This is a genomic window from uncultured Maribacter sp. (assembly GCF_963974015.1).
Taxonomy (GTDB): Bacteria; Bacteroidota; Bacteroidia; order Flavobacteriales; family Flavobacteriaceae; genus Maribacter.
Map to the genome: position 1 here is coordinate 115,344 of NZ_CAXBBZ010000001.1, position 115,343 is coordinate 230,686.

Annotated in this window: 118 protein-coding genes (2 of these 118 cut by a window edge); 50 read left to right on the forward strand and 68 right to left on the reverse strand. The window is 34.7% G+C overall.

The genetic code is table 11. The features are described from left to right. Window positions 1–323: the 3' end of an acyl transferase gene (locus tag AACZ41_RS00430; RefSeq protein WP_339625357.1), read on the forward strand. 655 nt of this gene lie to the left of the window's left edge; the window shows 323 of its 978 coding nt (coding positions 656–978); its start codon lies beyond the left edge, outside the window; the stop codon is at window positions 321–323. 117 nt (window positions 324–440) lie between these two features. Here the strand turns inward: AACZ41_RS00430 and AACZ41_RS00435 are convergent, their stop codons facing one another. From AACZ41_RS00435 to tyrS, 4 genes are all read right to left on the reverse strand, one after another. Continuing rightward, the gene (locus AACZ41_RS00435) at window positions 441–602 is read right to left on the reverse strand and encodes a hypothetical protein (protein WP_339625359.1); all 162 of its coding nucleotides are present in this window, start codon (window positions 600–602) and stop codon (window positions 441–443) included. Between the two features lie 234 nt (window positions 603–836). Continuing rightward, on the reverse strand, window positions 837–1,286 hold the full coding sequence (locus tag AACZ41_RS00440) for a hypothetical protein (protein ID WP_339625361.1): 450 nt from the start codon (window positions 1,284–1,286) through the stop codon (window positions 837–839). Between the two features lie 167 nt (window positions 1,287–1,453). Further along, window positions 1,454–1,840, reverse strand: coding sequence for a hypothetical protein (locus AACZ41_RS00445; protein ID WP_339625363.1), 387 nt, complete (start codon window positions 1,838–1,840; stop codon window positions 1,454–1,456). A 49-nt stretch (window positions 1,841–1,889) separates the two neighbouring features. Beyond that, on the reverse strand, window positions 1,890–3,182 hold the full coding sequence (gene tyrS, locus AACZ41_RS00450; protein ID WP_339625364.1) for a tyrosine--tRNA ligase: 1,293 nt from the start codon (window positions 3,180–3,182) through the stop codon (window positions 1,890–1,892). Between the two features lie 104 nt (window positions 3,183–3,286). Here tyrS and AACZ41_RS00455 point away from each other — a divergent pair, with 104 nt between their 5' ends. Beyond that, window positions 3,287–4,294: an NAD-dependent epimerase/dehydratase family protein gene (locus AACZ41_RS00455; protein WP_339625366.1), complete on the forward strand. Its 1,008-nt coding sequence runs from the start codon at window positions 3,287–3,289 to the stop codon at window positions 4,292–4,294. On the opposite strand, the gene AACZ41_RS00460 is transcribed toward AACZ41_RS00455, so the two are convergent. Genes AACZ41_RS00460 through AACZ41_RS00470 form a run of 3 tightly spaced genes read right to left on the reverse strand, consistent with a single transcriptional unit; the run spans window position 4,291 to window position 6,778 of the window. Continuing rightward, window positions 4,291–4,713, reverse strand: coding sequence for a DUF4296 domain-containing protein (locus tag AACZ41_RS00460; RefSeq protein WP_339625369.1), 423 nt, complete (start codon window positions 4,711–4,713; stop codon window positions 4,291–4,293). The genes AACZ41_RS00455 and AACZ41_RS00460 overlap by 4 nt on opposite strands. Then, complete coding sequence (locus tag AACZ41_RS00465) at window positions 4,710–6,047, reverse strand: dihydroorotase (RefSeq protein WP_339625371.1); 1,338 nt, start codon at window positions 6,045–6,047, stop codon at window positions 4,710–4,712. The genes AACZ41_RS00460 and AACZ41_RS00465 overlap by 4 nt, the downstream gene beginning before the upstream one ends. A 2-nt stretch (window positions 6,048–6,049) precedes the next feature. Continuing rightward, window positions 6,050–6,778 carry a polyprenol monophosphomannose synthase gene (locus AACZ41_RS00470; RefSeq protein ID WP_339625373.1) on the reverse strand — a complete coding sequence of 243 codons (729 nt, stop codon included), beginning with the start codon at window positions 6,776–6,778 and terminating at the stop codon, window positions 6,050–6,052. Window positions 6,779–6,913: 135 nt separating this feature from the next. Here AACZ41_RS00470 and AACZ41_RS00475 point away from each other — a divergent pair, with 135 nt between their 5' ends. From AACZ41_RS00475 to AACZ41_RS00485, 3 genes are read left to right on the forward strand one after another with little or no spacing between them, the layout of a single operon-like run. Continuing rightward, entirely contained in the window at window positions 6,914–8,587 is a 1,674-nt protein-coding gene (locus AACZ41_RS00475; RefSeq protein ID WP_339625375.1) for a glycosyltransferase family 39 protein, read from the forward strand. Beyond that, a complete protein-coding gene (locus AACZ41_RS00480; protein ID WP_339625377.1) occupies window positions 8,587–9,240 on the forward strand; it encodes a DUF4271 domain-containing protein in 654 nt (217 codons plus the stop codon). Before AACZ41_RS00475 ends, AACZ41_RS00480 begins: the two co-directional genes overlap by 1 nt. 8 nt (window positions 9,241–9,248) lie before the next feature. Continuing rightward, window positions 9,249–9,992, forward strand: coding sequence for a uroporphyrinogen-III synthase (locus AACZ41_RS00485; protein ID WP_339625379.1), 744 nt, complete (start codon window positions 9,249–9,251; stop codon window positions 9,990–9,992). 54 nt (window positions 9,993–10,046) lie between these two features. Here the strand turns inward: AACZ41_RS00485 and pckA are convergent, their stop codons facing one another. The 4 genes from pckA to AACZ41_RS00505 form a co-directional block, all read right to left on the reverse strand. Next, on the reverse strand, window positions 10,047–11,663 hold the full coding sequence (gene pckA / locus AACZ41_RS00490) for a phosphoenolpyruvate carboxykinase (ATP) (protein WP_339625381.1): 1,617 nt from the start codon (window positions 11,661–11,663) through the stop codon (window positions 10,047–10,049). Window positions 11,664–11,915: 252 nt separating this feature from the next. Continuing rightward, window positions 11,916–13,049, reverse strand: coding sequence for a glycerate kinase (locus tag AACZ41_RS00495; RefSeq protein ID WP_339625383.1), 1,134 nt, complete (start codon window positions 13,047–13,049; stop codon window positions 11,916–11,918). Continuing rightward, complete coding sequence (locus tag AACZ41_RS00500) at window positions 13,046–14,515, reverse strand: DASS family sodium-coupled anion symporter (protein WP_339625385.1); 1,470 nt, start codon at window positions 14,513–14,515, stop codon at window positions 13,046–13,048. The genes AACZ41_RS00495 and AACZ41_RS00500 overlap by 4 nt, the downstream gene beginning before the upstream one ends. A 42-nt stretch (window positions 14,516–14,557) precedes the next feature. Further along, entirely contained in the window at window positions 14,558–14,965 is a 408-nt protein-coding gene (locus AACZ41_RS00505; RefSeq protein ID WP_339625387.1) for a DUF423 domain-containing protein, read from the reverse strand. 81 nt (window positions 14,966–15,046) lie between these two features. Between AACZ41_RS00505 and AACZ41_RS00510 the strand changes: the two genes are divergently transcribed. Both AACZ41_RS00510 and AACZ41_RS00515 read left to right on the forward strand, forming a co-directional pair. Then, entirely contained in the window at window positions 15,047–16,420 is a 1,374-nt protein-coding gene (locus tag AACZ41_RS00510; RefSeq protein WP_339625389.1) for a saccharopine dehydrogenase family protein, read from the forward strand. A 61-nt stretch (window positions 16,421–16,481) separates the two neighbouring features. After that, complete coding sequence (locus AACZ41_RS00515; RefSeq protein ID WP_339625391.1) at window positions 16,482–16,952, forward strand: Lrp/AsnC ligand binding domain-containing protein; 471 nt, start codon at window positions 16,482–16,484, stop codon at window positions 16,950–16,952. A 57-nt stretch (window positions 16,953–17,009) separates the two neighbouring features. On the opposite strand, the gene AACZ41_RS00520 is transcribed toward AACZ41_RS00515, so the two are convergent. The 4 genes from AACZ41_RS00520 to AACZ41_RS00535 form a co-directional block, all read right to left on the reverse strand. After that, entirely contained in the window at window positions 17,010–17,705 is a 696-nt protein-coding gene (locus tag AACZ41_RS00520) for a zinc metallopeptidase (protein ID WP_339625393.1), read from the reverse strand. A gap of 135 nt (window positions 17,706–17,840) precedes the next feature. Next, on the reverse strand, window positions 17,841–18,941 hold the full coding sequence (ald, locus tag AACZ41_RS00525) for an alanine dehydrogenase (RefSeq protein ID WP_091620846.1): 1,101 nt from the start codon (window positions 18,939–18,941) through the stop codon (window positions 17,841–17,843). Window positions 18,942–19,082: 141 nt separating this feature from the next. Further along, window positions 19,083–19,337, reverse strand: a complete 255-nt coding sequence (locus tag AACZ41_RS00530; protein WP_339625397.1) for a SemiSWEET transporter — start codon at window positions 19,335–19,337, stop codon at window positions 19,083–19,085. Window positions 19,338–19,544: 207 nt separating this feature from the next. Then, complete coding sequence (locus AACZ41_RS00535) at window positions 19,545–22,550, reverse strand: class I tRNA ligase family protein (RefSeq protein WP_339625399.1); 3,006 nt, start codon at window positions 22,548–22,550, stop codon at window positions 19,545–19,547. 137 nt (window positions 22,551–22,687) lie between these two features. Between AACZ41_RS00535 and AACZ41_RS00540 the strand changes: the two genes are divergently transcribed. The 6 genes from AACZ41_RS00540 (at window position 22,688) to AACZ41_RS00565 (ending at window position 28,115) form a co-directional block, all read left to right on the forward strand. Beyond that, window positions 22,688–24,568 carry a T9SS type B sorting domain-containing protein gene (locus AACZ41_RS00540; RefSeq protein ID WP_339625401.1) on the forward strand — a complete coding sequence of 627 codons (1,881 nt, stop codon included), beginning with the start codon at window positions 22,688–22,690 and terminating at the stop codon, window positions 24,566–24,568. 65 nt (window positions 24,569–24,633) lie between these two features. Further along, a complete protein-coding gene (locus tag AACZ41_RS00545; RefSeq protein ID WP_339625403.1) occupies window positions 24,634–25,512 on the forward strand; it encodes a permease-like cell division protein FtsX in 879 nt (292 codons plus the stop codon). 9 nt (window positions 25,513–25,521) lie between these two features. Further along, window positions 25,522–25,785, forward strand: coding sequence for a DUF3098 domain-containing protein (locus AACZ41_RS00550; protein WP_339625405.1), 264 nt, complete (start codon window positions 25,522–25,524; stop codon window positions 25,783–25,785). Continuing rightward, window positions 25,786–26,583, forward strand: coding sequence for an undecaprenyl-diphosphate phosphatase (locus AACZ41_RS00555; protein WP_339625407.1), 798 nt, complete (start codon window positions 25,786–25,788; stop codon window positions 26,581–26,583). A 24-nt stretch (window positions 26,584–26,607) separates the two neighbouring features. Then, window positions 26,608–27,321: a tRNA pseudouridine(55) synthase TruB gene (gene truB, locus AACZ41_RS00560; protein WP_339625409.1), complete on the forward strand. Its 714-nt coding sequence runs from the start codon at window positions 26,608–26,610 to the stop codon at window positions 27,319–27,321. A gap of 65 nt (window positions 27,322–27,386) precedes the next feature. Continuing rightward, window positions 27,387–28,115, forward strand: a complete 729-nt coding sequence (locus AACZ41_RS00565; RefSeq protein ID WP_339625411.1) for a hypothetical protein — start codon at window positions 27,387–27,389, stop codon at window positions 28,113–28,115. Here the strand turns inward: AACZ41_RS00565 and AACZ41_RS00570 are convergent. From AACZ41_RS00570 to AACZ41_RS00595, 6 genes are all read right to left on the reverse strand, one after another. Continuing rightward, window positions 28,098–28,694, reverse strand: a complete 597-nt coding sequence (locus AACZ41_RS00570; RefSeq protein ID WP_339625413.1) for a thioredoxin family protein — start codon at window positions 28,692–28,694, stop codon at window positions 28,098–28,100. The genes AACZ41_RS00565 and AACZ41_RS00570 overlap by 18 nt on opposite strands. A gap of 64 nt (window positions 28,695–28,758) precedes the next feature. Further along, on the reverse strand, window positions 28,759–29,637 hold the full coding sequence (locus AACZ41_RS00575; protein ID WP_339625415.1) for a YitT family protein: 879 nt from the start codon (window positions 29,635–29,637) through the stop codon (window positions 28,759–28,761). A gap of 20 nt (window positions 29,638–29,657) precedes the next feature. After that, the gene (locus AACZ41_RS00580; protein WP_339625417.1) at window positions 29,658–31,061 is read right to left on the reverse strand and encodes a TolC family protein; all 1,404 of its coding nucleotides are present in this window, start codon (window positions 31,059–31,061) and stop codon (window positions 29,658–29,660) included. Window positions 31,062–31,063: 2 nt separating this feature from the next. Further along, on the reverse strand, window positions 31,064–32,416 hold the full coding sequence (locus AACZ41_RS00585) for a biotin/lipoyl-binding protein (protein ID WP_339625419.1): 1,353 nt from the start codon (window positions 32,414–32,416) through the stop codon (window positions 31,064–31,066). After that, the gene (locus AACZ41_RS00590; protein WP_339625421.1) at window positions 32,409–34,091 is read right to left on the reverse strand and encodes an ATP-binding cassette domain-containing protein; all 1,683 of its coding nucleotides are present in this window, start codon (window positions 34,089–34,091) and stop codon (window positions 32,409–32,411) included. Before AACZ41_RS00590 ends, AACZ41_RS00585 begins: the two co-directional genes overlap by 8 nt. A gap of 7 nt (window positions 34,092–34,098) precedes the next feature. Continuing rightward, window positions 34,099–34,770 carry a TetR/AcrR family transcriptional regulator gene (locus AACZ41_RS00595; protein WP_339625422.1) on the reverse strand — a complete coding sequence of 224 codons (672 nt, stop codon included), beginning with the start codon at window positions 34,768–34,770 and terminating at the stop codon, window positions 34,099–34,101. Between the two features lie 220 nt (window positions 34,771–34,990). Here AACZ41_RS00595 and AACZ41_RS00600 point away from each other — a divergent pair, with 220 nt between their 5' ends. Both AACZ41_RS00600 and cutA read left to right on the forward strand, forming a co-directional pair. Continuing rightward, window positions 34,991–35,353, forward strand: coding sequence for a hypothetical protein (locus AACZ41_RS00600; protein WP_339625423.1), 363 nt, complete (start codon window positions 34,991–34,993; stop codon window positions 35,351–35,353). A gap of 139 nt (window positions 35,354–35,492) precedes the next feature. Next, complete coding sequence (gene cutA, locus AACZ41_RS00605; RefSeq protein WP_339625424.1) at window positions 35,493–35,810, forward strand: divalent cation tolerance protein CutA; 318 nt, start codon at window positions 35,493–35,495, stop codon at window positions 35,808–35,810. A gap of 6 nt (window positions 35,811–35,816) precedes the next feature. Here cutA and AACZ41_RS00610 read toward each other — a convergent pair whose 3' ends face one another. After that, complete coding sequence (locus tag AACZ41_RS00610) at window positions 35,817–36,740, reverse strand: LysR family transcriptional regulator (RefSeq protein WP_339625425.1); 924 nt, start codon at window positions 36,738–36,740, stop codon at window positions 35,817–35,819. A gap of 96 nt (window positions 36,741–36,836) precedes the next feature. Between AACZ41_RS00610 and AACZ41_RS00615 the strand changes: the two genes are divergently transcribed. The 4 genes from AACZ41_RS00615 (at window position 36,837) to AACZ41_RS00630 (ending at window position 39,396) form a co-directional block, all read left to right on the forward strand. Further along, window positions 36,837–37,151, forward strand: a complete 315-nt coding sequence (locus AACZ41_RS00615) for a hypothetical protein (protein WP_339625427.1) — start codon at window positions 36,837–36,839, stop codon at window positions 37,149–37,151. Window positions 37,152–37,223: 72 nt separating this feature from the next. Continuing rightward, window positions 37,224–38,186, forward strand: coding sequence for a sodium-dependent bicarbonate transport family permease (locus AACZ41_RS00620; protein WP_339625429.1), 963 nt, complete (start codon window positions 37,224–37,226; stop codon window positions 38,184–38,186). 35 nt (window positions 38,187–38,221) lie between these two features. Further along, entirely contained in the window at window positions 38,222–38,785 is a 564-nt protein-coding gene (locus AACZ41_RS00625) for a DNA-3-methyladenine glycosylase I (protein ID WP_339625431.1), read from the forward strand. Window positions 38,786–38,808: 23 nt separating this feature from the next. Further along, window positions 38,809–39,396 (forward strand): hypothetical protein, encoded by a 588-nt coding sequence (locus AACZ41_RS00630; protein ID WP_339625433.1) that lies wholly within the window; start codon window positions 38,809–38,811, stop codon window positions 39,394–39,396. An 18-nt stretch (window positions 39,397–39,414) separates the two neighbouring features. Here the strand turns inward: AACZ41_RS00630 and aat are convergent, their stop codons facing one another. Both aat and AACZ41_RS00640 read right to left on the reverse strand, forming a co-directional pair. Then, the gene (gene aat, locus AACZ41_RS00635; protein ID WP_339625435.1) at window positions 39,415–40,068 is read right to left on the reverse strand and encodes a leucyl/phenylalanyl-tRNA--protein transferase; all 654 of its coding nucleotides are present in this window, start codon (window positions 40,066–40,068) and stop codon (window positions 39,415–39,417) included. Between the two features lie 111 nt (window positions 40,069–40,179). Next, window positions 40,180–40,554: a DUF3127 domain-containing protein gene (locus AACZ41_RS00640; RefSeq protein WP_079511227.1), complete on the reverse strand. Its 375-nt coding sequence runs from the start codon at window positions 40,552–40,554 to the stop codon at window positions 40,180–40,182. A 126-nt stretch (window positions 40,555–40,680) separates the two neighbouring features. Between AACZ41_RS00640 and AACZ41_RS00645 the strand changes: the two genes are divergently transcribed. Further along, complete coding sequence (locus tag AACZ41_RS00645) at window positions 40,681–41,829, forward strand: ATP-binding protein (protein ID WP_339625437.1); 1,149 nt, start codon at window positions 40,681–40,683, stop codon at window positions 41,827–41,829. 2 nt (window positions 41,830–41,831) lie between these two features. Next, window positions 41,832–42,188 (forward strand): hypothetical protein, encoded by a 357-nt coding sequence (locus tag AACZ41_RS00650; protein WP_339625439.1) that lies wholly within the window; start codon window positions 41,832–41,834, stop codon window positions 42,186–42,188. On the opposite strand, the gene AACZ41_RS00655 is transcribed toward AACZ41_RS00650, so the two are convergent. Together AACZ41_RS00655 and greA are read right to left on the reverse strand one after the other, a co-directional pair. Next, the gene (locus tag AACZ41_RS00655; RefSeq protein WP_339625441.1) at window positions 42,175–42,567 is read right to left on the reverse strand and encodes an HIT family protein; all 393 of its coding nucleotides are present in this window, start codon (window positions 42,565–42,567) and stop codon (window positions 42,175–42,177) included. The genes AACZ41_RS00650 and AACZ41_RS00655 overlap by 14 nt on opposite strands. A 76-nt stretch (window positions 42,568–42,643) precedes the next feature. Continuing rightward, on the reverse strand, window positions 42,644–43,120 hold the full coding sequence (greA, locus tag AACZ41_RS00660; RefSeq protein WP_339625443.1) for a transcription elongation factor GreA: 477 nt from the start codon (window positions 43,118–43,120) through the stop codon (window positions 42,644–42,646). A gap of 132 nt (window positions 43,121–43,252) precedes the next feature. On the opposite strand from greA, the gene AACZ41_RS00665 reads away from it, so the two are divergent. After that, on the forward strand, window positions 43,253–43,690 hold the full coding sequence (locus tag AACZ41_RS00665) for a hypothetical protein (RefSeq protein WP_339625445.1): 438 nt from the start codon (window positions 43,253–43,255) through the stop codon (window positions 43,688–43,690). 569 nt (window positions 43,691–44,259) lie between these two features. Here AACZ41_RS00665 and AACZ41_RS00670 read toward each other — a convergent pair. The 8 genes from AACZ41_RS00670 to AACZ41_RS00705 form a co-directional block, all read right to left on the reverse strand. After that, the gene (locus AACZ41_RS00670) at window positions 44,260–46,422 is read right to left on the reverse strand and encodes a TonB-dependent receptor (RefSeq protein WP_339625447.1); all 2,163 of its coding nucleotides are present in this window, start codon (window positions 46,420–46,422) and stop codon (window positions 44,260–44,262) included. Window positions 46,423–47,687: 1,265 nt separating this feature from the next. Further along, window positions 47,688–47,993 (reverse strand): hypothetical protein, encoded by a 306-nt coding sequence (locus AACZ41_RS00675; protein ID WP_339625449.1) that lies wholly within the window; start codon window positions 47,991–47,993, stop codon window positions 47,688–47,690. A 238-nt stretch (window positions 47,994–48,231) separates the two neighbouring features. Then, a complete protein-coding gene (locus AACZ41_RS00680) occupies window positions 48,232–48,441 on the reverse strand; it encodes a hypothetical protein (RefSeq protein ID WP_339625451.1) in 210 nt (69 codons plus the stop codon). Between the two features lie 205 nt (window positions 48,442–48,646). Beyond that, window positions 48,647–50,185, reverse strand: a complete 1,539-nt coding sequence (locus tag AACZ41_RS00685; protein ID WP_339625453.1) for a DUF4301 family protein — start codon at window positions 50,183–50,185, stop codon at window positions 48,647–48,649. Further along, window positions 50,182–50,745: an ATP-binding protein gene (locus AACZ41_RS00690; protein WP_339625456.1), complete on the reverse strand. Its 564-nt coding sequence runs from the start codon at window positions 50,743–50,745 to the stop codon at window positions 50,182–50,184. The genes AACZ41_RS00685 and AACZ41_RS00690 overlap by 4 nt, the downstream gene beginning before the upstream one ends. Continuing rightward, entirely contained in the window at window positions 50,706–51,338 is a 633-nt protein-coding gene (gene pnuC, locus AACZ41_RS00695; protein ID WP_339625458.1) for a nicotinamide riboside transporter PnuC, read from the reverse strand. The genes AACZ41_RS00690 and pnuC overlap by 40 nt, the downstream gene beginning before the upstream one ends. Next, on the reverse strand, window positions 51,322–51,582 hold the full coding sequence (locus AACZ41_RS00700) for a thiamine-binding protein (RefSeq protein WP_339625460.1): 261 nt from the start codon (window positions 51,580–51,582) through the stop codon (window positions 51,322–51,324). The genes pnuC and AACZ41_RS00700 overlap by 17 nt, the downstream gene beginning before the upstream one ends. Further along, a complete protein-coding gene (locus tag AACZ41_RS00705) occupies window positions 51,583–52,218 on the reverse strand; it encodes a 4'-phosphopantetheinyl transferase superfamily protein (RefSeq protein WP_339625462.1) in 636 nt (211 codons plus the stop codon). A gap of 125 nt (window positions 52,219–52,343) precedes the next feature. Between AACZ41_RS00705 and ahcY the strand changes: the two genes are divergently transcribed. Next, window positions 52,344–53,660 carry an adenosylhomocysteinase gene (gene ahcY / locus AACZ41_RS00710; RefSeq protein ID WP_339625464.1) on the forward strand — a complete coding sequence of 439 codons (1,317 nt, stop codon included), beginning with the start codon at window positions 52,344–52,346 and terminating at the stop codon, window positions 53,658–53,660. Window positions 53,661–53,730: 70 nt separating this feature from the next. On the opposite strand, the gene AACZ41_RS00715 is transcribed toward ahcY, so the two are convergent. Beyond that, window positions 53,731–54,315, reverse strand: a complete 585-nt coding sequence (locus AACZ41_RS00715; protein WP_339625466.1) for a DUF3332 domain-containing protein — start codon at window positions 54,313–54,315, stop codon at window positions 53,731–53,733. 232 nt (window positions 54,316–54,547) lie between these two features. Here AACZ41_RS00715 and AACZ41_RS00720 point away from each other — a divergent pair, with 232 nt between their 5' ends. Beyond that, window positions 54,548–55,069 carry a 5'(3')-deoxyribonucleotidase gene (locus AACZ41_RS00720; RefSeq protein WP_339625468.1) on the forward strand — a complete coding sequence of 174 codons (522 nt, stop codon included), beginning with the start codon at window positions 54,548–54,550 and terminating at the stop codon, window positions 55,067–55,069. A gap of 86 nt (window positions 55,070–55,155) precedes the next feature. Here the strand turns inward: AACZ41_RS00720 and rpmA are convergent, their stop codons facing one another. From rpmA to AACZ41_RS00735, 3 genes are all read right to left on the reverse strand, one after another. Next, a complete protein-coding gene (rpmA, locus tag AACZ41_RS00725) occupies window positions 55,156–55,416 on the reverse strand; it encodes a 50S ribosomal protein L27 (protein ID WP_079511244.1) in 261 nt (86 codons plus the stop codon). Between the two features lie 40 nt (window positions 55,417–55,456). Next, the gene (gene rplU / locus AACZ41_RS00730; RefSeq protein ID WP_339625471.1) at window positions 55,457–56,122 is read right to left on the reverse strand and encodes a 50S ribosomal protein L21; all 666 of its coding nucleotides are present in this window, start codon (window positions 56,120–56,122) and stop codon (window positions 55,457–55,459) included. A gap of 94 nt (window positions 56,123–56,216) precedes the next feature. Beyond that, entirely contained in the window at window positions 56,217–56,672 is a 456-nt protein-coding gene (locus AACZ41_RS00735; protein WP_339625473.1) for a DUF4199 domain-containing protein, read from the reverse strand. A gap of 187 nt (window positions 56,673–56,859) precedes the next feature. Here AACZ41_RS00735 and AACZ41_RS00740 point away from each other — a divergent pair, with 187 nt between their 5' ends. Both AACZ41_RS00740 and AACZ41_RS00745 read left to right on the forward strand, forming a co-directional pair. Then, window positions 56,860–58,182, forward strand: a complete 1,323-nt coding sequence (locus tag AACZ41_RS00740; RefSeq protein ID WP_339625475.1) for a pitrilysin family protein — start codon at window positions 56,860–56,862, stop codon at window positions 58,180–58,182. 7 nt (window positions 58,183–58,189) lie between these two features. Further along, entirely contained in the window at window positions 58,190–60,262 is a 2,073-nt protein-coding gene (locus tag AACZ41_RS00745; RefSeq protein ID WP_339625477.1) for a pitrilysin family protein, read from the forward strand. A gap of 76 nt (window positions 60,263–60,338) precedes the next feature. On the opposite strand, the gene AACZ41_RS00750 is transcribed toward AACZ41_RS00745, so the two are convergent. Both AACZ41_RS00750 and AACZ41_RS00755 read right to left on the reverse strand, forming a co-directional pair. Continuing rightward, window positions 60,339–61,079, reverse strand: coding sequence for a head GIN domain-containing protein (locus tag AACZ41_RS00750; protein WP_339625479.1), 741 nt, complete (start codon window positions 61,077–61,079; stop codon window positions 60,339–60,341). Window positions 61,080–61,142: 63 nt separating this feature from the next. Continuing rightward, complete coding sequence (locus AACZ41_RS00755) at window positions 61,143–62,042, reverse strand: EamA family transporter (RefSeq protein WP_339625481.1); 900 nt, start codon at window positions 62,040–62,042, stop codon at window positions 61,143–61,145. A gap of 157 nt (window positions 62,043–62,199) precedes the next feature. On the opposite strand from AACZ41_RS00755, the gene AACZ41_RS00760 reads away from it, so the two are divergent. Further along, on the forward strand, window positions 62,200–62,556 hold the full coding sequence (locus AACZ41_RS00760) for a heavy metal-associated domain-containing protein (protein WP_339625483.1): 357 nt from the start codon (window positions 62,200–62,202) through the stop codon (window positions 62,554–62,556). 1 nt (window position 62,557) lies between these two features. After that, window positions 62,558–62,980, forward strand: coding sequence for a hypothetical protein (locus tag AACZ41_RS00765; RefSeq protein ID WP_339625485.1), 423 nt, complete (start codon window positions 62,558–62,560; stop codon window positions 62,978–62,980). A 24-nt stretch (window positions 62,981–63,004) separates the two neighbouring features. Here the strand turns inward: AACZ41_RS00765 and AACZ41_RS00770 are convergent, their stop codons facing one another. From AACZ41_RS00770 to mutY, 5 genes are read right to left on the reverse strand one after another with little or no spacing between them, the layout of a single operon-like run. After that, the gene (locus AACZ41_RS00770) at window positions 63,005–63,952 is read right to left on the reverse strand and encodes a pyridoxal-phosphate dependent enzyme (RefSeq protein WP_339626928.1); all 948 of its coding nucleotides are present in this window, start codon (window positions 63,950–63,952) and stop codon (window positions 63,005–63,007) included. Between the two features lie 12 nt (window positions 63,953–63,964). Next, window positions 63,965–64,522 (reverse strand): gliding motility lipoprotein GldD, encoded by a 558-nt coding sequence (gene gldD, locus AACZ41_RS00775; RefSeq protein ID WP_339625487.1) that lies wholly within the window; start codon window positions 64,520–64,522, stop codon window positions 63,965–63,967. Next, window positions 64,512–65,840 (reverse strand): gliding motility-associated protein GldE, encoded by a 1,329-nt coding sequence (locus AACZ41_RS00780; RefSeq protein WP_339625489.1) that lies wholly within the window; start codon window positions 65,838–65,840, stop codon window positions 64,512–64,514. The genes gldD and AACZ41_RS00780 overlap by 11 nt, the downstream gene beginning before the upstream one ends. Before the next feature lie 19 nt (window positions 65,841–65,859). After that, window positions 65,860–66,321, reverse strand: coding sequence for a single-stranded DNA-binding protein (ssb, locus tag AACZ41_RS00785; protein ID WP_339625491.1), 462 nt, complete (start codon window positions 66,319–66,321; stop codon window positions 65,860–65,862). Between the two features lie 27 nt (window positions 66,322–66,348). Then, entirely contained in the window at window positions 66,349–67,398 is a 1,050-nt protein-coding gene (mutY, locus tag AACZ41_RS00790) for an A/G-specific adenine glycosylase (protein ID WP_339625493.1), read from the reverse strand. 127 nt (window positions 67,399–67,525) lie between these two features. Here mutY and AACZ41_RS00795 point away from each other — a divergent pair, with 127 nt between their 5' ends. The 3 genes from AACZ41_RS00795 to AACZ41_RS00805 all read left to right on the forward strand — a co-directional run bounded on the left by AACZ41_RS00795 (window position 67,526) and on the right by AACZ41_RS00805 (window position 70,156). Beyond that, the gene (locus AACZ41_RS00795) at window positions 67,526–67,816 is read left to right on the forward strand and encodes an HU family DNA-binding protein (protein WP_027065813.1); all 291 of its coding nucleotides are present in this window, start codon (window positions 67,526–67,528) and stop codon (window positions 67,814–67,816) included. A 258-nt stretch (window positions 67,817–68,074) separates the two neighbouring features. Next, window positions 68,075–69,622, forward strand: coding sequence for an Rne/Rng family ribonuclease (locus tag AACZ41_RS00800; RefSeq protein WP_339625512.1), 1,548 nt, complete (start codon window positions 68,075–68,077; stop codon window positions 69,620–69,622). Window positions 69,623–69,679: 57 nt separating this feature from the next. Beyond that, window positions 69,680–70,156, forward strand: a complete 477-nt coding sequence (locus tag AACZ41_RS00805) for a regulatory protein RecX (protein WP_339625514.1) — start codon at window positions 69,680–69,682, stop codon at window positions 70,154–70,156. A 4-nt stretch (window positions 70,157–70,160) separates the two neighbouring features. On the opposite strand, the gene AACZ41_RS00810 is transcribed toward AACZ41_RS00805, so the two are convergent. The 6 genes from AACZ41_RS00810 to bioA all read right to left on the reverse strand — a co-directional run bounded on the left by AACZ41_RS00810 (window position 70,161) and on the right by bioA (window position 76,881). After that, window positions 70,161–71,033 carry a cupin-like domain-containing protein gene (locus tag AACZ41_RS00810; protein ID WP_339625516.1) on the reverse strand — a complete coding sequence of 291 codons (873 nt, stop codon included), beginning with the start codon at window positions 71,031–71,033 and terminating at the stop codon, window positions 70,161–70,163. A gap of 77 nt (window positions 71,034–71,110) precedes the next feature. Next, entirely contained in the window at window positions 71,111–72,205 is a 1,095-nt protein-coding gene (bioB, locus tag AACZ41_RS00815; protein ID WP_339625518.1) for a biotin synthase BioB, read from the reverse strand. Between the two features lie 90 nt (window positions 72,206–72,295). Continuing rightward, a complete protein-coding gene (locus tag AACZ41_RS00820; RefSeq protein ID WP_339625520.1) occupies window positions 72,296–73,729 on the reverse strand; it encodes an SPFH domain-containing protein in 1,434 nt (477 codons plus the stop codon). 4 nt (window positions 73,730–73,733) lie between these two features. Further along, on the reverse strand, window positions 73,734–74,312 hold the full coding sequence (locus AACZ41_RS00825) for a hypothetical protein (RefSeq protein WP_339625522.1): 579 nt from the start codon (window positions 74,310–74,312) through the stop codon (window positions 73,734–73,736). A gap of 94 nt (window positions 74,313–74,406) precedes the next feature. Continuing rightward, window positions 74,407–75,600, reverse strand: a complete 1,194-nt coding sequence (locus AACZ41_RS00830; protein WP_339625525.1) for a beta-ketoacyl synthase N-terminal-like domain-containing protein — start codon at window positions 75,598–75,600, stop codon at window positions 74,407–74,409. Window positions 75,601–75,606: 6 nt separating this feature from the next. Further along, window positions 75,607–76,881 (reverse strand): adenosylmethionine--8-amino-7-oxononanoate transaminase, encoded by a 1,275-nt coding sequence (gene bioA, locus AACZ41_RS00835; protein WP_339625527.1) that lies wholly within the window; start codon window positions 76,879–76,881, stop codon window positions 75,607–75,609. Window positions 76,882–76,944: 63 nt separating this feature from the next. On the opposite strand from bioA, the gene AACZ41_RS00840 reads away from it, so the two are divergent. Continuing rightward, a complete protein-coding gene (locus AACZ41_RS00840) occupies window positions 76,945–78,426 on the forward strand; it encodes a glycosyltransferase family 39 protein (protein WP_339625529.1) in 1,482 nt (493 codons plus the stop codon). Here the strand turns inward: AACZ41_RS00840 and bioD are convergent. From bioD to AACZ41_RS00855, 3 genes are read right to left on the reverse strand one after another with little or no spacing between them, the layout of a single operon-like run. Beyond that, complete coding sequence (bioD, locus tag AACZ41_RS00845) at window positions 78,421–79,038, reverse strand: dethiobiotin synthase (protein ID WP_339625531.1); 618 nt, start codon at window positions 79,036–79,038, stop codon at window positions 78,421–78,423. The genes AACZ41_RS00840 and bioD overlap by 6 nt on opposite strands. Before the next feature lie 7 nt (window positions 79,039–79,045). Further along, on the reverse strand, window positions 79,046–79,429 hold the full coding sequence (locus AACZ41_RS00850) for a DUF2007 domain-containing protein (protein WP_339625533.1): 384 nt from the start codon (window positions 79,427–79,429) through the stop codon (window positions 79,046–79,048). Between the two features lie 6 nt (window positions 79,430–79,435). After that, window positions 79,436–80,593, reverse strand: a complete 1,158-nt coding sequence (locus AACZ41_RS00855) for a pyridoxal phosphate-dependent aminotransferase family protein (RefSeq protein ID WP_339625535.1) — start codon at window positions 80,591–80,593, stop codon at window positions 79,436–79,438. Window positions 80,594–80,898: 305 nt separating this feature from the next. Between AACZ41_RS00855 and AACZ41_RS00860 the strand changes: the two genes are divergently transcribed. From AACZ41_RS00860 to AACZ41_RS00885, 6 genes are all read left to right on the forward strand, one after another. Beyond that, entirely contained in the window at window positions 80,899–82,377 is a 1,479-nt protein-coding gene (locus AACZ41_RS00860; RefSeq protein ID WP_339625538.1) for a PAS domain S-box protein, read from the forward strand. Next, on the forward strand, window positions 82,374–82,772 hold the full coding sequence (locus AACZ41_RS00865; RefSeq protein ID WP_339625540.1) for a response regulator: 399 nt from the start codon (window positions 82,374–82,376) through the stop codon (window positions 82,770–82,772). The genes AACZ41_RS00860 and AACZ41_RS00865 overlap by 4 nt, the downstream gene beginning before the upstream one ends. 92 nt (window positions 82,773–82,864) lie before the next feature. Then, on the forward strand, window positions 82,865–84,661 hold the full coding sequence (locus tag AACZ41_RS00870; RefSeq protein WP_339625542.1) for a PDZ domain-containing protein: 1,797 nt from the start codon (window positions 82,865–82,867) through the stop codon (window positions 84,659–84,661). Next, window positions 84,662–85,195: a GNAT family N-acetyltransferase gene (locus tag AACZ41_RS00875; RefSeq protein WP_339625544.1), complete on the forward strand. Its 534-nt coding sequence runs from the start codon at window positions 84,662–84,664 to the stop codon at window positions 85,193–85,195. Window positions 85,196–85,274: 79 nt separating this feature from the next. Continuing rightward, the gene (locus AACZ41_RS00880; protein WP_339625546.1) at window positions 85,275–85,787 is read left to right on the forward strand and encodes a hypothetical protein; all 513 of its coding nucleotides are present in this window, start codon (window positions 85,275–85,277) and stop codon (window positions 85,785–85,787) included. Window positions 85,788–85,789: 2 nt separating this feature from the next. Next, on the forward strand, window positions 85,790–85,996 hold the full coding sequence (locus AACZ41_RS00885; protein WP_339625548.1) for a helix-turn-helix transcriptional regulator: 207 nt from the start codon (window positions 85,790–85,792) through the stop codon (window positions 85,994–85,996). Between the two features lie 54 nt (window positions 85,997–86,050). Here the strand turns inward: AACZ41_RS00885 and AACZ41_RS00890 are convergent, their stop codons facing one another. The 7 genes from AACZ41_RS00890 to AACZ41_RS00920 form a co-directional block, all read right to left on the reverse strand. Next, window positions 86,051–86,329, reverse strand: a complete 279-nt coding sequence (locus AACZ41_RS00890; RefSeq protein ID WP_339625550.1) for a F0F1 ATP synthase subunit epsilon — start codon at window positions 86,327–86,329, stop codon at window positions 86,051–86,053. 72 nt (window positions 86,330–86,401) lie between these two features. Next, the gene (atpD, locus tag AACZ41_RS00895; RefSeq protein ID WP_339625552.1) at window positions 86,402–87,910 is read right to left on the reverse strand and encodes a F0F1 ATP synthase subunit beta; all 1,509 of its coding nucleotides are present in this window, start codon (window positions 87,908–87,910) and stop codon (window positions 86,402–86,404) included. Window positions 87,911–88,077: 167 nt separating this feature from the next. After that, window positions 88,078–89,610: a G-D-S-L family lipolytic protein gene (locus AACZ41_RS00900; RefSeq protein WP_339625554.1), complete on the reverse strand. Its 1,533-nt coding sequence runs from the start codon at window positions 89,608–89,610 to the stop codon at window positions 88,078–88,080. Window positions 89,611–89,630: 20 nt separating this feature from the next. Next, window positions 89,631–92,414 carry a TonB-dependent receptor gene (locus tag AACZ41_RS00905; protein ID WP_339625556.1) on the reverse strand — a complete coding sequence of 928 codons (2,784 nt, stop codon included), beginning with the start codon at window positions 92,412–92,414 and terminating at the stop codon, window positions 89,631–89,633. 192 nt (window positions 92,415–92,606) lie between these two features. Then, the gene (gene glmS / locus AACZ41_RS00910; protein ID WP_339625558.1) at window positions 92,607–94,451 is read right to left on the reverse strand and encodes a glutamine--fructose-6-phosphate transaminase (isomerizing); all 1,845 of its coding nucleotides are present in this window, start codon (window positions 94,449–94,451) and stop codon (window positions 92,607–92,609) included. A gap of 153 nt (window positions 94,452–94,604) precedes the next feature. Then, window positions 94,605–96,515 (reverse strand): DUF4270 family protein, encoded by a 1,911-nt coding sequence (locus tag AACZ41_RS00915; RefSeq protein ID WP_339625560.1) that lies wholly within the window; start codon window positions 96,513–96,515, stop codon window positions 94,605–94,607. 5 nt (window positions 96,516–96,520) lie between these two features. Next, window positions 96,521–97,330 carry a glycogen/starch synthase gene (locus AACZ41_RS00920; protein ID WP_339625563.1) on the reverse strand — a complete coding sequence of 270 codons (810 nt, stop codon included), beginning with the start codon at window positions 97,328–97,330 and terminating at the stop codon, window positions 96,521–96,523. A 102-nt stretch (window positions 97,331–97,432) separates the two neighbouring features. Here AACZ41_RS00920 and panC point away from each other — a divergent pair, with 102 nt between their 5' ends. The 6 genes from panC (at window position 97,433) to radA (ending at window position 102,430) form a co-directional block, all read left to right on the forward strand. Further along, complete coding sequence (gene panC / locus AACZ41_RS00925) at window positions 97,433–98,278, forward strand: pantoate--beta-alanine ligase (protein ID WP_339625565.1); 846 nt, start codon at window positions 97,433–97,435, stop codon at window positions 98,276–98,278. 13 nt (window positions 98,279–98,291) lie between these two features. Then, a complete protein-coding gene (panD, locus tag AACZ41_RS00930; protein WP_339625567.1) occupies window positions 98,292–98,642 on the forward strand; it encodes an aspartate 1-decarboxylase in 351 nt (116 codons plus the stop codon). Between the two features lie 2 nt (window positions 98,643–98,644). Next, window positions 98,645–99,610 carry a lysylphosphatidylglycerol synthase transmembrane domain-containing protein gene (locus AACZ41_RS00935; protein WP_339625569.1) on the forward strand — a complete coding sequence of 322 codons (966 nt, stop codon included), beginning with the start codon at window positions 98,645–98,647 and terminating at the stop codon, window positions 99,608–99,610. Window positions 99,611–99,637: 27 nt separating this feature from the next. After that, complete coding sequence (locus AACZ41_RS00940; protein ID WP_339625571.1) at window positions 99,638–100,780, forward strand: alpha/beta hydrolase-fold protein; 1,143 nt, start codon at window positions 99,638–99,640, stop codon at window positions 100,778–100,780. A 44-nt stretch (window positions 100,781–100,824) separates the two neighbouring features. Then, window positions 100,825–100,995, forward strand: coding sequence for a hypothetical protein (locus tag AACZ41_RS00945; protein WP_177170922.1), 171 nt, complete (start codon window positions 100,825–100,827; stop codon window positions 100,993–100,995). Between the two features lie 73 nt (window positions 100,996–101,068). After that, the gene (gene radA, locus AACZ41_RS00950) at window positions 101,069–102,430 is read left to right on the forward strand and encodes a DNA repair protein RadA (protein ID WP_339625576.1); all 1,362 of its coding nucleotides are present in this window, start codon (window positions 101,069–101,071) and stop codon (window positions 102,428–102,430) included. Between the two features lie 105 nt (window positions 102,431–102,535). Here the strand turns inward: radA and AACZ41_RS00955 are convergent, their stop codons facing one another. Both AACZ41_RS00955 and AACZ41_RS00960 read right to left on the reverse strand, forming a co-directional pair. Further along, entirely contained in the window at window positions 102,536–103,576 is a 1,041-nt protein-coding gene (locus AACZ41_RS00955; protein ID WP_339625578.1) for an aldo/keto reductase, read from the reverse strand. Window positions 103,577–103,649: 73 nt separating this feature from the next. Beyond that, window positions 103,650–104,414: an exodeoxyribonuclease III gene (locus tag AACZ41_RS00960; RefSeq protein ID WP_339625580.1), complete on the reverse strand. Its 765-nt coding sequence runs from the start codon at window positions 104,412–104,414 to the stop codon at window positions 103,650–103,652. 126 nt (window positions 104,415–104,540) lie between these two features. Between AACZ41_RS00960 and AACZ41_RS00965 the strand changes: the two genes are divergently transcribed. Then, window positions 104,541–105,062 carry a hypothetical protein gene (locus AACZ41_RS00965; RefSeq protein ID WP_339625582.1) on the forward strand — a complete coding sequence of 174 codons (522 nt, stop codon included), beginning with the start codon at window positions 104,541–104,543 and terminating at the stop codon, window positions 105,060–105,062. A 27-nt stretch (window positions 105,063–105,089) separates the two neighbouring features. Then, window positions 105,090–107,177 (forward strand): TonB-dependent receptor, encoded by a 2,088-nt coding sequence (locus AACZ41_RS00970; protein ID WP_339625584.1) that lies wholly within the window; start codon window positions 105,090–105,092, stop codon window positions 107,175–107,177. Between the two features lies 1 nt (window position 107,178). On the opposite strand, the gene AACZ41_RS00975 is transcribed toward AACZ41_RS00970, so the two are convergent. Beyond that, window positions 107,179–108,723: a glycine--tRNA ligase gene (locus AACZ41_RS00975; RefSeq protein ID WP_339625586.1), complete on the reverse strand. Its 1,545-nt coding sequence runs from the start codon at window positions 108,721–108,723 to the stop codon at window positions 107,179–107,181. A 37-nt stretch (window positions 108,724–108,760) separates the two neighbouring features. Continuing rightward, the gene (locus AACZ41_RS00980; RefSeq protein ID WP_339625588.1) at window positions 108,761–109,660 is read right to left on the reverse strand and encodes a hypothetical protein; all 900 of its coding nucleotides are present in this window, start codon (window positions 109,658–109,660) and stop codon (window positions 108,761–108,763) included. 38 nt (window positions 109,661–109,698) lie between these two features. On the opposite strand from AACZ41_RS00980, the gene AACZ41_RS00985 reads away from it, so the two are divergent. Together AACZ41_RS00985 and AACZ41_RS00990 are read left to right on the forward strand one after the other, a co-directional pair. Further along, on the forward strand, window positions 109,699–110,409 hold the full coding sequence (locus AACZ41_RS00985; protein ID WP_339625590.1) for a ComF family protein: 711 nt from the start codon (window positions 109,699–109,701) through the stop codon (window positions 110,407–110,409). 45 nt (window positions 110,410–110,454) lie between these two features. After that, on the forward strand, window positions 110,455–112,071 hold the full coding sequence (locus AACZ41_RS00990; protein WP_339625592.1) for an Ig-like domain-containing protein: 1,617 nt from the start codon (window positions 110,455–110,457) through the stop codon (window positions 112,069–112,071). Here the strand turns inward: AACZ41_RS00990 and AACZ41_RS00995 are convergent. Continuing rightward, on the reverse strand, window positions 112,055–112,840 hold the full coding sequence (locus tag AACZ41_RS00995) for an amidohydrolase (RefSeq protein ID WP_339625594.1): 786 nt from the start codon (window positions 112,838–112,840) through the stop codon (window positions 112,055–112,057). The genes AACZ41_RS00990 and AACZ41_RS00995 overlap by 17 nt on opposite strands. A gap of 8 nt (window positions 112,841–112,848) precedes the next feature. Continuing rightward, on the reverse strand, window positions 112,849–113,313 hold the full coding sequence (locus tag AACZ41_RS01000; protein WP_339625597.1) for an ankyrin repeat domain-containing protein: 465 nt from the start codon (window positions 113,311–113,313) through the stop codon (window positions 112,849–112,851). A gap of 133 nt (window positions 113,314–113,446) precedes the next feature. On the opposite strand from AACZ41_RS01000, the gene AACZ41_RS01005 reads away from it, so the two are divergent. Next, entirely contained in the window at window positions 113,447–113,752 is a 306-nt protein-coding gene (locus AACZ41_RS01005; RefSeq protein WP_339626930.1) for a PAS domain-containing protein, read from the forward strand. A 211-nt stretch (window positions 113,753–113,963) separates the two neighbouring features. Further along, on the forward strand, window positions 113,964–114,371 hold the full coding sequence (locus AACZ41_RS01010; RefSeq protein WP_339625599.1) for a response regulator: 408 nt from the start codon (window positions 113,964–113,966) through the stop codon (window positions 114,369–114,371). Between the two features lie 2 nt (window positions 114,372–114,373). Here the strand turns inward: AACZ41_RS01010 and AACZ41_RS01015 are convergent, their stop codons facing one another. After that, window positions 114,374–115,343: the 3' portion of a DUF5689 domain-containing protein gene (locus AACZ41_RS01015; protein ID WP_339625601.1), read on the reverse strand. 353 nt of this gene lie beyond the right edge of the window; only the last 970 of its 1,323 coding nucleotides appear in the window; the start codon falls outside the window, past its right edge; its stop codon occupies window positions 114,374–114,376.

Below are 115,343 nucleotides of genomic sequence, written 5' to 3' on the forward strand. Positions count from 1 at the left end.
TGCTAACTGCTGGTTTTGGAGTTAACGAAATACATTCGGAATATGGTATGACTGAATTACTATCTCAAGGATATTCTAAAGGAAACGGAATATTCGATTGCCCTACTTGGATGAAGATTTTGGTTCGCGACACCGAAGACCCCCTTACCTTTCAAAAAAAGGGTAAAACAGGCGGAGTTAATGTTATCGATCTAGCCAATATTAATTCTTGCTCGTTTATTGCTACACAAGATTTAGGGAAAATTAATGACGATGGTACTTTTGAAATCATCGGAAGATTTGATAATTCTGATATAAGAGGCTGTAATTTAATGGTTCTTTAGTTTTTACTAAGCTTAAATCTAACCCCGGTCCATGACAGGCTTGCCGGTACTAGAGATTTTAGTAGCCGACTTGTAAACCAACAATTCATTCACCCCATCTCCACAATTACCTACCAATTATTCACCAGATTCAAAAGATAAGAGTAAATACTGTTCTGAATCATTTTCAAATTCTACAACCTCAAAAGTACCATTGGCTTCTGTGATTATTTCATCTCTCGCTCTAGATTTCACGAATGTACCAGCAGGACTGAACATATAATATTCCTGCCAAGCCATGTCATCACCAGTAGTCTCTGAATCCTAATAGTTCCCTGTCATTTGAATCAATTCCCATTATTGTTCAGTTAACACAAATTCGGTTGACTCCAACCCAAAGTAATCTTCATTAGAACATGACAGTACCAATAACAATACTAGAATAAAAGCAGTAATTTTTTTCATAATACGAAGATTAAAACCTATTATGAAGGTACAATAAGACCAAAACGTTGCGTTTAATTGCACCGAAATCTAAAGCCCTAATATCTTAGCGTCAACAAAAAATATTGAATTCACTTCTAATTCATGATCTGAACTCATTAGTTCATCGGTAACCGTATTTAAGCGTAAACTAAATTCATCTTTCTTAATGTATTCTCTCAAATCTGCATCTGACGTATTTAGTGTAATTCTATTTCCTACATTTTCTGGTACTTCATTTAATGCCGCTATTTGAATTTCCTCTAATCCATCCGCAGAAATAAATACTTCTATAGAATTTAGGAAGCTAAAATCAGCAGTATCTGGTGATATAAGAACTAATTCCAATTCCGTTAAACTTATTTCTTCAATAAGGTCTTTTCTAGTGTCGTTTATTGCAAACTTAGACTCTGAATTCGTCTCCATTTCGGGAGTAAAAATATCAAAAGGTAAATTTATACCTACCGAAGAAGGAATAGTCGCTCGTTGGCTATATTCCATATCAAACTTGGTTAATTCATCTAGCTTATCACAACTTACAAATAGCGTAACTAGGCAAAATATCGAAAAACATCTATTAAACATAACGTGGGGGTTTAACCATGTAAACGTATTATTGGCTTTAATATTTCTTAATAAAGCTCATTACATGATAAATACATTAATCTTCACTTTTTAAAAAGAAAAGTAACCTCGTCATCTGCAATTTCAGGACTATCTTGAAAGGTCAATGTTAACAATGAACCTTCAACATCAAAACGATATACCGAGTTATCTGAAAAGCCTAATCGGTCTCCTTGACCACCATAAAAATGTTCGCCGGTTTCCCTAAAAAAAGCATACTCTCCGTCATGGGTTACCTTCACCAAATCTCTATCTGTGTCAAATACAACTTTGGTGAGGGTAAAATCTGTATCTGGTTCAAAACTACAATAACACACCACTTGTGAGAGTACCCATTCACCTTCTAAAGCAGCATCTGCAATAGCAGGTTCACCTTCTGGATCACACGCCAAAAAAAATAATGGCAAAACAACCAAAAATCTAAACTTCATATCTAAACCCTTCAAATAGGATTTTTCAATGCGGTGATGTTTGCTTATTCTAGCTAAAAACTAATACAAAATAGTTTTTCTTACCACGTTGTAGTAACACAAACTTATCATTAATCAAATCATCGGCAGTAATTAAAAAGTCTTCCTTTACCTTCTCTTTATTTACTGAAATGGAATTTTGCTTTAACTCTCTTCTAGCTTCACCATTAGAGCCTAAAAACTTGGTTTTTGCAGCTAATGCCCCTATCATATCCAAACCATCGGCTAATTCAGATTTAGAAAGTTCAGCTTGTGGTACACCTTCAAAAATCTCCAAGAATGTTTTTTCGTTCAATCCTTTCAAATCCGATGCTGTAGACTTACCGAATAAAATTTCACTGGCACGCACCGCATTATCCAAATCATCTTGAGAATGAACCATTACGGTAACCTCATCTGCCAATCGTTTCTGTAACAATCGTAAATGCGGGGCTTCTTTATGCTGTTTCGTTAAATCTTCTATTTCTTGCTGACCTAAAAACGTAAATATCTTAATATATTTTTCGGCATCCTCATCCGAAGTATTCAACCAATATTGGTAGAATTTATATGGAGAGGTTCGTTCGGCATCAAGCCAAATATTTCCGCCTTCGGTCTTACCGAATTTGGTACCATCGGCCTTAGTAATTAACGGACAGGTAAGCGCATAACCTTTACCGCCCGCAATTCTCCGAATTAATTCAGTACCCGTAGTAATATTACCCCATTGGTCGCTACCTCCCATTTGAAGGCTGCAATTATATTCTCTGTATAAATGAAGAAAGTCATACCCTTGCACCAATTGATACGTAAATTCAGTAAAAGACATACCCTCTTTTGCTTCCGCAGAAAGTCGTTTTTTTACAGAATCTTTAGACATCATATAATTGACGGTTATGTGTTTACCCACATCCCTAATGAAATCCAAAAAAGAGAAATTCTTCATCCAGTCGTAATTATTGACCAAAACCGCTGCATTTTCACCATCAACCGTAAAATCTAGAAAACGAGATAACTGCTCCTTCAATGCATTCTCATTATGTCGTAAAGTTTTTTCATCAAGTAAATTACGTTCTGCAGACTTACCCGATGGATCACCTATCATACCCGTAGCACCGCCAATAAGCGCATATGGCTTATGACCCGACAATTGAAAGTGGCGTAACATCATTACACCAACCAAATGACCAATATGTAAAGAATCTGCCGTTGGGTCAATACCCACATAAGCCGATTGCATCTCTTCTAATAAATGTTCTTCTGTACCTGGCATTGCATCATGTAACATTCCGCGCCATTGTAACTCCTTGACAAAATTTGTCATCTCTTCCTTTATTTTAATTGAATTGCAAATATAAATGGAATTCTTGCCAGAACACAGTAGATTAAAGCAGGAATTTATCCACCTGTATTTCCTAAATTTGAAGCATGGTATTAGTTACGGGAGGCACAGGATTAGTGGGGTCACATTTGTTGCTGAAATTAGTCAATGATAATATTGAGGTTCGTGCGCTTTATAGAACTAATGAAAAACTAGAACAGGTCAAAAAAATATTTGGCTATTACTCCCCAAATGCAAAAACACTCTTTAAAAAAATTAATTGGGTAAAAGGAGATATTTTAGACATACCTTCTTTAGAATCAGCTTTTATACAAGTAACCTACGTATATCATTGTGCAGCTTATATATCTTTTAATCCGTCAGATTTTAAATTATTAGAACGGATAAATAGAGAAGGAACGGCCAACATTGTAAATATGTGTATTGCAGTAGGTGTTAAGAAATTATGCCACATAAGTACTATTGGCACCATAGGTCGACCCATTTCAAATGAAAAAGCTACGGAAGAAACAGAATGGAGCAGGCAAAACGCAAACCCGTATGCAATCACCAAACATCTCGCAGAAATGGAAGTTTGGCGCGGCGCCCAAGAACAGCTGCAAATAGTTATCGTTAATCCCGGAGTTATTTTAGGACCGGGCTTTTGGGAAAATGGTAGTGGTACATTTTTTAAGACAGCATTTAAAGGGTATCCATTTTATCCTCCAGGAGGTTCAGGCTTTATTACTGTCTCTGATGTAACCCGTTCAATGGTCGATCTTATGAATTCGAAAATTACAGGAGAACGTTTTATTTTGGTTGCCAAAAATCTATCTTTTAAAGAAATATTGAGACATATAGCCTCTACGATGGGAAAGAAAGCACCTAACAAAGAACTAAAAATGTGGCAACTTCAATTAGGGAAATTTGGTGACCAAATAAGGAACATCGTTACAGGAAAAGCTAGAAGGATAACGAATAGTACAATTTACGGTCTACAGCACCCTACCAAATTCGACAATTCGAAATTAAAAAACGCATTAAAATTTGAGTTTGAGCCGTTAGAAGAAATAATAACATTTTCTGCTAAACTATTTACTGAAGAACACTCTTAGAGGGAATCAGTAACCTTGTCAATTACTTTTAAATCTTTCTTTGATGTTTTTTTCAAAAGGCTAATACTATCCTTTTCTTTTTTCATTGCCTCTAATTGTATGCGCTGATTTTCCAACTTGGCTTCAACATCTTTATACATCGTTTCATATAACAATGGTTTTGACGCATAATAGCGATCGCTATCTACAAACTGAGCACTGTCAATCTCAAATTTTTCGAATATATAGGAAGTTGGCTCAATACCGTTATCTTTTAATTTACCAATATTGGTTCCTTTTGCAGCATTGACAATAGCCATTTCCTTAAAAATTAATACCATTTTGTCTTGAGGTATTAAATTCTCAGGCTTCTCAATCAACTCTTCTGCACATGAAAAAAGCAACAACATAACTAACATGACACTTAAACTATACCTCATGGTCTATTAAAAGTTAGTCTTTTAGCATTTCTAGTTTCCGAGAATTCACCGTTGGTATATCCTAAGTGTCCGTTTATGAAAGTATGAACTACTTTTGTAGAAAAGGTGACATCTTCAAATGGAGACCATTTACATTTATAAGCAATATTCTCTTTCGTAACTGTCCACGAGTTATTCAAATCGACCACAACCAAATCGGCGTAATACCCTTCACGAATAAATCCTCTTTTCTTAATCTGAAATAATATCGCTGGATTATGACACATTTTCTGTACAATTTTCTCCAACCTTATTCTACCTTCTTTCACCTTTTCTAACATAGCCGGAAGCGCATGCTGCACTAACGGTCCGCCAGATGGTGCTTTCGTATATACATTGTTTTTCTCTTCTAATAAATGAGGAGCATGATCTGTTGCAATGACATCAATTCTATCATCTAATAAGGCATCCCACAATTGTTCTCGGTCTTTTGGAGTCTTCACGGCAGGGTTCCATTTAATTAAGGTTCCTTTATCAGCATAATCAGCATCTGAAAACCACAAATGGTGAATACACACCTCAGCAGTTATCTTCTTTTGTTCTAACGGAATGTCATTTCGAAATAAATTAGTCTCCTTACCCGTCGACACATGAAATACATGTAACCTAGCGCCGGTTTTCTTTGCTAAGGCAATTGCCCGAGATGATGACAGAAAACACGCTTCTTCACTTCTAATAATTGGATGATACTTTATTGGAATATCATCTCCGTACTGTTCTTTGTATTTGGCCAGGTTCTCACGAATAGTAGTTTCATCTTCGCAATGTGTAGATATCACCATTTCTGTATTACTGAAAATACTCTCTATCACCTTCTCGTCATCTACCAACATATTGCCTGTTGATGATCCTAGAAATAATTTGATACCTGAACATGCATTCTTATCCAGTCTTTTTAATTCTTCAAGATTATCATTGGTACCACCAAATAGAAATGAATAATTTGCAAAAGCTGAATTCGCAGCCATTGCAAACTTTTCTTCAAGTTTTTCCAATGTAGTTGTTTGTGGCGTTGTGTTTGGCTGCTCCATAAAAGTAGTTATACCACCTGCAAGCGCTGCCCTACTTTCTGTTGCTATAGTGCCCTTATGAGTAAGGCCCGGTTCTCTAAAATGAACTTGGTCATCGATAATACCAGGTAAAATGTGCATACCTTTTACATCAATTACCGTTGCATCGGCATCAGTAATATCTTTAGCTATTTTTACAATTAAATCATCTTCTATTAGAATATCATTCTCTTGAATGACTCCCTCATTAACAATAACACCGTTTTTTAATAGAATCTTACCCATAATTAAAATTTATTCCTTAGAAATAGACTTCTCATTTTCATTACAAAGACACCCCAAATTGCTTCACTTATTATTGAAGAACTCATTTTCGATTTACCCAAAACGCGATCTCTAAAAATAATGGAAACTTCTTCTATTTTAAACTTTTTCAAATAGGCTCTAAACTTCATTTCTATTTGAAAAGCATAGCCCACAAAACGAACAGAATCTAAATCAATAGCCTCCAATACCTCTCTTTTATAACATACAAAACCAGCGGTTGGATCATGCACCCGCATACCGGTAACAAGTTTAACATAGATTGAAGCACCGTAAGACAACAACACCCTATACAATGGCCAATTTACTACGTTCACTCCTTTTTTATATCTAGAACCTACAGCAACATCTGCACCATTTAAACAAGCCTTTTGCAGTCTAATCAAATCTGAAGGAGTATGAGAGAAATCCGCATCCATTTCAAAAATGTAGTCATAACCTTTCGCTATAGCCCACTTAAAACCATGAATGTAAGCCGTGCCTAGTCCTGATTTTTCAGTCCTTGTCTCTAAAAAAAGTTTTCCTTCAAATTCTCCTTGAAGTTTTTTTACACATTCGCCTGTTCTATCGGGAGAATTATCATCGACAATAAGAACATGAAATTCTTTCTGCAAATCAAACACTGCCCTAATAATGGCCTCAATATTCTCAATTTCGTTATAGGTAGGTATGATTACAATACTACTGGCCATATATCTTAAAAAAGTATTTCGACAAAAGTAAGGTTTTAAAGATCGTCTTAAAACGTGCTATAATACCTTTATGAAATTTTTAAACTATGTAACTAACCTTAAATTTGTAATTTTGCCATCAAGTATCCTATGCGAATGTTAACTAAAATTCCAAAGCAGTTCTATTTTTTTCTAGCTGCTATTTTCATTCTTAATGTCATTCAATCTAGTTTTACGCAACTCATTTTTGACGAAGCTTACTACTGGTATTACAGCCAAAACATGGCTTGGGGTTATTTTGACCACCCACCAATGGTCGCCTTATTGATTAAAATAAGTAGCTACTTTTTTAATGGTGAACTAGGGGTTCGGTTTATGAGCTGTGTTCTATCTGCCATTAATATCATTTTGCTTTGGCTAATGATTGACAACCCCAAAAAGAACGATTATATAAAACATTTTTTTGTGTTGGTTTTTTCTATGACACTTTTAAATGCTTATGGGTTCTTTACATTACCCGATACGCCCCTTCTGTTTTTTACAAGTTGTTTTTTATTGACCTACAAGCATTTTATCAAAAAACCAACAGTAGGTCTCTCAATATTGCTGGGTGTATTTATGGCAGCGTTAATGTACAGTAAGTATCATGCTGTACTTGTAATTTTCTTTGTTCTACTTTCAAATCTAAAATTAGTAAAAAACAAATATGCTTGGCTTGCCGTTTTCGTAGCCCTTCTTTCTTATACTCCTCATTTTTATTGGTTATATGAAAATGACCTTGTATCCATTAAATATCATCTATACGAAAGACCCAATGGCGCTTATAGCTTTGAGAAATATACCTTAGGTTTTTTCGTGAATCTAGTAGCTGTTTTCGGCCTTACCTTTCCCTTTATTTACAAGGCTCTTTTTAAAACTAAAGGCAATGATTTATTTACAAAAGCACTTATCTACCTCACCTATGGTGTAATTCTATTTTTCTTTGTTTCTAGTTTTAATAGAAGAGTACAGACACAGTGGATTATTATCATTTGTATTCCCTTGGTCATGATCACCTTTAATTACATGCTTCAGAACAAACAAGCATTAACATGGATTTTTAGGCTAGGGCTTATAAATACGATAATTATCATCTATCTAAGAATGGGGCTCTCCTATCAACCTCTTCTTTTTAATTTCTATTATGAAACGCACGGCAATAAAGAATGGGCCCAGGCGATTGAAGATGAAGTTGGAAAAATACCTGTTGTGTTTGAAAATTCTTATAGAAATGCCCCGATGTATTCTTTCTACACCAATGGCACACCAACATTTTCTTTGAATAATTATATGTACCGTAAAAATCAGTATTCAATAGATAATTCGGAAGAGAAGATACGAGGCAAAGATATTGCTTACATTTCAAAATATATTAACGACAACTCATTTTCTTATCAAAGGGAAGATGGTGGACTATATAAAGGAAAGTATATACCAAATTTTCAATCTTTTCGAAAGGTTGAATGTATAGTGGAAGACACCGAAGAAACTTTAAATTCGGATAAAAATATTAAGCTAAAGGTTTTTAACCCCTATAAAGAGCCCATCGAATTGAGCAAACTGAAATTTGCAATCACCTACTTGGATAATTACAAAATGCCAAAGGAAACTTTAAAAATAGTGCTTGAAGCTGTAGATCCAAATACCACAATACTAAAACAACAGGACACTACTAATTTTACATTTCACTTACCAAAAACTAAAATGGAAAACATAGGTTACTTTAGGGTAGTCATTTCTGAGAACCATCTCTATTTTGGCTTAAACGGAAAACCAATTCCAATCAAATAATGGAACCTATTGCCAGAACATTCTCTCAAAACGATTGGATTACCATAACATTAATGGTAAGTCTTCTGTTTCCATTAATTGCAAAAAGCATCTATTATTCCCGCTTTTTTAGTTTTATAATTCTACCATTTAACAACAAGTACATAACCATGTACACCAAGAAAGAGAAACTATTCAATTGGTTCCATATACTGTTAAGCATTTTTCAAATTATAAATACTACACTATTTATAATTTTTATTTGGCGTATATATATGCCTACTTCTCAGGTCAAAAATCCCTTTATTTTTCCGTTATTGCTTGCAGGTGTTTTCCTATTCTTAAGTATAAAAACTATGGCGCAATTGATCAACGGTTTTATATTTAATTCTTATGATATTTTCAACGAACTGGTTTTTAGGAAATTAACCTATCTTAATTATTCAAGCATTGTTCTTTTTATTGCAAATATTCTTTTAACCTACGTTTTTATTGACTCGAGAATCGTTATCTATATTGCTGTTTTTCTATTCTTGATCATTAATATAATTGGCTGGGTGACAGTACTAAGGAATTACCAAAATTTTATTAGCTCCTATTTTTTCTATTTTATTTTGTACCTTTGCGCACTCGAAATTGCACCCTTAGTTATTATGGGAAGCTTTCTAAAATAGCGCAACGTATGAAAGTAAAAACGATTTTGGTCTCTCAACCAGAGCCAAAAATGGAAAATTCTCCCTATTCCAAACTTATCGATAAAGAAAAGGTAAAGGTTGATTTTAGACCGTTTATTCATGTAGAAGGAGTTGACGCAAAAAGTGTGCGTCAGCAAAAAATAGATCTAAATGATTTTACTGCTATTATCTTAACCAGTAGAAATGCAGTAGACCACTTCTTTAGAATCGCAGAAGAGATGCGTTTTAAAGTACCAGATTCAATGAAATACTTCTGTCAATCAGAAGCCGTGGCGTACTATCTTCAAAAATACGTTGTCTACAGAAAACGCAAAATCTATGTAGGAAAACGATTATTTACAGATTTAGTGCCTTTGATCAAGAAATATAAAGACGAAAAATTCTTATTACCTTCTTCCGATGTACTTAAATTAGATGTACCCGACACTTTAGAAACTCTAAATATCAATTGGAAACGAGCCATTTTTTACAAAACGGTTATTAGCGACCTTTCCGACTTAAGAAATGTTTATTATGATATTTTAGTGTTCTTTAGTCCTTCTGGGATAGAATCTCTATTACAGAACTTTCCAGATTTTGAACAAAAAGAAACTAGAATTGCAGTATTCGGTAATTCTACCGTAGACGCGGCTAATGGTGCTGGTTTAAGAATTGACATTAAAGCTCCTACTCCAGAAACACCATCAATGACTATGGCGTTACAAAAGTATATTACAAGCGTAAATAAATAACCGACTCAAAAAAGTCAATAAAAAAAGCCTTGCAATGCAAGGCTTTTTTATGTTTTAGAATGCGTACCGTTGTGGTCCGCCCCTTCTAATTTCTTCAGTGGCATAACTTTCATACTTTTTAAAGTTTTCCCTAAAGGCATTTGTTAATTTAAATGCTGTCGTGTAATATTTTTCATCATTGTTCCAAGTTGCTCTCGGACTCAAAACAGATGTTGGCACACCAGGACATTCCCTGGGCTGAGCAACTCCGAATACAGAATGAATATGATATCTATCATAAGAGTATAGACCTAAATCACCATTCAAGGCAGCAGATATCATAGCCCTGGTATATTTTAACTTCATTCGTGTTCCAATTCCGTATGGGCCTCCGGTCCAACCAGTATTCACCAACCAAACGTCTACACCAGACTCCTTCATTTTCTTACTCAACATCTCAGCATATTTCGTTGGATGCAATGGCATAAATGGAGCACCAAAGCATGCAGAAAAAGAAGGTACCGGCTCAACTACCCCAGCTTCTGTACCCGCAACTTTAGCCGTGTAGCCTGATATAAAATGATATGCAGCTTGACTGGGAGTTAGCTTGGATATTGGAGGCAACACCCCAAATGCATCGGCAGTTAAAAAGAAAATATTCTTAACATTTTTACCAATTGATGGCTGCTGTATGTTATCAATATGATGTATTGGATAACTAACTCTAGTATTCTGAGTTATAGAGGTATCGGCAAAATCGACATTGCCTTTGTCATCCAATACTACATTTTCTAATATAGCACCTGATTTTATAGCTCCATAAATTTCAGGCTCTTGCTCTTCAGATAAATTAATCACTTTAGCATAGCAACCACCTTCAAAATTAAAAACGGTATTTCTACTCGTCCAACCATGTTCATCATCACCAATTAACTTTCTATTCGGATCCGTTGATAAGGTTGTTTTACCTGTACCAGATAATCCAAAAAAGATAGCCGTATCGCCATCTTCACCTACATTCGCTGAACAATGCATTGGCAAGGTTTCTTTATAAACCGGTAAAATAAAGTTCAACGCTGAGAAAATACCTTTCTTGATTTCACCTGTATAACCCGTACCACCAATAAGTGCAATTTTATCAGTAAAATTTAGTATCGCAAAATTATGTTGTCTTGTTCCGTCTGATTCTGCATCTGCCATAAACCCTGGAGCGTTGATAACAGTCCACTCAGGAGTGAAATCTTCTAACTCAGCTTCTGTAGGGCGCAAAAACATATTATAAGCAAACATATTAGACCACGGATACTCGTTGATGACCCTAATACTTAATTGGTATTCAGGATCTGCACATGCATAACTATCCCTAACGAAAAGTTCCTTTTGATTTAAGTAGCCTATAACCTTTGAATATAACGAATCAAATTTTTCCTTTTCAAACGGAATATTAATATTGCCCCACCATACTTTATCTTTCGTAATATCATCTTTTACGATAAAACGATCCATAGGAGACCTCCCAGTAAATTCACCTGTATTGACTGCAAGCGTACCATTGCTAGTTTCAACTCCCATATCCATTTCTAGAGTAGCCTTCTGCAGTTGTTCGGGGTCTTCTTGGTAATGAAAATTAGAATGTGTTATCCCATATTTTTTTAGGGATATTGTATTCGCATTTGTTGTTGAGCTTTTCATGTTTTTGAAAATTTAATCAAGTAAAACTAAAAAAATAAAAGGTGAACCCTTGGTTTTCAGAGCTTAATTAGCCCTAAACCTCGTCGAAATATGAATTCAATTAAAGAATGATGAAATTTAAAAAAAATTCGCACCTAAACTATTCTATTTATTACAGTAAATTAAACTATAACGTAATTAGAGTGCATTATTGTTGATTTTGATACTATATTTTAAGAAATAAATAAAATTTAATACTTTTTTAGAAAGATTTTATTTATTCAATAATTTAAAATATTCGATAGTTTTAGCAGTCAACAAGCCTGCAGCATGCTTCATATTATAAGCAAGGTCTTTAGTATAATCCTGTATTTCAAACACATCAAAAACACCTTGCTTTTTTAGTTGCTCTTTTTCTATCTCCAACTTTCCACAAATAGCAATTACCGGAATATTTTCACGAACACCTAAGGCAAGAACACCTTGAATTAACTTCCCATTCAATGTCTGTTCATCAATTTTACCTTCTCCCGTAATTAAGTAATCAAAACGTTCTTTGCTCAATAAAGCATTTACACCTGAAAGCTCTAAAACAAAATCTATCCCACTTAAATAATCTGCTCCAAGAAAAGATTTAAGTCCATATGCTACCCCTCCTGCAGCACCTGAACCTGGTAGCATAGCATTTTGAAAATTGTATTTTTCCAATACTACCCTATCCAAATTTTTTAGGCCAGAATCTAATTCTTGAATCATCTGTTCTGATGCTCCTTTTTGTGCAGCATAAACATGTGCCGCACCGTTTTCACCAAATAAGGGATTTGTAACGTCATTTATGGCAAAAAACTTAACCTGCTTTAAACCTTCTAAAACATCTGTATCATCAATAGATTTAATTTGACTCAAACTAGAACCAGTTGCTTTAAGCTTCTTGCCATTTTCATCTAAGAAAGAATACCCTAAGGCTTGTAATATGCCAATTCCGCCATCGTTAGTTGCGCTTCCGCCCAAACCTACATACACGTTCTTTATGCCTTTTTGAACAGCATCCTTTATTTGTAGTCCCGTACCATATGTACTTGTCAACATAGGATTTCTTTCTTCGGGAGTAAGCAGCTCCATACCTGACGCATTTGCTAATTCAATAAATGCCGAATTGGCTTCTTTATTATATAGGTAGTAAGACTGTATTGGTTTCCCTAAAGGATTTTCACTAATTACCTGAACTGAAACACAAGGTTTATAATAAGCTACCGCATTCATAAAACCATCACCGCCATCAGAGGCTTTAATGTAGTGTGAAGTAAATTGAACTCCTGCTTTTTCCACACCTGTAATAAAAGCCTTAGACACTTCCTCGCTTGTTAATGAGCCTTTAAATTTATCAGGGATAAGCAATAGTTTCATTTGTTCAGATTTTGCGGGAAACTATCAATAGCAATGTTCCATAATTCTGGGAGTACAAAATATACGAAAAAGGTTAATATAAATATAGATATTATATTCATAACGATTCCTTTACTCACCATATCGGGAATTCTTAAATATCCTGAACCGAAAACTACAGCATTGGGTGGCGTAGCTACTGGAAGCATAAAAGCACATGACGCCGCCACAGCCGCACCGACCATTAATACAAACGGATGCACATCTATTGTAAGGGCCATTGGTGCCAATACCGGCAATAACATGGCAGTAGTTGCTAGATTTGACGTTATTTCGGTTAAAAAATTAACCGCAGCAATTAAAACTAAAACCAAAACTAAAATTGGCAATCCGGCAAGGGACGTCATCTGACTTCCTATCCAAGATGCTAATCCGCTTTCTTCAAATCCTTTTGCTAAAGCCATACCTCCACCGAAAAGTAAAATAATACCCCAAGGCATTTTTACGGCCTCTTCCCAATTTATCAATTGTTCTCCTTTTTTCTTTGAAGGAATTAAAAACAAAACAATGGCAAAAAATATAGCAATAATGGTATCGTCTAGACCAGGTAATATCTTTTGCAGCAGAAAAGACCTAGTAATCCAACAAAAGGCTGTAAGCGCAAAAACAAAAGCCACCACTTTCTCTTCGTAACTAATTTTACCAAGCTTTGATAATAAACGTTTTATCTCCTCCTTACCACCAGGGAAAGTCTTTTGCTTGAAGGTGAAAGCATACTTTGTTAAATATTTCCAGCAGATAAATATTAAAATTATAGAGATTGGCAACCCAAAAATAAACCATTGCATGAACGTTATTTCATAGCCATAGGTATCTAAAACCACACCGGCCAACACTAAGTTTGGCGGTGTACCAATCAACGTTGCCAAACCACCAATAGAGGCGCTATAAGCAATAGCCAGCATTAAGGCTTTACCGAAGGTCTGATTTTCATCTTCTATGGTATCAGGATTATCTTGTAGCTGCTTAATAATAGCTAAACCTATAGGAAGCATCATCACAGCAGTTGCCGTATTCGAAATCCACATCGATAAAAATGCGGTTGCTACCATGAAACCAAGAATTATTTTCCGAACATCAGAACCTATCAAACTAATAATGTTCAAGGCAATTCTACGATGTAGATTCCATTTTTCGATTGCTATGGCAATAATGAAGCCACCCATATAAAGAAACACATATTTATGCCCGAAGGATCCTGAAGTGGCCGATAAATCCAATCCGCCAGAAAGTGGAAATATTATTATCGGAAGTAATGCGGTCACCGCAATCGGAATCGCCTCCGTTATCCACCAAATAGCAATCCAAATTGTTGATGCCAATACGGCATTGGCTTGCTCAGAAAGACCTTCTGGATGAAAAAAGAAAAGAATTAAAAAAAAGGAAACCGGACCTAAAACAAGTCCCAATAATTTTGTTTTACTCATGTGTGCGTATCATTACGAGTTGAAAATACATCTTTCTTAGCTCTAACCTACTTTCTTCTTTTTTAAAACTTGTGATTTCATAATTGCGAAAAACATTAACACCCAAGCAGCTATTAAGAAAACACCCCCTATTGGCGTAACAATACCAAACATTTTAAAATCGAATTGCATTAAATCGTTCAACGCCAAAATATAAATAGAAAAGGAAAACAAAACCACCCCAATTACCACGCATAGATATATAGGCCTTTTTGATTTGAGCATGCTATCGGGCAGCAAAGCTAGAACAAATAGAAAAAATGTATGATACATTTGATAGCGAACACCTGTTTCAAATGTGGCGACCGCATCTAAATCGACTAAATTTTTTAACCCATGTGCGCCAAAAGCACCAAGAACAACTGCCAACATACCGAACAAGCATGCAGTAATCAAAATTGTTTTTTTCATAACTTTTTCTATAACTTTCTTTATAAATGTAACAATTTGATACCTTAGTATTTTGTTACCAATCAAAAATACTGAAATCGGATGATGCGAAAAATTCTTGTTATAGGTGCTGGTAAGTCTACCTCATATTTATTAGATTATCTTTTAGGAAAAGCTGAAGAAGAAAAATTAGAAATAACCATTGGTGACATTAATCCGTCAGCTATACCAGCCGCCGTCGCCAGCCATAAACACTGCTCAGTTATTAAGCTTGACATATTTAACGAAACGGAAAGAACAAATGCTATTGCAAATGCAGACATTGTTATTTCAATGCTACCTGCACGATTTCATATTAAAGTAGCTGAAGACTGTCTTGTTCATAAAAAACACTTGGTAACTGCTTCTTACGTTAGCCCAGAGTTACTTGCCCTTGACAAAGAAGTTAAAGCAAATAATTTAGTATTCATGAATGAGATCGGTCTTGATCCGGGTGTTGACCATATGAGTGCCATGGAAGTCATTGACCGTATTCGAGATAAAGGTGGAAAAATTATACTATTTGAATCATTTTGCGGCGGATTGGTTGCACCGGAACATGACAATAACCTATGGAATTATAAGTTTACTTGGAACCCAAGAAATGTTGTTCTTGCAGGGCAAGGTGGTACCGCCAAATTTATTCAAGAAGGTACTTATAAATACATACCTTATCACCGCCTTTTTAGGCGTACAGAGTTTTTCGAAATTGAAGGGTATGGCCGTTTTGAAGGCTATGCCAATCGTGATTCTTTAGGCTATAGAGAAGCTTACGGCCTGCAAAATGCCTTAACCCTATATAGAGGAACTATGCGTCGTGTCGGCTTTTCTAAGGCATGGAATATGTTTATTCAGCTAGGAGCGACCGACGACACATACACCATTGAGAATTCTGAAAAGATGAGCTACCGAGAATTTATCAACCTCTTCTTACCATATTCGCCAACCGATTCAGTAGAATTGAAACTTAGACACTATTTAAAATTAGACCAAGATGATATTCGATGGGATAAATTATTAGAGCTAAATATATTTGACAATACAAAGTTTATAACTATTCCTAATGCCACACCCGCCCAAGCTTTACAGAAAATACTGGAAGATAGCTGGACACTTAAAGAAGAAGAAAAGGATATGATTGTTATGTACCATAAATTTGGATACGAATTAAATGGCGAAAAGAAACAAATAGACTCTAAGTTAGTTGTCATTGGTGAAAATCAAACTTTTACAGCAATGGCAAAAACTGTTGGCTTGCCCGTAGCGATGGCCGCACTGAAAATTTTGAATGGAAAAATAACTACACCAGGCGTACAGATTCCTATTTCGAAAGAAGTTTACAAACCTATTCTAGAAGAATTAAAAACATACGGTGTCAACTTTAAAGAATACGAAGTGCCTTATTTAGGATATAACCCTAATTCTGTAATTAACTAATCCTTTTTAACTATCATATTGAAACCAAATAGGTATTTTTATGTATAAATTGATATAAGACATGAAAGCATCTACTTCTTTGGCTAAAATTGATGGAATAGATAAAAAGATTTTAAGGTTTTTGATGGCAGATGCACGAAAACCAGTATTGGAAATCGCAAGAAGTATAGGAATATCTGGCGCTGCCATACATCAACGCTTAAGAAAACTGGAAGCATCGGGACTATTATCAGGTTCTAAATTCATTGTTAATCCCAAATCGTTAGGGTATACTACCATGGCTTATATAGGCATTTATTTGGATAAAGCAATGAGCAATCCTATGGCCGTCAAACAACTTGAAAAAATACCTGAAGTTTTAGAATGTCATTACACCACAGGTAACTGGTCTATTTTAATTAAAGTTTTATGCAGGGACAATGAACACCTAATGCAGGTTTTGAACAAGGAAATTCAAGCCATAGAAGGTGTATCTAGAACAGAAACTTTTATTTCCTTAGCGCAACAAATAGACCGACAAATCAGTATATAAAAGTAAAAACCTACCCATATATGGGTAGGTTTTTACTTTTATATAAGATGGTTTTTCTTAATCTCTACCTCCAAAAACTTGAAGTCCCCAATATACCAATGTCGCTAAAGAACCAATAGCTGCGACCAAATAGGTTCTTGCAGCCCATTTTAGTGCATCTTCAGAACCTTTATATTCTTCTCGAGTAACAACGTTTTTATTTTTCAACCATGACAGAGCACGATTACTCGCATCATACTCTACCGGTAAGGTTATAAAGCTAAACAATGTAGCTAAACCCATCATAACAAGACCTGCAACTGCAACCCAATATCCTAAACCTATACCAGCTGCTCCACCTAAGACCAAACCTCCAAAAACCACCCACATAGACATACCAGAAGTTACACTAACTATAGGTACTAATTTCGAACGCATACCTAACCATTCATAAGCCTGCGCATGTTGTACCGCGTGACCACATTCGTGTGCAGCAACCGCAGCTGCAGAGGCATTTCTTTGGTTATACACACCTTCACTTAAATTAACTGTTTTGTTCTTCGGATCGTAGTGATCCGTTAGCATTCCTGGAGTAGAAATTACCTTAACATCACGAATACCATGATCCGCTAACATTTTTTCTGCAATTTCAGCTCCGCTCATTCCATTTTGCAAATGCACCTTGGAATAAAACTTAAACTTACTTTTTAATTTACTACTTACTAACCAGCTCACCAAAGCAATGGCTCCGATTAATATATAATATCCCATCATAACGTTTCAATTTTTAAATCAACTAAATATAATTAAAGATTCGCTTTCTCAAGAAAATCTATTTGCAGTAAAGCAAAAACCCCGCCAAATTCCTTTCAGACTTTGTGGGGTATATTTTACTGACAAAATGTACGTTTAGGCAATCACTTCTTCCCAACCGAAAGCTTCAATTATCTCTTGATAGACCACTTCTCCCTTAACTATATTCAACCCTTTCTTTAATGATGCATCTTTCTCACAAGCTGCCTCCCAACCTAGGTTCGCTAATTTTAGTGCGTAAGACAAGGTTACATTTGTCAATGCCATTGTTGATGTATAAGGTACAGCACCCGGCATATTAGCTACGGAGTAATGCACTACATCATCAATTATATAAATTGGATCTTCATGCGTTGTTGGTCTAGTAGTTTCGACACAACCACCTTGATCTACGGCAACATCGACTATTACCGTACCAGGGCGCATTTCTTTTAACATATCTCTGGTTATTAAATTTGGTGCCTTGGCACCTTTTAACAATACACCACCAATAATTAAATCATGCGTTTTAATAAGTCTTCTAATATTAAACTCGTTTGAGAATTCAGTAACAACATGTGGAGGCATTACATCATTTACATAGCGCAAACGTTTCATATTAATATCCATAATGGTTACATGGGCACCCAAACCTGCTGCCATTTTCGCAGCTTGCACACCTACAACACCAGCACCCAACACTAAAACTTTACCTGGCGCTACACCAGGTACACCACCCAAAAGTACTCCACGACCCTTAGCCGGCTTTTCCAAGTATTTTGCACCTTGTTGTATGGCCATTCTACCAGCAACTTCAGACATAGGTGTCAAAAGCGGCAAAGTACCTTCTTCATCTTCTACCGTTTCATATGCTATACAGACCGCTTTCTGCTTTATCATTGCTTTGGTCAAGGCTTCACTTGAGGCAAAATGGAAATACGTAAACAGTATTTGCCCTTCTTGAATTAAATCATATTCTTCGGCAATGGGCTCCTTTACTTTCACAATCATTTCGCTCATGGCATAAACCTGACCTATTGTATCTAATATAATAGCTCCTGCCTGTTGGTAATCTTGATTAAAAAAACCACTGCCTTCACCAGCCTCAGACTGGACATATACTTTGTGGTTGTTCTTTACCATTTCGAAAACTCCGGCTGGTGTCATACCTACCCTGCTTTCATTGTTCTTAATTTCTTTTGGAATACCAACGATCATGATGTCTCATTTTATGTTACACCGCAAAATTGAAGCTATTTAATCAGTTATCAAACATAAAATCGATAAAAAGTAGGGGTTAATGGTTAAAAAAGATATTTTTTTTAAATTATACCCTATGTTTTTTAGGGGTTCTTAATATTATTTATATTTTATTTTCATTATTACTATCAAAACTGATAGGGTAGCCGTAATGACATTAGCCGCTATTATAGGTAGACTATTAATATAAAAACCATAAACAATCCAAAGTAAAAGTCCCATTAAGAGTACAGTATACATTGATAAAGAAATATCTTTAACTGATTTGTTTTTCCATGTTTTATATACCTGAGGAACAAATGCCGATGTAGTTAACGTTGCGGCAACCAGTCCCAATATTTCTATGTTTTCCATCGATTATCTTTTGTTGTTTACTTGCAAGCTTAGCTAAGTCATCAGTTAATCAAGTATCCCGAACTGGTAGTTAACTTCGTCGCGCCTTCTCGTGAACACGACAATAATAAAAAAATCATTGCGATCGTGCGGAACAATCTGTTCGATTCGTGTACCGAACCTACAAATCAATTCACTTTACTCGTAATTATTTAATTAAAAAGATATTTAACCTACAATATTTACAATTTTCCCAGGGACTACGATTACTTTTTTAGGTTCGCGACCTTGTAATTGTTGTTGGGTTTTTTCATTGGCCATAACCGCAGCTTCGATTTCATCTTTAGACAAGTCTAAAGAAAGCTCTAATGTGAACTTCATTTTGCCATTAAACGAAATAGGGTATTCCTTACTGCTCTCTACCAAATACTTGCCCTCAAATTTTGGAAAAGGCGCTGTGGCAATAGATGCTGAATGACCTAATTTATGCCATAATTCTTCAGCGATATGTGGTGCATATGGAGAAACCAAAATAGCTAATGGCTCTAAGATTTTCCGGCTTACACATTTCTGCGCAGAAAGTTCATTGACACAGATCATAAATGTAGATACCGACGTATTGAAACTAAAATTCTCAATATCTTCCTCTACTTTTTTGATGGTCTTGTGTAATGTCTTCCAAGATTCTTTGGTAGGCTCATCTTCGCTAACGAAAAATGACATATTCTCACCTGTATGAAACTGTCTCCATAATTTCTTTAAAAAAGAATGTGTACCTGTAATACCAGCTGTGTTCCAAGGTTTTGATTGCTCTAACGGACCTAAGAACATTTCGTACAATCGCAAACTATCCGCGCCATATTCTTCACAAATAGCATCGGGATTTACCACATTGTATTTGGACTTGGACATTTTTTCGACTTCGCGACCGACAATGTATTTCTCATTGTTATTTCCAGATATCACTCTACCGGAATTTGAAAAGAAAATTGAGTTCTTATATTCACTTAACCAATCTTTAAATCCATCCAAATCAAGTTCATCCGAACTATTTACAAGCGAAACATCAACATGTATTGGCAATATCCTATTTCTATCGACATCTGCCTTAACTAGGCTTGGACCAAAGATTCCAACCAATGTTGATTTAAGGTCAATTTGAAAATCTGCCAAAACATCATTATCTGCTATAATATTTTCATACAGATTTTTAGAAATAAATATTTTGGTACTAATAATTTCCTCATCAGAAAGAAGTCGTTCATTATTTGAATCGAATCCAGGAGTTATATCGACCCTATACGCGAACGCACTAGTCCCAGTAATCATCCCTTGATTTATAAGCTTTTTAGCAAACTCATCTTTGGGCACCAAGCCTTTATCGAACATAAATTTTTGCCAGAAACGAGAATACAATAAATGGCCTGTAGCATGCTCACTTCCACCAATATACAAATCGACATCTTGCCAGTAGTTAATCGCTTTTTGAGAGAATATTTCCTCACTATTGTGCGGGTCCATGTATCTATTGAAATACTGTGAACTACCCGCCCAACCTGGCATTGTATTTAATTCCAAAGGAAATACTGTGGTATTATTTATCTCGCTGTTTTCTACTACTTTATTTTTCAGCATATCCCATGCCCAAACCTCAGCATTCCCTAATGGTGGCTCTCCGGTTTCGGTCGGTAAATATTTTTCAACTTCAGGAAGTTTAATTGGCAAGTGTGCCGCTTCTATCATTTGAGGCATTCCATCCACATAATACACAGGAAAAGGTTCTCCCCAATATCTTTGGCGACTGAATACCGCATCGCGTAATCGGTAGTTGATCTTCCCTTCACCATGCCCTAATTTCTCCAGTTCAAAAATAGCACGTTTCACCGCTTTCTTGTACGGCAAACCATTTAGAAAATCTGAATTCGCAATCACCGTTTTATCCTTATCGGCAAATGCTTCTTCAGAAATATCAACTCCTTCAAAAATATTCGGAATCGGAATATTGAAATGTTTCGCAAAATCATAATCGCGCTGATCTCCACATGGCACGGACATTACGGCTCCTGTGCCATACCCGGCCAACACATAATCACCAATCCAAACAGGAACCGGTTCTTTTGTAAATGGATGCTCTGCGTAAGCACCTGTAAAAGCCCCAGAAATGGTTTTCACATCTGCCATACGGTCACGCTCAGAGCGTTTTGCGGTCGCCTTAATATAATTCTCCACATCTGCCTTTTGTTCAGCAGTAGTTATTTTAGATACTAATTCGTGCTCTGGTGCTAGCGTCATAAATGACACTCCAAAAATGGTATCAGGGCGAGTTGTAAAAACTTCTATTTTTTCATCATGTCCGTTTACATTGAAAATAGCTGAAGCTCCTTGACTTCTCCCGATCCAATTGGTCTGTGAATCTTTCAATGGTTGTGGCCAATCAATAGTATTCAATCCGTCTAACAAACGTTGGGCATATGCAGAAATACGCATACTCCACTGGGTCATTTTTTTACGAATAACCGTATGACCACCTCGTTCCGAAACTCCGTTGACTATTTCGTCATTTGCCAATACCGTACCCAATGCAGGACACCAATTCACTTCGGTATCCGCCAAATAGGTTAATCTATATTTTAAAAGAATTTCTTGTTTCTTAATTGCTGAGAAAGCCTTCCAATCATCCGCTGAAAACAATTCGATATCATCATCGCAAACCGCATTTACCGTAGCATTCCCATTCGTATTAAAAATAGAAATAAGCGACTCTATATCTTCCGCCTTATCGGTATCTTTATTATACCAAGAATTAAAAATTTGGATGAAAATCCACTGCGTCCACTTATAATACTCAGGACTAGAAGTACGCACCTCTCTGCTCCAATCGAACGAAAAACCTAATTGATCTAATTGCCTTCTATAGGTCTTAATATTCGCTGCCGTAGTTACTGCAGGATGCTGACCTGTTTGTATCGCATATTGCTCTGCTGGAAGTCCGAAAGAATCATACCCTTGCGGATGTAACACATTAAAACCTTTGTGTCTTTTATACCGTGCATAAATATCACTAGCAATATAACCTAATGGATGCCCCACGTGAAGTCCCGCTCCCGAAGGATAAGGGAACATATCCAGCACATAGAATTTCTCTTTGTCAGAGTCGTTTTCTGCTTTGAATGTTTGGTTTTCTGCCCAGTATTTTTGCCATTTGGCTTCAATTTCGTTGAAATTGTATTGCATGATAGTTGCTTCTTTGCGATAAGGGGCAAAAATAGGTTGAATCGATGAGAGTTAAAAAAATATTGGTGATTAACGGGTTTTGGTTTCAGTTACCCTAAAAAATCTACCCTCTTGTCTAAAAATGGTATCTTAGGTTCGTGAAAATTTTGAATCCCAAATCATTCTACTTTTGCCTATTTGTACTCTGTATAGGTTCTACAGAACTTCATTCACAACTAGGCTTTTGTGAAGGAAATTCCGGCGACCCTATTTTTACCGAAGATTTTGGCTCAGGAACTATAGACGGTCCTGCTTTACCAGCAGGTACCACAACTTATAATTTTACAACAGGAACACCTAACGACGGCTCTTACACTATTTCAAGCACCACCAACTACTTCGATTGGCTTTCAGTACAAGACCATACACCCGGCGATACCAACGGCAAATCTTTTATTGTAAATGCAAGTTTTACAGCTGGTGAGTTTTATCAACGACAGGTTTCAGGGTTATGCGAGAACACTAGTTATGAATTTTCGTCTTGGCTAATTAACCTGCAAGCTGCAAGTGGTTGTGAAGGTAATAGTATACCTGTAAATGTCCGATTTCAAATTTGGGACGAAACCGACACTAACCTATTGGCCCAAGGAGATACCGGTAGTATTGCAGCAAACTCTAGTGCCGAATGGCAACAATACGCTCTAGTTTTTAAAACGGAACCTGGCCAAACCTCGGTCATTTTAAAAATGAGAAACAATAGTAATGGCGGCTGCGGAAATGACCTCGCTATTGACGATATCGTTTTTAAATCTTGCGGAGATAATGTAACCGTTTCAACAAGCTCAAATGAACAAAGACTGGTAGTTTGCGAAGACCAAGGTGGCATTTCTAGAACTATTTCAGCGACACCAGATTTCACTATTTTCAATACCCACGCATACCAATGGCAACAAAGTACAGACCAACAAATCTGGACCGATATTGCAGGAGAAAACAACATCACTCTTTCTACACCTGCAGTCACTGCGACCACTTACTTTAGAGTTAAAACTGCTGAAGACCCCATAAATGTCAACAACAACTTATGTAATGTTGTTTCAGATGTTTTTGATATTGTTGTTTTACCTATTCCTACTGCACCAACCAGCAGCGGAGATGTTACCGTTTGTGAGGACGAAATAGGTATACTTTCTGTCTCTACACAAAACACGTATACCGTTAATTGGTATGATGCCGATACAGGAGGTAATTTAATATTAGCAAATAATCAGAATCTTGAAACCACTAGTGCCGGAACGTATTATGCCGAAGCCAATTCTACTGAAATAGAATGTGCCTCTACAACAAGAACTCCCGTCACTCTTACCGTAAACCCGCTACCCGAAGTACCCGATGACTCTTATGCTTTTTTGTGTGAAGACTCATTCATTACCCTATATGCAGAAGTGGAAAATGTTACCTATTTATGGAATACGGGGGAAACAACTCGACTTATTGATGTTTCATCTCCTGGTGAATATTCGGTTGTTGTCACCAATACTAATGGGTGTTCGGGTATTCAAAGTTTCATTGTTGAGCAAATAGATTTACCTAGAATTGAAAGCATAACTTCTGACGGACCGTCAATTATTGTTTCCACATCAAATGAAGGTAATTTCCAATATTCTTTAGATGGAAACATGTATCAAACTAGTCCTATTTTTGAAGCTGTAGAAGGTGGCTTATATACTATTTATGTTCAAGACAATGCAAATTGCGATGTGGTAACCGAAGATTTTTTCCACTTGGTAATCCCTAAATTTTTCACTCCGAATGGAGATAGCGTAAACGACCTTTTTACACCTGACGGGTTAGAAGTTTTTAGCAATGTCACTATTTCTATTTTTGACCGTTATGGAAAACTACTAAAATTCGGCAATACAAATTCAGCTTCGTGGGATGGTTTCTTTCAAGGCAACCAAATGCCTACAGACGATTATTGGTTTGTAATTGAGGCAGACACCACACAATTCAAAGGCCACTTTAGCCTTAAAAGATAACAGGATAGAATTTTAAGTTCCATTTAACTTTACTTTGCTATTTTTACTGAACTTTTAAGTGCTATATGGCTAACTCTTTCGAAAATTATCAGCGGCGCAAACTTATCTCATCCTATTTTTCAGTGGTGCTTAGTATTGCATTGGTACTATTCCTATTAGGAATTTTAGGCCTATTGGTGTTAAATACCAAAAAAATGGCTGATCGATCCAAAGAACAGATTACAATTTCTATTTTTCTAAAAGAAAACACCAAAGAAATAGAAATAGAACAATTACAAAAGACACTGGCTATGTCCGAGTATACCAAATCATCTACTTATGTTTCTAAAGAAGAAGCAGCCAAGCAACATAGCGAAGAAATAGGAGAAGATTTTGTAGATTATTTAGGATATAATCCGCTTAAAAACTCCATCGACGTAAAATTGAATGCAGATTTCGTTACCGCGGAAAAGGTTGAAGAAATTGCCACTACACTTTCGGAAAAAGGATTCGTTGACGAAGTTAGTTATGATAAGGTTTTAGTTAGCATGGTAGCTAAAAGCGTGGAAACCATTGGCTTTTGGATTTTAGTTGCAAGTGCCATATTTACTTTCATTGCCGTTTTATTGATTAACAGCTCTATTCGACTTTCAATATACTCCAAACGATTTATTATTAAAACCATGCAAATGGTAGGAGCCACCAAAACCTTTATTAGAAAACCATTTATATTGCAGAATATTAAATTAGGAATGATTGGGGCTGCAATAGCTCTGTTAGCCATTGGCGGTGTGGTTTATTATGTAAATACCAATTTCCAGGATTTAGGTCTATTTGATGAACCTTATATTCTTGTTATCTTATTTGTTAGCGTTTTTCTTTTGGGTATACTTATTTCGTTCATTAGCACCTATTTTGCGACCCAACGCTTTCTAAATCTTAGAACCGACGAATTATATTATTAAATTTGCGCCATGAGCAAAAATAACAAAGTAGAACAGCAAACTAAGCAAGAGTTTATTTTTCAGAAAAAGAATTATACGTTCATGTTCATAGGACTTGCCTTTATCGCCTTAGGTTTTATATTAATGAGTGGTGGCGGCAGTGACGACCCAAATGTTTTTAATCCAGAAATTTACAACTTTAGAAGAATTCGATTAGCACCTACATTGGTTCTTTTAGGCTTAGGAATTGAAATCTATGCCATCCTTTTAAATCCACACAAAAAGAAAGAATAATTGGATACATTAGATGCTATTATACTCGGAATTATTCAAGGATTAACCGAGTTTCTTCCTGTTTCCTCAAGCGGTCATTTAGAATTGGGAAAAGCAATATTAGGAGATAATTCTGTTCAAGAAGAGAGCTTATTATTTACTGTTGTTTTGCATTTTGCTACCGCTTTAAGCACTATTGTTGTTTTCAGAAAAGATATCTGGGAAATTATAAGTGGTCTATTACAATTTAAATGGAACGAGGAAGGTCGGTTTTCTGCAAAAATCATTATTTCAATGCTTCCTGCAGTTTTTGTCGGTCTATTTTTTGAAAAGCAATTAGAATCGTTCTTTGGAGGCAATGTTAAGTTTGTAGGGTTTATGTTGATTATCACGGCCGTACTACTATATTTTGCAGACAAAGCAAAGGATACAGATAAAAAAGTAAGTTTCGGCAACGCTTTTCTTGTCGGTATTTCACAAGCCATTGCAATGCTACCAGGTATTTCTCGTAGTGGTGCTACTATTTCTACCTCCGTTCTTTTAGGTGTTGATAAGTCTAAAGCTGCTAGATTTTCTTTTTTAATGGTAGTCCCTTTAATTTTTGGAAAAATTGCCAAAGACCTTATGAGTGGCGAATTAAATTTTGATGGAGAAAATAACATGGCCATGGGCGCAGGTTTTATCGCTGCCTTTGTTGCCGGACTGGGAGCCTGTACTTGGATGATTACTTTGGTAAGAAAAAGCAAGCTATCCTATTTTGCCATCTACTGTCTTATTGTTGGGCTAATTGCTATTATTTACGGATTCACAAATCCGTAAGACGTATTTAAAACCCTAGAATTCATGAAAAATTTGACCAAAGAAGATTTTTTAAATGGTCAGTTATTATTGATTGACAAACCCTTGGGATGGTCATCATTTCAAGCAGTCAATAAATTAAAATGGGCGATTAGAAAGAAGTTCAGTTTAAAGAAATTCAAAATTGGCCATGCAGGAACTCTAGATCCATTAGCAACTGGTTTGTTAGTGATTTGTACAGGTAAATTCACAAAGAAAATTACAGAATATCAAGGTCAAGAGAAAGAATACACCGGTGTATTTACTTTAGGTGCTACCACGCCCTCGTACGACCTAGAAACAGAAATCAACGAAACATTTTCAACTGACCACATCACTCCAAGTTTAATTCATACCACCACTGCTCAATTTATTGGTGAAATAGAACAAGCACCTCCTGTGTTTTCAGCCTTAAAAAAAGATGGAAAGCGATTATATGAATTCGCACGCGAAGGTAAGGCTGTCGATATCCCGAAAAGAAAAGTTTCAGTAAGTACTTTTGAAATTACTGAAATCGACAACTTAAATGTTCACTTTAGAATTGCTTGTAGCAAGGGTACTTATATACGTTCTATTGCCAATGATTTTGGGGAAGCCCTTAATTCTGGAGCACATTTAACATCGCTAAGAAGAACCAAAATAGGTGATTTTAACGTAGATATAGCTGAAGACCCTTTGGTCTTTGCAGATACTTTATTAGGGCCTCAAGTAAACGAGTAACCAAACAAAAGTTTACGTTATATCGATTCCCTAAAATATTTTAGTATTATTAAGGTTATATAACCATGAATCTGAATCGACAACAATTATCATTACTCATTACCCTCTTTAGCATGTCTATAGTGGTGTTGATACTTTATGGTATTCAGTTGGGTGGCGAAGAAGTGACCGAAGATGACTACGTGGTTGAAATGGTAATGGATACTGAAATTTTGGAAGAAATTTTAGAGGAAGAAAAAGCCAAAGAAGACCAAGCTAAAGCTGACCCTATTAAAAGTCATTTAGCATTCAACGAAACTGCAAAACCTAGTTATGGTAACCCTGAACCTTTGCAAACTTTAGAAGAGTTGATGGAGGAACGCAGTGAAATGAGCGATGTAAATCCTTCGGAAAATGCGATTTCTGACACTGGGTATGCCGAAAGGGTCAAAGCCTTGGCAAAAAAGAGAGAAGAAAAAAAACAACTTTTAGGAGAAAAAGAAGCTCAAAAAAAAGAGTTCACTAATAATCTTGCTGCTAGAAGAACTTCGGTATCCTATTCTTTGGTAGACAGAAATAACTACAAATTACCACCGCCAATTTACACCTGTATTGAAGGCGGAAAAGTCGTAATTAACATTAAGGTGAATGCTTTAGGATATGTTACAGAAGCTGATTTCAATGAAAAAAGCTCTGGCACTTCTAACGGGTGCCTTGTGGATAATGCTATTGCATACGCACTTAAAGCAAGATTCAATTCTTCTGAGAAAGAATCTCAAAAAGGCACTATTACTTACCTATTTCAAGGGAAGTAAGCGCAATATATCTTGCAAGACACTTTGCCCTTTATCTTTATTATAAAACACCTGTAATTCTTGCTTAAATTCTGGAGTCAATGCACCATGCTTCTCTTTAAACGACTCAACCAATTGTGTGGCATTAATAGATCTAGGACCCCATGTTGCAACTACAGAACCTTCTTCATTGATTGCAATAAGTTTAGGGATAGACATAGAACCATTTGTAAGAAACCGATTCATAACATCTAAATTTTCATCACGAAGAATTAGAGATAATGAGATATTAGGGTTTAATTCTGTGATTTTATGCATAACCGGTAATGCCGGAGAGGCATCGCCACACCAACTTTCAGTTAGCACCACCCACTCAATATTATGTTTTATCGATTTTATTTTCGCAATGGCCTCTTCGCTAAAGTTTAAGGTTTTGTCCCACCTACGCATGCGGCTATTATTTAATTGGGTATACTGTGCTAACGCTTCTGATTGCACTGGGCCTGTTGACTCTCCCTTTTCTGATAAATCAGAGACCAATTTTCTATATTCAAGATAGGTATAACTATTCTCCAAACTTTTCTTAAACACTTTATCCATCGATCTTACTATTACTGGTTATTCATACTAAACGATGCCATTAGTAGTATTAAAATAATATTACTTACAAAGATCGTTTCTTAATCATGCCACCACGTGTATCGTTAATTTTACCCATTACTACGAAAGCCTTTGGGTCAATTTTATTAATTTCAATATTAAGACGACGAATTTCCAAACGAGTAATCACTGTATAGATAACATCATATTCTCTATGCAAGCCATGTTTACCAAACCCGCCTTTAGCTTTATATATGGTTAACCCACGGCCTAATTTTTCTATTATCATAAGCCTTATTTCTTCGCTAGAGTCAGATATTATCGTTACCCCGGTATATTCTTCAATACCTTCAATAACAAAATTTAATGTTTTGGATGCAGATAAATAGGTAAGCATGGAATATAAAGCTGTTTCTAAAGACAGCATATATGCCGCTGCAGAAAAAACTAAAATGTTTACTAATATTATGATATCGCCAATAGTAGTACCCAGTTTACGACTTAGATAAATTGCCAAAACTTCAGTACCATCAAGTACGCTACCTCCTCTAACGGACAATCCTATTCCTGCTCCAAGAAAGAAACCACCAAATACAGAAACCAAAAGTTTATCTTGTGTTACTTCAGGAAATTTTATAAATGCGAGAACAAAAGCGAGACCTAAAATCGCCAAAGCAGTTTTCAAAGCAAATATTTTTCCTATCACCCTATACCCTAAAAACACAAAAGGGATATTCACTAAAATTATTAATACATACAAAGGTATATCTGCAGTTTCAGCAATCAAAAGAGAAATTCCCGTAGCACCACCATCAATAAAACTGTTAGGAAATAGAAAACTTTCTAAACCAAAAGCAGCGGCAAAAATACCTGATACAATAAAAAAAGTATCCTTAAGAAGTAACCAATAGTCTACTTGCTCAATCACCTTATGTGGTCGCATAAATTATTTCCTTGTATTATTTATAAATTTTCTGGATTGACGGCCAAACTATTGAATAGTTTGGCCTTAGCCGTAAAGTATTTGTTCTCCACTTGATTTTGTTTTAAAACAGCATCTATCAATTTACTTTCCCTAGAATTAATTAAAAAAAGTGAACTTTCCCCGAAGCTAAATTTTCTCTCCTCAGCAGCCAACAAAGCAGCATATCCGGACACTATCTCATCTATCAATATATTCTGACTTTGGAAAGAGTCAAGTTCATTATAAATGGCTACTATTTTATTCTGAATTTGAACCTCAGCATTATCTAACTCGAATTCTGCATCTCTCAATTTCAATTTCGCCAATTTTAAATCTCCTCGTTCCTTTCTCAAAAAAAGTGGTAATTCAAAATTTAATCCTCCTTTATAGTTCTGAGTTTCGAAAGAATCAAAACCATCTGGAGAATCGGTAATGAAATTATACTCTACATCTATTCTCGGCAGCAACTTATTAGTCTTTAATCGTTTGTCTACAACCAAGCCATCAATTTTATATCCTAATGATCTTAACTTAGGATGATTCTCAAGAGAAAAACTATCTAACGGTTTTCCTAAAATTTCTAATGATTGGTCTATTTCAGTATCCAAGGAAAGGTCCGGCACCACATGGGGTTGCAATTCCATTGGAATATTGTCACCCATCCATAGGTAGTTAGAAAGCTCTAAACGAGCATTCTGCAAGGTTACTTTTGCCTGCTCCATTTCTAACGCCCTATTCTGCACTGCAATCTTTGCCTCTACCGTATCAATTGCGGCTACTTCCCCTGCCGCAGCACTGCGACCAACACCCTTAAGCCTTACTTTCGCATTTTTCAAAAAATCATTAAAAACCTGTCTATTGCGATACGCTTGTAACCAATTAAAATATGCCAAAGAAGCATCGAACAATATCTGATTTACTAATAGATCCCTATCGGCCTTAGATTGTTCCCTAAAAAATTTAGCTTTTTTTACTGTAGCCATTCGTTCGTTCATCCAAGAACCACGGCCTAATGAAAGTGAAACCCCAGCACTATACAACCCATCATCAGGCACATTACGCTCAGCATTTACATATTCGCCCGAGTACTGCTCAAAATTTCCTTTAAACTCAATGCCATACCATGTCGGTATTTTAAAAGTTGTGTTGAGTAAATCGTAATATTCTGTTCCCTTAAATTCTTTGGTGGAATAATCGACTGCAATTTTTGGATCAAAACCACCTCTTGCCTTCATAAGGTTTGCCTGACCTACAGTCAAAACCATTTCGGCTTGTTTAGCTATAGGATGATACTTTTTCACATACCCCAAATACTCCCGAAAATTCAATTGAATAGAATCGGTATTTTGAGCATTGGTCAACAAACCAACAGAAAAACAAAATAGAAAAATAATATTTCGCATCGCTATTTCTTTACAGGTTTACCTTGAGCACCTTCTGGTTGGTAATAATTAGGAGGGAAACCATTTAACTGCCTCCATAATTCGTACCATATCGGCACATCTTCTAACAAAGCAATGGTATTGGCCCCTGATCCTACACGCAGTGCACTTGGCCATGGCTGGTCTCCCTCTTCCGGTGATAATAAAACCCTATACTTACCATTCGAATTTATAAACGTTTCAATCGCCACAACCTCGCCGGCATATGTACCGTATGAAACATTTGGCCAACCACTGAATATGATTGCAGGCCAACCATCGAACTGAATTCTAACTTTTTCACCCAAATGAATTAACGGTAAATCAATCGGACTAACGAATGTCTCTACGGCCATGTCATAATCTGCTGGCATAATACCCACTAATGGCGTTCCTTCTTTGAAAGTTTCACCAATGCCCGCGGTAATTACCTTATTGATATATCCATTTTGAGGTGCTCGAATATAGTGTAGCTCATTACGCATTTGGTAATTGGTATAGTCATTTTCTAATTTACTTACTTGTGCTTCTGAGTCATACTGATTTGACATTGCCGTAAACTTATCGCTTTGGGCTTTTGAGATTTTATCAGTGTAAGATGCTTGAACACGATTAATTTCAACTTCAGCATTAATAATCTCATTTTTGGCCGCTAGCAATTTATTCTCTTGCGAAAGTAATTTAGCCTGCGTTTCTTGAAGCTTTAACCTTTTCTCTTCTACATCAGTCACCGCTTTAAGCCCTTCACTTTCCAATTGTGCAGTTCGCTCATATTGACGTTCTGCAATTTTAATATTCGTCTTGGCCGCTTCAAAGTCAATACTATCACTCTGAGCTTTCAACTTTGATTGTAATAATTTGTTTTTGGCCTGCTCAAGTTTTAACCTTTTTTCCTTAAAAAGTGCTGCTACTTGGTTATCTAATGACTTCACCTTTTCCCCATAAGACACTACTGATGAACTTTTTGACTTCAATTGTTCACCGGTACGCTCTACCAAATTAGGGTCAAAATATTCTGACTTAATTTCTGATATAAAAAGAATGGTATCTCCTTTTTCAACATAATCACCCTCTCTAACATACCACTGCTCTATTCTACCAGGTATCTGAGATTGAATAGTTTGCGGTCTTTGCCCAGGAGTTAAAGTAGTCAAGAACCCTCTAGAATTAATAGTTTGTGTCCAAGGTAGAAACAGGACAATGACACCTACCACTGCGAAAGCGAATAAAAAGCGATTAAAATGTTTGTAATGCCTTTTGTGGTCAACTTTTTGAACGGATTTAAAACGCTCTAAAGAAACTTTTTCATTCAGTTTTTTATGAGATATATTAAGCATCTTTCCCCTTTATTTCGTTTACAATTCTTCCTTTATCCATCGTAATGATTCTCGAACACTTTTTAATCCATTTATCATTTTCACTCACAACCAAAAGGGCCCACCCGTTAGATGAATCACTTAAGAAATTTAAAATTCTGTTAGCTTCTTCAGTATTAAATTGATCTAATGGATCCTTTAAAATAAGTAGTTTAGGCTTTCTTACAATACTTCTTGCCAATACAATTTTCTTAGAAATGGTATAAGGTATTTGTTTCCCCTCAGGGTAAAGAACTGTATTTAATCCATCTGGTTGTTTTTTAACAAACTCAGTAAGCCCTACTTTATCAAGCGCCCAATATACCTGCTCATTTGTGGTGTTCTTATCCCCAAAAGTTATGTTGTGTAAAATTGTGCCTTCAAAAGGTGATTCTTCTGGCAAGGATTGACCTAAATGAGAACGGTAATAGTTTAAGTTCATCCCTTTTAACGAAACGCCATTCACATAAACTCCACCACTGTCTGGCTCCAAAATTCCTGCAATAATTCTTAATAAGGTGTTTTTGCCAGAACCACTCTTTCCTCTTAATAAAACGGTGCAATTCGGCGTAATAGTCAAATCAAGATTTGAAATAATTTGTCTTTTCGTTTGCGGAACACTATAAGAAATATCACTTAGCTCAATTGTAAAAGGTTGGTTTTCAATGAATGGTTTTTCTCCTTCTTGCGGCTCTAATTCCTTATCGACCACCTGACCCATTTTTTCTAATGATGTCAATAAATCATAAAAGGTCTCTAAGCCTAGAATCAATTTTTCAACTGAATTTATGACCAATAGAATGATAATTTCTGCCGCCACAAACTGCCCAATATTCATCTCTTGATTCAAAACCAATAACCCACCTATCAACAAAAGTCCACCAGTAACTAGGACTTTAAAGCCAATCATTTGAATAAACTGAAGTACTAAAACATTAAAATGACTTTCTCTGGCATTTAAGTATTCAACGACCAGTGTATCATTTTTATCTAATGCATGAGATGTTTTCCCGGAAAGCTTAAAGCTAACTATTGATCGTGCAACCTCCTGTATCCAATGCGCTACTTTGTATTTGCTTTTAGATTCATCTAAACTAGTATCCAAACCTCTTTGTGCCGTAAACTTAAATACAACATATATCAACAAGAGTAAAAGAATACCATATACAATAAAAAAAGGATGGTAAAATGACAGCAATAATAATCCAAATACAATTTGCAATAAAGCAGCAGGAAAATCTATCAACACCTTTGATAATGATTTTTGAATAGTCAATGTATCAAAAAACCTGTTTGCCAATTCTGGTGGATAATAGTTATGAAGTTCACTCATCTTAATTTTAGGAAATCTGTACGCAAATTCAAATGAAGACCTGGTAAATATCTTTTGCTGAACATTTTCGATTATCCTAATCTGCATTAACTGAAGTATCCCCACAAAAGCTACGCCAATGGTTACAAGTACCACAAGAACTATCCACGAAGTGCTTATTTGGGCACCTTGCATTAAATTTATGATCGCTTGTATACCTAATGGAAGCGATAGGTTTACAACACCCGCAAAAATGGCGTAATAAAAAACTTGAAAAACGTCTCTTTTATCAAGCTTAAGCAACCCTATAAAACGCTGCCATGATGTTAATATATTTTTAGCCATTTAAGTTCTATTTTAAGGTATTAAAAACAAGATGAGTTAAGTACTGGGTCGGGGTTACCTTGTCGTCACAATCTGTTAATGACGGAAAGTGCTCCTTTAAAAAGTGTTGGTGTAAACCATTTTCTAAAATGGTGCTTGCCAAACTAGTAGGATATTGGTAATCTGGATCAACATCGACAATCATATCTCGAATTCTACCGATGAGTCTTTTGTAAATAATATAAAATCCTTCTTTGTTTTCTACATCTACTTCTTTCGTTAAATAGGACTTTGAATATTCATTAATGACAATTTTGTTCAACAACACTTCATTAATGTGCGAGAACGCAGAATCTTCCTTCACTTCTCGGGTAATAATCTGTACAGCCTTCAGTAATTTTTCCTTTGGCTGGGCAATACTATTTGTCGCAAAAACCAAATAATATTCCATCCAACCCCAATACCAAGAGGTTAGGTACAACAGTAGTTTGTGCTTATTTTCAAAATAACGGTAGATAGAACTTTCATTCGAACCAATTTCTCTGCCTAGCTTCTTGAAGGTGAAATTTTCCCAACCCATTTCATTAATCATCAAAATACTTTCCCTAACAATATTCTTACCCAATTCAGAAGATACGGGATCCTTAACAAATAGCTTGTCGTTAATTTTAATAGTAACACCCTGTAATAATCTATCCATGTCTAAATAAATTTAAATCCGTTGCAAATATAATAGTAATACTATTGACTTATAATAGTTTAACATTTTTTAACGAAAGTATTGCTTTGTTGTTTGAGATTTTAGCTATTTTAGATTTAATAGAAAATATTTGATGGTGATTTTTCTGTATTTGATAAAAAAATAATGAAATAGATGTTTCAAAAGACGAAAACCATGTTTAACCCTTAAATGAAATATTATGAAATATACAATTGTACTGCTTGCATTTTTAATGTTCTCATATAGCAGTTTTAGCCAAAACGAAATCAGTGATTTGAAACCTGGCGATATATTATATATAAATAAAGATTCAAACACTCCATTTCAATATCTCTATTTTCCAAAGCCCAATTTTATAATTAAACGCGGTTCCATTGCCAATTACAAAGGCTTAAATGGAATGCAAGTAAAAATTGAAACGATAACAGAAGAATTTGTTGCTAGACTCATCCCTTTAAATGGTAAAAAATTCTTTAATATATTTTCTTACGTGAATGCCGACCTAAAAAGCGCATTGAACAATAAGGAGCTAGAGCAATTAAACACTGGTCAAAAATCCTAATTCATTCAATCAATAAAGATTTATGAAAATCCTAAATGGTACTTTTTATTACAGACCATTTGGGTTTTTTTTTGTTAATTAATGCTTACTGAAACAACATTAACGGATACAAGTAAAATATCGTTAAAATATTTAAAATATGATATTAGGATACATTACGGTGAAAAATAAAAAGCAAGCTAAAGAGGTAGCAAAATTACTTTTGGCCCAAGATTTAATTTATAGTGCAAGTATTTCAACCAAAAAAGTATTTAGTAAAAATTTAGATACAGGTGAAATAGGCTATGAAAAACAAACAATCATAGAAGGGAAGACGAAAGCTTTATTATTTAGTACCATTAATCAAATTCTTAGAGTCACTTATCCAGAAAATATGCCTATGCTTTATGCTGTACCAATTATTTATATGGATGCAGAACAGACCCAAACCTTACGTGATCAAACAGCCAAAGTATAGAAATGATCAATAAGCATCTATCCAATTAAAATTATCTTTTATCACTTGTTCTTCTTCTGATCTTAAATATTCTAAAAAAGCCTTAGCAGTAGGTGATAATTTTTTTGACTTCAACCATATTATATTCCATTTGGTAATAATTGGCAGTCCTTTAACTGGTATAATTTGAGCATCATTGTTCATGAGCTCATTTTTCAAACCAATAATAGGCATTATCGAAAATCCTAAACCAGCAATAACCGCCTGCTTTACGGCTTCATTAGAAGTAAGCTCTATTTTTTTTCGAACATCAAACTTATTCTTAATTATAAATTGCTCCATTGCAACTCTTGTTGCTGATCCCACTTCCCTGTAAATTAATGGTGATTGTTCAAAAAGCTTCTTTTTAGTAAGTCCGGCGTTATTCAAACCACGTTTACCTGCAATTAAATAGAGTTTATTCTGCATCAGCTCAACACGTTCAATATTTAATTTTTTGGGTAACACAGAGACCATTGCAAAATCAACTTTGTTCAACTCCAAACTTTCAATTACCTGAGCCTTATTTGTAACGTCTATAATTAAGTCGACACCTTTATTTTGACTCATAAAATTAGATAGCATATAAGGCATTACATATTTACCGGTAGATACTATTGAGAATTTTAATTTACCGACCAACTCACCTTTATAAGCAAGGGTCTTATAGTTTATCTCATCTACCTCTTTTAATATTTTTTCAGCAGCTAATGCAATTTCTTTTCCAAAATCTGTCACATAAAGTTTTCTACCGACCACCTCGGTAAGCGGAATTGAAAATTGGTCTTGAAAGTTCCTTAACTGTATCGATACTGCTGGCTGAGTTAAATGCAGCTCCTCAGAAGCTTTCGTAATACTTTGGTTTTCAAATATTTTTAAAAATATTTTTAACTGATGCAAGGTATAGTTCATTAATTATTTTTATGCTTAATATTATAAATATAAATAAAAATTTATGAATTAAAAATGTAAGATTTGCATCAGAATTAAAACAACAAAAAACATTTTATGAAATCAGCATTAAAATATCCAGTTCAAGCAATTAAAACAAAACAAAAGATTCAACTTATTGATGGAGAATTTACCGTCTCAGAAGCCAATGATGTGATTCAATCATTAATCAATGAAAAGATAAATTTTCACAAACTACAACGCTTAACGATGTGCGAAGGTTTTTCTGGAGCTAACACCAAATTTCCTGATAGTAGAATTACCGAATTAGAGAATGATAAGTTGACAGCAAAACAGTTTTTTAAACAATTGAAGTCTAAAGGGGTTACTATTAAAATAAATGGCGTTTTAGAAATTTCAATAAACGAATAAAACCTGCATCTCTAGTTTTTAAAATTAAGTGAGTTATTAAAATCTTCATTCTCCTTTACAAGTACCAATTTTATGGATTTAACCTTATTGTTAGATAACCTGACCAACCCTGCCCTGCTCTTCTTTTTTCTAGGTATAATAGCAGTTCAATTAAAGAGTGACCTAGAAATACCCCCAAATTCATCAAAATTCATTTCTCTGTATTTAATGTTCTCCATAGGGTTCAAAGGTGGATTAGAACTTTCTCATAGCAATTTAGATATAGAAATATTATGGTCTCTATTATTCGGGGTCTTTCTAGCGCTTTTTGTACCCATCTATACTTATTTTGCACTAAGAACAAAATTTAGCGTTGCCAATTCTGGCGCAATAGCTGCTTCATACGGCTCTGTTAGCGCGGTAACCTTTGTAACCGCTGTTTCATTCTTAGAAATGGAGCAAATAGAATTTGGCGGGCATATGGTTGCGGTTATGGCATTAATGGAAGCTCCCTCAATAATCATTGGCGTATTACTCATGTCTTATTTTCAAAAAAACAAGGAAAATAAAATTTCACTGCCTAGTGTATTTAAACATTCACTCACTAACGGTAGTGTACTATTAATTATAGGAAGCTTAATTATTGGGTTCTTGGCAAGCGATCAACATGCAAGAGGCATTGAGCCATTTACCACAGATATTTTTAAAGGATTCTTAGCTGTTTTTCTATTGGACATGGGAATTACCAGTGGTAAAAAACTAGCAGATTTTCTAAAAAAAGGTTGGTTCGCATTCCTATTCGCCATCATCATCCCATTATTAAACGGTAGCGTAGTGGCCATAATAAGCTCCGTATTTACCGAAAGCATTGGTAATCGATTTTTGTTTGCTATTCTAGCAGCTAGTGCTTCTTATATAGCAGTTCCGGCTGCCATGAGATTGGCTGCGCCCAAAGCGAATCCTAGTTTGTATTTACCAATGGCCCTAGCTATCACTTTCCCCTTTAATATTACCATAGGCATGCCCTTGTATTTATATATTGTTCATTTATTTTAATTTGACCGCACAGCAATATATAGTACTTTTAAATCATGGAAAAACATCGCTGTGGATGGTGCAAAGGTGATTTGCTTTACGAAGCTTATCATGACGAAGAATGGGGGGTTCCCGTTAAAGATGATGAATTACTATTTGAATTTTTAGTTTTAGAAACATTTCAAGCTGGGTTAAGTTGGATTACCATTTTAAAACGGCGTGAGAATTTTAGAAAAGCATTTGATAATTTTGATTACCAAAAAATTGTCAAATACCAAGAACCTAAAATTTTAGAACTATTACAAAACGAAGGTATCATTAGAAATAAATTAAAAGTTCGTGCCACCGTAAGTAATGCCAAAGCATACATTAACGTTCAAAAGGAATTTGGAACTTTTAGTGAATACATATGGCAATTCGTTAAAGGCGTATCGGTAAAAAACAAAGTACTCAACTACAAAGAAGCTCCTGCGAATACCCCAACTTCTGATGCCATAAGCAAAGACTTGAAAAAGCGTGGTTTTAAATTTGTTGGCAGCACAATTGTATATGCATTTATGCAAGCCACAGGATTAGTAAATGACCATGAGATCAAATGCTTTAGATACCACGAAGTTTAATGATCAATTTAAATCTACTACAGTTGAAAAAAATATATGTAAATCTTATTTTCGTTTCAGTTTTTGCATGCTGCCAATTGAGCTCTGCCCAAAATAAATATGAAAGAGAATTTCGCATTAGAAAATCACAATTCCCTTCCGCTGCTCATGCTATTATTGACGACAATATCGTAAATGCTAAACGTTTAAAATTTTATCAAGAAAATGATAGCAACAAAGTAAGTTTTAGAGCCAAACTTAAAAAAGATAAGCTTTGGTATAATATAGAATTCGACAAGGAAGGCACTTTAGAAAAAATAGAAATATTGATTAATTCCACCGATATTCCAAACGATACCTATTCAAATATTGAACATTATTTGAATACTATTTTCTCCAATTATCGAATAATTAAACTTAAACAACAATATTATTCAAATAATGACACTATAGAAGAAATATTTAAAAACGCTTTTCAAAATCTAATTCTACCCTCAATCCAATACGCAATTGATGTAGTCGGAAAAAAAGAAAAAGGAAATTTAGACTATGAAGTTCAGTTTGATGCAGATGGTAATTTCAAAAAAATGAGAACCACTCTTCCTTCAAATTACGACCATGTTCTTTATTAGCAGAAAAAAATAACCATATCACTTTAAAAGTTTCAAAAATTCTATTCGAGATATTTCTTGTGCCCCTAGACTTTGTAAATGTTCTGTATACACCTGGCAATCGATAATTTTATATCCCTGTTCTTGTAATTCTTGCGCTAATTTTATGAAGACGAATTTAGAAGCGTTCGATGTTAAACTAAACATACTTTCTCCACAAAACACATGGCCTAAATCTACTCCGTAGAGGCCACCTACCAATTTATTTCCTTCCCAAGCCTCGTACGATTTGGCGATTCCTTTTTCATGCAATTGTAGATATGCCTTTTTCATTTGCTCCGTTATCCAGGTACCATCTTGACCAGATCTATCCACTGAAGAACAATTTTCTAATACATCTTTGAAACACGTATTTTTTGTTAACCTAAATCTATTATCGCGAAGCACTTTTCTCATGCTTTTAGAAATTTTAATCTGCCTTGGATAAAGAACCATTCTTGGATCAGGACTCCACCATAATATAATGGAATCATCATTGAACCAAGGGAAAATACCCTGCTGATACGCTAACAACAACCGCTCTGGAGAAAGATTACCACCAACTGCTAAAAGACCATCTGAATTTGCAGTATCCACCGGTGGAAATTCTAATGAATCGGTTAAAAAAAACAATCTGTGTTGAGACTTTTCCATTTTTTTTTAAATTAAAAAAAAGATCATAAAACAAAAAACTTGTTTAACCATAAAAGTCAAACAAGTTTTAAATTATATAGACAATACGTCTATCTATGATCAACTAGCCATTTAAAATGGTAAATCATCATGGTCTTCTTCGTTTAAATCATCTGCTGGCTCAAATGCTTCCATAGGTGGTACCGGTGGCATACCTGCTGGCTGTGCTTGAGATGAACCTTCTATACGCCATCCTTGAATGGAGTTGAAGTATTTAACTTCTCCTTGAGGGTTCGTCCATTCACGACCTCTTAGATTAATGCTAACTTTTACATCTTGCCCAACTTTATAAGAATTCAATAAATCGCACTTATCCTGAACAAACTCTACCATAATATGTTGTGGATATTGTTCATCTGTAGTTACTACCAATTCTCTTTTTCTAAACCCATTAGAACCAAAGGTTTGGGTTTCACCTATCAATTTTACTTTACCTTCTATTTCCATGTTGAACTCTTTTTACAATAAAGTTCAAAAATAGGTAAAATGAAGCGGGAATAAAACAACCTGTGCAGATATCAACACAACAATTATTTACATTTTAGGTTATCTTTAGTATTAGACAACTATTGGATGAACTTTATCCCTAAAAACAAGATTTCCAACATTTTTCTATTGATAGGCTCCTTTGCTGTTGTGAGCCTTATCTTATGGAACACCAATAGTTTTTTTAAACAATTTAAAGAAGAGGAGCGTTTAAAAATGGAGATTTGGGCAACCGCACAATCCGAATTTCTACAATCTTCTGAGACCGTAGACTTAGGTAGCCTTCATTTAAAGGTATTTCAAAACAATACCTCTACCCCAATGATCCTTATTAATAAGGATGAAACCATTAGGGTCAATAATTTTCCGCCGAACAAAGCTAAAGACTCCATTTACATACAAAATCAACTAAATAAGTTTAAGAACGAGAACACTCCTATTTCCATAGATCAACAAGGGGAACATTTGGCAACGCTATATTACGGTAATTCAGAGGTACTGAATAAATTGAAGTTTTATCCTATTGCATTATTACTTATTATTTTTCTATTCGCAGCAGTGATATACTTTCTGTTCAAAACCAATAAGGCAGCCGAGCAGAATAAATTATGGGCAGGTATGGCCAAGGAAACCGCTCATCAAATAGGAACCCCACTTTCTTCGCTATTAGGATGGAACGAATTATTAAAGACCGAATCAATAAACCCAAGCATAACTAAAGAGATTGAAAAAGATATTGATAGGTTACAAACAATTACCGAACGATTTTCAAAAATTGGATCGTTACCTAAACTTGTAGAGAGTGATATTGTTGAAGAAACAAAAGATGCATTCGATTATCTAAAAAGAAGAAGTTCTAAACTCATTCATTTTTCATTTAGTTCAAAAGTGAATCAACTACCTGTTTTACTAAATAGCTCATTGTACAATTGGACCATTGAAAATTTGGTTAAAAATGGAATCGATGCTATGCGAGGCAAAGGAAGTATCGCCATAGAAATTGTACCCGACGGCAAATATGTGAATATATTAATCGCAGATACGGGGCATGGTATTTCTAAGAGCAACTATAATAGTATCTTTACACCTGGTTTCACCTCTAAAAAAAGAGGTTGGGGCCTAGGTCTTTCTTTGGTCAAGCGTATTGTTGAGGAATATCATGATGGCAAAATAAAAGTGTTATCATCTGGCAAAGAAGGTACTATTATGCAAATTTCTCTAAAAGTGTCCCACTGATTATGGCTAAGGAAAAACTCGTAGTTATTAAAGAAACCAAATTAAATAACAATTGTCCTGAATGTTTTAACCAAGATTTAAAACTAACCTTTTATCAAAAACATACGTACGGCAGTTTTTTTCGCAAAACCACTGCTGAATTAAGTAACAAACTGGTATGTAATACTTGCCATTCCACAATATATCCTGTTAGCTGGACCGAAGATATTGAACGTATGTTCAACTATTATCAAAAGACGGCTTTACCCGAAAAAAAATCCTCTAAACCAACCTTGCTTTTCTACGCAGTATTATTGGCTTTAATTGCAGTTGTTGCGGGTGTTGTTTATTTATTTATAGCTGGGGTTATTCAATTTTAGTACGTATTGCTTTTGCAAGGCTAGTTAACTCTTGATCAGTCAACTTCACTTTATGTTGAAAAGTAGCATCTTTCATTTCGTTTAAAGGTATTAAATGAACATGCACATGTGGTACTTCTAAACCTATTACACTCATACCAATACGTTTACAATCGACTGTTTTTTCTAGAGCCTTTGCAACTTTTCTCGAAAAAGTCATTAACTCTAAATAGGCATCCTCATCAAGGTCAAATAGCTTGTTCTCTTCCTTTTTTGGAATACAAAGGGTATGACCTTTTGCATTTGGGTTAATATCTAAAAAAGCTAAATAGTTTTCATCTTCGGCAACCTTATAACAAGGTATTTCTCCATTAATAATTTTGGTAAAAATAGTCGGCATAATTTAAATTTTTAGTGGAAATAAAAAATCCTACCCTTTTAAAAAAGATAGGATTAAATATAGTTATTTTAAAAATCTAACCTCTTGTAATTTCAAGAATTTCGAATTTCAATGCTCCATTAGGCACAGTAATTTCGGCAGTGTCCCCTACTTTTTTACCTAGTAGACCTTTACCTATTGGTGAATTCACAGAAATTTTTCCCGATTTTAAATCAGCTTCGCTTTCCGCAACTAACTTATAGGTCATCTCCATGCCGTTATTTTGATTTTTCAATTTAACGCTAGAGAGCACCAATACTTTAGAAGTATCTAATTGCGACTCGTCTATTAAACGAGCATTGGCTACAGTATTTTCTAATTTAGCAATCTTCATTTCGAGTAGACCCTGTGCTTCTTTTGCTGCATCATATTCGGCATTTTCTGAAAGATCACCTTTATCTCTCGCTTCGGCAATTGCCTGAGAAGCCTTTGGCCGCTCAACATCTCTTAAGTGATTAAGTTCTGCTTTAAGTTTTTTTAAACCTTCTACAGTATAGTATGATACGTTACTCATAACTTCCTCGTTTTATAAATAGACAAATCCTCTGCAATTGCCTTTTAGTATGGCTTTTTAAGAGAGGATTTAACACAAATATACATAATTTTTATGCAAATTTGTTCAAGTTTCTCAAAACAAAAATATAGCATGATTCGTTATCTAAGTACCCTAATCTTCCTGATAATCACCGCTTGTAGCAATGATGGCACCAATAGAAATCCATATTTACAGGAGATTAGTTTTCGTTTTGAGGCTAATTTAAATTTACCATCTTATAGTCCTCTTACCAATACAGGTAGTGCTGTACTTATACAAAACGCAACTGCTGGCACAAAAGGGGTATTTGTAATAAATGCTGGTTTTGATCAATTTAGAGCATTTGAGGCAAGTTGCCCTAATCACGCACCGAATGAGTGTTCTACCATGACTTTAAATGGACAACTAGCTACATGTTCTTGTGAAGATTATGAATATAGCCTTTTTACCGGTCAGCTCTTAAACAGACCTGATGATGGCAAACGCTATTATGACATGCTAGAATATAGAACTAGTTTTGGCGGAAATATTGTTGTTATATCTAATTGACATTTATTCTTCTAATCGATATCTATCCATTATTTCTTTGAAAAGTTCATATGAACTAAGTGGCGTAAAAGAAATTGCATTGGCACCCAGCTTTGATGGCCATCATTATAGTTTCATCGGCTTTACCGCTTATAGCAATGATAGCTAAATTTGAATCTAAATCTCTTATTCTCTTTCTAATATCTACTTTTCTTCCTGCTACATATACATTAAAAATAACTACTTCAGCTTGCAGCTCAACTTAAATATCATCTTTTTCAGATATCACCATAGTAGTAACGGGAATGTCAGTTTTCTCTTTTAACTTGCCAATAAGGCTATTTGGGGTTGTTTTAAACAAAACAACCCCAAAGCACTCTGAAATTATACTAGAATGGCCAACTCTAAAGACCAAACTCTGGTTATTATTCAACCACCTAATGCGCAGAAAATAGGTTTATCGGCAGCTAAATACAAGAATATTATGCCTCATAACCCTAAAATTTAAGTAACCAAGTTTAGAATATTCTTCGTTACATCATAACTAATAAACAAATATGTAAGACAAAATAGTTATGCTATAATTTATATTAAAAATTAAGAGTTGCTCCCATTAAAACGTTTGTACCGGCTTGTGGGTAATATCCCTGCACTTCGAAGGTATTTCCGGGTGTTGACCAAGAATCTAAATATGTATATCCGTTAGAAACATATTTCTCGTTTAAAATATTATTCACTAAACCAGAAATTACGATGGACTTCAAAATTCTGTCAATTTTAATTTCATAAGTGACATTGAAATCTGTAGTAAAATAAGAGTCTAACTTAGATGCTTCGGTATCTGTATTACTAAGATACTGCTCACCAACATATTTTGAGAAAAGTGATAAACTCAAAGCTTCACATGGTGTATAGCTAAGGATATTACCCGCAACTAAAGATGGTGAAAATCCAATGGTTGTATTCCCCAAATCTTGTAACACATTATCCCTATCAATAAAAAAGTCAACATTTTTATTGGTGCTTAAAGCAACGTTAGGTCGAATACCAAACTTGTCATTAAATCGAATGTTCGCATCAATTTCAAGTCCTAATCTATAACTATCACCTATGTTTTCTCTTAATGGTGCGCCTACATCATTCAGTTCTCCAGTAAGAACCAATTGATCCTTATAGCTCATATAATACATGTTAGTATTAAGCTGCACATCGGTTGATACATACCTCCATCCTAATTCAAAATCGTTCAACTTTTCTGGTTTCGGATTTCCGCTTTCATAATCATTTCTATTTGGTTCTCTGTTCGCTACCGCATAAGACAAATAAAAATTATTGTTCGCATTCAAGTCAAACGTAACCCCAGCTTTCGGATTGAAAAAATTCAAAGTATCATCTACAATACCTGTATCATCACCATTCGCTTTGTAACCAACAGTTCTATATTGTAAATCTCCATATACCGACCACTGATCATTCAAATGATAATTTGCTTTAGTATATACATTGAAGTCTGTTTTAGATGAACTGTCATCATAATAACGGTCTTGATAACTACTGTTACTTGCATATCTCGCCCAAATTACTTCACCAAAATGGTCGCCTTCATACTTGTTAAAACCACCTCCCATAATTAAATCTAACTTGTCTTTCCTGTAATTTGCAGAAAAAACAGTTCCATAAAAGTCATTATCTAACCAACGTCTTCTTATTACATCTGTTGTATTCACTACTTCCCCATTAACAGTTATGGGATCAAAACCATAGGTAGAAAAATCATCAGCTTCTTTATATTGTTCAAAGAAACCCCTACCTCTAGTATAATGCAAAGCAATATTGGTGCTCCAGAAATCTGAAATCTTTTCATTCCATAATAACTGGGCATGATCCTGCTTATAATTATCTACCTCATTGTTATAAAACTGGGTATTACCATCCAAATCAGTATAAATTCCTGAAGGATTAAATGTTCTATCATCAGTCAATGTTTGAGAATCAACACCATACCAGGCTTGATATGTAATTTCATGACCGCCAAATAATAATGCCTTTATTAAGGTATTGTCATCTTTATAAGCTCCTTGTAAAAAATAGGAGTCTAAATCCGACTCGGCCCTATCGATATAACCGTCTGAATTAATTTTTGATAATCTACCAGAGATCTCTATTCGATTATTCAACAGGCCTGTACTAAATTTTAAGTTATTTCTTAAGGTTTTGTAACTGCCAATCGAAGTTGATATTTGACCATAGGCATCTTCAGAAAAACCATCGGTCAATACATTTAAGCTGGCCCCAAAAGCACCTGCCCCGTTGGTTGATGTACCGACCCCTCGCTGTAGTTGTAAACTTTCAGTTGAAGAGGCAAAATCTGGCATATTAACCCAGAATGTTCCTTGCGATTCTGCATCGTTATAAGGTATACCATTTATGGTAACATTTACACGTGTAGCATCACTACCTCTTACTCTAATACCTGTGTACCCTACACCTGCACCTGCATCTGTGGTCGTTACTACAGATGGTAAAAAATTCATTAAGACAGGAATATCCTGACCCAAGTTTCTTGGCATAAGATCCTCTTTTGTAAGATTGGAAAATGTAACCGGAGATTCTTTGGTTACCCTAATGGCAGAAACGAAAACCTCGTCTAGCACTACTTTTTGACCCTCTAAAGAGTCGGTTTCCTGCTCTTGGGCGCAGACACCCATACTCAGCGTCAAAAACGCCGCAATTGTGAAAATAGATAGTTTCATTCGTAAAATTATTACGAATAAAAGGGGCTATTATTCTAAGTTAAAATTGATTTTTGAGCAACTAAGCTCGATTTCCAAAAGATTTCATATGAATAAAAAAACCATACTTCATCTTACTTCAAAAATTAAATTCAAATTTTTGAATTGTCCCTTGGCAGCATTACCCGCCCAGGTTCTTTGGGTATAATCTCAGCTTTATCCTAAATATGTTTAGAATTCGGCACCCCTTTGAGATGCCACAAATGTAATACAGTTATTTAAACTGTCATAAATAATTTCATAAAAATAACAGCTTGTTTAAATAACAATATTAAAGAACTTAGTCTCCAAAGTTTCATACTTATACCAAGCTCATTACTGCATTATAAGGATTCTAAAAAGAATAAATTTACTCTTAAATTGCCATAAGCTATTTGCATTCAGTCATTTTAGGCGTGATTGCCTTTTTATTCTATTTTTAATGAAGTTCAGGAAAATTTTGCTTGTTAAAAGACTGTTGAAGAAGACAATAGCCAACTAAAAACAAACTCACTTCTATCTCTGTTATTTAAGATTGAGGGATTTACAAAACTTGCTCTTCAAACCAATATACTCCTCCAGTTTTCCTAAATAATGGTATCATATATCTACGCAAACACACATTATGACAGTTAACATATAAATTATATTTTTTCTAAAAAATAGCAAAGGGTAGCATATAGCCACCCTTTGCTGACCAAACCAACTTGAACAAACAAGTATTTTTATAATTACATAGCTACACAATTATCATCTTCATCAGCTTATACCAAACACAGAGAAAATAATACGTCTTTTGCAATAACCGCAAAACCTACTATTGTTAATGCGCCCAATAAAATCTTAAATTAAAAAAAGGAGCTGCAACCGCAGCTCCCTCCAACCACCTATCAAACTTCTGTCTTAAAATCGTAAATCAACATCCCTATTTGTTTTAAAAATCAAATAAAGTAATGCCAATTTGGGGGCTATTTCAAAAACAATTTCTTCTTGGTGGCACCTTCATAGTTAACGGTTAGTGTTTACGCGAAAGTGATATTTTGAATTTTTACTTTTCCCAACATATTTTTGAAATCATAGCTAATGCTAAAACTAAAATTGTTGTTGTGATTGAAATAAAAACTATAGTGACCATTGTTTCATAACTTGATTCATATATTAAGACACCACTTTTTTTGGTTGGTCACATTTTTAAATAAAAAAAAACTGCATTTTGCAGTTTTTTTAAAACGTTAAGAGAGAAACTCTTACTTTTTATTGATCCAATTACCATGCTGGTCAATATACACGGTTCTTCTAGTTCCACTTTTTAGAACCATAACCAATTTAAATTCTCCTTTATCATTCTTATATGCAGCTCCAAGTTTAGATGTCGGATATTGTTTTAATATCTCCTCTATAACCGGAGGCGTTAATTGATTAGACTTTATTTTTACAAATTCGTCAATCGAATTCATTACTACTTCTGATACAACCGTATTTGAAACATTCATTGCCGATACGTTTAACGTCATCCCCAAAGCCAATAAAACAAGTATTGCGTAATTTTTCATTCAAACTATTTTTAATCGTTTACATCTTTATTATTTACGGAGTAAGTCAGTAAATGGATTACCTATTGACCAAGTTTTTAAGTTTTACCTGCAAAAAAACTGCCGAAGCAGCTTTTTATTAATAACTAAATTAAATTGGGAAAATTATATTTCTAGCCAGTTACCATTGGTTTCAGTATAAAGTTCTATCGAAGTACCATCTTCAATTGAAACTTCTAACTTATATGTATTTTCATCATCAACGTAGGCTATATCTAATATCGCCCCAGTAATAATCTGTCTCTAATGCTTCTATAATTGGTGTAGGTACATCAGAAACAGCTACTTCTGTATAATCTTGTAAAAATATATCTTCCATTATACCATCATGAAATATAATTGGGGTAGCAGCAGTTCCCATTGTTAAACTTCCTATCGCTAAAGCTGATGCAAAAACTAATTTTTTCATCTTTATAATTTTTAAATTAAAAAATCTTATAAACTGTATTAGAAAAAATATACCAAGAAATCTTACGAATTAAAAATTACAATAACACACTGAAATTCAATAATTTGAAACAATATTCACCACTTTAAAAGTTGGGTAAAACTGTACGCAAATAAAAAAAGCGTGTAGAAACTACACACTTTTTAAACTATATTTTGTTGCAAACTTATGCCTGATGCGAATCTTTTAAAAGATCAACCACACTTTTTACCGGATTAAAAGTAACCAAAGGCACCTCTACAAAGATTGTATTCCAAAATGCCATAGCTCCGTTCCATAACCCTGGAAGCTCTAAGGCTTTCAATTCTTTACCATCTTTTGTTTTACCGGTGATAAAACCTTGCTTATCATCTACAAATTTTAATAGGTCAAATTTTTCACCTTTATAATTACGAACACCACACACCAAATCAACTGGATTAAAATGGGTTGAATTCTTCATAATATTTGCCTGTTGCTCATTTTCCATATCTATTTGAGCAGATTCTATTATCTGTAAAGAAACTTCACCTTTAGTATTTACAATCCAAAATGGCCCACCTCCTGGCTCACCTTCATTCTTAACCATTCCGCAAATACGAATTGGTCTATTGATTTTATTTTTTAATATGTTTAGCTTATCCGATTTTGATTTGGAATCAAAATCATTTGAAAACCTCACATTAAGACTCTCCATTAAAAAGGTCTTAATTTCTGCAATTTTATTGTCAGCAACTTCGCCTTTATCCAATTCAGCGGCATATGAAAATGCTTTTTCCTGTGCCTTAAGAAGAACACCAGCCAATACTTTTTTACTATCTGCAACCGCCTTAGCATCTTCCATGACAGCTACATTATCAATATTTTTTATAAAAATAACATCAGCATCTTGGTCATTCAAATTTTGAATCAATGCACCGTGCCCACCTGGTCTAAATAATAAAGAACCATCGTCATTTCTAAATGGGTCGTTATTCATATCAACTGCCAATGTATCGGTTGATGATTTTTGAAATGAGTAATCTACCTTATATTTTATACCTGTAGCTTCGGCAACTCTAGGCCCTGATTCTGCAAATTCTTTATTGAACATTTCTTCGTGTTGCTCCGAAATAGTAAAATGAAGTTTTGCTTTTCCTTTCGAACCCGCATATAATGCGCCTTCTTTTAAATGCTCTTCAAAAGGTGTTGCCGCTATTTCTCCATAATTGTGAAATGGCAATAAGCCCTTTGGATAAAAACCATAGTTAAGTGCATTCTCACCTAATAATTCTGAAATAAAATGAAAGACTTTTTCACCTTGCGAATCAAAGTTTTTAGGTAACCTAGCCATCACTTTTTTATTAAATGGCAAACGTTCTAAACCTTCTGAAAAAATTCTAATGTCTTTATCATTGGTTCTTTTCAAATAAGCATCAAGTGCTTCTTTCTTTGGATTATAAACATCTAAAAAATTAAAAAGAGCCTTGAACATACGGGAAGCAGCGCCAGAGGCAGGTACAAACTTTAAAATATCCAAATCTTTTAATATAGAATCGTAAAAAGCTATAAGTTCTTTTTCTTCCGAACTAGTAAATTTGAGAATTCCATTACCTATTACGGCAGCATTCTTAAGTTGCACAAATGGAATACCTTCTTTAAAAGTATTGATATGACTCTGCATACTTTCTTTAGAAATTCCTTTTTCCTTTAATTGTTTTTCGTCGCTTTCTGTAAGTTCTATCATTTATCTAATAACTGATCAATATGGTTAATGGCTTTATCTAAACGTTGCTTTTTGTTCCCCTTCAAGGTAATAAAATTTTTGCCGTATTTTTCTAGGGTCCACTTAAAATAATTAAACATTTCTTCCCTTTCATTTGGCTTATCTCTTAAATCATCTTCTTCCCAAGGTATATCAATGTAGGTTAATAAGTAAAGATCATAAGAATTCTGCAGGGCATATTTTTCTAAAATAGGGTCGCAATCACCAATATAATAGGATTCTGAATATACTTTGGTTTCTAATAAATCAGTATCGCACACAAGAATTTTTGTTGCTTTTTTGGTAAGTTTATTCTCGAGTCGCATTTGACCCTCAGCTATAGGTAATAAATCGTGTGGCTCACAGGTTTTTCGTTCATTATTCCATTTTTCCTGTAAATAGTCTCTAGCATATTCTGGCACCCAAACAGTATTATAATGTCGTGCTAGTTGTTCTGACAAGGTAGTTTTACCGGTTGATTCTGGGCCAAAAAGAACCACTTTTAAAATATCTGAAGGTTCCTGCTTATATTTTTCTTCCATGCATTATAACCATATATGGCCAATATTGTAAAAATTAAATATTGAAAACTTGTAAATGTAAATCCTTTATAAAAGTAAAGTGGCACCGAAATAATATCGCCAAGTATCCAATATATCCAATTTTCAATTTTCCGTTTAGCCATTAACCACATACCCACAAAAAATATAGCAGTTGTTATGGTATCAACATAAGCCGTCCAGCTATTCCATTTATCAAAAACTTGATATACAACAAAAACAAAAATAATAGTTCCAATAAAAATAAATATCGATATTCTATTTTCCTTTTTAGTAACTGTTGTAATAGGGGTAAAATGTTCAGCGTCTACTTTTCTTGTCCATATGTACCAACCATATATACTCATTATAAAATAATATACATTAATTAGCATATCGCCAATTAAACCCCACTTTATAAGTAAGTAAACGAAAATTGAAGTACTTATCAATCCTGTTGGGTACACCCAAATATTATTTTGTTTGGAAAACCACACGGATAATAGTCCGAAAATTACTGCAACGATTTCAAGAATAATATCTAAGGTATCATACTCAGTATATTGTCCAAAGAAATAATCAAAAATGGGGCTCATAGGCACTTCTATCAGATTTAACAATTTTCATAAAAAGCAAGCCTCTATCCATTAATTCAAACGCTGTTTTAATTTCAGTATTCAAGACCTGCATAACGTCATCATATGAACCAAATACCTGAGTACTAAGCGGATTTTCAAGAATGGACAATCCTGATGCTCGTAATTTTTTAATAAAATCTATAATGTGTTGCTCAAAATCGTCTTGTAACGGTGAAAACGTTAATTCTACTGATATTTCCATTTATTTATTTCTTATTGCGTATACACAGGTAAATTCTTCAAACTCCAAAAACCGAATTTTATAGTTAGATAAATTTCCTTTGAATATTATTTGCGCGGTCGTCTTTTTAGCATCAAACATAAAATCTTGCACATTTATATGATGTAGGAAGCTCAACCCTTTATGACCATAAATTTTATAGAGCGATTCTTTAGCTCCCCATACAATGGTTAGCTTTCTAACAATGGCATCAGTATTTGCCAAGGTTTTATATTCGTAAAAAGGAGTGAATTTATGCGCTATTCTCAGAATTTTATCGCGTTGCATTTCAATATCGATACCTACATGTTCATTGGTACTGATAATTATTCCTGTAAAATTATGAGAGTGGGTTATAGAAATAAAATTACCATCACGTAAATGGGGTTTTCCATTCTCATCATAAACCAAATCAGAATCCACATATCCATACTCAGCCAATAAATGTCTTATGCTCAAGAATGCCTTACGATGAAGTTCAGACTTCATACCATTGAACCGTTTTTGGCAATGTGGTGTCAATTCAATCTTTTCCCACAACTTCTCTTCGGTCTCTTCAACCTTCCAAATTGCTAAGGAAGTTTCTTCATTTACTGTTATAGTTTTGTAAAGCGGCATGAGATTCTTAGTGTTATTCCTACCTTTGCACGAAATAAATTTAGGTTTGCACGAAATAAATTTAGGTTTGCACGAAATAGATTTAATTTCGCACCATTAAACGAAAGTATAAAATATTTAAAGATATGAGCACGAAAACTATTCCGTATGTGCCTTATAAGGTTAAGGATATTTCCCTTGCTGGTTGGGGAAGAAAAGAAATCGAATTAGCAGAAGCTGAAATGCCAGGTCTAATGGCGTTAAGGGAAGAATATAAAAATGAGCAGCCTTTAAAAGGTGCTCGTATTGCTGGTTGCCTTCACATGACCATACAAACAGCTGTTTTAATTGAAACATTAACAGCCTTAGGTGCCGATGTTACTTGGAGCTCATGTAATATATTTTCTACTCAAGACCAGGCGGCCGCAGCAATTGCAGCTACTGGAGTTCCTGTTTATGCCTGGAAAGGTATGAATGAAGAAGAATTTGATTGGTGCATCGAACAAACCTTATTTTTTGGTGAGGATAGAAAGCCATTGAATATGATTTTAGATGATGGTGGCGATTTAACCAATATGGTATTAGATAAATATCCAGAAATGGCAAAAGGCATTAAAGGACTTTCTGAAGAAACCACAACAGGCGTTCATCGTTTATACGAACGTGTTAAGAAAGGAACTTTACCAATGCCTGCGATTAATGTGAATGATTCTGTTACGAAATCGAAATTTGACAATAAATATGGTTGTCGCGAGAGCGCTGTAGATGCTATTCGTAGAGCAACTGACACAATGTTAGCTGGTAAACGTGTAGTTGTAGCCGGTTATGGTGATGTAGGCAAAGGTACGGCTGCTTCTTTTAAAGGTGCAGGTTCAATTATAACAGTTACCGAAATTGACCCAATTTGCGCATTGCAAGCTTGCATGGATGGTTTCGAAGTGAAGAAATTAGAGACCGTTATAGGAAATGCTGACATTGTAATTACCACCACAGGAAATAAGGATATTATTAGAGCTGAACATTTTGAAGCCCTTAAGGATAAAGCCATTGTTTGTAATATTGGTCATTTTGACAATGAAATCGATATGGCTTGGTTAAATAAAAACCATGGCAATACCAAAGATGAGATTAAACCTCAGGTTGATAAGTATACTATTAACGGTAAAGATTTAATAATTCTGGCAGAAGGTAGGTTGGTCAATTTAGGTTGCGCAACCGGTCATCCAAGTTTTGTAATGAGTAACTCATTTACTAACCAGACTCTTGCGCAAATTGAACTTTGGAAGAATAGCGAAAATTACGAGAACGATGTTTATATGTTGCCAAAACATTTAGATGAAAAAGTTGCAAAACTTCACTTGTCTCGTTTAGGTGCTGAACTCACCGAATTAAAGAAATACCAAGCTGATTATATCGGTGTAACGGTCGATGGTCCATATAAACCAGAATACTACAGATACTAAAAATATCGGTTATAAATTAAAAAAGGTCCTGATTTTCATCAGGACCTTTTTTAATTTAAGTTGTATGGTTTTAGTTGTTCTCAGCCAACATACCCTCTAAATAATAGCAATCGGTTTGCTCTTTAATTTGAGCTAAACCTTCTTCTTTAGAACTTAAAGGATTTATCTTAACCTCTTTACCATTTGGCATGTAAACGATATAAAATCCTTCTTCGAAAGATGAAAGTTTTATAATCTCACCATTAGGTCTTACAGCATTCCAAGATTTCTCACCTGGCTTATAAACCAAATCAATTTTCTTTCCTTTTTTAGGTCCTTCAATAACCGTTACCTGCATTCTATTTTTAGTTGCCGTCATCTCAAATGTGTTTCCATCTCTTTCTACCATTTGTGTTTCTATCTCACCCTCTTCCATCGCAATAGGATTAGAACCACTCCAAAATTCGATAACATTAAAAATAATAGTATCTCCTAAAAAGAAAAGACCATATACAGGTATAATATTCAAACCCCAAAAAACTAGGTTATTAACAAACTTACTATCCGATAATCCCTGATTCCAATCTTTTAAATTATTAAAAGCACTAAAAGAACCCAGACAACTAGAGAATAATAATGCACTAGCCATTGCAACACAAATGATTGATTTTTTCATGATTTAGATTGTTTAAAAATTAGATTTCAAAGTATATAAAATTCCTACAGAAACCTATGCTGATTTAATAAAATTATTGACTTGATACCAATTTTCAATAAATACGAGGCTTTAGGCTATTAGATTTTTATACCCTAAATTTTAAGTTTAGTAGAAATCTTGAATAATTTCTTCATTGTTTTCATTTTCTCTTTAAAATCATTTTGACGAACTTCGTTAAAAATTAAATTATATGATACTATTTGTTGATATGGATGAAGTAATTGCTGACACCTATGGTGCCCATATAGAGCTTTACAATGCCGAATTCAATGGTGAATTAACTACTGAATTATGCTCTGGATCAGAAGTATGGCGAATGGTACCTGAAGCACATCAAGATAGTGTTAGAAAACATGCCACTAGAAAAGGTTTTTTTAGAAACCTTAAACTTATACCTGGTAGTCAAGAAATCTTATCACAATTAGCAAGCAAACATGACGTTTATATAGCATCTGCAGCCATGCAGTTCCCAAATTCTCTAGAAGAGAAAAGTGAATGGCTAGATGAACATTTTCCCTTTATACCATGGCAAAACCGAATTCTTTGCGGACATAAACATGTTTTAAAGGGTGATATATTAATTGATGATAGAAATTATAACTTGGAAAATTTTGATGGCCGTGGCCTTCAATTTACATCACCACACAATGTAAATACAAAAGGTTTTGAACGTGTAAACTCTTGGTTTGAAATTGGAGAGAAACTTTTGTAATAGTAGTATTACATAATACTTCAAAAATTATAAAACACAAAAACCCCTTCATTTCTGAAGAGGTTTTTTATAATGTGTTATTTAGTTTAAGCTTCGAAAGGATCAATGGAAACAAAAGATTTTCCACCTGCTTTTTTCGTAAACTTTACTAAACCATCTACACGTGCGTGTAATGTATGATCTTTTCCTGCGTAAACATTTTCACCAGGATTGTGCCTTGTTCCTCTCTGTCTAACTAAAATGTTACCAGCGATTGCAGCCTGACCACCAAAAATCTTAACACCTAATCGTTTTGATTCTGATTCTCTACCGTTTTTCGAACTACCTACACCTTTCTTATGTGCCATTGTCTAAGGTTTTAAATATTATACTTTAATGATATAAGCCTTATTTAGCTACACCACCATCTAATTCATCTTGCCATTTCTGTAACTCGTCCCATTTACCATCAGCAGCTAATTGTGCTTGCTTTGGCCAAGTATCTGTTACATGGTTTCCACGTACATCAGCAATAATTTCAGAAATTTTAGCTGAATCGGTTTTTGCCAACTCTGCAAAAGTAAAAATACCTGCAGCGTTTAAAGTTTCGGCAATTTTTGGTCCGATACCTTCTACTTTCTTCAAGTCATCGCCTTTACCGGCAGCTTTTTTAGCTTTTGGCTTAGCTGCAACTGGAGCGGCTTTAGCTTCTTCTTTTTTAGCTTTTGGTTCAGCTTTCTTAGTTTCTGCTTTTTTTGCTCCTTTTGAAATGATAGACTCAATTACTATCTCTGTTAAAGATTGACGATGTCCATTTTTCTTTCTGTAACCCTTACGTCTTTTCTTATGAAAAACGATTACTTTGTCACCTCTAAGGTGTTTAACGACTTTAGCCTCTACCGCGGCTCCGTCTATAGCCGGGGCGCCAATAGTAACGTTCGATCCATCAGCCAAAAGCAATACATTGTCAAAAGTGACTTTCTTACCCTCTTCTACCTGTAAACGATGAACGTACACTTTCTGGTCTTTTGCAACTTTAAATTGCTGCCCTGCCATCTCTACAATTGCGTACATATTGTTAAATGTAAAAATTAAACCTGATGGATTTTTTCCATAGGCGGGTGCAAATATACTTCTTAATCATGAATTTACAAACGTTTTTTTAATTTTAATTCCGCTTATTTTTTGTAGTATTCGAACTCTTAAAAAGTTGCATAAATGATAGTGTCAACACTAAACTTGTTGTAAAACCCATAGTTGCCACAACTAAAAATACAATGGCCTCAAAACTACGATACGTATTTGCCCAACGTGTTGAAAGTTCTTCTAAAAAGCCTGGCTGAAGCTCTGTAGAATAAATCGCGAAAAATATAGTAAATATTAATGTCGCAACCCCTCCTGTAATAAGACCGGCCACAAAACCAGTTGCATAAGTAAAAGCGCCACCTTTTTTCAATTTAAAATACTTGATTGCTTCAAAAATTGCAAATCCAGTAATGATAGTATTAAAAAGACTGTAGAAAACATTCACGTGTAATCCCAGCAGTGATAAAATTAAAAAGTAAGCAATTAAACACCCGCTAGCGGCAACTCCAAATCGAATAGGTAAGGCATAGTTCTTCATCTTTATGGATATTTTTGTTTATCCATTTAAGATAATCAATAAACAACAATAACTTTGATAAAAATTGTTAAAGAATACATATCTTGAGGATTGTTCCTACAAAATGGTGTTTTGACGTAACATTACAATAAAAACACCTACTAATGGAACGGAACATTAAAACAAAGCTTAATTAAACACTAATTAAATGAGAAACAAACTTATACTGGTCACGGCCATACTATTTAATGGAATTTTAGCCTTCGCACAAGAGGTTGATTTTGAAGAGTATGACTTAAATAACGGCCTTCATGTGATTTTACATCAAGATAATACAGCACCTATTATCTCAATTTCTGCGCTTTACCATGTAGGTTCTAAAGATGAAGACCCGGAGCGTACCGGTTTCGCTCATTTTTTCGAACATTTACTTTTTGAAGGCACTGAAAACATAGAAAAAGGAATGTGGGATCAAATCGTATCATCAAACGGTGGTTCTGGTAATGCTACTACAGATGAAGACAGAACATATTATTATGAGGTTTTCCCATCAAACAATTTACAATTAGGCCTTTGGTTAGAATCAGAAAGAATGTTACATCCTGTCATTAATCAAAAGGGGGTCGATACACAAAATGAAGTTGTAAAGGAGGAAAAAAGGCTACGTGTAGACAATTCACCTTATGGCAAGTTTATTGAAAACATTAAAAAGAATCTCTTTAAAAATCATCCTTATAAAGAAACTGTTATTGGTAAAATGGACCATTTGGATGCTGCTACTCTGGAGGAATTCATAGCTTTTCAGAAAAAATTCTATGTCCCTAACAATGCCGTATTAGTGGTTGCAGGCGATTTTAAAAAAGAGAATGCTAAAAAACTGATTTCAGATTATTTCAACACCATACCTAAAGGTCAAGAAATTTCTAGAAACTTCCCTAAAGAGCAACCTATTCTAGAACAAATAAATGCAAAAGCTTACGATCCAAATATTCAAATACCGGCTACAATGATCGCTTATAGAACACCAGGGCTTAAAAATAGAGATAGCCAAGTACTAGATATGATATCTACTTATTTAAGTGACGGACCCTCATCTAAACTTTATAAGAAAATTGTCGACGAACAAAAGCAAGCCCTACAAGTAGGGGCTTTCCCAGCAACACAAGAAGATTATGGCATGTACATTGTTTTTGCATTGCCTGTAGGAGAAACAAGCTTAGAAGCACTTAATACAGAAATGGAGGAAGAAATCGAGAAATTAAGAACAGATCTTATATCTGAAAATGATTATCAAAAACTACAGAATAAATTTGAAAATCAATTTGTAAACAGTAATTCCAGTGTTGAAGGTATTGCAAATTCTTTGGCTGAATACTATATGCTTTATGGTGATACTTCTTTAATAAATAAGGAAATAGAAATTTACAGATCTATTACCAGGGAGGAAATAAAAGACGTTGCTAAAAAGTATTTAAATCCTAATCAAAGATTGGTGTTAGAATACTTACCTGAACAAAATACTGCAAACTAAAAAAATTATGAAAACTACATATATATTATTATTTTCTCTATTCTGCTTCTTCACCGTACAAGCTCAAGTAGACCGTACAATTATGCCAACACCAGGCCCGGCACCAGAAATTAATCTAGGCGAACCCGAAACTTTTAATTTAAATAATGGCTTAAAAGTTTTAGTGGTTGAAAACCATAAATTACCCAAGGTATCTATTCAATTGTCTATAGATAATCCCCCTATTTTAGAGGGTGATAAAGCAGGCGTTGCCAGTTTAACAGGAAGCTTGTTAGGTAAAGGTTCAAAAAACATCGCTAAAGATGAATTCAACGAAGAAATTGATTTTTTAGGTGCTCGGCTTAGCTTTAGTTCGCAAGGAGCTTATGCTCAATCTCTTTCTAAATATTTTCCGAGGATAATCGAACTTATGGCCGATGCTGCAATTTATCCAAACTTTACCCAGGAGGAATTTGATAAGGAAAAAGATATACTTCTTACCGGACTTAAATCTGAAGAGAAAGTTGTTTCTGCCATATCAGGTAGGGTACAGCGCGCTCTTGCCTATGGTAAAAATCACCCGTACGGAGAATTCGCTACTGAGAAAACTGTAAATAATGTTACCCTTGCTGATGTAGAGGAATTTTACAGGGATTATTTTGTTCCTGCAAATGCCTATCTAATTGTAATAGGTGACGTAACCTTAAATGAAGTCAAGACGTTGACTGACACCTATTTCACTTCATGGACGAAGGCCGTGCCACCAAGTTTCAGCTATTCAGAACCGAAAAACGTACCGAACACACAGATAAATTTAGTTGACATGCCCAATGCTGTACAATCTGAAATTACCGTACAGAACCTCGTTAACCTGAAAATGAAAGACGATGATTTTATTGCGGCGTTATTAGCAAATCAAATTCTAGGAGGCGGATCTGATAGTCGGCTAAACCAAAATCTTAGAGAAGACAAAGGGTATACTTACGGAGCTTATACTTCTTTAGGGAATAATAAATATGCCCCATCTAGATTCACGGCTTCCGCAGAAGTAAGAAATATGGTTACCGATAGTTCGGTAGTAGAAATATTAAAAGAACTTGAGCTTATTAATACTCAACCGGTCACTGAAAAAGAGCTAAAAACTACTAAAGCATTATATGCAGGCAGTTTTATAATGGCCTTGGAAGACCCACAGACTATTGCGAGGTATGCTTTGAATGTAGAAAAGGAAGGTTTACCAAAGGACTTTTATAAATCATTTTTAGAAAAACTAGAGAACGTTAGTAAAGCGGATGTAGAACTAGCTGCCAAAAAGTATTTCAATGTTAATAATGCTCGTGTTATTGTTGTCGGAAAAGGAAGCGAAATCCTATCGAATCTTGAAAATATCGATTTCCATGGAAAAAAATTGCCTGTTTTATCTTATTCAAAAACTGCTGACAGAATCGAAACTCCCAATTACAATGTATCGGTACCCGAAGGCACTACCGCTAAAGAAGTCATTGAAAAATACATCAAATCGATTGGAGGCAAGGCCAAATTAGAAGCCGCTAAATCTTACGCCATGAAAGCTACTGCCGAAATGCAAGGAATGAAACTTGAGCTAGAAATGAAAAAAACCACCAATAATCAATTTATGCAAGATGTGAAAATGATGGGCAATTCTATGAGCAAGCAAGTACTTAATGGTGATGGTGGCTATATGATAGCACAAGGCCAGCATAAAGATTTCTCAGAAGAAGAAGTCATGAAAATTAAAGAGGAGTCTGCTCTTTTTCCTGAACTAAATTATACGAAACTAGACGGAATATCTTTAGAGGGTATGGAAATCGTTGGAGACAAAAATGCATATAAATTAAAAGTAAACGACATAAAATCCGCTTTTTATGATGTTGAAACTGGACTAAAACTACAGGAAATTAACATAACAGAAATACAAGGGCAGCAAATTACAAGTACTTCTAACTTTGAAAATTACCAAGAAGTAGATGGAATATTATTCCCATTTAAATTAATTCAAACAGTGGGTCCCCAAAATTTTGAGTTCATAGTTTCTGAAATTAAAATTAATGATGGTGTTTCCGATGTTGATTTTGAATAACATTTGAAATATCAAGTATAGAAAAACCCGCTAAATAGCGGGTTTTTTATTTTTTTCTTGAAAAGCTAAATTACTATCATATCTTTCTTATTCTGGCTTCGCCAAAAATTAATCCTTTATCTACCTCCGGGTTGCCTGAATAGTTCACATTGGTTTCACCGTAGCATGTAACTTTTAATCGGTCGACAACATTAACCCTAAAATTGCTTTCACCGTAGGCAGTAATTTTAGTTTCGTCAGCAACCATACCTTCGGTATTTACTTCGCTTTCTCCATAAGCTCTAAACACTTGTCTCGATACCTTTCCTTCACCTATTTCCAAATAACTGCTACCATAAATTGCAACCGTCATTTCATCTATAGATACCGAGTCAAAATAAACTTTGGCTTCGCCATACAAGGACATTTTAAAATCATCGGCATTAAAAAGATTTTTACATCTTACTATTTCTTCACCTCTAATAGATAAATTCTCGAGCTTTCTATAGGTTACGGTAACCGATGCCATGGTGCCATTATATAATGGCTTACTGCCTTGCCATTGATTACTGGATATACGCTCAGATTTTGTTACCATTTTAGCACCATCCAAGTACAATCGTAAAGTTCTACCCTCTACTTCTACGTTTATTTTATCTAAAGAAACTTTTGAATTATCGATTACAACGCTTTCTTCGTCACCTTCAAGAAGGTTTACTTCAATATGTGGACTTACAATTAACTTATCAAATGATTTAACGGCATATGTTTTTTCTTGAGCTTGAATTCCGCCTATAATAAATACATAGGTTAAAGCGATAAAAAATAATTTTTTCATGAGTTCTAATTTTAGGTCTAATTACTTCTGTTTAAAGACAAGACTATATATAATTTGTTACAGTTAATTTGATTTAACCGTACTAATTATTGTCTTTTTTCGATTTACAAGCCACACACCTAACAATATAATCAGTCCGCCTAACAACTGAACTATCGAAATTCGTTCACCATCTAAAAAGCCCCATAATACTGCTACAAGTGGTATTAAATATGTTACGGACGCCGCAAAAACCGGACTAGAAAGCTTGATAAGCTTATTAAATAATATGTTTGCCAGTGCTGTACCCAATAATGCCAATGCCAACAGATACCAAACTGCTTGCTGCATAGCAACATTATCAACAAAATGACTGAAAACTCCGGAATATATCAGCAAAATTAAAGCGGGTAAAAAAGCTACTCCAAAACTTGCGGTCGTTACCGCCAACGGACTTAAATGTGACAAGTGTTTTTTAATGATGTTGATATTAAAGGCATAGCCCAAAGCGGAAAAAATAATAAAGAACGAATACCAATAGTCTTGATTGACATTATTCTCCATTCCTGCTGCGATAAGCACTACAGTTCCTAAAAGACCAATAAACACACCCAGGATCTGCCTCCCTTTTAATGCTAGTCCAAAAAGAACAATTCCGACCAAAGTGGTGAACAATGGTGAAACAGAATTTAAAATAGATGTTATACCACTACTGATTTCAGTTTGGGCCAAAGCAAAGAAAAACGGCGGAAAAAAGGAACTACATAGACCAGCGATAACTACCCATTTCCAATCGGCTTTCGCAAGGGTCTTCAATGACTTAAAGCCCAATAAAAAAAGTGAAAGCGAAGCAAATAAAATACGCAAGCCACCCACTTGCAAAGGAGTAAAGCCCAACAATGATTTTTTAATCAGGATAAAGGACGAACCCCATATCAATGCAAGAATAATAAGGTAACCCCACTTTTGTTCAATATTCCTCAACCCCTTAAATTTTCAACAAAAGTGGCTTTTTTTTTAAGATAATGATTGGTCTAAGTATATATTTTAGTAATTGTTTACTACGTGCATTTTCGATATTTGGTATCTTTACAAAAGCATCTACTGTTGTATTACTTTTTATTAAGCATAAATTGTTAAAATGAAAATCAACTATTTACTCATAATCATTATAATGCTTTGTTTAAATACCAATATTTTGGTGGCTCAAGACACTTCTAATACTGTTGCCATAATTGAACCTGCTTTATCTACAGTAGTTATTTTAGAAATTGATGGTATGGCCTGCCAAGAAGGTTGTGCAGACAAGATAGCTTCAAATCTAAATGAAACGGAAGGCGTTATCTCAGCAAAAGTTAGTTTTAAAGATAAAAAAGGAGTTATTGTATTCCACCCAAATCTAGTTTCTATTGAAGATTTGAAATCTAAAATAACAAACACAAAAGTAAAAGATTACGTGTATACTATAAATTCAGTCACCATTAAAGAAAAAAATTAAAATGAAAAAATTATTCACACTACTAACCATCGTCAGTCTACTAAGTGCAAACTCATGTAAAGAATCTAAAAAAGCAGAAGAACCTACACGAATGGAACAGGTTATGGACATTCATGATGAAGTAATGCCGAAAATGGGAACTTTAGGTAAACTAGTAGGGCAATTAAAACCTATGGCAGATTCCCTTGGTCCAGAATCTATAGAAGCAAAAGTAATGAAAGACCTTCAAGAAGCAAATAAATCTATGATGGATTGGATGCAAGGTTTTGGTAATCGTTTTGATTCTGAAGAAATAATGAGTGGAAAAGAACTTTCTGTAGAAAAAAAGAAATGGCTAAAAGAAGAAGAAGAGAAAGTTAAAAAGGTAAAAGAGAATATCAACGCTAGCATTGAACGTGCTGAAGAAATTTTAAAAAAGCAATAGATAATTAAAGGAGAACTTAGAGCACTAAAAGGGAAGATTAGATAAATCGACATTTCCACCAGAAATAATAATTCCCACATTTCTATTTTTTAGCACCTCTGGGTTCTCTTTAGATTGTCTAATAACTGCTGCAACAGTTACTGCGCTAGATGGTTCAATGATAATCTTCATTCGTTCCCAAACAAGTTTCATTGCGGCAACAATTTCATCTTCATCAACCCTGATTATACCATTTACAAACTCCTTTATAATAGGAAAATTAATATCCCCTAACGTAGTTTTGAGCCCGTCTGCAATGGTATTAACGGTGCCATTGCCTTCAATTTTACCACTCAATAAAGAACGATAAGCATCATCTGCCTCAAAAGGCTCTGCTCCATATACTTTACAATTATCCCCAAAATATTTTGCAGCTAAAGCCGAGCCTGCTATAAGTCCGCCTCCACCAACAGGACAAAAAATAAAATCTAAATCAGAATGCTCTTTTAACAACTCTAAAGCAGCAGTACCTTGGCCCAGTATTACATTCTCATCGTTAGAGGGATGAATAAATGTTGCTCCTGTTTTTAAAGCGATTTCATCAGCCAAAGCTTGCCTAGCTTTCACTGTAGGCTCGCACTCATAAATCTTGCCGCCATACTCCTTTACACCTACTTTTTTTACTTCTGGCGCCGTATTAGGCATTACTATATAAGCAGTTACACCAACACTTTGAGCTCCCAAAGACAATGCTTGGGCAAAATTACCAGATGAATGTGTTACTACTCCATTTTTCTTCTGTTCATCCGATAATTGCAAAATTGCATTGGTAGCGCCTCGCATTTTATAAGCACCTGCCCTTTGAAAATTCTCACATTTAAAAAATAAATTTGCATTTACTTTCCTGTCCATTAATCTAGAAGTAAGTACTGCGGTATTATGAATAAACGGTCGTATTCGATTATGACAATTTAAAAGATTCTCTTTAGTCATCATACTATACATTTAGTTTTTCCATCTAAGGGTTTCTATAATTCCCCTAATGTCATTTTGAAGATATGATGCCGCCGGAAGTATGGAATCATAATTAGGCTTTGTATAAAAATACACAGAACCGGTAAGAAAATGATTGGTACTATCAGTTACAAAAAACTGTGACTGTGAAGCAGCATTACCCTGAACTTCAAATAAAGCTCCATATATCTTTTCCTCAGGGTTTACGTAAGGTTGTTCCACAATATTATCTGCTTTTGCAGCATGCTCGTAACTAAGTCGTTTTGAATCATTAATTAATTGTTCCAAATTATTATCTACTTTCTTATAACTAAGAAAAATAGCTCCCTTCATATCTGGATATGAAAGGGTATACGCCTTATCCCCATTCAATTTAGCCACTGCCAGCTCATTATATTTAAAACTGAAATTTTCAGTTTCCAAATCTGCTAACTTTCCTTGCGGATACTCTAAACGCATTTTAGCCTTTGGTTTAGGAATTGGCTCGTCTTGACAGCTCATGACAAAAAGAATTACAAACAAAATACCAACTAACGATTTAAGCTTCATGGGGTAGAGTTACTTTTATTTGTTTCAATCTTTTTTTATCCATACCCTCAACCATAAAAGTATAAGATTCAAAAAATATCTTTTCACCTCGTTTAGGAAAGCTTCCTGCTTTCTCTAAAACAAATCCTGCAAGGGTTTCCGATTCTCCTTTATTTTCTTCAAAGATATCGCTGTCCTCTAATCTTATTACACGGTAAAAATCTTTAAGTGGAGTTTTGCCTTCGAAAACATAATTAAAATCATCCAACTTAGAAAAAATCAAATCCTCATCATCAAATTCATCGCTAATATCACCAACTATTTCCTCAATAATATCTTCTAATGTAACCAAACCTGATGTACCACCATATTCATCGACCACAATTGCCAAGTGATTTTTCTTTTCCTGAAACTCTGCCAATAAATCATCAAGCTTCTTATTCTCAGGAACAAAGTACGGCTCACGTATTAACGTAATCCAATTGAAGGTTTTTCTATCTAAATAAGGCAACAGATCTTTTACATACAACACTCCTTTTACAGTGTCTATATTTTCACCAAATACAGGAATACGAGAATAGCCATTTTTTTTTATTTCACCTATAACCTCTAGAAACTTCATTTGCTCATTAAGGGCAAAAATATCGATACGAGGGCGCATAACCTGTTTCGTGTCGGTATTGCCAAAGGTTACAATACCCTCTAAAATTTTCTTTTCTTCTTTAGTAGTGTCACCATGTGAAGTCAAATCTAATGCCTGAGACAAATGATCTATACTCAAATTCGATTTCTGCTTGCCTAGTTTGTTGTACAAAAACAATGTTCCTGAACGCATAGGTAAACTAAATGGCGAAAAAATAAAGTCTAATACACGTAATGGGAATGCCATTAAATGTGAAAAACTCATTCTATTTCTATTTGCATATACCTTAGGTAGAATTTCACCGAACATTAAAATTAGAAATGTTGCCACAACTACTTCAAGCAAAAAGCGCACCGATACTACACCAAATAATACTTGATTAACATTTTTGAACAGGGTGTCACCTATTATACTAAACAATAGAACAACACCAATATTAATGGCATTATTGGCAATTAATATGGTGGCCAGTAGTTTTTTTGGGCGCTCAAGCAACTTAATAAGAATAGCGCTTTTTGCCGATTTTTCATCTTGCAACTCTTTTATTTCGTTTGGTGAAAGACCGAACATTGCGACTTCAGCCCCAGAAACGAGCGCAGAGCACATAAGCAATACACATAGTACGATTATATTAATTATAAACACACCATTTACAGCCAATAAAGTTACTAAAAACGGAAAGGGGTCTAGGTCCAATAGTTACTATTATATATTATTAAAAGGGTAGGTCATCCTCGGCCTCTGGGCTTAATGGTGCTGGAGCCTTCGTTGGCTTACTGTTGTCATTACTTGCCTTTGGAGAAATGGAAACTACACTACTATCATTTGTACCAGCCTCTTTCTTGGTGGTCAAAAAGGTAAATTCTGTCACATGTACTTCTGTACTATACCTTGTATTACCATCTTCACCTTGCCATTGACGATTTTTCAACCTTCCTTCAACATATACTTTATCGCCTTTACTTAGATATTTTTCGCAAATTTCGGCGGCTTTGTTTCTTACTACAATGTTATGCCAGTCGGTATTTGTAACACGCTCACCAGTAGATTTATTGGTATATGTCTCATTTGTGGCAATAGGAAATCTACCAATACTGCCTCCGCCTTCAAAATAATGCATTTTCACCTCATCACCTAAATGTCCAATCAACATTACCTTATTTAATGTACCGCTCATAACTTAAAGATATAAAAATCAAAAGTACTAAAATTTAAATGCTTTTATAAAATCCGCTATTAAAACAGGTACAGGAAATTCTTTAATTTTTTCAAAGGAAATTTGATTTGGAATTTGAATGCCTGTATTTAATATCCAGAATTTAGTGTGTAAATGCTGATGTGATAACTTATGAATAATTGCAACCTGATTAAATTCTATTAATTCAACTTCGCCAATACCATCCAATACTTCCTTATACCTATTATCTACATCTCCTATATCTAATATAGAATTGGATTCTAATAACGGAAACTCCCATAAATTCTGCCAAATACCCTTTCCTTTTCTCTGTTGAAGATTTGTAAATTGATTCCCATTTGCATCCTTATATATAGGTATAAGATAATTAAAGTACCGATTCCTCACCTTTGTCTTTTTCATCTTAACTGGTAATCGATCTACAATTCCCTTTTGCAACGCTACACAACTTTCATTTAAAGGACAATGTAAACAAAGTGGTTTCTTTGGTGAGCATTGAATAGCACCAAATTCCATTATACCCTGATTATAATCTCTAATATCATTGGTATCCATAACTTTTTCAGCCAATGCCTTAAAATACTTCACGCCTTCAGTGCTATTAATTGGGATATCAACTCCATAATACCTAGACAGAACTCTGTATACATTACCATCTACTACTGCTTGGGGCTCATTATAACATATAGAAGATATGGCACTTGCCGTATAGTCACCCACCCCTTTCAACTTTAATAGCTCCTTATAGGTCTCTGGAAAATTACCATTATATTGATTAACGACTATTTTTGACGTAGCATGTAAATTTCTAGCTCTAGAATAATAGCCCAAACCTTGCCAAAGTTTTAAAACTTCTTCTTCACTAGCATTGGCCATATGATGTACTGTTGGGAATTTCTCAACAAACCTTAAGTAATATGGTGTACCTTGGGCAACACGAGTCTGTTGAAGAATGATTTCTGACAACCATATTTTGTATGGATCTAAAGATTTGCGCCATGGCAATGAACGCTTATTTTGATGATACCAATCTAAAATTTTACCCGAAAACGACATGCTGTTCAATACTAAGTGATAAAAGTAGCAGTTTATACACTTAAAATTAACCCATTAGAAAGAAAGATTGAATTTAATTTATATATTTGCAACCCGAAAAAACATACAGAAAATCTAATATTGAAAGATGACGAAAGCGGAAATTGTATCGAAAATCTCAGATAAGCTGGGAATTGAAAAAGGAGATGTACAAGCTACAGTTGAATCCTTTATGGAAGAGGTAAAAACATCATTGGAAAGTGGTGACAATGTTTACCTTAGAGGTTTTGGCAGTTTTATTATTAAAACTAGAGCCGAAAAGACCGGTAGAAATATTTCCAAAAATACAACCATTAAAATACCCGCTCACAACATTCCAGCATTTAAACCTGCAAAGGTTTTTGTAGAAGGAGTTAAGAGCAACGTACACGTAAAATAATTAATCTTAAAAAAAGAACTTTATGCCAAGCGGTAAGAAAAGAAAAAGACATAAGGTAGCTACACACAAGCGCAAGAAGCGTAGAAGAGCTAACCGACACAAGAAAAAGTAGTTTTATAACTACTTTTTCTTTTTACGTTCATTGACATAGAAATCCATATATATTGGATTTCGGCAGATACGTTAGTATCTGTCTATGGTATTTGTTTAATCAGTTCGTTCCATACAATTTGTTGGAACAACTAAAAATATATTCAGGTGAATAGAGAATTAATCGTAAGATCTAGTTCCCAAGCCGTTGACTTTGCCTTATTAAAGGACGGAAAACTCACTGAACTGCATAAAGAAGAAAGTAGTAATGATTTTTCTGTAGGTGATATTTTTCTCGCCAAAATCAGAAAACCGGTGACCGGTCTCAATGCTGCGTTTGTTAACGTTGGCTATGAAAAAGATGCATTTTTGCATTACCATGACCTTGGTCCTCAATTATCTTCTATGCTTAAGTTCATAAAACAAGTGAGTTCAGGAAAATTAAAGGATTATTCCTTAAAAAACTTTCCGGTTGAAACCGATATTGATAAAAACGGTGTAATAACCGATGTCATAAAAGCAAACCAATCTTTATTGGTTCAAATTGTAAAAGAACCTATATCTACTAAAGGACCAAGAATTAGCTCTGAGCTATCAATAGCCGGACGTTTTTTGGTTATGGTTCCTTTCTCAGACCGTGTATCGGTATCTCAAAAGATAGAGAGCAAGGAAGAGAAAGACAGGTTGAAAAGACTAGTTAGGAGTATTAAACCAAAAGGATTTGGTGTAATTATCAGAACAGTTGCAGAAGGGCAAAAAGTTGCGGAGCTGGACAAAGATCTAGAAAACTTGCTGAACAAATGGTCAGCAATGTGTAAAAAATTATATCGTGCTCAAACACCATCAAAAGTATTTGTAGAACTCAATAGAGCATCTTCTATTTTAAGAGATGTATTTAACGATAGCTATACAGGTATTCATGTAGATGACATCACCTTATATAATGAAGTTAAGGACTACGTGGCCGAAATTGCACCAGACAAGGAGAGTATCGTCAAACACTACGACTCCAACGTACCTATTTTTGAAAAATTTGGGATAGAAAGACAAATTAAAACGTCTTTTGGCCGTACCGCTACCATGAGCAAAGGAGCCTATTTAATTATAGAGCATACCGAAGCACTTCATGTGGTAGATGTTAATAGTGGTAATAGATCCAATAAAGCCAAAAACCAAGAAGATACTGCCCTTGAGGTAAATCTATTGGCAGCAACCGAAATTGCAAGGCAATTGCGCCTACGTGATATGGGTGGCATCATTGTCGTAGATTTTATCGACATGGTAAAACCACAGCATAGAAAAAGGCTTTTTGAACATCTAAGAGATGAGATGAAAGATGATCGCGCCAAACACAAAATACTACCCCCAAGTAAATTTGGTTTGATCCAGATTACCCGACAAAGGGTACGCCCTGAAATGAATATTAAAACAACCGAAGAAGACCCAAATAATACGGGGAAAGAGGTCGAAGCACCTATTGTTTTAATAGACAAAATTACAGTGGATCTTGAAAAACTCCTTAAAGGGCCAGCAAAGGATAACAGTATAACACTAAATATACATCCTTTTATAGCTGCCTATATCACTAAAGGATTTCCATCATTGAGAACAAAATGGTTCTTAGAATACAAAAGATGGGTCAAAATACAACCACGTGATGCGTATACGTATCTTGAATACCGTTTTAAAAACAAAGACGGTAAAACAATATATTAAACAAAAAAAGCGACTTCCTAACGGAGTCGCTTTTTTTGTTTAGTATTTTTGAAAAGTATGAAGTACAAAACTAAAGGCTACACCATTCAAGAAGCCACAAAAAAAATAGAGAGTTATTGCGCCTATCAAGATCGTTGCCATAAAGAGGTTAATAGCAAACTGAAAGATATGGGTATGATTCCGCTAGCTATTGACACCATTATAGCTCAGCTTATTGAAGATAGGTTTTTAAACGAAGAACGTTTTGCGAAGAGTTTTGCAAGAGGAAAATTCAATATTAAAAAGTGGGGAAAGAATAGAATTGTCAACGAATTAAAATTTAGAAACATTTCTAAATACAACATAACTACTGCTTTAAAAGAAATAGACCCTCAAAATTATTTAAACACATTAGACACTTTAGCTGTAAAAAGATTAGGGCAAATATCTGAATCTAATATTCAAAAAAGGAGAAAAAAACTTGCTGATTATCTATTGTATAGAGGATGGGAGAGTCACTTGGTGTATGAGAAATTGCAAGAACTCATAAAATAAAAATTTATTTTTCAGCCAAAGTTTCAAGACTTTTATTCGTTCTTGAAATAGCCTTTTTGTTCTTCCAATCTATCCAGTCTTGCCCTTTAAGTTTTCTCATCAATACATCGTAATACCGCATTATCAGAATATTATAAGAAGCTTTCGCTAAATTTTTCGGATTACGAGCCATAGCCCGAAGACTCATGGAAAATCCAGGAGAATTATACTTCATATAGTGCCAATAACCTTCTGGCATATACAACACTTCGCCATGTGATAAGGTAGTTTTATAACCAGAAGCTCTTTCTAAAATAGGCCACTTTTCATAATCTGGGTTTGAAAAATCAATACTTTCATGAGTAATTAATGAATGTGGAACTTTATAGAGATTTTTTGTTTCCGATTGTGGAAAGAGCACAACCTCCTTTTCGCCATCAAAATGAAAGTGAAATATATTGGCCAAATCAATATCGTAATGCATAAAGGTGTACGAATCCTTACCACCAAAAAACAACATGGGCAATCCTTTCAAAAGTTTTAAACCAAAATCAGGAAAGGTGTAATCTTTTTGTAATGCAGGCACCTCTTTCAAAATATTCCAAAGAAAAATTCGATATTTAGTAGGCTCATTTTTTAACAAATCAACATAATCTGCCATCTTCATCTTGGCATGTGGCTCATTAAAACCATCTTTATGCTGCACAGGTCTATTATCGTACAAAGGCACGATTTTATCACCTGCAATCTTTTTCATATAATCAAGATTCCACTTATCAAAAGCAGGCCAATATTCAATAGCCCTTTCCAAAACAACCGGTTTTTGGGGCTTAAAGTAGTTCTCAATAAAATCGTTCTTAGTAATATAACTTACTCTAGGAATATCTGCTAACTTCAATTACATGTGGTTTTTTAGGGAAACCAAAGGTAATTAACGATAAGAATATAATTTATTAAAAATGTATTAATGTGGGCCTAGTTACTAATTTTAGCCTTTTGCTTCGCATTTTCATTACGTTCAATGGAATGACCTGGCCTAGACCATTTTGGCTTCTCCCCTAATGCTTCAATTTGAGAATCTTCAGCTTCAACCGTTTTTGGTTGCGACACCTTTGTAAATGGTTTTTGTGGATTTAAGCCCAGCATCTTGAACATAGCCATATCCTCATTTACATCAGGATTTGGGGTAGTCAATAATTTATCGCCTGCAAAGATTGAATTTGCTCCGGCAAAGAAACACATAGCCTGCCCTTCTCTACTCATTTCTGTACGTCCTGCAGATAAACGAACTTGGGTTTCTGGCATTACAATTCTAGTGGTAGCTACCATACGTATCATATCCCATATAGAAACTGGTTCAATATCCTCCATTGGTGTACCTTCAACCGCCACTAGCGCATTAATAGGAACAGATTCAGGTTGTGGATTCAAAGAGGTTAAAGCAACTAACATGCCTGCTCTATCTTCTAAAGCCTCACCCATACCAATAATACCGCCGCTACAGACAGTTACATTACTTTTACGAACATTCTCTATAGTATCTAAACGGTCCTCGAATGCACGTGTAGAAATAACATCTTTATAATAATCCTCAGAAGTATCTAGATTATGGTTGTAAGCGTATAAACCAGCTTCTGCCAATCGCTTTGCTTGGTTTTCGGTAATCATGCCCAACGTGCAACATACCTCCATATCTAATTTATTAATAGTTCGAACCATTTCTAAAACTTGGTCGAACTCTGGGCCATCTTTTACATTTCTCCAAGCGGCACCCATACAAACTCTTGAGCTTCCAGAGGCTTTCGCTCGTAAGGCTTGAGCCTTAACTTGAGAAACTGCCATTAGATCGTTTCCTTCAATATCTGTATGATAACGAGCTGCTTGAGGGCAATACCCACAATCTTCAGGACAACCTCCTGTTTTAATAGAAAGCAAAGTAGAAACCTGAACCGTATTTGGGTCATGGTTTTTTCTATGTACAGTTGCAGCCTCATAAAGAAGCTCCATTAACGGTTTATTATATATTTCTAGAATTTCTACTTTTGACCAATTATGTCTTGCTTCGCTCATATAATCTCATATTCTTTCTGCCACCAAAAATAGTGGAAATCTAGTTTATATCTTAATTATGCGATTTTTTAAAATCAGAATAACGAAAAATTATTTACCCTCTTTATTCTTAGTTGCACTTGAAGATTTAGTTTCTTCTTCAATTGTTTCCGAGACAACATCTTTACCTTTTAGGTATTCAGGCAACTGCATTCCTGCCATATTGAACATTTCTTGAAGTGGCGGTACAGATTTATACATACCAGAGATAAAATTGGCTGTAGAACTTTTACCATCTTCGCCTTTGGTACCAGAATCCCAAACGGTTACTTTATCAATTTTGATATTCTTAATTGCTTCGGCCTGCGTTCTTACCAATTCAGGTAATTTATCAGCAATTAACAAAAGAACAGCATCCTTTGGGTTATTCCCTGCTGCCTTCACGATTTCATCTAAACCTTGTGCTTGCTTTGTCAAAACCTCTAATAGTCCTTGTGCTTCAGCCTGTGCTTTAAACAAGATAGCATCTGCTTCCCCTTTTGCAATACGTCTTGTTCTTTCTGCATTAGCTTCAGCATCAATTTCAACCTTTTTCTTATCTATTTCGGCAGGAACGACAATATCAGCCATTTGAGAACTACGAACACGCTCAGCTCTTGCTAATTCGGCCATTTGTTCAGCTGCATAGGACTCTTCAAGTGCTTTAGCGGTTTGTACCTTTTCCGATGCAATGGCCGTACGTTCTGCTTCCGCTTCTCGTTGACGACGTAATGAATCTGAATTGGCAACATTAATTTTCGCAATGTTTTCACCCTCTACAGCTTTTGCATTTGCAGCAGCGACCTGAGTACGTTCATCTTGTACTGCATTAGCCTCACCAATAGAACCATCTCTGTTCTTTTCTGCAACAGATTTTCGTGCTGCATTAATAGCATGGGCAGCAGCCTCTTTACCTAGTGCCTCAATATAACCAGACTCATCAACAATATCAGTAATATTTACATTGATCAATTTAAGACCTACTTTCTTCAATTCAGATTCTACACTCTGTGAGATATTGGTTAAAAATTTATCTCTATCTGAATTTATTTCTTCAATATCCATCGAAGCTACAACCAAACGTAACTGACCAAAAATAATCTCTTGTGCTAATTCTTGAATTTCATTTTGTCCTAATCCAAGTAAGCGTTCTGCAGCATTTTGCATAATACCTGGCTCGGTAGAAACCCCGATGGTAAATCTTGAAGGTACATTTACGCGTATATTCTGCTTACTTAAAGCGTTTACTAAATTAACCTCGATAGAAATAGGCGTTAAATCCAAAAATTGATAGTCTTGAATTACCGGCCATATAAAAGCTGCACCACCATGTATACATCTTGCAGAATTACCCCCTCCTACCTTACCATAAACTACAAGAATACGATCTGAAGGACATCTTTTGTACCTTCTAATAAAGGAAATTATAATGATAAAGAAAAAGAGAACTGCAAATCCGATAGCGATCAAAGATGCACCTCCACCTAATTGTAATGGTAATATCATAGGGTTATTTATTTAATAGTTCAACGATTAATAATCCATTTGCGGTTACCTGTTTTACACGCACCACATTGCTTTGAGTTAAATCTTCATTTTCATCAGTTAAGGCTTCTAATTCTCTTAACGTTCCTTGCACATTAATACTCACCTTGCCAATTCGAGATCTATTGGCGCCTATCGTTAAGTATACTTCTCCTACTTGATTCAACGCATTACTCAATTTTAGTGTACCACTACTCTGTAATTTGGCCAAATAATAAAAAAGAGAAGCCATAGCAACCATCATTAATAAGCCACATATAACTGAAATAATTACTGTAAGGGTGTGAGAAAGTTCATTATCTAAACAAGCAATGCCAGTCCATCCAAAAATGGTAAAAAAGCCCGTTAAATTTTTGAAGGATAAAAACTGAAAGTCTATCCCATGGTCACTATCAATATCAGCATCCACATCTCCGCTCATATCATCTGTATCTCCCCCAAAAAGAGTCATAACCAAAAAAATCAATAAAAAGAAAGATGCAATACAAGCAACTACCCAGTATACTTTCTCAAAAACGGTTAATGCGTTAAACCAAGTTTCCATAAAAATCCTATTTAGTCGATATTTGAAAGATAATACTTAAAGCCAATTAGATAAAAACTTAATGCGTATTTATTTAGTTAGCGACCAGCATACTTTAATTTTTAGACACCAAAACACTGACAGCATTACCCCCAAAACCTACAGAATTTACCATAACTTTCTTAATATTCGTTTTCATAACTTCTTGTTTTAAAAATGGCACCGGTATGAATTCATTATATTGAAGCATTAAAAGTGCCAACTCCAAATTAAGCATTCCTGAAGTAGCAAAAGTGTGACCTAATTTCCATTTGTTAGTTGTTAACAAAGGTATGTTACTGACAAAAACTTTTTTAATAGCATTATATTCTGATAAATCACCTTGTATAGTTCCTGGCGCATGCATTACTACGGCATCAACCTCAGAGGGGTCTAGATCACCCATGGCCATTTTCATCGATTTTTGAAAACAAACGGCATTCGTAGAAATAGATGTGTTGTGTTTTAAAATTTCAGTTGCATAACCGACACCGTCAATTGTAGCCAAAGCATTTTTCACAATTCCCTTTTCTAAACACACTACCGATGCACCTTCACCAAGTATCATACTGTTGTACTCCTTTTCTAAATTCAATGCTTGGCAAGGGTAGTTTATGCTACGCTCAACTACCGAGGCAGGGTTCGATCCGGGCGCTTTTGCGTAAATCTTCAATGCCTTCATTTGGGCAATCGTAAAATCTGTCAAGGGTGCTTCACTTGCTCCGACCAAAAACTTAATGACCATACCGCTATTGATCCAAGCAATACCATTTAGCACAGAATGTAGACCCGTAGAACAAGTAATGGAATGGGAAATTTCAGGACCTGAAGCTCCTAAATCATGTGATACCCATGAAGAAATATTACCTAAGGTGGTGGTGGGCGAACTTAATGTTGATGTTAAACCTGTTTCTAAAAACTCTGTATGGTATTGTTCGAATAATTTTGTTGCCCCTCTAGACGAACCTAAATTGATTCCGAATTCGGAATCGCTTTTCCACCCAGAATCTCTTACGGCCAATCTTGAAGCGACCATTGCATATAAAACGCTTTCGTCTAATTTCCTATACTTAGTATCAGATACTCGAAGTTTCTCAACTAGAACGCTACCCGATTTAGACAATGGTGAAACCCAAGACTTCTCGCCATTTTTCTGAATCAATGAAAAATAATGTTCATTATTTTGATAAGACTGCCAAGTTTCTTCTAATGTGCTTCCTAAAGGTGAGAGCGATGCTATAGCTGTTATGGATATTTTCTCTTTCAACATCGTTATCTAAATAGTTTCTAATGCCGCTGTAATGGTATCGTAAATTTTTTGAAGTTCGGAATTTGTAATTACATAAGGCGGAAGCACGTAAATTGTATTACCGAGTGGTCTTAATAAAACCCCTTTCTCTACAAAGAAATCATATAAGTCATCGCGTAAATTACCATAGCGCTCCATTTGTATGCTTAAGTCAATGGCCAGTATAACCCCTATCACTCTCACATTACCAACTTTTTTATGCTTCTCAATTATAGTAGCAAAAGAGTTATGGCAGCTCTCAATATATTTTCTTCTTTCTACAATATCAGGTGAATTTAAAAGTTCAATACTCGCTAAGGCAGCGGCACAACCAATTGGATGTGCACTAAATGTATGCGCATGAAAGAACCCTTTATGAACCTCGTCACTTAAAAATCGATTAAAAACTGCTTTTGAACAACTTGTAATACTTAAAGGAAACATACCTGCCGTGAGTGCTTTGCTCAAACAAATAATATCAGGTTTGTTTTCAAGATAATCTGAAGCAAAATTCTTTCCTGTTTTACCGAAACCAGTCATTATTTCATCGGCAATACTTAAGACTTTGTTTTCTTGACATAGATCAATCAATTCATCTAATCCTTTAGCAGAATGAAATTTCATGCCAGCTGCACCTTGCACTAAAGGCTCAAATATGAAAGCTGCACATTTGTTTTCTTGCAGAATTTTAGTTAGCCTTTTTTTTACTTCCTTAATATTATTCGCTTGTGGTGTAGGTATTCGTACAACCTTCAAAAGAAAATCTTCAAAAGGGCCGTTGTATGATGAAAGTCCTGATGCGCTCATAGCACCAAAGGTATCGCCATGAAATCCATCTTCAAACGCTATTAGCGTATCTCTTAACTCACCATTGTTATGATAAAATTGCAATGCCATTTTTATGGCAGCTTCAATAGCCGTAGAACCATTATCATTGAAAAATATCTTTGCCTGATTTTTTGGTAAAATCTCCATTAATTTCTCAGATAATTCAATTGCCGGTTCGTGCGTTAAACCACTGAACATCACAAAATCTAACTTGTTCATTTGCTTGGTCATTGCCGAAACTATATACTTGTTAGAATGACCATACATTACCGTGTACCAAGAAGCTATACCATCAATATATTCTTTTCCGTCCTCATCAAACAAAAGCGCATCTTTCGCTCTAACAATAGCCAATTGCCGTTTATTCAACTTATGTTGGGTTAGCGGATGCCATAAATGTTTTTTATCTCGAGTAGATAGATTTTCCACGGTCATAGAATTTATAATTCGTCATTTTATCTATCTTGCAAAGATCGGGAAATAAACCGCAACAAAGAGATGCACTTAAAAAGAAACAAAAAAGCATTTTTAAATTTTTCCGAGATAAAGAATAGCTTGGTATTCCTTATCTTTTTTATAATTACCTTTTTTATTCGTTTTCCATTTTTCTTTCGAGATTATATTGACCGAGATGAAAGTACTTTTATTCTTTTAGGCCAATCTTGGGCAGATGGCTTTCTACCCTACACCCAATTGTGGGATTTAAAACCACCGTTAACTTTCGCCTTTTTTGCCGCAATCATATCTGTCTTCGGCAAAAGCTTTATCGCGATACGATTGGCAGGCGTTTTTTTAGTTGTCGTTACTGCTTACTTCACGTATAAGATTGCATTATCAGTGCTATCTAAAAAAGCCTCTATTATAGTCGGCGTGCTCTGTATTTTTCTATTAAGCCTTTTCGGCAGCCTACAAGGTGTAATGTCTGAACATATTTGTATCGCATTTTTTGTCCCGGCAATCTACCTTTTACAAAGTAAAAAGACACTAGATTATACTTTTCTAGCAGGCTTGTTAATGGGAATTACGGTTATGGTGAAACTGAATATGGCTTTCCCTATATTCTTTATCGGCCTCTATCTTATTTACGAATCATTTTTCTCGAAAAAGTATATCAAAATACTTCATGTAATAATATTCGGTGTGGGTGTTTTAGCCATTATTTTTGCAACAATACTACCCTACTATCTTTCTGATCAAACCTTTGTTTGGTGGGATTCTGTCGTTTTAGCTCCTTTAGAATACACTGAAGCCAGAAGGTATTCTATTTTTAAACTAGCCCCAATATTTGTCGTAACAGGTCTTTTTCTTTTTTACGCTTATAAAAGCCGTAATCTTAATTTTAGGAATAGGACAGTACAAATAGTATTGGTTGCTATTGCCGGTGTATTGGTGTCATTTGTAAAAGGCGGAAGAATAAACGGGCATTACCTTATACAATTACACCCCATGCTATTGATTTTGGTTGCAATAGTGGTTCAGAAACTAACCATAGACTACAAACCTAAAGTACCCAAATATGTACTACTTCTGGTTTTATTAGTCCCTGCAGAAAGTTATTTGGAATATGCCAATATTCTTAAAAACAAGTATGAACGCAATACATTCTTTAATGGGGAGGGATTTTCTGTACCTTCTTTTATAAAAAAAAATAACCTAGAGACTAAAAATATTTTGTTTTTTGAATATCATATCGGTTATTGGCATTTAGACACCTTACCCCCAACGATTGCCTCGACCCACCCAAGTAACATTTGCAGAGATGAACTTTTTACTTTCTTTGACAACCCAAGGAATAATTCTCTAGAAGAACTGAAATATATTATGGAAGAATTACAACCAAAAACGGTGGTGATTCGAAAAGGACGACGAATTTTGGACAAAAAAGAAATTGAGGAAAATGAATATATTGACGCATATTTAGCCAAGCATTATCGCAATTTTGCTACCGTTGAAAATGCAGAAATCCTACAACGCTTATAGTGACCTTAATGCACCCTTAAACTTATCGGCATATTTTTTAATAACGTCTTTATCAAATTTCTCCTCTTCATCAATTCTACCCAAAAGAGATACTCCGGTTTTTTGTAGAATAATATTTTCTGATTGCGGATTAGCTTCTCCACTAAACAAAACAGAAACATCATATCCTTTGTTTTGCAACCAATATATGGTCAATAAAGAATGATTTATACTGCCTAAATAATTTCTTGACACCACAACAACTTTATAATCTGGCATTATTATATCGAACAAGGTGTCTTCCTCATTTAAGGGCACCAAAATTCCGCCAGAACCTTCTATAATTAAATTGTTTTCTGTTTCAGGTTCATTGATATGAAATCGATCAATTCGAATACCATCGATTTCAGCAGCAGCATGCGGACTCATTGGAGATGTCAACTCATAACTGCATGGGTGAAATTTAGTCTTATCATTCGAGATCAGAATTTTAACCCTATCGGTATCTGAATTGTCTAAATCTCCTGCTTGTACAGGTTTCCAATAATCTGCCTGTAAGGCTTCAGTAAAAATGGCCGAAGCGATAGTTTTTCCTACTCCTGTTGAAATTCCGGTTACAAAAATCTTCTGCATTCTGTTCTTACTTTGAGTTTGTGATCATGCCACAATTTAGGCACTTATATTTTCTTTTTTCAAAAAATGGAAAAAGTTTATAAAAAACTCCTTTCCTGTTATAATAAGCTTCTGATTTTTGAGCTTTACAATTTGGGCAAACAATAGGTTCACCATCATTATCAATAGCATAAGCCCTAATTTCATTATATATAGCTACTGCCCTATCTTTATCTTTAGAGTAAACCTGTAATTTAACCCCACCAATAGCATTACTGATTATAGGATCGGAATTCAATGTGTTTTCATCTCTAAGAAATACCGGTATCCCTTCAGACTCAAGTTTTCCTTTCACTATCTGTACATCGGCAACATATTCAAAAGTGGCGAGTTGATAAAATTTATCTTCCATGTATTTTTAAATAAAGCTAGATAACAATTTTATTAAAAGCCCTATTTCTTCTTTTGAATTAAAGCTGTGCAAACAAATTCTGAGTCTTTCTTGCCCTTCTGGCACTGTTGGTGCAAGAATCGCTTTTACATTAAAGCCTTTGTCTATGAGTTTTTTAGAAACTATTTTTACTTTTTTTGAACCAGGAATTATACAGCCTTGTATAGCTGTATTACTAGGTATAAAAAGTTGATTTATCTTTTGAGAACTAATTTGCTTTTTGAAAAACTCAATGTTCTCTTTTAATTTGAGTTTTGGCTCCTCACCTAATTCTTCAAAAAATGTATGCGCTGTAATTATGGTTGCTAGCGTATGTGGTGTTAATGCTGTAGTATAAATAAAAGGTTTAGCGAAATTCACCAAATAATCTTTCAAATCTTCAGAACCCAATATTGCTGCACCGTGACAACCAAATCCTTTTCCAAAAGTAACCGTCCTGGCAAATACATCATTTTCAAGGCCTAGCGCTGGTATCAGACCTTCACCGTTCTTCCCTATAACCGCAACTGCATGAGCCTCATCTACTATTAAATTATAACCATTCGCTTTGGTGTACTTTGCAAATGCTTTTAAATCAGGTGTGTCTCCATCCATAGAAAAAACAGTTTCCGTAACTACATAAATTACTAGTTCATCATTCTCATTTCTAGCAGAATTTAAATCTATTTTTTCCTTTAAACTATTTAGATCATTATGTAAAAAGCTATAGGCCTTCGCATTGCTCATACGTATACCTTCTCGAATACTGGCATGAACCAACTCATCATAAAAAATTAAATCACCACGTTGTGGTATGGCACTGAACAACCCCATATTGGCATCATAACCAGAGTTAAAGACAAGCGCAGAATTTACTTTATAAAATGTAGCCAATAATGGTTCTAGAATAGTGTACAATTTATGATTACCTGACAATAACCTTGATCCACCTGATCCGTTTGAAGCAACACTTTCGTTTAATAATAACTGAAACGTTTTTGAAAACAAGGTTTCATTTGTTGCAAAACCTAAATAGTCATTTGATAAAAAATCTATTAAACCATTTATAGAGTTTAATTTCCGAAAAGTCTCTTCCTTTTTACGGCTTGCTAAATTATTAAGCAATTTTAGGGGTAGTTGGTTCATTCAACAAAAATAGCTTTTCTATGAAATCAAAGCTTCACAAAACATGAAAAAGGCTTTTAATACTAAAAATTTGAAGGGCTGTGTCTTAAAGTCCGCTACCAATAAGGCACAATATAGTCGCTTATCATAAACAATTGATTATTAATTATTTAAAAACTTGTTGATTTCATAAATGTAAATTAAAGTATTCTTAATTAAGCTGATTTAAAAAAGATAAAATCTAGATTTGTCGACTTTTTTAAAGTGTTTTCCTACCGAATATCGGTTAGTGACTACAATAATTTAGAATAGTTATCCCAAATTTTATGGCAAATTCTAGAATTGACAATAGCAGAAGAATAAGGACCTTGGAATCTTATGAACTTATGGACACTATACCCGAAAATGTTTATGACGAAATAACCAAATTAGCTGCAGCTATCTGCAACACACCTATAGGTTTAATAACTTTAATCGACGATAAACGTCTGCATTTTAAGTCGTTTCATGGTATAGACTTGAATGAAATTCCATTGGAACATTCGTTCTGCCAATACATTATTAAAAATGATGCAGATGTATTGATTGTAGAGGATGCGAAAAAGGATGCTCGGTTTGCAGATAACCCTATGGTTCAAAACGCCCCCAACGTTTCCTTTTACGCCGGTGTTTCCTTAACAACTCCTCTTGGTTTTAGGCTTGGTGCTCTATGTGTTATTGATGATCGACCAAAAAAGCTTAATGAAATTCAAATTAACGGTTTACAAACGCTTGCTAAACAAGTCGTGCAATTGTTTGAATTCAGAAAAACCAAAAAAGAAATTGAAAAGAAAAATCTGGCATTAGAGAAAATTTTTGATACTTCTCTGGACATCATTTGTACACTAGATGAAGATGGTATTTTTAGGACGGTAAGTAAGGCAAGCGAAAAAATATGGGGATATTCTCCGGATGAATTGATTGGCAAGTATTATATTGATTTTGTTTATCATGAGGATCGGTTTGCCACCTTAAAATCTGAGAAATTAGTAATTTCAGGAGAACAAGAAACCAATTTTGAGAATAGGTATGTTCATAAAAATGGTAGTTTAATACCAATGTTATGGTCCTCAAAGAGTAATACAGGAGATGGAATCGTTTATTGTGTGGCGAAGGATATTACCGAAAAGAAAAAGGCCCAATATCATTTAGAACAAAGTGAACGTCGTTTTAAAACTTTAGTACAGGAAGGAAGTGATCTTATTGGTATTTTAGATTTAGAAGGTAATTACAATTATGTAAGTCCAACTTCTTTAAAAGTGTTACAAATTGCTCCAGAGGAGTTTATTGGCACCAATGCTTTTGATTATATCCATCCAGAAGACCAAGAATCGGTTTTTAAGCAGTTTAAGGATGCTATTGAAAAGTCGCAGGTCATTATAGAACCCTTCAGGTTCAAAAATAAGGAAGGTAATTGGAGATGGATAGAAACAATTGCCACCAATCAAATAAAAGAACCTACCATTAACGGTATTGTTACCAATTCAAGAGATGTAACAGATCGTGTATTATACCTTAAAGCAATAAAGAAACAGAATTTAAAACTTAAAGAAATTGCTTGGGCCCAATCGCACATTGTTAGAGCACCTGTAGCGCGACTTATGGGATTAATTAATTTAATAAGGAATGAAAAGAATTTATTGGATTCTGAAGAAAAAGAACAAGTATTGAATTTTATATTTCAGTCCGCAGACGAAATAGACACGGTCATTAAACAAACGGTCAAGAAAACCGAAAGTACTATAGATACAAAAGAAAGTAAATGAATTACCAACTACTATTAATCGAAGACGATCCTATATTCACTTTTTTATTAGAAAAAGGAATTGAGGCCACAGCATTAGAAGGTGATATATGTAATTTTCAAAATGGCCTAACTGCCATCGAATATCTAAAGAGGGAATATTCAAAGGAAACCAATTATATTATTTTTCTAGATTTAAATATGCCTGTAATGGATGGTTGGCAGTTTATGGACCAATTTGAAAAATTTGTCGCCCCAGATAATTGTATGATTTTTGTTTTAACATCTTCTGCCTATCAACAAGATATAGATAAATTATTGGAAAATCCTTTGGTAGAGGACGTTGTAACCAAACCTATTACAGACTATATTTTAAAAGAAATCAAAAAAACTGTTGTAGCAAAGTTTGAAAATTAATAAGCTACCGAACTCACATACTTAGTATTTTACAACAAAAAAAAGTTTAAAATACATGAATTAGCTTCATTATCTTAGCCAAAAATCATTGTATGCGATCCTTACTCCTAATTCTTCTATTTTGTTTTCAGTCAATTCAACTATCTGCACAGACCAACAATTATTCTATTTCTTTTGATAATGCAGTTCATCATGAGGCAGTAATTTCTGCCACTTTTAAGGATATATCTACTGACACCTTAACGCTAAGAATGAGTAGAACTTCACCCGGTCGTTATGCATTGCATGAGTTTGCTAAAAATGTTTATAATTTTACTGCGTTCGACGGTAAAGGAAATTCTTTGAAAACAACAAGAGAGAATCCATATGAATGGAAGGTTTCAGGTCATGATGGACAGGTAAATATAAAGTACACTTTATTTGCAAATAGAGGTGATGGCACCTATTCGCAGATTGATGAAACCCATGCCCATTTAAATATACCGGCAACCTTTATGTATGCTCCCACTCTCAATGAACGAACAATCGATGTCAATTTTTCAATAAGAGAAGATTTAGGATGGAAAGTTGCTACACAACTACCTCATGTAAAAGGTAACACGTACAGTGCACCAAATCTTTATTATTTTATGGATAGCCCAACAGAATTGAGTAATCATAAAGTAAGGGAAATCAATATCGATGGACAAACGGTAAAGTTTGCGCTACACGACCCAGGAACCGAAGATGAGGCAGACACCTATTTTGAAAAAGTTAAAAAAGTAGTAATCGCTGAAAAGGAAGTTTTTGGAACACTTCCTACATTTGATTATGGCTTATATACTTTTTTAGCTTGCTACATACCAAATGCGTCCGGTGATGGTATGGAGCATAGAAATTCTACTATATTAACTAGTACCAGAACCTTGGCAAACGGCGGTATGGAAGGAAATATTGGAACGGTCTCTCATGAATTTTTTCATAGTTGGAATGTTGAACGTATCCGCCCAAAGACATTAGAACCTTTTAATTTCGAAGAAGCCAATATGAGCGGTGAGCTATGGTTTGCCGAAGGTTTCACTAGCTACTATACTAATCTAATACTCTGCAGGGTTGGACTAATTTCACCTGAAAAATATGTTGAAGGATTAACAGGCACTTTTAATTATGTTTGGAATTCCCCAGCAAGACAGTTTTTTAATCCTATAGAAATGAGTTATCAAGCTCCGTTCGTAGATGCAGCAACTTCAGTAGACCCTGTAAATAGGGAGAATACCTTTATCTCTTATTATTCCTATGGCAGTGTATTGGGGTTGGCCCTTGACCTTTCTTTAAGGGAGAAAGGATTAAATTTAGATGACTATATGAAACAAGTATGGAAAACGTACGGGGAAACTGAAAAGCCCTATACCATAGAAAATTTGAACCGATCCTTAAATCAATATGCTGGTGAGGAATTCGGAAATAGTTTCTTCAATAACTATATCCATAAAAGTGATATGCCTAAGTATCATGAACTATTTAGCTCTGTTGGTGTTGTTTTGTCTCAAGATGACAATACTGCTTATTTTGGCGCCGCAGTTTCCATAACAGATGATTTAAATGGTAAGATTCAAAGTAATACCAAAATAGGGAGTCCGGCATATAAAGCAGGCTTAGATAAAGATGATGTAATCACCTCTATTAATGGTAAACCATTTCCAAATGGAATTCAATTTGATGCGTTCGTTAAAAAGTTTAAACCAAATGATATGCTTTCGGTTACATATTTAAGCGATGGTCAAGAAAAAAATACAGAATTGATTCTTGAGTCAGACCCAAGCTATGCCATAAGTTTACAAGAGAAAAATGGCGATAAGCTTTCGAAAAAGGTTTTAAAGGAACGCAAAGATTGGTTGAAAATTGAATAAATGAATATCCAATATACTACAACTAAAACAACAGACGAGTTGTTACAAATTCTATCCTTACAGGAAATGAATTTAAAATCTTCGGTAACCGCTATAGAAATGGCACAAGAAGGTTTCGTTACCGTGCAACATAATCTAGATCTACTTACCAGAATGAACGAGGCATGCCCACATATTGTAGCAAAGGATAATGATAACGTGGTTGGCTATGCCTTGTCTATGACCGAAGATTTTAAAGATGAAATCTCTGTTTTGAGACCAATGTTTACCGTACTTGAAGGTAATAACATTCAGAATTTTATAACCATGGGACAAATTTGTGTGGCAAAAACCCATAGAAAGCAAGGAATATTCAGTGGTTTATATGAAACAATGAAAAAAGTCTCTTACCCAACTTACGACGCCATTATTACTGAGGTCGATGCTACGAATAGCCGCTCATTAGGGGCTCATTATTCGGTGGGATTTGAAAAGATTTGCACCTACCATTCTTTAGGCCAAGACTGGGAGTTAATTTCTTTAAAGACTTCTTAATTCATTTTAATTTCACATTTATTATTGTTTTTCGATAATTATTGTATATTTGTTATCGTTAAACAACAATTATATTGAAATGAATATATTCGGACCAAAATCTTTCTCTAGTTTTTCCTTTTATAGTTTTAGAACTATATCAATTTTCTTGTTGATATTTTTAAGCTATATCATATTTGCTTTTGGCACCAATAGGTTCACCGTACTTAATGGAAGATTTGATATGAAAATTCCGTTTATTGAATCTTCAATAAGAGGCAATTATCAATTTAGTGACATACTAACTATATCTATAATCCTAATTTTTGGAGTTCTGTTTTTTAATATTCTTTCAAATATTTTCAAAGCTTTAAAGGAAATAATAATATTCAATAAAGATATTATTCGCAATCTTAAATTCTTTACCATTCTAAACTTAATTATTGGACCTGCTCTATACTTTCTTATTCATTACCCAATAATGAAAAAAACAGATTTTGGAGATGTTCATAATTTAATATTACTGGTAATATTTGGAGTGATTTCCTTATTTCTGACCAACATTTTTAAAACAGGATATACCGTGCAATCTGAAAACGACTTAACTATATAAGTATGGGCATAGTCGTAAACCTAGATAACGTATTACTAGAACGCAATTTAAAGAGTAAAGAACTTGCCGAAATAATAGGTATTACAGAAGCTAACCTTTCTATATTAAAATCAGGTAAAGCAAAAGCTATTCGTTTTTCTACCTTAGGGGCAATTTGTAAAGCGTTAGATTGTCAACCAGCTGATATATTAGCTTATGAAAAGGAATAAAAAGAGGCTACACTTTTCAGCATAGCCTCTATTATTTATTAGGTTATGTACTCGCTAATCTGCTAGTACAATAACTTTATTGTTCTTAAGCTCAATGGTACCACTAGAAATCGGTAAAACCGTATTTCCATCAGCATCTTTACTAAACTTTGAGGCGTACTCTCTTTCTAAAGATATATTACCTGAAATTTTAACCTTACCATCTTGTAACAAAGATACAATTGGTGCGTGATCTTTCAACATTTGAAACTCTCCATTAATACCGGGTACGGTTACCGAAGTAACTTCACCTGCAAATAATGTGGCTTCTGGTGACACAATTTCTAAATACATAATTTTTTAGTATTCAGTATTCAGTATTTAGTACTCAGTAGCAAAACTGGCACTGTAAACCGTTTACTAGTTTTAAGCTTCAGATAACATTTTCTCACCTGCTTCAATAGCCTCTTCAATAGTACCTTTAAGGTTAAAAGCAGATTCTGGTAAGTGATCTAATTCACCATCCATTATCATATTAAACCCTTTAATAGTTTCTTTAATATCTACTAAAACTCCTTTAAGACCTGTAAACTGCTCTGCTACGTGGAAAGGTTGAGATAAGAAACGTTGAACACGTCTTGCTCTACCAACAGCAGATTTATCTTCTTCAGATAATTCTTCCATACCTAAGATGGCAATAATATCTTGAAGCTCCTTATAACGTTGCAAAAGTTCTTTTACTCTCTGCGCACAGGCATAATGGTCTTTCCCTAAAATTTCAGCTGTCAAAATCCTTGAAGTAGAATCCAATGGATCAACCGCAGGATAAATACCTAGCTCTGCAATTTTACGAGACAATACCGTTGTTGCATCTAAGTGAGCAAAAGTTGTTGCTGGCGCTGGATCCGTTAAATCATCTGCAGGTACGTAAACCGCCTGAACAGAAGTAATCGAACCTCTCTTTGTTGATGTAATACGTTCTTGCATAGCACCCATCTCTGTTGCCAAGGTTGGTTGGTATCCTACCGCAGAAGGCATACGACCCAATAAAGCTGAAACCTCTGAACCTGCTTGTGTAAAACGGAAAATATTATCTACGAAGAAAAGTACATCTTTTCCTTGACCTTCACCTGCTCCATCACGGAAATACTCAGCAATTGTCAAACCTGAAAGTGCCACACGTGCACGTGCTCCCGGTGGTTCGTTCATTTGTCCAAAAACGAAAGTCGCTTTTGAATCTTTCATCACCTTTTTATCTACTTTCGAAAGATCCCATCCGCCTTCTTCCATAGAATGCATGAAATCATCTCCGTACTTTATAATTCCAGACTCTAACATCTCACGAAGCAAATCATTTCCTTCACGAGTTCTTTCACCAACTCCTGCAAATACAGAAAGACCTCCATGCCCTTTGGCTATATTGTTAATCAATTCCTGAATTAATACCGTTTTACCAACACCTGCACCACCGAACAAACCAATTTTACCACCTTTTGCATAAGGTTCAATTAAATCGATAACTTTAATACCCGTAAATAAAACCTCTGTAGTAGTTGTAAGATCTTCAAATTTTGGCGCTTCTCTGTGAATTGGAAGTCCATCTTTTCCTGATTTAGGTAAATTACCCAAACCATCGATAGCATCACCGATTACATTGAATAAACGACCATATACATCGTCTCCAACAGGCATTTGAATCGCACTACCAGTAGCTACCACATCAACACCTCTACTTAGACCATCGGTAGAATCCATAGAGATAGTTCTAACCGTATTTTCACCTACATGAGATTGTACTTCCAATACCAAAATAGACTTATCCTTGTTAATTATCTCCAAGGAATCATAGATTCTAGGTAGATCAGCACCTGATTGAAATTCTACATCAACCACGGGTCCAATGATTTGCGAAACTTTACCTGTAACTTTTGACATTACTTTTATGTTTATGTATTACGTTTAATATAACCTTAAAAATGCTCTCATTTTCAGGCTGCAAAGATATAGTATTCAGTTTTAAACAAAAACTGTTTTTTGCCTTTTTTACAAAAGTAAAAAGGTGCCAATTAGGCACCTTTTATATATTACTATTCTATATGTTTCTATTGAAGCATAGGAGAGAAGTTGGTAGGATAATCACCGACGTTCAATAAATTACCTGAAGCTTCAAAATTTGAACCATATGTTACATCAATAGCTTTCATAAATTCATTGGCCAATAATGCATAACCCCTTGCAGTTGGATGAATTCCATCTAAAGAAAATGCGCTACCAGTAACCAAACTTGAGGTTAATGTGAACTGCCCACTTGTAATACCACCATTAGCTAATTGATTCAACAAAGAATTTGCATCTACAAAAGCTAGGCCCGCCTGACTTGCTGTAGCCGCAATTATTTGATTAAATGCTTCGGTTGCAGCCGTGATTTCTTCTTGCTCACTTGGCAAAAGCACCCATTTGTCGGCTAAAGGAATAGCTACTCCATTTACAGTCAAAGGATTCCCTTCAACAGCAAGTGTACCAATAAAACTAGCTGCAGGTAATACCAATAAATCATCAGCCGTAGCTTGTCTAATTTTTGGTAGTGCAGCAAATGCAGGATTGATTGCTCCTAAATCTGTTAACGTTTCATCTTCTATAACAACAGCATTATTTGCTCCTTCAACAAAACTAATTGTTCTCGCATCTAACTCTTCCTGAGTAAATAACCCAGTTCCGGCCAAAGCACCAAATGCAGCTTGTAAACCACCATTATATGGTATATAGGCTCCATTTACCGCAGCAGCTGTTGCAGCATCCAACGGCACGGGATTATGAGGTACCGTCGTGAAATGCGGGATATTTAGGACATTAGGAATATTGGCGACCACTCCTTGTGCACCTCCCGCAGTCAAAGTAGCGATCAATGCTCCATAACTACCATCAAAACCAACACCAGGGGCTCCTGAAACCGGAGTAATAGGATTTGTACCATCTCCACCGGAAGTGGCGTAACCAAGTACGTCATTTTCACCGCCCCAAATAGAGAAGAAACTAGGTGCTTGCGCTACCGCCAACTCTAAAACACTTGCATTAGGTGTGGTACCTGTTAGTCTAACGGCATAAGGATTTGCAAGACCCAAAGAAACATTTGCCAAATTGCCATAACCAGGCGCTAAAAGATGAAAACTTTTTGCACCAGGAACACCCAAGTTGTTAAAAGGACCTGTTGGATTGTTCAATGCAATATCTGTTGTAACCGTTACAGGACCAATTAAAGTTTCTAAACCTACCGGACCAGCACCCCCAAAAACCAATCTTGGATCTTGTATCCTAGCACCACCAGCTGCAAGTCCGCCTAGATTATCATTTGTTAAGGGTTGAGTAAAACTACCGCCACCAACAAGGCTGAACTTTTGGGACAATAGATTAGGCAAGGACAATTCTTGACCTGCCTGAAATAAAGCACCATCAGTGAAACCTGCAGTTAAAGAATTTCCTATAGAAACATAGTTTGAAAAATCTGCGGAACCAGCAGTTAATTCAACCGACTCTTCAACCATTACTTCTGGAGCAATGTCCACGTCTTCTGGATCATTACAAGCTGTAAAAGCTAAAATCCCAATAGTTATATATATGAATTTAAAATTTTTCATTTCAAAAGTCTGATTTAAAATTAGTTGTTAATTGTCCAAGACAGGTAGTACATAGACCCAATGAATCCGGTACCGAATGCAGTATAATATTCCTTATTCGTCAAATTGGTGCCACCCAATTTAAATGAAGACTTAATACTTGGAACATCATAATTAATCTGAGCATCAACTACATGAAACTCTGGAATCACACCGTTTCCAAAAGTAGCTTCCCAGAAGTAATCATCACTAAATCTGTAAGAAACATTGAAACCAAAATTGTCGAACAATTCTTGATTTCCAAAGGAAGCCTTGAACTTATGCTCTGGTGTATTGAAATTCAACATCACATCTGGATTAGCATCACGGTCAAAATCAAGTTTCGTGTATGTATAGCTACCCTCTAAGTCAAAATTACCAAGCACTTTCATACTCAAACCTAAAGATGCGCCATATGAATTTACATCTGCATCTGTATTTGTATATGCACTATATGCCTGATAATCACCGTTAGCAATTGCCGCAACAGACAATGCCCCATCACCAACAGTACCATAATAAGGTGCAATAACCACTTCTTGTGAAATAAAGTCCTTATAGCTATTGTAGTAGGTACTAAAATCAATTACTAATTTTTCAACTTTACCTCTATACCCTATTTCAAATGAAGTGACTTTTTCAGGATTAATAAGATCTGGATTAGCTACTTCTAAAACAGCAGGATTTCCTGTTGCACCTAATTCCGTAACCGAAGCTAAAGAATATGAATTATTATACGCTGCTGCACCTGTTTGGGAAATTGTTGCTGGCTGGCCCAGTAATTGGCCACCTCCACTTACGGTAAAGTCGCTAGAATATCGATCTAAATTGTCTGGAGCAGATCCCACCAATATAGCTCTACCAGCGTTTAGGCCTATGAAAAGATCCTGAGTAGTAGGATTTCTGAATCCTGTTTGTGCCGAAGCTCTAATATTGTGATTTCTATTTAATGTGAAACCAGCTGATAACCTTGGAGAGAAAAATCCATCAAAGAATTCAGATTTATCATAACGGATAGAACCAGTTAATTTCAAGCTTTTTTCATTTTCAAAAGGCAGCGTTTTCTGCACTTGCGAATAAATACCGTATTCAGAATAATTAATTGGCCCATCAGAGTCAGTATAAATAGTCCCCGAAGAATTCAAGCTATATTGTCTATAGGATCCCCCTACTTGAATTTCCGCCCAATCGATTAAATGGCTAAAATTGTAATTAGCATCTGCATGGTAGTACTTTGAAGCATCTTGAAACTTAGAACCTGTGGCTAAATTTGGGTCATTAACACTTCTATCAAATGCCGCTTGAAATTCTGGTGTGCCTGGCAAATATCTACCTGACTCAGCTTGCGCTCTAGCCGCGGCATGAGCCTGTTCATCAGTTGCTCCAGACAAGGTTGCCAGTACATAAGCACCTGTATATTCTCCGAACCAGGTATTATCATCTTTCCAAGCTCTATTGATATTAATACCGGTAAAAACCATATCGTAGGAATCACCTGATTTATCGCCAACCAAATACCCTCTTACAAAAAAGTTGTCATTCTTAATTTCCAACTTATGCTGTTCTTGAAAAAAACCTTTAATATTATATCTATTAGTACCTTGGTAAATAGTATTACCAGTACCTACTTTACCAACATAAGAAAGTTCTAAACTATTATCTTCAATAGGTCTATAGTACAACCCCCAATCAGCTTTAATGCTTTCAGCATTATAGTTGGTAAGATCGCTTTCATTATAACCCGTTCTACTTACAACTTGAGAGGGTACTAGAGCATTAGCTCCAGCAGGCAAAATACCTAAACCTTCAAGAGTGAGCGCTACACCTTTAATATCTGTTGACACTTCATCGCCATAAACGTTTATACCGTCATAGTTCAAATCTGCTCTTGTTCCACCAACAGTTGTTTTATCAACTTCACTTGTTGCAGCCCAATCAGTACCTTTCAAGTACCCGAAATTTACCTTTGCCGCGAATTTGTCACTAAATTTATGTGCCGCTCTTATTCCGAAATCTGTATATGCGTTGTCACCGGCAGCTTTTTGAGAAGTAATACCACGCTTGATAGAAACGCTAATACCCTCGTAATCAAATGGACTCTTACTTCGCATGAATAAAATACCATTAAAAGCATTTGCTCCATATAATGCTGAAGATGCACCTGGTAGCAACTCCACACTTAAAACGTCAGTTTCTACCATACCTACCAAGTTACCGATAGGGAAGTTCAAGGCTGGCGTAGAATTATCCATACCATCTACCAACTGCATAAAACGTGTATTGGCAAAAGATGCAAAACCTCTTGTGTTAACTGATTTAAAGGTTAAACTATTGGTATTGACATCTACACCCTTTAAATTTTCGAGTCCGCCATAAAAGTCTGCAGCAGTGGTACTCTTTATAGTCTCGAGCCCCATACGTTCAACGGTTACAGGTGATTCAAAGATACGTTCAGGTGTTCTAGATGCTGATATTACAACCTCATCTAAAAAAGTTTGTGACTCATTTAAAGTGATAGTCAATGTTTGATTATTACCAGTAATAGTCTCGCTATTGCTAGAGTAACCTATACTGGAAATTTCTATTTTAAAAGGTGGAACTTCAGAAGTAGCTAAATTAAAATTACCGTCAAAATCAGTTACAGTTCCAATAGTTTTGCCAACAATAACGATATTGGCCCCGGGGATAGGCTCGTTGTTTTGATCAACAACAGTACCATTGATATTGGTCTGGGAAAACCCAAAAGTACCAATAGCCATCAATGCTATAAGTAGTATTGCTCTCATTCTTAATTAAAGTTTAAAATTAGTTTGGGCCCAAGATACAGATTATTTCAAATGGATTATAGTAATTTGAAATAAATTATGCACGCATAATATTATTATGATAATTTTTACCATTGTATTTTGACAAATGTGCAATACAAAAAAAGGGACATGAAATATTTCATGTCCCTTTTTTTTATAATTCGCTTAAGTTTATTCCACCGTTACCGATTTTGCAAGGTTTCTTGGTTGATCCACATTACAACCTCTCATTACCGCAATATGGTAGGAAAGCAATTGTAATGGTATAGTAGTCAACAATGGGGTTAAACTTTCTAAAGTTTCTGGCACTTCAATAACATGATCGGCCAAATCTCTAACTTGCTCATCACCTTCAGTAACAATAGCTATAATTTTACCTTTTCTTGATTTAATTTCCTGAATGTTACTTACTACCTTTTCATAATGACCCTTTTTGGTCGCTATTACGAAAACCGGCATATGCTCGTCAATCAATGCTATTGGACCATGCTTCATTTCTGCAGCTGGATAACCTTCTGCATGAATATAACTTATTTCTTTTAACTTAAGAGCACCTTCCAAGGCAACCGGAAAATTATATCCTCTTCCTAAATAAAGACAATTTGTCGAATCCTTATATACATCGGCAATGATTTCAATCAAGGTATTTGACTGTAATGACTTTTCAACTTTGCTAGGTATAGTCTCTAATTCCGTTAAATATTCGTGATATCTTGATTCTGAGAAAACCCCTTTTGCTTTTGCCAATTTTAAGGCAATTAGCGTAAGCACTGTTATTTGCGTTGTAAAAGCTTTTGTAGAAGCTACTCCTATCTCTGGTCCAGCATGCGTATATGCTCCTGCATCGGTTTCCCTAGCAATTGACGAACCGACCACATTACAAACTCCGAAAACAAAAGCACCTTTTTCTTTAGCAAGTTTAATTGCCGCCAAAGTATCTGCTGTTTCTCCCGATTGAGAAATAGCAATCAAAATATCCTTGTCAGTAATAACAGGATTTCTATATCTAAACTCTGAAGCATATTCTACTTCTACAGGTATTCTCGCTAAATCTTCAAATATATATTCAGCAACCAACCCAGCATGCCATGAAGTACCACATGCAACAATAATAATTCTATTAGCATTTAGGAATTTTTCCATATTCTGGTCAATTCCTGCCATTCTAATCAAACCTTGATCCGCTAACAAACGACCTCTATATGTGTCTTTAATCGCTCTTGGTTGTTCGTAAATCTCTTTTAACATAAAGTGGTCATAACCACCTTTTTCAATTTCCTCTAAATTCATTTGCAATTCTAAAATTCTAGGATATGCAACTGAATCATCTTTTATTTTTCTTAATTTAATTTCTTTACCCAACCTAATAATAGCCATTTCCTCATCTTCAAGATAAACTGCATTATTTGTGAACTCTATAAATGGGGAAGCGTCTGAAGCTATGAAAAATTCATTTTCACCAATACCAATCGCTAATGGGCTACCTAATTTCGCAACTACGATTTCATCAGGCTTTTGCTTATCAAAAACTGCAATAGCGTAAGCCCCGACAACTTGATTTAAAGCAATTTGTACAGCCTTACCTAATTTTACATTTTCTGTTTTCTTAACCTCTTCAATAAGATTGACCAAAACCTCAGTATCCGTATCAGAGTGAAAGGTATATCCTCTTTTAGTTAATTCTTGCTTAATAGCCTCATAATTTTCTATGATTCCATTATGGATAATTACCAATTCGCCAGAATTCGAATAATGTGGATGAGAATTTACATCATTTGGAACACCATGTGTAGCCCAACGTGTATGACCAATACCAATACTTCCGTTTTGAGAAATACCCTTAGCCTTATTCTTTAAATCTTCTACTTTACCTTTAGTTTTGGCAAGGTTAATTTGATTACCATCGAACAACGCAATCCCAGCACTATCGTACCCACGATATTCTAAACGCTGAAGACCTTTTATTATAATAGGAAAAGCATCCCTATAACCTATATAACCTACAATTCCACACATAATACTTTTGTTTGATGATTTTAAGCAAAATAATTTACCACGAAATTAAGTTAATGTGAATAGAAATTAACCCATTTAAGATGTATAACGCGAATATTCTTTAAAATGATATGTTTAGCTGAAAAAAAGCAAAAATCTATGATTAAATTTTACTTAATTGGCCTTTGTATAAAATATTTCAAGCTTTAATCTCTTATCATAATCGGGGTCAGTAACCTGAAGATTACTACCGTATAAGACAGTACCTAGAGGGGTTAAATTAGAAGTTGTCGCAATCCTTTTTTCAACGCCGCCAACCTTAGCCTCAGCAACATTCCAATTTTGAATATTAGATGACAACGTTAAAGCCAATGTTGCGTTTACAGAATCTCGAACCACCAAGTTATTGATGTAATCAGTTATTTTTACTGAATACTTAACGCCTTTTCCATTCGACTTCTCAATAATACCGTCATAATTTAAATACGTCCCAAACAACGAGTTTACTGTAAGATCAGTCTGCTCCGTATTAGGGTTTATCAATGAAAAATAATTTTCTGCATTATATAAATAAAGTCTAGGAGGATCTAATTCACTACCATTTGCATCTAATTGATTTCTGTCAATATAAAAAACGAGATTGGCCTCGTTAATCACCCAATTTTCACTTCGTATTTGTTCAACAATATTCTCGCCTCCATTTTCTTCAAACAAATTAATTTCAGCATAAGTACCAGGCCCACCCTTTAAATAAATTCTTGAAGCGTTTTCTGTGTTATTTAAAGCTTGTATAATTTGAGGCCCATAATTTTCTGTTATAATTGAGTTTACAGCATTCCCAGTTACGGAGCCACTTTGAAGTTGTGATAAGAATGAAAAAACAAAATCTTTTTCTTTTATTTCATTAGGAGTATCATCACTAGTAATATCGGTAGTGCCATTAGTATTATAACTACTATAAGTGTATGTCATAGTAATATTTGTACTTTTTAAATCAAAAAGAAGCATCACATCATCACCCGTTCCATCTTCAATAGAAAAATGCAAACCTCTTATGAAATCGGTAAAGTTAGATTGACTCAACAATTCAGAACTTCCTTCTTTATCCAAAATATTGTTTTGAAAAAATTCATTATTTAAAGGAATTCGAATACCTGGGCCAAGTTTACTGAAAGTTAAAGATTCATCTACATCTTCAGTTGTTGAATCATCGTCATTGGCGATTAATATTTCTTTATCGTTGATTTCAACAACACCTTCAAACAACAAATCTGAAACGAATGCAGGAGAAAATTCCTGATTTGAAAAATACTCTTGCGATTCTTGAAAATTAGTGTTCGGATCTAAATCACGAAGAAAAAAAGTTGATCTCTCAACCTTAAGACCAAATGAAGGAATAACAGATTTTGAAACAATGTCATAATTGGCACCATTAACATAAATGCTATCCAATTCAATCTTTTTCGCAAAGTTATTAGTAAAAATAGGCGCATTATCTCCGTCATTTAATCCATCTCTATCTTCATCAACGCTATTAATATCTAAAGGATCTGTACTTGATGCAGTTTCAACTGAATTTAAAACTCCATCACCATCATTATCATTATCCTCACTTGGCTTTTCATCAAATTCGTCAACTACGCCATCGCCATCAGTATCCGTAGCTATACTTTTAGTTAAAAACGGAATATAAAGATATACTTCTTTTACAGTTTCATTTTCCTCAATGGTGGTTATAGACTCGCCAGAGCTACCAGCTTTATCTTCTTTCTCTTGAGATAAAGCCCCGAAAATAGGATTAACTGTACTAAGAAACATTTGAGATGTTACCGACCCATTAGTTTTACCATATATTGGGTCATTGAAAACACCTAACTGATATATTGGCAATTTATTAGTTTGTACCGCTTCAATATTCTTATTATAAACAAAAACATCATATGTTTCTTGACCTGTAGTAAAAGGCTCATTGCCTACAACGCCAGCACCAATAGTGGTTAAATCTTGTTCACATGATACCAAAAAACCAAATATCAATATCATTCCCAAAAATTTGGGAGTAGCGGAATTATCAAAAAAATTCATTCAGATTATTTTAAAACTTCTGTGTTATAAAAATTAGCATATGCCTCCTCAAATTCTTGAACGGGTACATATGGCAACACTGGTTTTTCTTGGTTGGAAATATGGTTTTCTAATTCTTCTGGAATGTCTTCCGATGCTAAAATAATAGCATCAGAATAATCAACAGCTATCTTTAACAAATTATTATAGGTAGGATCTGCTAAAGATGCAATTGCCTCATTGGGTATACCATCAAATGCGATTTTTTTGACCATATCCTTATCTAAAGAACCTTCAAAGGTTTTACCATAAACAGACAATACAATTTTACTGTCAGCAAAAAGTGGCTCATCCGCATAGAATTTTTTCAAATACAACGGCAACAAGCTGGCCATCCATCCATGTACATGAATAATATCAGGCGACCAATTCAATTTCTTCACAGTTTCCATAACACCTTTGGCGAAGAAAATTGCACGTTGATCATTATCTGGAAAAAGATTTCCTTGCTTATCAGTAAATGTTGCTTTACGCTTAAAGTACTCTTCGTTATCTATAAAGTAAACTTGTATTCTTTCTTTTGGGATAGATGCTACCTTAATGATTAATGGCATATCCATATCATTAATTACCAAATTCATTCCGGAAAGCCGAATTACTTCATGCAATTGATGCCTTCTTTCATTGATATTCCCATATCTTGGCATGAATATCCTGATTTGACCACCATTGCTGTTGACCATCCTAGGCGCTTCATAAGACATTAAAGAAACTTCGTTTTCGGGTAAGTAAGGAACTAATTCAGAAGATACAAACAATATCTTTTTACCATTCATAAAGGTTATATTTTATTTTTCACTGGAACGTAACTGCAAAATTACAAAAAATATAGAGATTAGCCGTAATTATAGTAAGTTTGCTCGCTAATGAACTTTTCAATGCTGGTAGTTAAGACCATAAATGAGCTTAGGAGCGAACTAAATAAAATTGATGACTCGTCAGATATTGGCTTAGTACCGACAATGGGAGCACTTCATCAAGGACACATGTCTCTTTTAGAAAAGGCCTTGTCAGAAAATAAAAAAGTAGTTGTTAGCATTTTCGTAAACCCAACCCAATTTAATAATTCGGAAGATCTCGAAAAATATCCAAAAACTTTAGAAAACGATATTAATTTAATTTCCACTATTTCAAGTGAAATAATCGTTTTTGCTCCTTCTGTTTCCGAAATCTACAATAACCATGTGAAAACCAAAATTTATAATTTTGCTGGGCTTGATAAAGTTATGGAAGGTGAATTTAGAGATAATCACTTCAACGGGGTCGGTACAATCGTTGAAACTCTCTTTAATCTTATCAAACCAATTAGAGCCTATTTCGGTGAGAAAGATTTTCAACAATTACGTATTATCCAAAAGCTCGTAGAAATACAGAAAATACCTGTTGAGATTATTGGCTGCGAAATAGTACGTGAAAATCACGGCTTAGCCATGAGTTCTCGAAATGAAAGGTTGAGCACAACAATACGACAAAATGCTGCATTCATTTACGAAACCTTGAAGACCGCCAAATATAAATTTGGCATGGAAAGTGTATTAAAAGTTAAAGATTGGATAGCAAAGCAATTTGATAACAATGCAGATTTTAAACTAGAATATTTTGAAATTACCGATGTTGAAACTTTGACCCCAGCAAAGAATAAAAATATTGATATAAAATATAGGGCCTTTATTGCTGTTTATGTAGAGGGTGTAAGACTTATAGATAATATTGCCCTCAATTAATTAATTTTGCATTATGCAAGTAGAAGTAGTAAAATCAAAAATACATCGAGTAAAAGTAACTGGCGCAGACCTTAATTACATAGGAAGCATTACTATTGATGAAGATCTTATGGATGCCGCAAATTTTGTACGTGGTGAAAAAGTACAGATCGTAAACAATAATAACGGAGAGCGCCTTGAAACCTATATTATTCCAGGACCAAGAAAAAGTGGAGAAATCACTTTAAACGGCGCTGCTGCAAGAAAAGTTTCGGTAGGCGATGTACTTATTTTAATTTCGTATACTTGGATGGATATTGAAGAAGCAAAAAAATTCAATCCGTCATTGGTGTTTCCAAATGAAGAAAATAATTTATTGACTTAATCTTGACAAGTACTCTAAAAAAAAATCTAAAGATTATACTCCCAATTGCATTGGGAGTTTTTTTAGTTTGGTATTCTTATAATTCTACTACACCAGAAAATAGAAAAGAAATAATCTTTTATATTAAAGAAGCAGACCCTTTTTACGTTTTACTTTCTGTGTTTTTAGGTATTTTAGGTCATATTTCCAGGGCAGTTCGATGGAATTATCTCTTAGAACCTTTAGGTTACAAACCTCGTATTATCAATAATATATTAATAATATTAATTTCCTATTTTGCAAATCTTGGCATTCCAAGAACAGGTGAGGTCTTGAGAGCTACAGCACTCACCACATATGAAAATGTACCTTTTGAAAAAGGATTTGGCACTATAGTTACCGAAAGGGTCATAGATGTTATAATGCTGCTTTTAATTATTCTAATAACATTTTTATTACAGACAGATGTAATAATGGACATGCTTCAAGAACGCGGCTTTAATTTAAATGGCCTTCTTATACTTGCTGGCTCAGTAATTATATTATTCATTTTATTCGTTGCACTGATTAAAAAATCAAAAAATGCATTTGCACAGAAAATCAAAACTTTTGTAAAGGGATTACTTGATGGTGTTTTCAGTATTTTTAAAATGAAGCATAAGTGGCTTTTCATTTTTCACACTTTGTTCATTTGGGGATGCTATATAGGTATGCTATGGATAATAAAGTTTACGGTACCCGAAACTATTTCCCTTACACTTAGTCAATTGCTTGTAGCCTTTGTAGCTGGCGCTTTCGCTATGGCAACCACGAATGGAGGCATAGGTCTCTACCCAATCGCCGTTAGTAGTGCTTTAACTATTTTTGGCATCAGTACCGTCTCTGGTGATGCCTTCGGCTGGATAATTTGGATTGCCCAGACATTAATGATAGTTGTTTTTGGTGCAATATCTTTTATTTTATTACCGTTATTGAACAGAATCAAATAGTATTCTTACTATTTACAATTACCATATATGCGTTATGTATCCATAATTTTCGCACTTTTATTTGGCGCAATATCCTATTCTCAAACAACTCAAGAGATTTTTGAGTCGTTTAAACTTCAAGAAAGACGAGACGTACATTACCATTTTCCTGAAAATATGGATGTGGACAAAAAGTATCCTCTCATTATAGTGCTTGATGGAGAATATCTTTTTGAACAAGTTGTAGCCTCATCAAAGTTCTATAGTCGTTTTCATGGTATGCCTCAAAGTATTGTTGTTGGCATAGATCAAAGCAAGGAGGATTTAAGATATGAAGATTGTGCATTTGATGCTGAAAGCGGTTTACCTTCTGAAAAAGGCAAAAGCTTTTATGAGTTTATTGGCATGGAACTTATTCCATATTTAGATTTAAACTATAGTACGGCTCCTTTCAAAATGATTGTTGGTTATGACATCACTGCTAATTTTATGAATTACTGGTTATTTAAGGATAATTCAATCTTTGATGCCTATATAAGTATTTCACCTACTCTTGCTCCAGAAATGGAAAAAAGAGTACCAATGAGACTTAATACATTTGAAAATCAAATATTCTATCAAATTATAGTAGAAGGTGAACAAAACAAGGGCACTCAACGAATAGCAGCTATGAACCAAGGCATTAAAGCTTTGGAAAAAGAATCATTACATTACTATTTTGATGAATATAAAAATGCCGACCACATTTCGGTAGCTACATATGGTATAGGCAAAGCTTTTGATAATATTTTCGGCATGTTTAAACCTATTAGTCCTAAAGAATATAAAACGCAGATACTTACAAGTGAAGAACCGGTTTTCAATTATTTAGAAAGCAAATACCAAGGCATTGTTGACATATTTGGATTTAGCAAGCCTGTAGAACTTAATGATATCATGGCAATTTACGCAGCGTCGAGAAAAAAAGAAGATTTTGAGTCATTAAAACCACTTTCTGATCTTTGTAAAAAAGAATATCCTGAAACTATGCTCGGCTTTTATTTTGAAGCTGAATATTATGAGCAATTAGGAGAACCTAAAAAAGCGCTTAAAACATTTGAAAAAGCTTTTCAAATGGAAGAAATAGATTTTTTAACTAAAGAAATGGCCCTTGAAAAAATGGACGCATTAAAAGCCGATTTCGGGTATTAATATATTTAAACAGCTAGTTCCCAAATTAGCCCAACCTACTTATTATGATAAAAATTAACGCGATGTATTTCGTCTTTTCCGGAGTACTGTTTACCTATTTTGGATTGAAAGGAGATTTTATTATTCCCTACAGTGGTATTGCCCTATTCATGGCTTGGGCATCCTTTTTCTTAGCATTTAGTGCTCATAAAAAAGAAAATTCACAAGATTATTAACGCTTAATCACTAAGCGATATCCGCTCATTTCAAACTTCTTGTTACCTTTAGCTCTTTCAGTAAAAGCTAAAGATGGCCAAAACAAAAACTGCATTTTTTTGTCAAAATTGCGGAACACAGTATGCTAAATGGGTAGGACAATGTTCTGCCTGTAAACAATGGAATACCGTTGTAGAAGAAGTTGTACAAAAGGAGGAAAAGGTAAATTGGAAATTACCTTCACAAACTTCAAAAAGAGTATCTAAACCTCTTTTGGTCAATGAAATTAGCATTGAAAAAGAGATTCGCTTAAATACCTTCGACCTTGAGTTCAACAGGGTTTTAGGTGGCGGACTAGTACCTGGAGCTTTAGTTTTATTAGGTGGAGAACCTGGGGTAGGAAAAAGTACCCTTTTACTTCAGATTGCCCTAAAACTTCCTTATAAAACATTATACGTTTCTGGTGAGGAAAGTCAGAAGCAGATTAAAATGCGGGCCGATAGAATTCACCCAAATAGTGAAACCTGCCTTATTCTAACAGAGACTAAAACTCAAAATATCTTTAAACAGATTGAGGCCACAGAGCCGGATATTGTAGTTATAGATTCAATTCAAACTCTACATTCAGAATATATCGAATCTGCTGCAGGTAGTATTTCACAAATACGTGAGTGCACTGCTGAACTTATAAAATTTGCCAAAGAAACAAATACACCTGTAATTCTCATTGGCCATATAACCAAAGATGGCTCTATTGCAGGACCTAAAATTCTGGAACATATGGTAGACACTGTGTTGCAGTTTGAGGGTGACAGAAATTACGTCTATCGCATACTAAGGTCTTTAAAAAATAGATTTGGCTCTACAGCAGAACTTGGTATTTATGAAATGCAAGGGAGTGGATTAAGGGAAGTTAATAACCCATCTGAAGTACTAATTTCTAAAAATGATGATGGATTAAGCGGTACTGCAATCGCTTCAACGGTAGAAGGTATGCGTCCTCTCCTTATTGAAATACAAGCACTGGTTAGTACTGCGGTATATGGCACACCTCAACGATCCACTACAGGCTACAATGCCAAACGGTTAAATATGTTGTTGGCAGTTTTAGAAAAACGTGCTGGTTTTAAATTAGGCGCAAAAGATGTATTCTTAAATATTACCGGTGGAATATCTGTTGATGATCCAGCTATTGATTTGGCGGTAGTTGCGGCAATACTATCGAGCAATGAAGACATACCGATAGACAAAGGAACCTGTTTTGCCGCAGAGGTTGGTTTGGCAGGCGAAATTAGACCTGTTCAACGTGTAGAGCAACGTATTTTAGAAGCAGAAAAATTAGGCTACAACACAATTATAGTGTCCAAAAACAATAAGATAGGCCTCAAATCAACAAAGATAAAAATACTATTGGCCTCTAAAATTGAAGAAGTTGCCCGCAACCTATTCGGTTAACGTTTATCCCGCATTATCCTTGCAAATACCATAATAACTATTACCACGACCAGTATAACCACTATTTGCCAAAAACCAACCTTTAAAAGAACAAGACTTTCCATATTACGGTGCAGGGTTAGGTATTAAATTCTGTATTGCTTCAATTTCTTTTAGAATATCATCAGATAAGGTAACATCTATACTTCCGATATTCTCTTCTAATTGACGTAATGTTGTAGCTCCAATAATAGTGCTAGTCACAAAAGACCTAGAATTTACAAATGCCAATGACATTTGTGCCAAAGTAAGACCATTTGCCTGTGCCAGTTCATAATACTTTTTTGTTGCCTCTACGGCAGTGGCACCAACATATCTACTATAATTAGGAAAAAGAGCTAAACGTGAGCCCTCTGGCATACGATCACCTAAATATTTACCACTTAAAGCACCGAAGCCTAATGGAGAATATGCCAACAAGCCAACTTGTTCCCTAGCTGATATTTCTGACATGCCAACTTCAAACAATCTGTTTAAAAGACTATATGGATTTTGAACTGTTATCGTTCTTGGTAATGTACCGTGAACTTTACTTTCCTCTAAAAAACGCATCATCCCCCATGGGGTTTCATTTGATACACCTACATGTCTGATTTTACCCTCTCGAATTAAATCTCTTAATGTCTCTAAAACCTGATGAATATTATCTTCCCAATAATCTGTTATATCATTTGTAAAGCCTCTTTGTCCGAAATAATTGGTACTACGATCTGGCCAATGTAATTGATATAAATCAATATAATCAGTTTGTAATCTTCCCAAACTACCCTCAACAGCCTCAATAATAGATTCGCGTGTAAAACCGGTTGTACGAATGAATTTAGACATCTCAGCCTTTCCCGCTATTTTCGATGCCAGAACAATATCTTCCCTATTTCCATTCTTCTTGAACCAATTACCGATAATCTTCTCTGTGGCTGCATATCTATCTTTATGGGCAGGTATTGGATATAATTCTGCTGTATCTAAGAAATTTATCCCTTTATCCACTGCAAAATTGATTTGCTCATGACCTTCGGCTTCCGTGTTCTGGTTTCCCCAGGTCATTGTTCCCAAGCATATTTTACTTACTTCAATATCGGTATGTGGTAAATTGGTATAAATCATTAATCTTTAATTTTTTTGAATAATTAAAACGCAAAACTACTAAATATATTGAGGTCAACTGTGACTCATACGCCTAACTATCTATCTCTATCAAAATAGGGCAATGGTCACTATGCTTAGCGCCAGATAAAATTACCGAACGAGATAATCGATTTTTTAAGGATTTTGCCACCATACCATAATCTAATCGCCATCCTTTATTATTATTTCTTGAATTTGCCCTATAACTCCACCATGTATAATTATCTGGCTCAGAATTGAATTCCCTAAAACTATCTATAAAACCACTTTCGATAAAATCACCAATCCATTTACGCTCTACCGGTAAAAATCCTGATACATTCTTTAAACCAACCGGGTTATGAATATCTATTGCCTCATGACAAATATTATAATCACCAAGAATTATAAGATTCGGATTTGTTTTGCGCAATTCATTTGTATACTCTTGAAAATCTGACATATACATAAGTTTATGATCTAGTCGTTGAATATTTGTACCAGAAGGCAAATACATGCTCATGATTGATATATCCCCAAAATCTGCCCTAATATTTCTACCCTCAAAATCCATATATTCAATACCAGTACCAAATACTACAGCATCGGGTTTAGATTTAGAAAGTATTGCAACACCACTATAGCCCTTCTTTTGAGCACTAAACCAATAATTATATTTGTACCCAGCCTCTTCGAACAAAGAAAGATCCAATTGTTCCTCATTGGCTTTTATTTCTTGTAGGCAAACAACGTCGGGTGAAACGGCACCCAACCAATCTAAAAATCCTTTTCTTAGTGCTGCCCTAATTCCATTTACATTATAGGATATGATTTTCATCGATATGGATTTTGGTCTAAAAATAAAAAAGACTTGTAGATTAAAGGTGTATACTTTCCATTAAAATCATAATTTCACAGCTTTAAATTATTTTTTATCCCAATTATTATTACACAATAACTTCACATGAACAAGTTTATATTTTCCGTTCTATTAGTTTTTATAACTACTTCTTCATTTTCACAGGCTTATTATAATAATGAAAATAGCCATGAGGTAAAGTTGAACATTGGTCAATTTCTGGTAACAACTTCGTTAGAATTCGGTTATGAATATTATATCAATGAAGACACCAGTATCGGCGGAACACTGTATTTTGATGGTAAAGCTACAGATTACAATGGCAATTTTGGTATTGGCCCCAATTTAAGAGCTTATTTTGGATATGGACCTAAAAGCGGTCTTTTTGCTGAAGTATTCGGGCTATACTACACAGGGGAAGATGACGTAGATTCTGAAAACTTAGGCGACAGAAATTATGATTATTCTACCATTGCCCTTGGTCTTGGAGGTGGTTACAAATGGGCCACGAGAAGTCAAAAATTCACCATTGAATTAAATGGCGGACTGGGCAGAAATATTAATCCCGAAGATTTTCAAAATGACTTGATGTTCAGGGCTGGTCTTTCATTAGGTTTCCGTTTTTAATAGGTATTTTTAAGGTTTTAATTTTCTATGAAAAAATCGCTTTTTTTTATTCCTCTATTAATATTCTATTTCAGTGCAAGTGCACAAACTAAATCTGTAAAAGATAGCATTACCGAATTAGATGAAGTTATATTAATTGACACACTTACCGCAAAAAACGCGATAGGCATTATTCCATCACAAATAATTGGAGCAAAAATTTTCGAAAACTATAGTCCGGTTGATTTCATTAGCTCCATCAATCAAGTTTCGGGGTTATATGCTTTATCTGGAGCTTTAAATACAAATAGAATTACCATTAGAGGCGTAGGTTCAAGAACACTTTATGGCACTGACAAATTAAGACTTTACTACAATAACATTCCTATTACCAACGGAACCGGCTCATCAACTATTGAAGCTTTTGATTTGGAAAATCTTACATCTGTTGAAATTATAAAAGGCCCTAAGGGAACAGGGTTTGGCACTAATTTAGGTGGTGCTATAATTTTAAACACCAAACAATTAAGCAACCAACCCACTAAATTCACTAATAATACTACATTAGGATCATACGGGTTGTTTAAAAATAGTTTAGGTTTTACCCATACCCAAGATGAATTTTATATGACCTTACAATATGGACATATGGAAATTGATGGCTATCGTGACAATAATAGATTCGAACGTGACGGAATCCTTTTAAATTCAATTTTTAAATTATCAAAGAAAAGCGAAATAGGCCTATTAGTAAATCATATTGACTATTCAGCTCAAATAGCAAGTTCTATTAGTCAAGCAGATTTTGATGAAAACCCTACAAAAGCAGCATTTACATGGAAATCGTCAAAAGGTTATGAGGATAACAACTATAGCCTTATTGGTCTCACGCATACCTATAAAGCGAGTACTAAATTAAAAAATACGACTAGTTTATTTTACACCTATTTGGATCACTACGAACCTGCACCATTTAATATTCTCGACGAATACACAAATGGTTTCGGCATACGAACCTTATTCTCTGGAAATCTAAATATTTCTGAAAACTTATTTTCCTATACTATTGGTGGAGAATTATATAAGGATGAATATACCTGGGGAACTTTTCAAAATCTTTATGAGGAAAACAATGGCAATGGAAGTTTACAAGGTGATAGGTTATCTAAAAACAAGGAATTTAGAAATCAAGTAAATAGTTTCGCCACCATCTTATATCCTTTTACAACAAAACTGACAGCGCAGTTGGGCTTAAATGTTAATAAAACACAATATGATTTTAGAGATTTATATAATACTGGAGAAACAAATGCTAGTGCTGATAGAGATTTTAAAACACTTTTCTTACCTAGTTTAGATGTTAACTATTCGATTACAACAACAAGTCAATTGTATGCTAATATTAGTCGTGGTTTTTCAAACCCTAGTTTAGAAGAAACCTTAACCCCCGAGGGAATAATAAATCCTGATATAGTACAAGAAACTGGAACAAATTACGAACTCGGTATTGAACATAAAAGCAAGGATGATAGGATGAAACTAGATATTGCTATCTATTTAATGCCAATAAAAAATCTACTTGTTGCGAAAAGGGTTGGAGAAGACCAGTATATTGGCCGTAATGCCGGTAAGACAAAGCATCAAGGAATTGATTTAGATTGGAATTATAAATTTAATATTTCAAATAAAATACTGCTTACCCCATTCGTAAGCTATACATTCAACAATCATTCTTTTGTTGAATTTATTGATGAAGAAGTAAATGAAGATTATAGTGGAAATTCATTAACAGGTGTTCCAAAACATAAATTAAACACAGGACTACAGACTACATTCGGCAATGGCCTTTATGCCAATATTACCCATCAATTTATAGATGAGATTCCGTTGACAGATGGCAACACTCTTTATAGTAAATCGTTTAATTTACTCAACGTAAAATTAGGGTACAAGAAACAGATTTTAGAGAAACTATTGCTCGGATTAGATTTTGGTGTCAACAATTTAACAGATACCAAGTATGCACAATCCGTGTTGATAAATGCTAGTAGCTTTGGGGGAAATGCCCCAAGGTATTTCTACCCTGGGAACAATATAAATTATTATGGAAGTTTAAAACTAAGCTATACGCTTTAGCTTATTCCATTTTTTTCAACCAAGTCTTCATGTCAACAGCAGCATGTATGATACCGTTTAAATCAGAAATTGCTACGCGCTCTTGCTCCATAGAATCTCTATGTCTAATGGTTACAGTTCGATCCTCTAAAGTTTGATGATCTACCGTAATACAAAATGGAGTTCCATTGGCATCTTGTCTTCTATAACGTCTACCCACAGCATCTTTTTCATCATAAGTAACGTTAAAGTCCCATTTAAGCTCATCTACAATGCTTTGAGCTACCTCTGGCAACCCATCTTTCTTAAGTAATGGTAAAATAGCTGCTTTAACAGGAGCTAAAACCGCTGGCAACTTAAGAACAGTTCTGGTGGTATTATTTTCCAATTCTTCTTCCTTAAGAGAATTTGAGAATACCGCCAAAAACATTCTATCTAAACCTATTGAAGTTTCAAGTACGTAAGGAACATAATTTTTATTTACTTCATGATCGAAGTATTGCAATTTTTTACCTGAAAATTTCTCGTGACTACTTAAATCAAAATCGGTACGGGAATGTATTCCTTCCAATTCTTTAAAACCAAAGGGAAAACGAAATTCTATATCAGCAGCAGCATCAGCATAATGCGCCAATTTTTCATGATCATGAAAACGGTAATTATCTTGTCCTAAACCTAAAGATAAATGCCATTTCATTCGCTTCTCTTTCCAGATTTCATACCATTCTTTTTGCGTGCCAGGCTGAATAAAGAATTGCATTTCCATTTGTTCAAATTCACGCATTCTAAAAATAAATTGTCTAGCAACAATTTCATTTCTAAAAGCCTTACCGGTCTGTGCAATTCCGAAAGGAATTTTCATACGTCCAGATTTTTGAACATTTAGAAAGTTAACGAAAATACCTTGAGCTGTCTCTGGTCTAAGAAATAAGTCCATCGCACTTTCTGCATTGGCACCTAATTTTGTGCCAAACATAAGGTTGAATTGCTTAACGTCTGTCCAGTTTTTAGAACCAGACATTGGGCATGCAATATCCAATTCTTCAATTAGTGCTTTTACATCTGCCAAATCTTCGTTCTGCAGAGATTTCCCTAATCTTGTTAAAATGGTTTTTCCTTGTTCTTGATATTCAACTACTCGTTGATTCGTTCCCAAAAATGTATTCTTGTCAAAAGCATCACCAAAACGTTTTTGAGCTTTGCTAACCTCTTTTTCAATTTTAGCATCTATTTTCGCTACGTAATCTTCCACCAAAACATCTGCTCTATATCTTTTTTTAGAATCCTTATTATCTATTAATGGATCATTAAAGGCATCAATATGACCAGAGGCTTGCCATGTCGTTGGATGCATAAAAATTGCTGCATCTAACCCAACAATATTATCATTGAGCTGTACCATGGCTTTCCACCAATATTCGCGAATATTCTTTTTTAGCTCAACACCATTCTGACCATAGTCATATACAGCACTTAAACCATCGTAAATTTCACTTGATTGAAATACGTAACCATATTCCTTTGCGTGAGATATTACACGCTTAAAATCATCTTCTTGCTTTGCCATGCGGCAAAAATAGAATATTAGCCCAAAAAAAGAATAATTATTTCAATTGAAATTCCGAAGAAGTAATCAATCGTTCGTCTTCAAAGACATTTAATGTGTAGCTACCTTCCATTAATGAGCCTTCTGGTATGGTAATAGACTCGCATACATAGGTATCTATACCTGTAAAAATAAACTCTACTCTTTTGCTATATATATTTCCGTTTACGGTAATTGTATTCGCATTGTCCTCTATAATTTGTTTGTTGGGGTCTAAAAACTGTAGATAAATAATTTTTTCATTATTTGCCTCGCTTTCATCGGCCAAAATAGTGACACACCCTCTTAATTTTTCAATGATAGAAGCTTTGTTGGTCTTAGTAGGTTTTGTGTTTCGAATAAGTCTAAAACCACTGCCTTCTGCATTGGCCATTTTAAGATAGCTCTTCGTTTTTAATTTTTGGTTTAATTCAAGAATTTTTCTTCTTTGTAAGGCCTCTGCTTCCGCCAAAGAATTTGAGTTAGCCCTCAATTGCTCTATTTGCTTTCGCGACTCATCGTATTTATCGGTAAGAAGCATATTGTTATATCGTAGAAAGTTATTCTTTAGTAGTAAACTATCATTCTTAGACTCTAATCTGCGAAGTTCAGTTTTAAATTCTCTCAGTTTCTGAACGGTAAAATTTAATCTTCCTACTGAATCTAAAAGCTCTTGAACCCTATATTTAGAATCTTGAAGTTCAATTTCATTCATTTCACTTTTGGCAGCCAAACGATCAACGTCGGCTTTCATGATGGTAAGGTCCCTTATCAAAATCGCCTTCTCATCTTCTAAAAAACTTATTTGAGCGTTTGATTGAGCGTAACTGTAGTAGAATGCAATCAATAGTGCTATAATAACCGCCACAAATGCAGCGAGTATTATTTTATAATTGAATTTGTTATCTTGACTGTCCATTTAATTGGTGGGCTGTAGATTAATTTAATCTGTAAGATTTGATACAAAACAGAATTTCAAATATACTAAAGGATGTTACCAACATACTGTTGCCCATATCATGTTTTGGATGTAATGCACGATTATATAGAGGAGAGGTCTTTCTATGCACATCTTGCCGACATCAATTACCTCTCACCGAGTATAACTTTAACGAAGAAAATGCCGTTGACCGTATTTTTTATGGTCGAATTAACATTAAAAAGGCAAATTCATTCTTATTCTTTACCGAAATTGGAATAGTAAAAAACCTGATTCACTTCTTAAAATATAAGAATCAAGAAAGTATTGGACAATTTTTAGGTGATTGGTATGGACAGATTTTAAAGGGACAAGGCCATTTGACAAACATTGATTTTGTAATTCCTATTCCCTTGCATAGAAAAAAATTGAGGCAACGCGGCTATAACCAAGTGGCACTTTTTGCTAAACAAATCGCATTACACATTAACGCCAGTTATGCCGATGATATACTTATAAAAACAGCTAATACGAAAACGCAGACCAAAAAGAACAGACTAAGCAGATGGCAAGATAACCGTTCTCTGTATGAGATAAATAATAAACAAATACTTAAAAACAAAAACATATTATTAGTCGATGATGTAATTACTACAGGCGCTACAATGGAGATTTGTGCCAACACCTTAAAAGACATAGAAGGTATTACTATTTATATTTCGAGTATGGCCGTTGTACCAAAGGCATAGTTTTCTATAAAATATGTTGTTTCTTTGTGATTGATAATCGCACTTATGAGCAGAAAAATTCTTGGATTTATATTTGTTTTTATCATTGTATTGGCCTCATACCAATGCGCTCAAAGAGGCACTCCTACTGGAGGACCAAAAGATATAGCACCACCAGAATTAATACGGGCAGAACCACCCAATATGTCCATTAATTTTAAGGACCAAAAAATTAGGCTTTATTTTAATGAATTGGTGAAATTAAAAGATATTCAAAAGCAACTTATTGTATCTCCACCTTTAAAATACACACCTGTTCTTTCCCCGCAGGGTAATGCCAATAAGTATGTTGAAATTACCATAAAGGATACTTTAGCTGCCAATACTACTTACACATTAAATTTTGGCCAGGGTATTGTAGATAACAATGAAGAAAATCCTCTTCCATTCTTTACCTACGTATTTTCAACCGGTGATTATATAGATTCTTTGGAACTAACAGGAGTTATAACAGATGCCTTTAATAAAAAGGTTGATGAGTTTGTGAGCGTTATGCTTTATAAAATAGACTCGAGCTACACCGATTCTACCCTTTATCAAAAACCACCAAACTATATAACCAATACACTTGACAGTGCCGTAATATTTAAGCTTAGAAATTTAAAAGAAGGTAAATATGCGTTATTTGCCATTAAAGATATTGCCGGAAATAATATATTTGACCAAAAAACAGATAAAATTGGCTTTGTAGAAGACACTATAAATTTGCCTACTGATTCTATTTACCTTTTAAATCTCTTTAAGGAAATTCCTGATTATGGAATTGCTGTTCCTAGTATGGAAGCCAGTAATAAAATTAGTTTTGGATATTATGGCGATGGCTCAGCAATAGACATTGAAAGCATTACTAAATTACCCGATACCGTAAGATCGATAATCACTAAAGAAAGGGAAAAAGATACTTTAAATTTCTGGTTTACCCCATATACAATGGATTCTATTCTCTTTTCCATCACCAATGAAAATTTAAAGATTTCTGATACCTTTAATGTAAAAAGCCGCAAAGTTCAATTTGATTCTTTACGGTTATCATTAAACCAACAGGGCAATATTGAATTTGAAAAGCCTATTAAAGTTTTAGTCAACACCCCATTGATAAGTTTTGATTCTACTAAAATTAAACTTACTGACAAAGACACGCTACTTGTAGCCAATAATTTAAAGTTGGACACTCTCGAAAATCAGTTAAATTTTGATTTTAAAATTCTACCTAATCAAAGCTATAAAATTGAACTTTTACCTGGGGCAATTACCGATTTTTTTGATAACACGAATGATACCGTTGTATATAACCTAAGAACTAAAAGCGTTGCAGATTATGGCAATCTTAGTTTAGAACTAAATGGCAATAATATCACATACCCTATCATCGTTCAACTTACCAATGAAAAAGGTGAAATTCAAAGAGAAATTTATGCCAACAAACCGCAAACCTATACGTTCAATAATTTAAACCCTGGCAAGTATATGGCTAGAGTCATATTTGATTCCAATAAAAATAGAAAATGGGATACCGGTAATTTTTTAAAGAAAATACAACCAGAAAAGATAAGTTATTACCCTAACTTTATAGAGTTGCGAGCCAATTGGGAAAAAATAGAAACCTTTAATCTAATAGATTAAATTGATCTCGGTCTTCTAAAAATGTAAGTTTACTACGCAGTTTTTCAATCTCATTTTTAGTTACCTCTACGATTAAAATTTCTTCTTTTTTGGAGAGTCCCAATTCATTACCGAGCGGAGAGTACATACTGGTATGACCAGGGTATTCATGCCCTTCATTATCCTCTCCAATTCTATTGACTCCAATACAAAATACCATATTTTCTATAGCACGTGCTTTCAATAGAGCATCCCAAGCATTAATTCTTGGTGATGGCCAATTTGCTGAATAAAGTAAAATATCAATATTCTCGGTGTTTCTACTCCAAACAGGAAACCGGAGATCGTAACAAATCAATGGACAAAAATTAAAGCCTTTATAGGCTACCACCAATCTTTGTTTGCCAGATTGATATTTTTTATGTTCCCCTGCCAACGTAAACGTATGTCTCTTATCGTATGTAAAGATTTCGCCATTAGGTTTTACAAAAAAAAGACGATTAAAATAAGTCTGTTTTTCATTATAAACTATACTACCAATAATTGCACTGTTTTTTCTAGCGGCTATATCTTTCATCCAATTTAAAGTTATAGAACCTTCTTCACTTGCTATATTTTGTGGTGACATGGTAAAACCAGTAGTAAACATTTCTGGCAAAACAATAACATCAATATCTTTTTCAATTTGTTCAATTTTATCATTGAACATTGCTCTATTGGCAATTGGATCTTCCCAATGTAAAACAGATTGAACGAGAGCTATTTTTAAGGTAATATTCTCATTTTTCATAAAAGTTCTTATTCAAGCAAATCAATAAAAGCATTCAAACCTTGGGTTTTTGCATGATCTAAAGCTGTATTACCTCTATTATCTTTAATTGATTTATCAGCGCCATTGGCTATCAATAATTTAGCAATCTCAAAACGATTAAACTGAGCAGCATAGATTAGGCATGTTGCACCCATAGCATTTCTCTCATTTAATTGTGCCTTTTTCTCAATCAGAAGTTTAGCTATATCGGTAAACCCTTTGAAACAAACACCCATTAAGGCCGTATTTCCCGAAGCATCAACAGCGTCTATTTTAGCTCCTCTATCTAACAGTAAAATCGCTATCTCCATTTCATCATAATAGGTAGCCAGAATCAATGGGGTAGATCCTCGAGCATCTTTACTATTAACTAGTACCGGGTTTTTTTCTAACATAGGTTTAACCTCGTTTAAATTACCCTCTCTAATTGCTTTAAAAAAGAATTCGTTCATAGTTGTAATTATTATTAAACCTCATGAATCTATTAAAATACCAGCAAGAGTTTAAAATAACGTATTTTCTTACTTAAAAAGAATTTTATCTTACTTTATGAGAAATATGTCCCTTTAAGTTTTAAACAGACCCATATTAAAAACATTAGCCGTTGACTTTCTCTTAAAAGAGACCCCCGCAGCAATCGCCATTGTGGATACTAAGTTAAACTTTATTAGTTACTCTAACCAGTGGTTGAACGTTTTTACAGATAACAAAGAAGATATAGAAGGAAAATATCTTTTTGATGTCATCTCAGAAGTTCCAAATAAAATTAAAACTGCTGTAGAATTAGCTTTAAATGGTAAAGAGGACATCAATACCGGACAAAAATTTATACTGGGTTGCGGACTAATACAGTGGTTGAAATGGAAAATTTTAGGCTCGATAACAAAATAACTTATTTCGCCATTTGTGCAATCTAGCACCTATAAATGTATGTCTTACACCTCATAATTAAATAGAATCATATCATTTTAGTTAAAAAAAGCCATTGCAAATAATATTATTATTTCCCTTCTCACCTTACTATTTTGCTATCTTCGTCCTATATTATTTGTCCAATTTACAAACCTAAATCAAAATAAGATTTAATTAAAAATTATCACAAATGAGCAAATTTCATAGCTGTTGTATCATTGATGATGACGAGTTTTTTTCTATTAGCAGTAAAAAAATTTTAAAAGCATTTGACTTTTCTGACAACATCCTATATTATACAGGTGGTCAAGAAGCTCTTGATGGTTTAATTGGCCTAGTAGTCGAAAATATACCATTGCCCACTATAATTTTTCTTGATTTAAATATGCCCAGAAGAGATGGATGGTCGTTTCTAGAGGAATTTCAAGACCTGCCTAAAGATAAAATAGCACATGTTCAAATTTACATTACCAGTTCTTTTATAAGCCCAGAGCTTATGGAGAAGTCGAAAAATTACAGTTTGGTAAAAGATTATATCGTTAAGCCCTTAACGGAAAATGCTGTAAAAAAAATAATTGATTCGCAAGAATTGGAGTAGTTCTATCTTATACCGGGTGTATAGTCGAAAGGAGCATTTTGTGGTTTATCTATAGTACCATTATTACCAGTATCGTTATATATAAACCATTCACTTTCAGTAAAAACCGAATTTCCTGATATCACCTCTATTATTCTTACTGCTTTCCCATCTTCAAATTCATGGTTTGTATTGCTACCATCTTCTCCTATAACGCCAAATATATCTATAACAGTTCCGAAAGGGTCTATTAAAGCAATATTATCATCACCATTAGAATCTGCCGGTGAATTTGTGCCCGCTGAAATTGTTGGCAAAAACCCATATACATTTTCAAATTCTAAAGCATTTGGTGAAATTACTATAAGTCCGTTTGCGTCAATGCTGTAGTCGGATAAATCAATAGTTGAGCTAACCTCGCTACTTGTATTCGTATATCGAACTAAGTCCCATCCTTTTAACGATAAAGATTCATTAGAAGAATTATATAATTCTAAAAACCTTGCTCCGGAATTATTATCGGGGTCAGCAATTTCAGAGATAAAAACAGAGGTCGACGTAAATTCATCAATCAATTCTTCACAACGTTCAAAATTAAAATCTAAATCATCAACCGTTCTAATGATTAATTGAAACTCATTTTTATCCATCGTTAAAACACCAGTTGCCACACCCATTTTATCTGGAATAATTTGAGCTTGAAAATCAGAATAGCCACTATTTATAAGTATCAATTCATTGTCTTCGCAATCAACTAAAGTTCTTTGTGTCTCTTCTTTTTCAACTGCAAAAGATTGACCTATTTCATCTTCTTTAAACTCAATATTATCTATACGCACAAGCGTATTCACCATACTTTTGTTTAACTCCAAAATAGAGACCGACTTTGGCAATATTTTTTCTACTGTATCACAAGACAATAAAATATGATCAAAAACGACGCTGTTAGGCAACCTACCTACACTACGATTGCCGAAAGAGGTAAATACGCCT

Excerpts from the sequence above, each read along its gene's own strand:
- ahcY (WP_339625464.1), top strand. The coding sequence starts at position 52,344 with ATGAGCACGAAAACTATTCCGTATGTGCCTTATAAGGTTAAGGATATT.
- AACZ41_RS00745 (WP_339625477.1), top strand. The coding sequence starts at position 58,190 with ATGAAAACTACATATATATTATTATTTTCTCTATTCTGCTTCTTCACC.
- AACZ41_RS00735 (WP_339625473.1), bottom strand. The coding sequence starts at position 56,672 with ATGAAGAACTATGCCTTACCTATTCGATTTGGAGTTGCCGCTAGCGGG.
- AACZ41_RS00905 (WP_339625556.1), bottom strand. The coding sequence starts at position 92,414 with ATGAGAGCAATACTACTTATAGCATTGATGGCTATTGGTACTTTTGGG.
- AACZ41_RS00455 (WP_339625366.1), top strand. The coding sequence starts at position 3,287 with ATGGTATTAGTTACGGGAGGCACAGGATTAGTGGGGTCACATTTGTTG.
- bioA (WP_339625527.1), bottom strand. The coding sequence starts at position 76,881 with ATGACCGTGGAAAATCTATCTACTCGAGATAAAAAACATTTATGGCAT.
- AACZ41_RS00680 (WP_339625451.1), bottom strand. The coding sequence starts at position 48,441 with ATGAAAAAATTAGTTTTTGCATCAGCTTTAGCGATAGGAAGTTTAACA.
- panD (WP_339625567.1), top strand. The coding sequence starts at position 98,292 with ATGCAAGTAGAAGTAGTAAAATCAAAAATACATCGAGTAAAAGTAACT.
- pckA (WP_339625381.1), bottom strand. The coding sequence starts at position 11,663 with ATGAAAAGCTCAACAACAAATGCGAATACAATATCCCTAAAAAAATAT.
- AACZ41_RS00520 (WP_339625393.1), bottom strand. The coding sequence starts at position 17,705 with ATGATGGGATATTATATATTAATCGGAGCCATTGCTTTGGTGAGCTGG.
- AACZ41_RS00445 (WP_339625363.1), bottom strand. The coding sequence starts at position 1,840 with ATGAAGTTTAGATTTTTGGTTGTTTTGCCATTATTTTTTTTGGCGTGT.
- AACZ41_RS00750 (WP_339625479.1), bottom strand. The coding sequence starts at position 61,079 with ATGAAAAAATTATTTTTTATCGCTTTAACCTATGTATTTATTATAGGC.
- aat (WP_339625435.1), bottom strand. The coding sequence starts at position 40,068 with ATGGAAAAGTCTCAACACAGATTGTTTTTTTTAACCGATTCATTAGAA.
- AACZ41_RS00620 (WP_339625429.1), top strand. The coding sequence starts at position 37,224 with ATGGATTTAACCTTATTGTTAGATAACCTGACCAACCCTGCCCTGCTC.
- AACZ41_RS00915 (WP_339625560.1), bottom strand. The coding sequence starts at position 96,515 with ATGAATTTTTTTGATAATTCCGCTACTCCCAAATTTTTGGGAATGATA.
- AACZ41_RS00720 (WP_339625468.1), top strand. The coding sequence starts at position 54,548 with ATGATACTATTTGTTGATATGGATGAAGTAATTGCTGACACCTATGGT.
- AACZ41_RS00840 (WP_339625529.1), top strand. The coding sequence starts at position 76,945 with ATGCACTTAAAAAGAAACAAAAAAGCATTTTTAAATTTTTCCGAGATA.
- AACZ41_RS00980 (WP_339625588.1), bottom strand. The coding sequence starts at position 109,660 with ATGGACAGTCAAGATAACAAATTCAATTATAAAATAATACTCGCTGCA.
- AACZ41_RS00610 (WP_339625425.1), bottom strand. The coding sequence starts at position 36,740 with ATGAACTATACCTTGCATCAGTTAAAAATATTTTTAAAAATATTTGAA.
- AACZ41_RS00640 (WP_079511227.1), bottom strand. The coding sequence starts at position 40,554 with ATGGAAATAGAAGGTAAAGTAAAATTGATAGGTGAAACCCAAACCTTT.
- mutY (WP_339625493.1), bottom strand. The coding sequence starts at position 67,398 with ATGTCGTTTTCGGGTAAAATTTTAGATTGGTATCATCAAAATAAGCGT.
- AACZ41_RS00590 (WP_339625421.1), bottom strand. The coding sequence starts at position 34,091 with ATGGCTAAAAATATATTAACATCATGGCAGCGTTTTATAGGGTTGCTT.
- AACZ41_RS00550 (WP_339625405.1), top strand. The coding sequence starts at position 25,522 with ATGAGCAAAAATAACAAAGTAGAACAGCAAACTAAGCAAGAGTTTATT.
- AACZ41_RS00570 (WP_339625413.1), bottom strand. The coding sequence starts at position 28,694 with ATGGATAAAGTGTTTAAGAAAAGTTTGGAGAATAGTTATACCTATCTT.
- AACZ41_RS00470 (WP_339625373.1), bottom strand. The coding sequence starts at position 6,778 with ATGGCCAGTAGTATTGTAATCATACCTACCTATAACGAAATTGAGAAT.
- AACZ41_RS00945 (WP_177170922.1), top strand. The coding sequence starts at position 100,825 with ATGATAAAAATTAACGCGATGTATTTCGTCTTTTCCGGAGTACTGTTT.
- AACZ41_RS00880 (WP_339625546.1), top strand. The coding sequence starts at position 85,275 with ATGAATATATTCGGACCAAAATCTTTCTCTAGTTTTTCCTTTTATAGT.
- tyrS (WP_339625364.1), bottom strand. The coding sequence starts at position 3,182 with ATGACAAATTTTGTCAAGGAGTTACAATGGCGCGGAATGTTACATGAT.
- AACZ41_RS00495 (WP_339625383.1), bottom strand. The coding sequence starts at position 13,049 with ATGAAACTATTGCTTATCCCTGATAAATTTAAAGGCTCATTAACAAGC.
- AACZ41_RS00595 (WP_339625422.1), bottom strand. The coding sequence starts at position 34,770 with ATGGATAGATTATTACAGGGTGTTACTATTAAAATTAACGACAAGCTA.
- AACZ41_RS00830 (WP_339625525.1), bottom strand. The coding sequence starts at position 75,600 with ATGTTGAAAGAGAAAATATCCATAACAGCTATAGCATCGCTCTCACCT.
- AACZ41_RS00510 (WP_339625389.1), top strand. The coding sequence starts at position 15,047 with ATGATGCGAAAAATTCTTGTTATAGGTGCTGGTAAGTCTACCTCATAT.
- AACZ41_RS00650 (WP_339625439.1), top strand. The coding sequence starts at position 41,832 with ATGGCTAAGGAAAAACTCGTAGTTATTAAAGAAACCAAATTAAATAAC.
- AACZ41_RS00665 (WP_339625445.1), top strand. The coding sequence starts at position 43,253 with ATGATTCGTTATCTAAGTACCCTAATCTTCCTGATAATCACCGCTTGT.
- AACZ41_RS01000 (WP_339625597.1), bottom strand. The coding sequence starts at position 113,313 with ATGAACGAATTCTTTTTTAAAGCAATTAGAGAGGGTAATTTAAACGAG.
- AACZ41_RS00515 (WP_339625391.1), top strand. The coding sequence starts at position 16,482 with ATGAAAGCATCTACTTCTTTGGCTAAAATTGATGGAATAGATAAAAAG.
- panC (WP_339625565.1), top strand. The coding sequence starts at position 97,433 with ATGCTGGTAGTTAAGACCATAAATGAGCTTAGGAGCGAACTAAATAAA.
- cutA (WP_339625424.1), top strand. The coding sequence starts at position 35,493 with ATGATATTAGGATACATTACGGTGAAAAATAAAAAGCAAGCTAAAGAG.
- AACZ41_RS00885 (WP_339625548.1), top strand. The coding sequence starts at position 85,790 with ATGGGCATAGTCGTAAACCTAGATAACGTATTACTAGAACGCAATTTA.
- AACZ41_RS00975 (WP_339625586.1), bottom strand. The coding sequence starts at position 108,723 with ATGGCAAAGCAAGAAGATGATTTTAAGCGTGTAATATCTCACGCAAAG.
- AACZ41_RS00435 (WP_339625359.1), bottom strand. The coding sequence starts at position 602 with ATGGCTTGGCAGGAATATTATATGTTCAGTCCTGCTGGTACATTCGTG.
- AACZ41_RS00700 (WP_339625460.1), bottom strand. The coding sequence starts at position 51,582 with ATGGAAATATCAGTAGAATTAACGTTTTCACCGTTACAAGACGATTTT.
- AACZ41_RS00675 (WP_339625449.1), bottom strand. The coding sequence starts at position 47,993 with ATGAAAAATTACGCAATACTTGTTTTATTGGCTTTGGGGATGACGTTA.
- AACZ41_RS00615 (WP_339625427.1), top strand. The coding sequence starts at position 36,837 with ATGAAATCAGCATTAAAATATCCAGTTCAAGCAATTAAAACAAAACAA.
- AACZ41_RS00850 (WP_339625533.1), bottom strand. The coding sequence starts at position 79,429 with ATGGAAGATAAATTTTATCAACTCGCCACTTTTGAATATGTTGCCGAT.
- AACZ41_RS00565 (WP_339625411.1), top strand. The coding sequence starts at position 27,387 with ATGAATCTGAATCGACAACAATTATCATTACTCATTACCCTCTTTAGC.
- AACZ41_RS00990 (WP_339625592.1), top strand. The coding sequence starts at position 110,455 with ATGAGCAGAAAAATTCTTGGATTTATATTTGTTTTTATCATTGTATTG.
- AACZ41_RS00485 (WP_339625379.1), top strand. The coding sequence starts at position 9,249 with ATGAAAGTAAAAACGATTTTGGTCTCTCAACCAGAGCCAAAAATGGAA.
- AACZ41_RS00500 (WP_339625385.1), bottom strand. The coding sequence starts at position 14,515 with ATGAGTAAAACAAAATTATTGGGACTTGTTTTAGGTCCGGTTTCCTTT.
- AACZ41_RS00535 (WP_339625399.1), bottom strand. The coding sequence starts at position 22,550 with ATGCAATACAATTTCAACGAAATTGAAGCCAAATGGCAAAAATACTGG.
- glmS (WP_339625558.1), bottom strand. The coding sequence starts at position 94,451 with ATGTGTGGAATTGTAGGTTATATAGGTTATAGGGATGCTTTTCCTATT.
- AACZ41_RS00645 (WP_339625437.1), top strand. The coding sequence starts at position 40,681 with ATGAACTTTATCCCTAAAAACAAGATTTCCAACATTTTTCTATTGATA.
- AACZ41_RS00860 (WP_339625538.1), top strand. The coding sequence starts at position 80,899 with ATGGCAAATTCTAGAATTGACAATAGCAGAAGAATAAGGACCTTGGAA.
- AACZ41_RS00600 (WP_339625423.1), top strand. The coding sequence starts at position 34,991 with ATGAAATATACAATTGTACTGCTTGCATTTTTAATGTTCTCATATAGC.
- AACZ41_RS00890 (WP_339625550.1), bottom strand. The coding sequence starts at position 86,329 with ATGTATTTAGAAATTGTGTCACCAGAAGCCACATTATTTGCAGGTGAA.
- AACZ41_RS00685 (WP_339625453.1), bottom strand. The coding sequence starts at position 50,185 with ATGATAGAACTTACAGAAAGCGACGAAAAACAATTAAAGGAAAAAGGA.
- AACZ41_RS00545 (WP_339625403.1), top strand. The coding sequence starts at position 24,634 with ATGGCTAACTCTTTCGAAAATTATCAGCGGCGCAAACTTATCTCATCC.
- AACZ41_RS00900 (WP_339625554.1), bottom strand. The coding sequence starts at position 89,610 with ATGAAAAATTTTAAATTCATATATATAACTATTGGGATTTTAGCTTTT.
- AACZ41_RS00440 (WP_339625361.1), bottom strand. The coding sequence starts at position 1,286 with ATGGAATATAGCCAACGAGCGACTATTCCTTCTTCGGTAGGTATAAAT.
- AACZ41_RS00795 (WP_027065813.1), top strand. The coding sequence starts at position 67,526 with ATGACGAAAGCGGAAATTGTATCGAAAATCTCAGATAAGCTGGGAATT.
- AACZ41_RS00770 (WP_339626928.1), bottom strand. The coding sequence starts at position 63,952 with ATGACTAAAGAGAATCTTTTAAATTGTCATAATCGAATACGACCGTTT.
- radA (WP_339625576.1), top strand. The coding sequence starts at position 101,069 with ATGGCCAAAACAAAAACTGCATTTTTTTGTCAAAATTGCGGAACACAG.
- AACZ41_RS00480 (WP_339625377.1), top strand. The coding sequence starts at position 8,587 with ATGGAACCTATTGCCAGAACATTCTCTCAAAACGATTGGATTACCATA.
- rplU (WP_339625471.1), bottom strand. The coding sequence starts at position 56,122 with ATGTACGCAATTGTAGAGATGGCAGGGCAGCAATTTAAAGTTGCAAAA.
- AACZ41_RS00705 (WP_339625462.1), bottom strand. The coding sequence starts at position 52,218 with ATGCCGCTTTACAAAACTATAACAGTAAATGAAGAAACTTCCTTAGCA.
- greA (WP_339625443.1), bottom strand. The coding sequence starts at position 43,120 with ATGAGTAACGTATCATACTATACTGTAGAAGGTTTAAAAAAACTTAAA.
- AACZ41_RS00970 (WP_339625584.1), top strand. The coding sequence starts at position 105,090 with ATGAAAAAATCGCTTTTTTTTATTCCTCTATTAATATTCTATTTCAGT.
- bioD (WP_339625531.1), bottom strand. The coding sequence starts at position 79,038 with ATGCAGAAGATTTTTGTAACCGGAATTTCAACAGGAGTAGGAAAAACT.
- AACZ41_RS00580 (WP_339625417.1), bottom strand. The coding sequence starts at position 31,061 with ATGCGAAATATTATTTTTCTATTTTGTTTTTCTGTTGGTTTGTTGACC.
- AACZ41_RS00805 (WP_339625514.1), top strand. The coding sequence starts at position 69,680 with ATGAAGTACAAAACTAAAGGCTACACCATTCAAGAAGCCACAAAAAAA.
- AACZ41_RS00960 (WP_339625580.1), bottom strand. The coding sequence starts at position 104,414 with ATGAAAATCATATCCTATAATGTAAATGGAATTAGGGCAGCACTAAGA.
- AACZ41_RS00825 (WP_339625522.1), bottom strand. The coding sequence starts at position 74,312 with ATGGAAACTTGGTTTAACGCATTAACCGTTTTTGAGAAAGTATACTGG.
- AACZ41_RS00585 (WP_339625419.1), bottom strand. The coding sequence starts at position 32,416 with ATGCTTAATATATCTCATAAAAAACTGAATGAAAAAGTTTCTTTAGAG.
- bioB (WP_339625518.1), bottom strand. The coding sequence starts at position 72,205 with ATGAGCGAAGCAAGACATAATTGGTCAAAAGTAGAAATTCTAGAAATA.
- AACZ41_RS00505 (WP_339625387.1), bottom strand. The coding sequence starts at position 14,965 with ATGAAAAAAACAATTTTGATTACTGCATGCTTGTTCGGTATGTTGGCA.
- AACZ41_RS00940 (WP_339625571.1), top strand. The coding sequence starts at position 99,638 with ATGCGTTATGTATCCATAATTTTCGCACTTTTATTTGGCGCAATATCC.
- AACZ41_RS00765 (WP_339625485.1), top strand. The coding sequence starts at position 62,558 with ATGAAAAAATTATTCACACTACTAACCATCGTCAGTCTACTAAGTGCA.
- AACZ41_RS00865 (WP_339625540.1), top strand. The coding sequence starts at position 82,374 with ATGAATTACCAACTACTATTAATCGAAGACGATCCTATATTCACTTTT.
- rpmA (WP_079511244.1), bottom strand. The coding sequence starts at position 55,416 with ATGGCACATAAGAAAGGTGTAGGTAGTTCGAAAAACGGTAGAGAATCA.
- AACZ41_RS00460 (WP_339625369.1), bottom strand. The coding sequence starts at position 4,713 with ATGAGGTATAGTTTAAGTGTCATGTTAGTTATGTTGTTGCTTTTTTCA.
- AACZ41_RS00475 (WP_339625375.1), top strand. The coding sequence starts at position 6,914 with ATGTTAACTAAAATTCCAAAGCAGTTCTATTTTTTTCTAGCTGCTATT.
- AACZ41_RS00870 (WP_339625542.1), top strand. The coding sequence starts at position 82,865 with ATGCGATCCTTACTCCTAATTCTTCTATTTTGTTTTCAGTCAATTCAA.
- AACZ41_RS00820 (WP_339625520.1), bottom strand. The coding sequence starts at position 73,729 with ATGATATTACCATTACAATTAGGTGGAGGTGCATCTTTGATCGCTATC.
- AACZ41_RS00625 (WP_339625431.1), top strand. The coding sequence starts at position 38,222 with ATGGAAAAACATCGCTGTGGATGGTGCAAAGGTGATTTGCTTTACGAA.
- AACZ41_RS00955 (WP_339625578.1), bottom strand. The coding sequence starts at position 103,576 with ATGATTTATACCAATTTACCACATACCGATATTGAAGTAAGTAAAATA.
- AACZ41_RS00965 (WP_339625582.1), top strand. The coding sequence starts at position 104,541 with ATGAACAAGTTTATATTTTCCGTTCTATTAGTTTTTATAACTACTTCT.
- AACZ41_RS00740 (WP_339625475.1), top strand. The coding sequence starts at position 56,860 with ATGAGAAACAAACTTATACTGGTCACGGCCATACTATTTAATGGAATT.
- AACZ41_RS01010 (WP_339625599.1), top strand. The coding sequence starts at position 113,964 with ATGAGCAAATTTCATAGCTGTTGTATCATTGATGATGACGAGTTTTTT.
- atpD (WP_339625552.1), bottom strand. The coding sequence starts at position 87,910 with ATGTCAAAAGTTACAGGTAAAGTTTCGCAAATCATTGGACCCGTGGTT.
- AACZ41_RS00575 (WP_339625415.1), bottom strand. The coding sequence starts at position 29,637 with ATGCGACCACATAAGGTGATTGAGCAAGTAGACTATTGGTTACTTCTT.
- AACZ41_RS00670 (WP_339625447.1), bottom strand. The coding sequence starts at position 46,422 with ATGAAACTATCTATTTTCACAATTGCGGCGTTTTTGACGCTGAGTATG.
- AACZ41_RS00875 (WP_339625544.1), top strand. The coding sequence starts at position 84,662 with ATGAATATCCAATATACTACAACTAAAACAACAGACGAGTTGTTACAA.
- pnuC (WP_339625458.1), bottom strand. The coding sequence starts at position 51,338 with ATGAGCCCCATTTTTGATTATTTCTTTGGACAATATACTGAGTATGAT.
- AACZ41_RS00855 (WP_339625535.1), bottom strand. The coding sequence starts at position 80,593 with ATGAACCAACTACCCCTAAAATTGCTTAATAATTTAGCAAGCCGTAAA.
- ald (WP_091620846.1), bottom strand. The coding sequence starts at position 18,941 with ATGATCGTTGGTATTCCAAAAGAAATTAAGAACAATGAAAGCAGGGTA.
- truB (WP_339625409.1), top strand. The coding sequence starts at position 26,608 with ATGAAAAATTTGACCAAAGAAGATTTTTTAAATGGTCAGTTATTATTG.
- AACZ41_RS00715 (WP_339625466.1), bottom strand. The coding sequence starts at position 54,315 with ATGAAAAAATCAATCATTTGTGTTGCAATGGCTAGTGCATTATTATTC.
- AACZ41_RS00530 (WP_339625397.1), bottom strand. The coding sequence starts at position 19,337 with ATGGAAAACATAGAAATATTGGGACTGGTTGCCGCAACGTTAACTACA.
- ssb (WP_339625491.1), bottom strand. The coding sequence starts at position 66,321 with ATGAGCGGTACATTAAATAAGGTAATGTTGATTGGACATTTAGGTGAT.
- gldD (WP_339625487.1), bottom strand. The coding sequence starts at position 64,522 with ATGAAGCTTAAATCGTTAGTTGGTATTTTGTTTGTAATTCTTTTTGTC.
- AACZ41_RS00995 (WP_339625594.1), bottom strand. The coding sequence starts at position 112,840 with ATGAAAAATGAGAATATTACCTTAAAAATAGCTCTCGTTCAATCTGTT.
- AACZ41_RS00760 (WP_339625483.1), top strand. The coding sequence starts at position 62,200 with ATGAAAATCAACTATTTACTCATAATCATTATAATGCTTTGTTTAAAT.
- AACZ41_RS00690 (WP_339625456.1), bottom strand. The coding sequence starts at position 50,745 with ATGGAAGAAAAATATAAGCAGGAACCTTCAGATATTTTAAAAGTGGTT.
- AACZ41_RS00465 (WP_339625371.1), bottom strand. The coding sequence starts at position 6,047 with ATGGGTAAGATTCTATTAAAAAACGGTGTTATTGTTAATGAGGGAGTC.
- AACZ41_RS00655 (WP_339625441.1), bottom strand. The coding sequence starts at position 42,567 with ATGCCGACTATTTTTACCAAAATTATTAATGGAGAAATACCTTGTTAT.
- AACZ41_RS00920 (WP_339625563.1), bottom strand. The coding sequence starts at position 97,330 with ATGAATGGTAAAAAGATATTGTTTGTATCTTCTGAATTAGTTCCTTAC.